Below are 112575 nucleotides of genomic sequence, written 5' to 3'. Positions count from 1 at the left end.
GCAAGACTGGATCCTCCAACGTCAGGGCGAGAAGACAGCCGCCGGAACTGCCGGGCAGCCCTTCCAGGTCATCTACCAACTCCATCCGACCTGCGGTGACGGGCTCGGTCATCACGCCACCATTCTGCCGGTGTCGGTGCGGCCCCGACGACTCCTTGACCCCCAGGCAACCAACACAACCGCCTGAACTGCTCGCCCGGCAACGAAGTGGGCGGCCAAGTCCCGGCAGAACACCGAGCGCTGGGTAGGCGACCTCGCAATGTGGACCGGCGAGTGGGCGGACCACCGGACCGACGGCCATCAGTCAGCCCGTGAGCCACAGCGCGGGGGCAGCCTCTCGTGATGTGGATGCCGGTAGCGGTAGGACTACTCCTCAACCAGCCAGCAGGCCCGCTCGAGTCAGATGGCAGCTGCCCGGGACACCTTCCACTCTCCGTTCACCGGGACCAGGGTGAGTACCACCCGGTTCTGGTCGACCTTCTCGCCTGCGGTGTTCACGTTGCGCCGGTACTGGTTGAGGTAGACGAGCAACTCGACCCGTTCGGCGGTCGCGGTCACCACGCCCGTCGCGGACACCTCGGCCGCCACGATCGCCTGCTGGGTGGCTGCGGTCTGCTTCAACGCCGCCGTGGTCTGCTCGTACTCCTTGCCGAACTGCCCGGTGGCGAAGGTGCGGCCGTTGGCGACGCTCTCGTCGAACGTCCGGTAGTCGTAGGAGAAGATCGCCTTGGCGGCGGCGGGCGCGGTGGCCAGTGCCTGGCGTACGGCGCTGTCCCGCTGCCCGGCACGGTGATCGCCCCACCAGCCGGCGCCGGCGACGGCGGCCGCGAGGACGATCGCGACGACCAGGGCCGGGACGAGCCGGATCCGGGCGGAACGCAGCCGGGGAACGCGCGGCCGCCGCGGGAATCGGACCAGGGTACGCACGTGTCCTCCCTCTTTCATCCGACGAACTGCAGCCGTGCCACGAGCCACCGCCCGGATGCCTTGTCGTGGACGACGTCCAGTTGAATCCGGTAGTGCGACGGCCGCCCCTCGGGTGCCTTGACGTTCTTGACGGTGGCGTCTACGGCGACCAGTACAAGCGCTCGACGGCGATCTCCAGAGACCAGCCCGGCCCGTAGCACCGTTCCGCGCGAGTCGACCTTGTTCTCCACGACCGCGGCGCGGACCTGCGACTGGCCCCGGGCGAACTCGTCCTTGAAGTCGCCTGTGGCTCCGGCGGTGATCCGCTGGATGTCCCGGTCGACGCTGGCCGCGCTGACCGAGACGAAGTTGACGCTGGCCTGTTTGGCGGCGGCCAGGGCCTGCTGCCGGGCCTGGTCCGTCGCCCGGTCGACGTACCAGCGGTGCCCGGTCACCCCGCCGGCGGCGACAGTGGCGGCGAGCACGGCCACGAGCAGGACGACCAGCGACCGTTGCCGGGTGGTCGACGTGGCGCGCTCGCCCCTGCGGCGGGCATCCGAGGCGTCCTCCGGCGAGCTGTCCGCGCTCGCGGGATCGTCTCCGCTCGCCGGGTCCGCGGCATCCGCCGGGTCCTCGACCGGCTCCTGGTCGAGCCGCTTCAGCAGGTCCTCGATCGGTTCGACCGGTCGGGGGAGCTGGCGTGGCACGATCCGGCGCTGCGACGCGCGGCCGGGCACCCCGGGCTTCGCCCCCTTGATGACTTTCAGCGTGTGGTCCCTCCGGGCCCGCATCTGCGCCTCCTTCTTCGCGTCGCTCACGGCGTCACCCCGGCCAGCAGCAACTGCTTCCACGACTGGTCTCCGGCTGTCCGGGACTGGCCACCGGTCCCGCCGAACTGCAACGGCCGGCCGTCCGCGCCGAGTACCAGGCCGGTCACCGGGTCGTACCCGCCGGGCTCGGCCCCACCGGTCGGGGCGCCGCCGGGCGACCCCGGGTCGGGAGCCGGTTTCCGGCCACCCGGTCGGGGGGCGTTGGCCGCGCCGCGCACGCTGGCGCCGGCCGCCCGCTCCCCCGCGTCGCAGGTCGTTCGGCCGCCCCCGTACACGCAGGACGGCGGATCGTCGACGTTGAGGACCAGGCCGAGGTGGGCGGTGCCGTCGCCCGGGGTGACGGTGAAACCGCCGGCGACGGCGATCGGGTACACCACCAGTAGTTGCTCGATGCCGGGCAGCCGCCGGGCGGCGATGCCGTTGACGGCCACCAGGTTGCCGAGCAGGGTGCCGACCGTCGGTTCCAGCCCCCGCAGCAAGTCGACCAGTTCCCGACCGGCGGGAGGCCCGGCGGCGAGCAACCGCCGCAGGTCGGGGTCGGCGTCGCGGACGGTGGCCGCCAGCTGGGCCAGGCCCACCGCCCACCGCCGCAGCGCCTGCGCCGACTCGGCCTGGGTGGTGAGCACGGTTTGCCCGTCGTTGATCAGCGCGAGTGTCTCCGGCAGGCGGGTGGTCGCATCGGTCAATAACGCGTCCCCGTCGTTCAGGATCCGGGCCAGGGCCAGCTCGTTGCCCTCGAACGCGGCGCCGAGTTCGGTGATCAGGACGGTGAGGTCCTCCGGCCCGACGGAGCGCACCAGGGCGTCGAGGTTACTGAGCAGAACCTCCGGCGCGAGCGGGACACCGGTCCGCTCGGCCGAAATCACCGCGCCGTCGGTGAGGTAGGGACCGCTGTCGCGCTCCGGACGCAGGTCCACGTACTGCTCGCCGACGGCGGAGCGGTGCGCCACCACGGCCCGCAGGTCGTCGGGCACCCGGACGTCGCGCTGCAACCGCAGGTCGGCCCGGACCCCGTCACCGCGCAGGGCAACCGCGGTGACCCGGCCGACGGGCACGCCGCGGTAGGTGACCGGGGCGTGGGGGAAGATGCCGCCGGCCCGGGCGAGGTCCAGGTGGACGACGTAGCTTCCGCCGAGCAGCCGGTCGCCCAGCCCGACGTAGCGGACGCCGACGTAGCTGACGCCGAGCACGCTCACGAGCAGGAACGCCAGAACCTGCACCTTCGCGGTACGTCCGATCATGGCTTCAACCCCCCGGACAGCAGGTCCGGCAGGGTACCGATCTGTCCGATCACCGCGCCGGTCAGCGGCAGGACGCACTGTGCCGTCAGGACCGTGCCGGAGGGCAGTTCGGTCCCGACGGGAAAGACCGTGCCCGGCGGCACGAGGCCCTTCGGCAGGATCAGCCCGCCGATGGGCACCTTCGAGCCGGGCTTGAGCAGGACGCAGCCCTCCGGCAGCAGACAGTCCTTCGGCGGCGTCCAGGTCGCGGGGAAGTTGAGCGGGTCGGGCAGGCACTTCAGGATCGGCAGGTCGGGCAGCGGACGGGACCCGCCGCCGGGCCGCGGCACGGTCGGTGCGCCGCCACCGGCCGCCGGTGCCCCGCCGGGGGTGGCGCCCTTTGCCGGCGTGCGTGGACGGGCCGGCGCGGCGGGGGCAGCGGCGACCAGGTTCGCCAGGATGGACGCCGAGTCGAGGTCGGCGGTGATGGAGAGGTTGACGAAGTCGCCGACGACCGCGCCGGTGACATTCGGCGGGAACGGGAACGACAGCATGAATTCCAGCGACTTGGGCAGGTCGTCCCCGGCACGTGTGAGCTGCTCCAGGATCGGTTGCAGCGCCCGCACGTCGGCCAGCGTGTCGTCGCGGCTGCTGTTGACCACCCGGGTGCCGACGTCACCCAACCGGTCCAGTGCGGTCAGCGCCTGGGTCAGTTGGGCGCGCTGCCCGGCCAGCACGGTCAGGCCCGGGGCAAGGGAGTCCACGGCCTCGCCGAGCACCTGCTTCTGGCGATCGAGCCGGCCGCTGAGCCGGTCCAGGGCGTCGAGGGCGCGGACCAGGTCGGCCTTCTGCTCGTCGAGACCGCCGATGAACGTGTCCAGCTGGTCCAGCGTGTCCCGGACGGCGGGCTCCCGCCCCTCGAGTGCGGCGCCGAGCTCCTGGTTGATGGTCCTCAGCTGCGCCAGACCACCGCCGTTGAGCAGCAGTCCCAGCGCGGCGAGGACCTCCTCCACCTCGGCGCCGCGAGCGGTCCGCGACAGCGGGATGAGGTCACCGTCGGCGAGTCGACCGGAGGAGGCGCCGGCGGGTGGCGACGCGACCGTCACGTACTTCTCGCCCAGCAGGCTGCTCTGCCGTACCGCGGCCGTCGCGTTGGACGGCAGGCGTACGTCCGCGCCGAGGCGCAGGGTGACCCGGGCGGTCCAGCCAGCCAGGGAGATTTTCTCCACGCTGCCGACCGTCACGTCGTCGACCTTCACGGCGGCCTGCGGCACCAGGTCGAGCACGTCACTGAACTCGGCGGTGACGGCGTACCCGGCGCCCTTCGGGGCGCCTCCGGGCAGCGGCAGGTCGGCGAGGTCGGGCAGGCCGCACCCGGCCGGCAGCATCACCACCATGATCGCGCACGCCAGGGTCCGCAGGGTGCGGGTGCTCATGACACACCTCGCAAGATGCCGCCGAGGGTGGGGTCGCTGGTGATGCCGGGGCCGCCCGGCGCCTGGTCGGGGATCGGCGCACCGGGGGAACTGAGGGGAGGCTTCCCCGGTGAGGACCCGCCGGTCGCCGGGGCGCCGGGCGGCAGCTTGAGGAGTTTGCGGAGCTGGTCGGTCATGGACAGCCCACGGGAGTGCAGGGTCTGCGCGAGTGCCCTGCACTTGGCGGGCACCTGCGACGTGGGGAGCTGGTCGGCGATCAGTGAGCAGGCGAAACCGGCGGGGTCATAGGGACCCATCACGTTGTCCCGGGTGTCCAGGGTGCCCGACCGGGGGTTGTAGGCCAGGTTGAGGTTGCCCAGGGCGAGCGGGGCGACGTCGAGGATGTCGATGACGGCCTGTTGCTGGCGGACGAGGATTCCGGTGATGTCCGCCAGCGCGGCGACATTGGAGGTCAACGCGTCGCGGTTCTGCCGCACGAACGTGGTCACGTCGGCCAGCGCGGTGGAGAGGTTGCGCAGCGCGGCAGCCAGTTCGTCGCGCTCCCCGGCCAGTTGCTGGGCGACGTCGGCCAACTGCTGGTTGAAGGCGCGCACCTCCCGGTCGCTGCGGGCGAGCGCGGTGGTGAAGCGCTGGAGGTTGACGACCGACCCGAAGAGGTCCTGCCGCCCGTCGGAGAGGGTGGCCAGTGCCCGGGACAGGCCGTCGAGGGTGTCGTGCAGGTGCTGGCCGTTGCCCTCCAGGTTGGCGCGGCCGGTGGCGACGAGGTCGGACAGTGCGCCGTCGCGGTTGGCGCCCTGCGGGCCGAGGGTGCGGTTGAAGTCGTTGAGCGCCTGGTAGATGTCGTCGATCTCCATTGGAGCGGCGGTCCGCTCCAGCGGTATCTCGGCCCCGTCGGCGAGCGCGGCACCACCGGCGTAGGCGGGAGTGAGCTGGACGTAGCGGTCGCTGACGACACTGGGCGGCACGATGAGCGCCTGGGCGTCGGCGGGGACGGCGATCCCCGGGTCGTAGGACATGGTCACCTGGACGGTGCGGCCCTGCGGGGTCACCGCGACCACCTCACCGACGCGGACGCCCAGAATTCGGACGTCCGATCCGGGGTACACGCCGACCGCGCGGGAGAAGTGGGCGACGACCCGCCGTGGGGGTGTGCCGTCGCTGAGAAAGATCACGCTGGCGGCGACGGCTACCAACAGGACGGTGGTGACGGCGACCGGCCGGCGCCACCGCTGGATGGGAGCGGGCATCAGCGGCCTCCCGTGGGCTGGTACGGCTGGAGCAGACCGGAGACGTACGAGTCGAACCAGCGGCCGTTGCCCACCACGTTGGCGAACGCGGTGACGAACGGCCCCATCCGCTGGATGGTCTTCTCCAGGTCGTCCCGGTTGCGTTGCAGGATCGCGACGACCTCCCGCAGCTTGTGCAGCGCGGGAGCGAGCTGGGCGCGGTTGTCGCTGACCAGGCCGGACAGCTCGGTGGCGAGGTCGTCGGTGCCGACGAGCAGCTTGTGGATGGCGTCCCGACGCCGGCTCACCTCGCCGAGCAGCGCCTCACCGTCGGTGACCAGTGCGCGGAACTCCTCGTCCCGGGTGGCGAGCACGGCGGTCACCTGACGGGCGCGGTCGAGCAGCGTCCGCAGTTCGGCGTCGCGTCCGGCCACGGTCCGGGAGAGCCGGGAGAGGCCGACCAGGGAGGCATCGACGCTCGCGGGAGTGCCGGCGAAGGTCTCGGACAGGGTGGTGAAGGCGGCGGCGAGCTGATCGGTGTCGACCTTGTCGAGGGTTTCGGCGAGCCCGGTGACCGCCTGCACCACGTCGAACGGCGCGGCGGTGCGGGCGAGGGGGATCTGCCCGCCCTCGGGCAGCCGGCCCGGCCCGGCTGGTGCGAGGGCCAGGTACTTCTGGCCGAGCACCGTCTTGATCCTGATCGTGGCGCCGGTGTCGGTGCCGAGCCGGACGCTGTCGTCGTCCACGCGGAACCCGACCCGCACGTACGGCGCGCCGCCGCGGGCGAGTTCCACGGTGGTCACCTTGCCGACCCGCACCCCGGCGACCCGCACCTCGTTGCCGGTGACGAGGCCGCTGGCGTCGTGGAAGGCCGCCTCGTAGCCGCGTCCGGTGAGGTCGGCCAGCCGGTCGAGCTGGAAGGCGCCCAGCAGCACGGCGACGATCAGCGCCAGGCCGAACGTGCCGACGACCACCGGATTGCGTTCCCGAAACGGTGTCACTGGCTGCCTCCGGCGCATCGGGCGGCCGGGGCGCTGAAGGTGGGCAGGTCGATCGGTGCCCGGCCCGACACCGCTACGTTGCCGTCGAAGTCGCACAGGTAGAAGTTGAACCATGAGCCGTAGGACGCGACGCGGGTCAGGGACTCGTACCGCTGCGGCAGCCGCCCGAGGGTGCCGTCGATGACGGCCGCGTTGCGGTTGAGGGTGCCGGAGAGCTCGTCCAGGGCGCGGACGTCCGCGGCGAGCGGTGGTCGTACCTCGCGCAGCAGCGACGACGTGGCGGTGGTGAGCTCACCGATGCTGACCAGTGACTCGCCGATGGCCGCGCGGTCGGCCGACAGCCCGGAGACGAACTGCTGGAGCTGGCTGATGCTCTGGTCCAGGTTCTGGTCGCGGTCGGCCAGCGTGCCGAGGACGCCGTTGAGGTTGGTGATGACCCGCCCGATGACGGCGTCCCGGTCGGCGAGGGTGTTGGTCAGCGACGCGGTGCGTTGCAGCAGGCTGCTGACCGTGCCACCTTCGCCCTGAAGCACCTGGATGATCTCGTAGGCGAGTTTGTTGACGTCCTCGGGCCTGAGCGCCGTGAAAAGGGGCCGGAACCCGTTGAACAACACCGTGAGGTCGAGGGCCGGTGTCGTCTGGCCGAGCGGGATGAGGCCGTCGGCCCGCAGTGGACGCCCCTCCCCCGGCCCCTCGCTCAGCGCCACGTACCGCTGGCCCACCAGGTTGCGGTAGCGGATCTTGGCGCGGACGCTGGTGGCCACCGGGATGTCGGCGGTGACCGTGAAGGCCACCTCGGCGAGTGTGTCGTCGACGACCCTGATGTCGCGGACCCGGCCGACCTGCACCCCGGCCACGCGGACGTCGTCGCCGGGGAGCAGGCCGGTGACGTCGGTGAACCGGGCTCGGTAGGTGACCCCACCCGGTGGGAAGGCACCGAGAGTCTGCGCGAGCAGCGCCGTCAGCAGCAGGGTCACCGCGGCGAAGGCCATCAGCTTCAGCAGGGGCGCCATCGCTCTGGTGCTCATCGCGCGTTCACCACCCCTCCTCTCAGCAACGGCCCCCAGAGCAGGACCGCGATGTCGGGGACCTCCGCGGGAAGGACGCCGGTGACGGCGCCGACCAGCGGCTTGACCAGCGCCCGCTCCTCGCCGGTGGCGGCCCGGCCCATCGCCGGGAAACCGGCGGCGGGCACGGCCGCCGCCTGGCCGACCGGCAAGGGGGTGTGCGGGCGAGCGCCGCCGTGGTCGTAACCGTCGGCGACCGGCACGGTCGGCGCCGGCCGCCCCGGTTGGGGCAGGCCCCGGCACTGCGGCCCGTCGTGCGCGCCGTAGACGGGCTCGTCGCGGCCCTTCTCGTACTTGCCGCCGTCGCGGGTGACCTCCAGGGTGACGTGCATCCGCCCGCCGGCGAATACCCGCTCGACCTGGGGTTGCAGGGCGACCAGGCCGCTCATCAGGCACGGGTACTCGGGGGCGTATGTGGCGAGCAGTTCCAGCACCGGGCGGCTCACCTGGCCGAGCTCGATGATCTGGTCGCCGTGCCGGTCGAGGAAGCCGCGGGTGGCGTCGGCGGTGTCGGTGGTGTCGGCGAGGAACGCGGCCAGCTGTGCGCGTTGGTCGGTAACGGTGCGGGCGGTGACGGTGACATCCCGCAGCAGGGCGAGCAGGTCGGGCAGGACGGCGTCGTAGCTGTCCAGCACGACGGCGAGCTTGCGGACGTCCTCGGCGATGACCGGCATCGCCGGGTTCAGCTGCCGCAGGTACGCACCGAGCCGCTCGATGTTCGCGCCGAGCTGCTCGCCGCGTCCGTCGAGGGCGGTGGCGATAGCGCCCAGCGTCGCGGCGAGTTGCTCGGGCCGGACCGCCTGGAGCAGTGGCAGCGCCTCGTCGAGGACGCGTTCCAGCTCGACGGCGGTGTGGCTGCGGTCCTGGGGGATGACCGCGCCGTCACGGATCGGTTCGCCGCTGCCGCCGGTCGGCACGAGTTCGACGTACCGCTCGCCGAAGAGCGTCTTGGGCAGCAGCCGCGCGCTGACGTCGGCGGGGATCCGCGGCGTCGTGGCCGGGTCCAGGGCCAGCCGGATGGTCGCGCCCGCTCCGGTGCTGTCGACCGAACGCACGTCGCCGACGACGACCCCGCGGACCTTGACGTCAGCGCCCGGACTGAGCTGCAGGCCGGACCGGCCGGCCTTCAGGGTGACCCAGGTGACCGGCGTGAACGCCTTGCGGTATTCGAGCACCGAGGCGGTCAACGCCGCGGTCAGCACGGCGATGAACACGACGCCGAGGATTCGATGTCTCATGGTCACCCCGCGATCCGGACGGTGGTGGTGGCGCCCCAGATGGCCAGCGACAGGAAGAAGTCGACGATGTTGACCGCGACGATGGCGAGCCGCACAGCCCGGCCGACCGCGACGCCGACGCCGGCAGGCCCGCCGCTGGCGGTGTAGCCGTAGTAGCAGTGCACCAGCACCACGATCACGCTGAACACCAGCACCTTGCCGAAGGACCAGAGCACGTCCTCCGGCGGCAGGAACAGGTGGAAGTAGTAGTCGTACGTGCCGGCGGACTGTCCGAAGTAGAAGACAGCGATGGTGCGGGTGGCCAGGTAGCTGGCGAGCAGCCCCACCACGTACAGCGGGATGACCGCGACGAACCCGGCGATCATGCGGGTGGTGACCAGGAACGGCAGCGAGGGGATCCCCATAACCTCGAGGGCGTCCACCTCCTCGGAGATCCGCATCGCCCCGAGCTGGGCGGTGAACCCGCAGCCCACGGTGGCCGACAGGGCCAACGCCGCGACCAGCGGGGAGATCTCCCGGGTGTTGAAGTACGCCGAGACGAAACCGGTGAACGCGCTGCTGCCGAGCTGGTTGAGCGCCTGGTAGCCCTGGAGGCCGACCTCGGTGCCGGTGAAGAAGGTCAGGAAGCAGATGACACCGACGGTGCCGCCGAGCACGGCGAGCGCGCCGGAGCCGAAGCTCACCTCGGCCAGCAGCCGGATCACCTCGCGCTTGTAGCGGCGCACGGTGCGCGGCGCCCAGGCGAACGCCCGCAGGTAGAAGGCGAGCTGTCCGCCCAGGTTGTCGAGGTGGCGCAGCGCTGGCACGTCAGCTTCCCTTCTGCGGTACGACCTGGAAGTACACGGCCGTGACGATGAAGTTCAGCGCGAACAGCAGCATGAAGGTGATCACCACGCTCTGGTTGACCGCGTCGCCGACGCCTTTCGGGCCGCCCTTGGCGGTCATCCCCTTGTACGAGGCGACCAGCGCGGCGGCGGCGCCGAAGAGCAGCGCCTTGACCTCGCCCACCAGCAGGTCCGGCAGTTGCCCCAGGGCCTGGAAGCTGGCCAGGTACGCGCCGGGTGTGCCGCCCTGCAGGACCACGTTGAACAGGTAGCCACCGGTCACCCCGACCACGCTGACCAGGCCGTTGAGCAGCACGGCGACCAGCATCGAGGCGAGCACGCGGGGCACCACGAGGCGGTGGATGGGGTCGATGCCCAGCACCTGCATCGCGTCGAGCTCCTCGCGGATCTTCCGGGAGCCGAGATCGGCGCAGATCGCCGAGCCACCCGCGCCGGCGATGATCAGCGCGGTGACGATCGGCCCCGCCTCGCGGACCACCGCGAGCACCGACGCCGCGCCGGTGAACGACTGCGCGCCGAGCTGGCGGACCAGCGAGCCGAGCTGCAACGCGATGACCGCGCCGAAGGGAATGGAGACGAGCGCGGCGGGCAGGATCGACACCGAGCTGATGAACCAGGCCTGCTGGACGAACTCGCGGAACTGCACCGGTCGCCGACCGAGGCCGCGCAGCGTGTCCAGGCAGAACGCGAAGAACTCGCCGGTGTGGCGTACGGCGGTGACCGGTCCGCTCATCGGTATCACCGCCGCCCGTTCCCGGCCGGCACCCCGTCCACCAGCCCGGCGAACGAGCCGGGGGGCGGCGTGACACCGTGCTCCCGGCACCACTGCCCCGGGGGCCGCTCGGCGGCGCGGGGCAATCCGTCCGACGGCGGCAGTTGCAGCGGGATGGGCGGCAACGGTGGCAGCTCCACACCGGCGTCCGCCTCGGCCTGCAACTCCTCGGCGTCCTTCTCCTCGGCCATGCCGATCGGTCCGATGCGCTGGGCGTTGAGGAACTGCCGCACCACCGGCTCCGTACTGGACAACAGCAACTCCCGCGACCCGAACATGGCGAGGTGCCCGTGGTAGATCAGGCCGATGTTGTCCGGCACCGTGCGCGCGGTGTTGATGTCGTGCGTGACGATCAGGAAGGTCGCCCCGATCCGCTGGTTGAGGTCGACGATCAGCTGGTTCAGGTACGCGGTGCGCACCGGGTCCAGCCCGGAGTCCGGCTCGTCGAAGAGGACGATGCGGGGGTCGAGCACGAGCGCGCGCGCCAAACCGGCTCGTTTGCGCATCCCACCGGAAATCTCCCCCGGCAGTTTCCGTTCGGCGCCGATCAGGCCGACCATGTCGAGCTTCTCGCTGACGACCTCGCGGATCTGGGACTCCGACTTGCGGGTGTGCTCCCGCAGCGGGAAGGCGACGTTGTCGTAGATGGTCATCGAGCCGAACAGCGCGCCGTCCTGGAACAGCACCCCGAACAGCTTGCGCACCTCGTACAACTCCCGCTCGGAGAGCCGGGGCAGGTCCCTGCCCTCGATCCAGATCGACCCGGCGTCCGGACGGAGCAGCCCCACCAGTGTCTTGAGGAACACCGACTTGCCGGTGCCGGACGGACCCAGCAGCACGGATATCTCGCCGGCCGGCAGGGTCAGGCTGACGTCCGACCAGACCGGCTGGCCACCGAAGGACTTGGTCAGCCCCTGCACCGCCACCTCGACGCCCATTTACCCCCCTCTCGGCTCCTACCTGTGACATCGCGGTGCTCCCGGCGGGCGTAACAACTTCTTTCGGCTACCTCGTCAGCACGCGCCGTGAACTAGGCAAAGTGGCGCGCGTCTCGATAGCGTGCGGTTAACCCGCCGGTAACGAAGGTGCCTCGCGTCCCCATGACCACAGCGATCGAGCCAGAGCTCGTTCACCTGGCCGCCAACGGCGACCGGGCGGCGGTCGCCGCCCTGCTCACCGAAGTGCGGCCGGGGCTGGTCCGCTACTGCCGGGCCCGGCTGGGTCGCGTCGGCGGGGCATACACCACCGCCGACGACGTCGCCCAAGAGGTCTGTCTGGCGGTGTTGAAGGCCCTTCCCGGCTACCGCGACCAGGGCCGGCCGTTCTCCGCGTTCGTCTTCGCCATCGCGGCGAACAAGGTGGCCGACGCCCACCGCGCGGCGGTCCGCGGCGCCGCCGTCACCGACGCCGACCTGGAGCAGGAGGACACCACACCCGGGCCGGAGCAGCAGGCTGTCGCCACCGATCTGGCGCGACGGCTCGCGGTGCTGCTGCACCGCCTCCCCGACCTCCAGCGGGAGATCATCACCCTCCGCGTGGCGGTCGGTCTCACCGCTGAGGAGGTGGGCTCGATCCTCGGCATGTCGGCGCCGGCCGTACGGGTGGCCCAGTCCCGTGCCCTGGCCCGGCTCCGTACGCTTGCCGGCGACGGACTTGACGAGGTGGCGGCATGAGCGAGCCCCGGCCGGACGGCGGCGAGGCCGTGGACCTCGCGGCGATCCACCGCGACGACCTGCTCCTCGACGCGCTCGGCCGCGGCGAGCAGGAGGACGACGCCGACGGCCTCACGGCCATGCTGGCCGCCTGGCGTGCCGACCTCACCACCGACCAGCCGGCCACCGTGGTCGACGGCCCGGTCCAGGTCGTCGCGCCGGCTTCCGCCGGTAGGGCCCGCACGCTCCGGGCCGGTGCCCCCGCCGCTCCCGTTCCCGTCCCGACCCGGTGGCGGCCGTCCGGGCGCCGCGCCCTGGGGTTGGCCGCCGCCGTGCTCGCCGTGCTCATGCTGGCAACGGGGCTGGGAGTCGCCAGCCACGACGCCGGGCCGACCAGTCCTCTGTGGTCGCTGACCAGGGTGCTGCATCCCGAGCGGGCGGAGGTGCTCGGCGTCGAACACGCCACCGCCCGTGCCCGCGAGGCCGTCGCGGACGGCCGGTACGACGACGCCCGGGAGCTGCTCGACCAGGCCCAACGGGACCTGGGCCGGGTCACGGATCCGGCCGACGTCGCCCGCCTGCGTGCCGACGTCGATGCCGTCCTGCGGGATCTGGCCACGCACCTCTGTCTCGGCTGGCCCCGCTGCGCCACCGGCCCGGTCATCCCGACGCCATCGCCCGCGGTGTCGACCGGCGCCGCCCCCGAGCCCTCCGGCGTCCCAGCGCCGGGCGGGACACCACCACGGCCACACCGGCCGGCGCCGACGCACCCGTCGACCTCCACCGCCAAACCGTTGCTGCCTCGACCTCCGTTGCCGTCGGTGCCGCTCCCGTCGGTGTTGCCGTCGCTACCCTCGCTGCCCCTGCCGACCGGCGGTCTGCTCGGCTGACCGGCGACCTGCTCCAGCGCAACGTCCGCCTCGGCGACCAGGTGCGGGCGGTCGTCGAGCATCTGGCGCCACCTCGGGACAGGTCGGCTGGCATGGCTGCTCGCCAAGGGCAACGACACGGTGCCCATCCCCGGCACCAAGCGGGTCAGCAGGGTGCAGGAGAACGCCGCCTCGGGATCTCAGAGCTTGCAGCGCCGCCTCCACCGGAGCGCTGAGGATATTTCGATCAGGGCCGACCGGCCTCAAGCGACCGGGTGCTCGACCGACGCCGGACGGTCTGCGAGCCCGGTCGCGGGGCCGCGTCGTCCCACCGGGCGCTGCCGCGATCGCGAAGCTGATCGTTGCTCGCTGGTCCCTTCCCCGGCGTCGGGGGCCGCGACAGGTGGTGTGGTACGGCTGGCTGCGGTGTCTACCAGGTCCGGCAGATCCCGCCCAGCCACCAGGGGTAGCTCTCGCGTGGCTGCCGCGATCGGCCCCGGCTCGCCCGCCTGGTCGGCGACTCGGGCGACACGTGCCCGTCCCGTCGCGGTTCGCGGCATCGCTGCCGCGCTGCGGGTCGTTGCCTGCGGCACGGTGTCGGCCGGCTCCTCGACGGAGCCTGGCGCGTCCGTGGTCGACGGTGCCTCCGCCCGGCTGGTGGCCGAGCGGCCTGCTGTGTTGCGCGGCGTTCGGCGCGGTGCGGCTGCCGGCAGAAGTGGGGCGATTTCCGCGTGCAGCGCCGCCCAGTCCGAGGCGCGGGGCGGGGCGGACTGATCAGTGGTCGAGGTGAGCTGGCCAGCGCTCTCGGACCGCTCCAACTGCTGGTCGGCACGGTCCGGCGTTGCCGCCCGAGGCCGCTCCGATCCCGGTCGCTCGGCACCATCTCCTGCCTGCTCGGTGGCGCCTGCCTGCTGAACGGTGTCCCCGGCCGACTCTGGCCGCGCTGAGCCTCCGGAGGCCGCATCCACGGCGTGGGCCACGGGGGCCGCGTCCGTGACCGGGTCCGGCGCGTCGGCGAGCAGCCGCGCGGCCGAGGCTAGTGCGACGGCGTCGGGTTGACCGGCCCGACGCCACCGCCGGCGGCGGCCGTGCGCCGGCAGGTTCCCGGCCAGCACGCGAGCAGGTGCCAGATCGGCGGCGATCAGCGCGGTGAGCCCGTCGTAGTCCGCCTGCTCGGCCAGCCGCCGGGCGATCTCGTCTAGGTCGTACACCGCGACGGCGATGTCCGCGGTGGTGGCGTCGAGTGCTCGGCTGATCTTGCGATGCAACACCTTGCTCAGTGCCGCCTGCCGCCGCTCGGCGCGAATTTGCGCGCGGGCCGCGTCGAGTGAGCCGTACAGTCCGAGGCTGGGGTCGGCCTTGGCCAGCGAGCGGGCCCGGCGGGTCAGCCACGGGTGTCGCAACCAGTGCCCGACCGGTTCGTAGGCCGGGGTCGTGGGTGGTAGCTGCTGTCTGGCGCGCAGCCGGTCCCGCCGCTGGTTCTCGGTGTTCATCAGCCACACCAGATAACCGAGCAGGGACATGCCCGCGTAGAAGCCGCCTTCGAGGTGGTTGCTATGCGCCAGCCAGTTGAAGGCGACCGCGGCGGAGGCGATACCGGCCGACAACACGCGCGACAGGATCGCCGGTTCGCCCAGTCGGCGGCGTACGTCGACGTTCGCCAGCACCACGACGCCGCCGAGCTCCAACGCCCCAACGGCGGGAAGGGCGATGTACCACGGCATGCCGAGCCGTTCCATCGCCCCGGACACCTGGCCGCCGAGCGCGACCAGCAGCACGACCACGTAGAACCCGGTGCGTAGCACGGCGACGTGCCGCACCGCCTTGGCCAGATCCGCGTCCCGCGCCTCCGGCGGCTCGGCGCCTGGCGCCCCGCCAATTGAGTTTCCGCCGATCATCCGGGTCCGCTCCGGTTCCTGGAACACGCCGAGCAGGTTCCTCTCTCACTCCGGCCCCGGCCTGACCGGCACCGCGGCCGCCCGACCCGGCAGTGCCGCCCGCCGAGTCTTACTAGAGCCGCGCTCCGACTGCCGGCCGTCGTCCGCCGCATGCTACAAGGTTGCGAGCCGAATTGGAGATTTCAGATACCGCTGGGCGCCTAAGGCCGCCTCTCAGGTGTCCTTCCTTGTGTTGGCGGACCTGCTCGTCCCAGACCTCCTGGTCGTAGTCCGGGTCCGGTGGGATCCACTTGTGGGTGCCGTCGCTGATCGGCAGCACCGGGGCGTGTGTGGTCATGCGCGGCCTCCGAGCAGCGCCGCCGTCATCGACCGCGGCTGCCGGCTGGTCGCCCAGTCCACCTGCCAGCACGGGTACGGCGTGAGCCGCGACCACCACACCGGACAGCCAGCGCAAAGGCCATCTCCACCGGGCACATGTACGACCAGGATTTGCCGCTCCGCATCGTGGCTCACTGCTCCTCCTCGGCGGGCCAGTGCCCCCGGTTGATCGGGATGCGGTGGCGGCTCCGGCATGGCAAAAACCACCGCCAGCCGTCGGGCACGGATCGGGCACACCCACAAACGGCGCGCTATCGCATCCCGCCTGCCGCCAACCCGCCCCCTGGCACATCACCACGCGCGGCTAGTTGCTGGGTTACTCCCGCCACACGACGAACCAAGCCAATGCAGCTACCGCAACCAGCATTGCCACCGCCAACAAGATGCCCGAGATCAGGAAGGGCATGGGTATGAGCGACGTGCCTTCCAGGATCAGCAGACTCGCGGCAACCAACATGACGCCGACACCGACGCGGACCTGTCGGGGTTGCTGGCTCTCTGTCGGATGCACGGGCCGAGCCCAGGTAACGGGGAACCGTCGCGACACGGCGAGACGGACACCGAGTACGAACAGGAGAAGGAAGAAGATCACGAGCACCAGGCGGAAGGCGACCAACACGGAGTTCGCGTCTCTCATGCGGCCATCATTCACGGGGGCGTCAAAGCTATTCGCACGAGCCATCGCACGATGAGTTGCGGCGGCTACCTGAACTGGGGAGATGCAGGCGCCGGGGCGGGCCGAACCCCGGGCCGCCGCGTCAAGCGGACCTTGACGCACGTACAGACGCTGCCGGAACAGCCTGGGTCGGCTCTTCTGTCACGGACCGCGCCCCCGGCGGACACCGCCACAGTGGCGCAGTTGACCCAACCGCGCCCGGCACGGAGCCGGCTCCCGGGGTCGGAGCTGGCCACCGGCGGCCACGCCTCCCCCTCCCAGGTGAGCGGGTGCGCGCAACACAAGGACGCCGCACGGCCCAAGGAGAAACGCTGCTGCTACGCCCTCTACCGCTGCTGTCAGGCCGTCCCGTCGACACGGACGGTCACCGACGTGAGGGCCGCACTGCGCGCTGCCCTCACGCACGCAGAGGCCGAAGACCCTCATCACCAAAAACCCGGTGACGCTGGCGCTCCTTCAGCTCTCGCTAGCGTTGACGCCTGGCAGGTCAAGATAGGCCAGCAGCCGCAGAACACCGGCGAGGTGTTGCAGGTCGTGCCAGAGCACCGGCACGTCGTCCGCCGGGCGACGCAGCAGTGCATGTAGCTCTGCCACGTCGTCACTGCACTGCCCGACGTCGATCCCCGATTCCGGAACGTCTCTCAGGTCGAACGCGGTCCCCAGGTCGACGTTCCAGTAGAGATCGACACCGACGCGCGAAAGATCGATCTCCGCGCCGAACCGCTCCTCCACCATGTCCAGCAGCACGCCGCACACCCGGCGAAGGCCTTGGACCTTCAGCACGTCCGTCACGTTCACCATCCTCCCGGCCACGCCACACAGACACATTGAACGCGGCTACTCCGCGCAAGCAGAAAGGCCACCTTCCGAACTCGGGAAGCGGCCTCTGACCTGTGCAAACTGAGAGTGGGCGATGCTGGTATCGAACCAGCGACCTCTTCGGTGTGAAGCAGGACGCCGCAGCGTCCTTGAGCTGCGGAGACGAGGAGCCGCAGGCAGGGGTGGGTGCAGTTGCACGCCGTTGGCTGCCGTTAGGTGCAGTTGAAGGCCGTTCAGTGCACCCTGTTGCTCCCAACCTGCTGCCCCGATCCCCCGCTCGTGCTGGGCTGCTGTCGGCAGGCCGAGATGAACGTTCCCGCAGATCGTTCAGCAAACGGATCGTGGCTGCTGGCTGAGCGGCCCGTCGGTTGACTCAGGCGCCCGGCCAGCGACCGTTCGCCTCGGGCGCTCCCGACCTGCTCCCATGGCCTGGCCGTCACAGGCCGCACTTGCCGATGCCGCGTCTTCTTGCTGCGGCAGATGCGTTAAGCCCGCCCGTAGTCAGCGGTTCCGACAACGCCTTGCTGCTTCGGGGCTGCGATGCTTGACGGCACATCTGCCGTGTCGGTACACCGGTGCGGGTGCGGTCGACCGGTTCGTCGAACCGCTGCGAAGCACGGTCGTGAGGGGCCGCTCGACCGCGTGGTACTTCAACGCGCCGAGTGGGTTGGCGATCTGCGAAGCAGCGTAGCTGGCCCTACGCACGCTCTTCGGCACGACAGCCTTGCTGACTACCCGCTTCGCCGATCGGACCGGATGGACAGCGCGTCGGACTCCGCGCGGAATGAAGAGACGAGACAGGAAACCCATTTGGCAACGCTAGCGCTCGTCGACGCGTCGCGGGGTCGGCCATACGTATGGCCCAACGAGGTCAGATCGGGCGGCAGGCCTCGGAAACGGATCACTCCGACTTCGGCCTCTCGCCGGACTGTGTAGCAGCGGCAAACCACGGCGACTGACACCAGCTAAGTGGGGGCGACAGATCCACGCACGCACACCGCACCAGATGCCTATCCATCATGCTGGATCGAGCAGCGGACCGACCTTTCCGAGGACGTCGTCAGTCGAGGCGCGCTATCAGCGGCATAAAAGGGCATCGAGTTTCTGCGCTATCGGCAGGCGGGCCGTTCACACTTCAAGCGCCGGTGGCGACTCTTGCGCCTTCGATGGCTCGACAGCGAAAAACTGCGCAAAGTGGTGCCTTCGCACGTGGGCACATCCTCGGCCATGATCGAGCGCACTCATCTCAGATGAAGGAATCGCGGCGGACTTCAGCCCGCTCACCAGCAACGTTCCGGCCGTACATGCTTGCTGTCGGGGGGAGGCAGGCGCCGGACGTCGTCCGAGCGGTTGCGACCAGACGCGGCTATGAGCGGATGCCAGGTGCAGTGCAATTCGGAGATCCTCGGTGCCGACCGGGTATTTTTCAGGCGTGACCGAGTACGCCGCTCTGCTGCACGCCTACGGCCTCGCCGTGGACACCCCCGGCCATCTGGCGGCGCTCGTCGGCGACGACCCGGTGGCCCGCGCGAGGGCGATCGAGCATCTGTGGTCAGCGATCATCCATCAGGGAACGCCATGGACCGCGACCCCGCCGGTCGCCCTCGATGTGGCCGCGCTGCTCGCCGACCCGCTGGTGACGGATCCGGGCCTGCGTGCCGAATTGCTCAACTTCCTGGCTGCGGTGGCCGAGGCGGGCAGCATTACGGACAGGGACCTGTCCGTGCCAGACTTCGACGTGGACGCCGCTCTGGCCCAGGCGCTCGGCGATGGCGACGAGGAGGGGATCTGGGAGGACGAGCGGCTGCAGGGTGCGCTCTACGTCCGGGCCGTGCTCGGTTGCCGGCAGATCGTGCCGGCGTTGCTGGCCACGGCCACCGCGGCGTTGTCCGATCCGTCCCCGCAGGTCCAGGCCGCTGCCGTGCACACGATCGGCGCCTGCGGTGGGGTTGCGCCCCTCGCCTGGAGGAGCTGACCCGGGCGGCCGGGCCGGACGAGTGGGCCGCCTTGGTCCTGAGCATCGACCCATGGAAGCAACCAGCTGCGGCGCGACGCGATGCCACGTCGACCCCGTGGCGAACTCGTCCACTACAAGGAATGACCGTCCGAGTTCGTTGAGAGTGAGCTCAAGGCGGTTGTAGTCACGAACAGCTCGCGCTCCGCCTAGGGCCAGGGTCGCGGCGCTGTGTAGGTGATAGGTGGATGTGGCGCGTCAGGAGTTGGCACTCGTCGGGTTGAGGAAGACGAATCGGATCGCCGGATTACGCGCGGTGAGTCGTCGTCTGGCCTCGTCGGCCACGTCCTCGACGTCGGCGGCCCTGATTTGGTCGGGAAAGTCGATCTTCGCGACAACGAGAATGTCGTTGGGACCGAGCTGCAGGGTCAGCAGCTCCACGATGCCTCGCACGTTTGGCAGGGCGGCCAATTCCCGGCGAATCTCGTCCTGAACCGGCTCCCTGGCTGAGCGGCCGACGAGGAGGGCGAGGTTGTTGCGGGCCAGGATGGTGGCCACCACGAGGAGCAGCACACCAATGGCGACCGATGCGATGCCATCCCAAACCGGGTCACCGGTCAACTCGGCGAGCCCCAGGCCTGCACCGGCCAATCCCAGGCCGATCAGGGCTGCGGTGTCCTCCAGGAATACCGCCTTGATGGCGGTGTCGGGCGTGCGCCGCAGGACCCGAGCTGGACTGATGCCCCAGCGCTTGGCCCGGCGCCGCACCTGCCGGACCGTCCGCAGCAGGGACACCGATTCGAGGATGAAGGAGACGACCAGCACCGCGTACGAGACGTTGTAATCTCCAGTCTCCTTGGCCGATGCGATGACGTGCACGCCGTGGGTGATGGAGAAGCCGGCGCCGCTGACAAAGGTGAAGACCGCGGCGAGGAGGGCCCAGATGTAGCTCTCCCGACCGTAGCCGAAAGGGCGCGCCGGGTCGGCGCGACGGCTCCCGCGGCGCAGCGCCACGAACAGCAGTACCTCGGTCGTGGTGTCGGCGAACGAATGCGCGGCTTCCGACAGCACGGCCGCCGAACCCGAGAGCAAGCCCGCAACGACCTTGGCCGCGGCGACAGCGACGTTGACGAGACCAGCCACGATCACCGTGCGGACGCTCTGCGACTGCCCGTCCGATTCGGTCATGAAGCCAGGCTATGGGCCGGATTGTCGGCCGGGCGGACAAACGACGGGGCAGCCTCACCAACGCCTGCTCCTACCGTGGGTTTTGGTGGTCCAGCCGCCCCTCGATCGGCCGAGTCCATGATCCGCCCCAGTCGGAGGCCGGTGCATCGACAGCGGCGCCGACGGGCCTTTCGTCCTACCTTTCCTGCGGCTTTTGTAAGCATTGAGAGGATTTTAGGCTTCACCAGGAGATAGATGCGTGGAAATCCTTGACTCGGTGCCCCGTGTTGCCGGTTAATCACATCTACATGTCGGCCGTGTTCACCCGCCCGGGTGGTCGACGACCTCGGTGGATCGTCGAATCGATTTGACTACAGCTGGCACATGCGTCCTGACTTCAAGTCACGGGCTGCCGGGTGAGTCACAGGAGGTAACCGTGCATCGTACGAACGTCCACTGGGGCGGTCGATTGTCTGCGTGGGCCAGAGGGCTGGCCGCGACCGTGGCGCTCAGCCTGCCTCTGACGCTGGGTGGCCTGACCCTGGCGCCCCCCGGGTCGGCCTTGGCCGCGCCGGTCGCGACGCGGAGTGTCGCGGCCGCCGGACTTGACGGTGTGGCGGCCGGTAACGCCGCGATCGCCTCGGTCGACCTGGCCGGGACGTGGACCTTCACGCCCGCGGGTCGGGGGGCGACCACGATCGCGGTACCCGGTGGCGGCTGGTACAAGCAGGGCTTCACCGACGTGAACGAGGCGGTGTACTCGCGCAGCATCACGGTGCCGGACTCGGGGCAGCCGCAGTCGGCCTGGATCGAGTTCGGCGCCGTCAACCACTTGGCGACACTGTCGGTCGACGGCCGCGTGGTCGCCACCCAGACGACCGCGTTCACCCCGTCGAACTTCGACATCAGCGCGTACGCGGCGCCCGGCACCACCCACACGATCACCGTGAACGTGAAGGGCCGCGGCGCGCTGAAGGCATCCAACGGCCGGTACCTGGTGCCCGACGCCGCCACGTGGTCCGAGGCGATACCGCAGGGGATCTTCGGGTCCGCGTTCCTGCGGGTGTACCCGGCGGTGTACGTCAGCGACACATTCGTGCGTACGTCGGTGGCGAACAAGACGTTGACCTACGACGTGTCGGTGCGGAACACGTCGGGCAGTGCCCGGTCGGTGACGTTGACCGGGTCGCTGTCGTCCAAGAACGGAACGGCTTTCAGCTACCCGGCACTGCCCAGCCGTACGGTCACCGTGGCGGCCCGCTCGACCGTGACCGTGACCGTCGGGCCTGTCGCGTGGAACCTCGACAGCACCTCGTACTGGTGGCCCAACGTGCCGTACCGGTCGGGGTACCGGGCGCAGCTGCACGGGCTGACGGTGCATGCCGTCACCGACGACGGCCGGACGAGCGACGCCGAGTACCGGTTCGGGTTCCGGGAGGCCACCCAGAACGGTGACTACTACTACCTCAACGGCGTGCGCGTGAACTTCCGCGGCGACAACCTCCAGGGTGCCGACTATGACCGGATCAACAACGGCGGCAAGGGCGACGCGTACCACACCCTGCCCGGCTTCCTGCCCCCGTCGTCCGGCAACGGCGGCTGGCCGCAGGCGGTGGACAACTACCAGCGGCTGAACTACAACGTGGTGCGCATCCACCAGGAGCCAGGAAGCCCGTACATGTTGGATGTCGCCGACGAGATGGGCCTGATGATCATCGACGAGGTCGCGATTCGCGGCTCCCAATCCTCACAGGAGTGGCAGAACTCCGTCGGGCGCGACAACATGATCAACCACGCCCGTGCGCTGGTCCTGCGCGACCGCAACCACCCGGCGATCATCCGCTGGAGTCAGAACAACGAGCCGAACCAGAGCGGCCAGGACTCCGAACAGTTCGAAAAGGACCTGTACGCGGCGATGAACGGCGCCGACGGCACCCGGCCGATCATTGTCGAGGTGGGCGTCGGCGGGAATGTCAGCCTGTATCCCGGGATGACGTACGCCAACTTCGCGGTGATCCCGCACTACGTCGACGGCTTCGGCAGGTACGGGGAGGGCCTGATCACCGTGAATGGGCGGCCCGACGGCGAGGGCGAGTACATCTGGCCGGCATGCAACAACAAGCAGGGCTTCGAGTGGTTCGCCACGGCAACCCTGGCCAAGCGCGGCAAGGGCGCCACCGACCTGCGCCCGTACACGCTGCTGTCCGCCTGGGCCAGCGTCGTGCCCGGCGTGCGGTCCACCGACTTCACCCCGGAGGAGGGCGGTCACCCCATTTACGGCGTCGACAACCTGCCCGACCCGTGGAGCAACCCGCAGATCCAGCGCGTGCAGGCGGCGTTCAACCCGGTCGCCGCGGTCGACCTCCCCTACTGGTCCGCCTCCGGCAATTCGGACTCCAACGGCACCTTCCCGCTGCCGCAGGCCGTGCCCAGCTACGCCCGCAACGCCACGGTGACCCGCAACATCACCGTGTTCAACGACGACTTCACCAACACCTCGGTGAACTTCGCCTGGACCGCCCGGCTCGACAGCCCGACCGGCTCGGTCGTCGCGTCCGGCAGCAGCAACCTGACCATCCCGCTCGGCTCACGGGTCACCCAACCGGTGTCCTTCACCGCCCCCGCCACCGGAAGCCGCGTGTACCTGCAACTGTCGACCACGAAGTCCGGCAGCACCGTCTTCACCGACGCGGTCGAGTACCTGAACCTCGGCGGAAGCGGCGGAACCGGGCCCACTCCCGGCACCTACCGCATCGTCAACCGCAACAGCGGCAAGCCCCTCGCCATCGCCGGCAACTCCACCGCCGACGGCGCCAAGACGATCCAGCAGAGCGGCACCCCCACCTGGACGATCAGCACCACACAGGACGCCTACACCCTGCGCTACACCGCCTCTGGAAAGATGCTCGACGTCAACGCCGGCAGCACCACGAATGGGTTGCAACTACAGCAGTGGACGGCAAACGGCGGCACCAACCAGATGTGGTACCTGCGGCCCACCGGTGACGGCTACTACACCATCGTCGCCCGCAGCAGCGGACTGGCAGCAGACGTCTACTCCGCCTCCACCAGCGACGGGGCGCAGGTCGTGCAGTGGACCGCCAACAACGGGACCAACCAGCAATGGCAGTTCGTACCCGCCTGACCATTAGCAGAGGTGAGTGTCACGTTCGGCCGCCGGTAACAGGCATGTCGCGCCGACTCGGGGGCACGGTTTGTGCCCCCGAGTCGGCCGCGATCCCATCACTGTGGAACACGAGCTACCGCTCCGGACAGACGCGGGCCCGGTCCGCTCGCTACCCGTACGTGAGCCAGGCCCGGGGCGTCTGCACAAACTGAAAGTGGGCGATGCTGGTCTCGAACCAGCGACCTCTTCGGTGTGAACTCTCGGCAAGACGACTCGTTCGGGCGTGATGCGAGGTCAGGCGGTCTGCCGACGGGTGTATCGGTTCGGTTCGGATGGCACGGTTGCTGTACTTGACTGCTGTACTGCCGGCTTCGACAGCTCGGCCTGCCTGGTCCATCCGAGGAACCGGCGGTGCAGCACTCCTGCCGATGTCCAAGGCATGTCCTCGGTTGCCTGAACGAGGTAGGACCCGAGGTAGAGGGCCAGCAATACGGGAGCATCCGCATACTCGGCCCGCAGCTCGCGCTTCCGTGTCGGGCAGGGCCAGGGCAGGCCGCAGCCACCGCAGCTCCAGATCGGCATGACCGGGCCGTGGACGGTCACCGCACGCCCGCCAGGAAGCCAGCGGTGATCGCCCGTGCCTGCCGGCTGGTCGCCCATTCGACCTGCCAGCACGAGTACGGCGTGAGCCGTCCCCACCACGTCCGGCAGCCACCGCACATGCCGTCAAGCCCTCGGACGCGCACCGCGATGGTCATCTCCTGCTGCCCACTACTCACTGCTCACCTTCCTGCGGCTCACTGCTCACCTTCCTGCGGCCAGTGGCCACGACTGATCGGAATCCGGTGCCGGGCACGGCAGGGCAGGTCGGCTCCGCAGCGGCAGATATGCCGCCAGAGCCGCCACGACCACACCGGCCGATGCCTGCGGGCGAGAGTCAGCGCGGTGGCCGAGAGGTATTCGTCATACGAGACGCGCCGCACGGACCCTCCCTCGTTCGAGCACGAGGACGGCTTCCTGCCCTCGAAGTTGAGGGACGCGGCGACCAGGCGATACCCGCACCGCCCGCCGCATCCCGTGAGCAAGAAGCTACGGCGGGTCGCGAAGCGGAATGGGTAAGGTTCCTACCCCTGGATCAGGAGAGCAGCCCGACCTTGATCGCGAGGTCACGGGCGTCGTCACGAGTGGCACGCGGGCCGTCGAGCAGATCCAAGGTGATCTGGCGGGCGTACCCGTTGAAGCGGATCGTCTCCGGGGCCGACTCGTACGCCTGCCGGAGGGTCATCACGGCCGCTTCCTTGTCGTCCTTGCCGTAGTGCGCCCGCGCGACCTCGATGAGATGGCGTGCCCGGCGCGGCCTCGACGGGATCGCAGCGGAATCATGACGGCGGGCCTGTCGCACCGCCTCACCGGACTTCTGCAACTCCACCGCCACGGTCACCGCGTGGGCGCCCATGATGACCTGTGAGAACGATGTCTGCGGCTGATAGAAGCCCTGCGGCAGGCGCTGCGCCACCCGGTCCGCGCGGTCCCAGTACCGCCAGGCCCGACCTTCCTCACCAGCACGGGCGGCGGTGTAGGCAGCCTCGAAGCTCAGGGCACCCCAGAGCGCCAACAGGTTCGTGTTCCCGTCGGCCATGCGCAGCTCCAGCGCCGACAGGAGGTCCAGGGTCACCGCCATTGCGGTGTCCCAGTCACCGGCATCCCGATGCACCTGGCACAGGAACCATCCCGCGCACGCCATCGCCTCCGGGTCGCCGGACTCCTGCGCCGCCACCATCGCCCGGTCCGCGACCCGCCACAACAACTCGGCAGCGGGTTGATAGGCAAGGAACATCTGCGTCAGCCCGAACGTCTCCGCCAACAGGGCCTGAGCCTGCCGACGCTCATCACCCTCGTACGCCAACGCGGCGCGCTGCACGTCGCGCAGCAGCCCCGGCAACAACCCGCCCAGCACCGTGCGGTGATCCGACGCCTGATGGCGTGCCCGCCATGCCATCACGAGCCGCCCCCTCAGGCTCGTCAACGACTCCGGCGAAGCCTCGTCGGAAATCGCGAAGCGGTTCACGGCGTCCCGGACCGACGCCAGCGCCGGATGCTCCGGCCCGTTGACCACTGCAGACCGGGCGCCCAACTCGCCGGCCAAGGCGGACACCTCGACCTTGAGAGCACGCGCGATGCGATCCAGCATGTGAATGCGCGGCGGCAGGATGCGATCGGTCTCCACTGCCTTGACCCACTCGGCGCTACGACCCACCAACCCCCCGAGCACGGCACGGGTCTTCCCGGACCGCTCCCGGTAGACCTTCAACCGCTGCCCGAAAGTCAACTCCGGCAAGGAATCCATCCCGGACCTCCTCGTAGCGCGGAAAGCATCGTCGACGCCCAGGCCACCGCGCCACCCAACGCTACCGGCCTGCCTTCCGCCTTAGAACCCCTCACACGCCGTGCGCTGCCTTCCACGCCGACACCAAGTCCCTGGACTTCTCGCTTGCAAGTTCCGCGCACTCGTCCGACGGAGTCCGTCCGCGTCCGCCACCTCGGATGGACGTCCACGCTGGGAAGCCAATCCCGGACACGGACAGCATTATCAACCAGTTCGACTACCAGCAGAAACGACCCGAGGCCGCCGCCCGAAAAGGCTACTGCTGTGATCATCCGTCACGTAGGCTGCCCGAGCGGTTGATCTTGGCTGGTGCCTGCCAGCCCATTCCGGTCAGTTTGGGAGTAATGGACCACATGAAAACGCGACGGTGGGCGATCACCGGGCTGGGCCTCGTCATTGCGCTCAGCTTCGGGGTCGCCGGCTGCACCAACGCCACCGACGGTGCCGGCACGGACGCCACAGCACCCACCTCCGCATCATCACAGGTGAATGCGCTCGACTCGCTCACCGACGCGATACAGAAGCTCGATGAGGAAACCTTCAAGGTAAAAAGGGAGAACGGGTCGGGCGGTTTGGAGATCAGCGGGGTCGTGGATCCGACCGCCAAGAAGGTGTCCATGAAGAGGATCAGCCCAATTGGCGACCAAGGCATGACTGTCGACTTTGTTCAGCTGGGCAGCGCTGTCTACGTGAAGTTGGCAGGCGATGTGCAGTTGCACAGCTTCACCCGCCTGCCGGCCCTGCCCGACAAGTGGATGCACATGGATGCAGCCAACGTGGAGGAGGGCAGCACCTTCTCCGATATGGTCGATGGCGACCCGGCCGGCGTCAATGACATGCTCAAGGCCGTGACCAGCGTCGAGCGAAACGGTGAGCTTGGTTTCAAGGGGACCTTCGACATCACCAAGTCGCCCGGCACGCAGGGGGACCTTTTCAGGAGGTTCGGGGAAAAGGCCAAAGCCGTTCCGTTCAACGCCAAGGTCGACGACCAAGGTCGACTCACTTACATATTCATCAACCTCAGCGCAATCGACTCAGGCTTCACCGGTGGCACCACGGCGACCTACTCCGACTTCGGCCTCCCGGTCACCATTGAAAAGCCCGCCACCGACCAAACCGTCGAAGCCCCCGCCGCGGTTGTCAAGGAGTTCGCCGAGACGTACCACTGAGCCTGGGCAGCGCCTGCAGGTCCTGCCCCGAGGCCCTGCGGGCGCCCCGCTACTGAAGCGGGTTCCCGCCATCGGCCGGATCAGGACGGGCACGCGTAGCGGCACGCGGTCCCTTTCGTCGATGAAAGTCAACCGCGTTCGGCGCTTGACCGGCCTGGAGAAGCCGGCGTGCGCGCCGCCAGCAGGCCGTCGCCAGGGATACCGCTACCGAGCGTCGAGGCAGCGGTCAGCTCAGGTACAGGCGCAGCCCCGTGTTCACCCCTGCATCGGGCACGGATCGGCCACGCGCTGGCGGGTAGCGATGGCAAATTGGCTCATGCATCATCACGGTCATGATGGAGCACGATCTTGCCGCAACCTGGCGTCGCATTATCCGAGGGGACGGCAAGTCATGGGTAGCATTTGCCCACGGCACGTGTGTCGTGCTACCGGACCCCGGACCCACTGCCGACCTCGCCGCCCAGGCCGTGGACATCCTTCGCGAGTTTGGGCCCGTCTACGCAGGCTCACCTGCCGGCGACTTCAGCACGGTAATCCTGGATCCCGGTCCAGGATGGGTGGTCTACGGCCACCACCCGGATGTGCTGACCTACGTAGGAGCGGACGGGGCCTCAGACAGGAGCGGTTTGGCCGTCGGCTTGTACGGGCGCCGCAAGCGGGACGCGGACGGCCACGAACTCCACGTCGTTCACGTTGAGGACAAGCGAACCTCGGTAGCGAAGAGTCAGCCTCCGCCCATCATGCGGGCCGGCGACTGACCCCTTCTGTGTGAAAGAACCACCTTGGTTCATCGACCTGTCCGGGCAGCGGCGGTGAGCTGCGAAAACAGTCCGTCGTCGTCCTTGCTCGTCCGTCCGTGTCCGCGCCTGTCGTCACCCAGGTTGTCACTCGCCCCACGCACTGTCGCAGCAGCCGACGAGTTGCGGCGGCTGCCTGACCTGGGGAAATGCAGGTGCCGGGCCGGGCCGCACCCGGTCCGCCACGTCAAGCGGACCTTGACGCACGTACAGACGCTGCCAGAACAGCCTGAGTCGGCTCTCGTGTCACGGACCGGCGCCCCCGGCGGACACCGCCACAGTGGCAAAGTTGACCCAACCGCGCCCGGCACGGAGCCGGTTTCCGGGGTCGGAGCTGGCCACCGGCGGCCACCCCTCCCCCTCCCAGGTGAAGGGTTGCGCCAAGACAAGGACGCCGCACGGCCCAAGGAGAAACGCCGCTGCTGCGCCGTCGGCAGCTGCTGTCAGGCCGTCCCGTCTACGCGCACTGAAGACCGCCAGCGCCCACCGCCTTGCCGACGCCGCACTCAGCGGACAACCCCTGGCCTGGCTCACTCCCCCATCGCAGGAGTAAGCATTCACACACCGGGCGTTGCTCTGATCACGATGCCGGGAGAGGCAACTGGAGAAGGCCGCACATATGAGCCAGAGGAATAGTCCACCCGAATGATCAACTCATCCGACCTCAGGTAATCGCCGTCATCGACGGTAGCGTCGGTGACCACGAATTGATCGTTGCCCCATGGGTCAGGATGGGCAGAACTCGGGCCATAAGCCACCTCTGCCCTCAGCACCATGTCATCCGGCAGGCCATCCAGCGCAGCCCGTAGCTGTCCGACAGTCCACCTCTCAACGTCGTGGCGATACCGCTCGACTGGTTCATTCCACCGCGAGTCTGACGGCGGACGTTGGCTGCTTGACATGGAGCGAGGCTACTTGGCGCACCATCGCTGGACGCAGAACGTCAAGCAGACCTTGGGTCGGTAAGCGCGTTGGTGGCGCTTCCGCACACGCGACGAGGCCGTGGTGGGGATGCGGCGCATGTACCCCGGGCAGGCCCTTGCCGAGCACCATCGCGGCCGCCGAGACGACCACCGGCCGCAGTTACGCGCCGCGAGATGGCGGGATCGGCTGGCAGTGGGGTCCAAGCACGTCAACCTGTTCGGGGCGCCGATTGGCGGCGTCTTCGCTCCCAACGGGCTTGTCGCTCGGCATAGGCACGCCGCGCATCCGCCAGACTGACCGGCCGTTCGGCATAGGCACGTCGTGCCTCCGTCAGACTGAGCGAACCGTTGGGACCGCCCCGCACCGTGTCAGCGTCTTCGTCATCCTGCCCGTCGTCTTCCCAGCCGCAGGCGAAGCAGATCTGGAATTGGCCTCGACCCTCAAGCGTCGGATGCCGGCAGCATGGACACGCGTAAGTTCCGGTACCCGCTCCAACCACTACAGATCGCAGGGTCAACGCCTCGACGTACTGATCAAGCCATCTGGCGCGGCTTGCGAGTTCCTCTGCGGACGGTCCCTCCTGCTTACCGGCATGCTCGTCCATCCTCTGCGCCTCTCGTGGTCGATCTACTTCAAGTATCGGACTCAGCACGGCGTAACTGCCGTCCACGCTGACCCGGATTCGCACACCTACACGGGTGGGGACAGCCTGCGGCGACCGCTCGGATGCCGACATCCCAGGCTCCCCACCTGTGCCAACCTTCGCCACCAGCTCGACGAGCGCGAGAGGAACACGACCACCCGCGGGACGTGGCACCACCATGAACCCGCCCTCACGGCGGCGCCGGGAGACACGACGAACACCACTAGCGGAACAACGTCGAGGGCTCGTGGTGCTTAGTCCCCCGTCCTGCGGTCCTCAGGTCGGCGTTCTCGGTAAAGATCGACACCGATTCGCGAAAGGTCGATCTCCGCGCCGAACCGCCCCTCCACCATGTCCAGCAGCACGCCGCACACCCGGCGAAGGTCGTTGACCTTCAGCACGTCCGTCACGTTCACCACCCTCCCGGCCACGCCACATGGACACATCGACCGCGGCTACTCCACGAAAGCAGAAAGGCCACCTCCCGAACTCGGGAAGCGGCCTCTGACCTGTGCGAACTGAGAGTGGGCGATGCTGGTATCGAACCAGCGACCTCTTCGGTGTGAACGAAGCGCTCTCCCACTGAGCTAATCGCCCTCAGCGCCACTGACTCTACCCGATCGTGGAACCGGACCGGGAATCCGGGGTCAGTGGGTCGCGAGGTAGTGCATGACCTCGGCCAACACGTCGATGCCGAGGCTGTACTTGAGGGACAGCCAGACCACCGTGGCCACGAAGACCAGGCCGACGGACCCGAGCGCGATTCGCACCAGCAGCGACTGTCTCGTCACCCAGCGTGTCCATCCGTGGACGTGGCGGCGGGTGAAGCCGAGCAGCCGGCGCGCCCAGTGATATTCGACGGCCCAGATGCCCAGGCCGGCGATCACCAGCAGCCAGCCCGGCCCGGGGAGCGGGATGAGGGCGATGCCGATGGTCACCACCAGGGCCCCGGCGATCGCGATGAAGATCTTGAGTGCGATCCGGCCGGTGGGGTTGGCGCGGATGAGTTCGAGGGTCAGCGAGATCCGCTCACGCCAGCGGGGACGGCGCGGCCGGTCCTGCACGGCGACTCCGCCACCAGCACCGGCGCCACGACCAGCATCGGCGCCGCCACCATCGCCGCCGGGACGACCGGCGTCAGACGCCGGCCGACCGGCCCGTTCGGGCTGCTCCATCGGCACTCTGTACCCCCGCTTTTCGGCTGCTCGGACCGCGACTTTCGGCGGGCCGGGCGCCGCCGCCGGATCCACTGAGGATTGCTTCGTCACCATTTCACCCCCCAGTGTCGCCCGGGCCCGTCACTGCAACGGCCGACTGGACGTTACCGGAGTAAGTCGACGACTGAGCCACCCGATACCGGGCGGGATCACGCACTGGGCAGAACCGGAAATCCTACATGAATGCTCACATTCACGCGGCCTTTCCGTCCCCCTTCCCACCACTGGGTGAAGTCAGCGTATGGCGGAGCGTAGCCAGGAGTAGCACCTGAGTATGGGAAAAGCGGGACACGCGCGTTCCGCAGCGGTGCCGGGGGGAGAACGTCCATGAGTGTCATCCGACCGACGACCGTAGAGGTCGAGACGTCGCTAAGGCTCGTCGCACCTGACGCCACCGCCTTGCCGGTGCGTGCCAGTCTGCGTTACGACCCTGCTGACCCGTATGCGGTCCATGTCCTGTTCCATGCCGAATCGGCAGGGGGCGAGGCGGTGAGTTGGTCGTTCGCTCGCGAACTTCTGGTCACCGGCCTGGACGAGCCGGCTGGCATCGGGGATGTGCGGGTCTGGCCCTGGGCCACACCGCGCGGCGACTTCGTCGCGCTGGCCCTCTCGTCACCGGACGGCAACGCCCTCTTCGAGGTGCCGCGCAGCGTCCTGGTGCGTTTCCTTCGACGGACCTACGTCGTCGTCCCGCGCGGCCGTGAGGCCGAGCACCTGGACGTCGACACGGCGGTGAACCGGCTGCTCGCCGGTCGCTGACCGCCCGAACGGGCAACACCGGCCACACCGGGGCCGCGCGGATCTGCCGAGTCCGCGCGGCCCCGGCACACACCCAGGGAGTACGCGGACAGCGCGCCCCGGGTCGGTCGGTGCTCAGCCGTGCGTGGTGATGCCGCCGTCGACGGGAATGACCGCTCCGGTGAGGTATGCGCCGGCGCGCGACGAGAGGTAGATGGCCGTGCCGGCCATGTCCTCGGGGCGTCCGATGCGGCCCAGCGGGACCTGCTGCTCGATGGCGGCCCGGCTCGCCGGGTCGTCGAGCGCGAACGCCATCATCTTGCTCTCGAACGGGCCGGGCGCGATCGCGTTGACGGTGATCTGCTCACCGGCGAGTTGGTGGGCGAGGCTGCGGGTGAGCATGTGCACGGCCGCCTTGGTGGCCGAGTACGCGTACACCTCCATCATCGGCACCCGGATGCCGTCGATCGACCCGATGTTGATCACGCGGGCCGGGTCGTCGGCGCTGGCGGCGGCGCGCAGCGCCGGCAGCAGCGCGGTGGTGAGCCGGAAGACGGCCTTGACGTTGACCGCCCAGAGCTTGTCGAACGCGGCCTCGGGGTAGTCCTCGAGCGGTGCGCCCCAGGTCGCGCCGGCGTTGTTGACCAGCACGTCGAGGCGCTCGAAGCGCTCGCGCACGGCGGCGGCCAGCGTCTCGGCGCCGGCGTCATCGCTGAGGTCGGCGGGGATGGCCTCGCAGCGGCCCTCGGCGGACAGGGTGGTGGCGACCGCCTCGCAGACGTCCGCCTTGCGCGACGAGATGATCACGTGTGCGCCGGCCCGGACGAAGCCCTGGGCGATCATCAGCCCGATCCCCCGCGAGCCTCCGGTGACCAGGACCGTCTTACCTTCGACCGAGAACAGCTGCGTCATGCCCATCCCATCGCGAGTCGGTGGGGGCCGTCGGTCGGTCCGGGTGGCCGGCGGATGCCGGGCGGGCCGCGGACCGACGGCGCTACCGCCGGGTAACGTAGCCCGGCCGCCGGGACCGGGACAAGCCCGCGGCGCGCCGCGGATTCCGCTACCAACGTCGATCGGGATGCGGTGACCTGCGGTTCGGGCTACCGTCGCAGGCGATGGTCTCCACCGATCCCTCCCCCGCGCCATCGATCGGAACGACGTCTCCCGTCACCGACGAGATAGCCACGTTCGCGCTGGCCGATCTTGCCGGCGACCCGGGCTGGCGTCGGCCGGTGATCGTCGAGCGGGAGCTGTTGATTCTCACCACCCGTGGCCACGGCGACGCGGAACTCGACTTTCACCTGCTGCCGTGCCGGCCCGGCACGCTGCTGCGGGTCCGCCCCGGCCAGGTGCTGCGCTGCGCCGGCCCCCAGTTCGACGCCACAGTGGTCGCCTGGGATCCCGAGGCGCTGCGCGGCTTCGACGTCGACCTGACCACGACCGCGACCTGGCGGCAGTTGGCCGGTGAGGACGAGGACGCGGTGATCAGCGAGGTGAGCCAGTTGGCGGTGGACTGTCGGCGACACCCCGACGGCCCCACCTCCCGCGCGCTGCTGCGGCACCAACTGGCCGTGCTGCTGCTGCGGCTGGCCGTGGCCCACGCCGACCGGTCGGCGTCCCGACCCGAGGACGAGACGTTCCACCGGTTCCGCCGCGAGGTGGAGCACGGCTACTCGTACACCCGGCGGGTGGAGGACTACGCGGCCGAACTCGGCTGCTCGGTGCGGACCCTGACCCGGGCCTGCCTGGCCGTCACCGGTCGCAGCGCCAAACAGGTCATCGACGAGCGGGTCGCGTTGCAGGCCAGCCGGTTACTCGCCGCGACCGATCAGCCGATCGCCCAGATCGGCCGGCGGCTCGGCTTCTCCGAACCCACGAACTTCGGCCGCTTCTTCACCCGCGAGGTCGGGGTCAGCCCCGGCGCGTTCCGGGCCGCCCGAGACCTTCCGGCGGCCGGCCGGGTGGTCCGGCCTCGACCGCCGGCCGAGTCGACGGGCACCAACGGCGGCCGGTTCCGCCCCGGCACCCCCGGCGAACCCGCCAACGGAGGGCACGCCACCAGACCGGGGCCGCCCGCTGGAGGGCTGGGCGGCACCGGGCGGGCATGATGGCAGGGTGCAGATCTCCGCGCGCGGCGACTACGCGGTACGGGCGGCGTTGAGCCTCGCCACCGCGTACCCCTCGCTGCTGTCCACCCAGGCCATCGCCGCGGAGCAGGACATGCCCCGCAAGTTCCTGGAGGCGGTCCTGGCGGATCTGCGCCGGGCCGGCATCGTCCGTGCCCAACGCGGCGCCGAGGGCGGCTACACGCTGGCCCGCCCGCCACGCGAGGTGACCGTCGGCGCGGTGCTGCGCGCCGTCGAGGGCCCGCTCGCCGGGGTACGCGGGCTGCGCCCCGAGGAGACCCGGTACGAGGGCTCGGCGGAGAACCTGCCCGGCCTGTGGGTGGCGGTGCGCGCCGCCGTGCGGCGGGTCGTCGACGAGGTGAGCCTCGCCGAGATCGTCAGCGGTCGACTGCCCGCGCACGTCCGCAAGCTCACCGCGCTGCCCGACGCGTGGGAGCCCCGCTGACCCGGGGCCGGCTCACAGCGTCCACACCACCTCCTCGGTGCTGAGCCGGGGCAGCCGCTGCTCCCAGGCGTCCGGGCCGGGGTGGCCCACGTTGAGCAGCAGCAGTGCCTCGTGCCGCCCGTCGGGGAAGAACTCGCGGGTCACCCCGGTCGCGTCGAACCCGGCCATCGGCCCGGCGGCCAGCCCGGCGGCGCGTACGCCCACCAGCAGGTAACCGATCTGGAGGGTCGCGCTCAAGCGGGCCTGCTCGGCGCGGCTCGGACGGTCGCTCAGCCAGTCCCGGGCCTGCGGACGGTGCGGGTACAGCTCGGGCAGCCGCTCGTGGAAGTCCACGTCGGCGGCGAGCACCGCCACCAGCGGCGCGCTGGCCGTCTTCGCCCGGTTGCGCGACGAGACGTACGGCAGCAGCCGCGCCCGCGCCGCCGCCGAGCGGAGCAGCAGCACCCGCAGCGGCTGCCCGTTGTACGCGGTCGGCCCGTACCGGATCAGGTCGTGGATCGCCGCGACCTGGGCGTCGGTGACCGGTTCGTCGGTGAACGTGTTGGCCGTGCGGGCCGCCCGGAACAGCAGGTCCTGGGCGGCCCGGTCCAACGCGAGCAGGTCGGCCGTGGTGACTGCGCTCACGGTGAGACGGCGGTGGTGTAGCCGCCCCGGTGGTGCACCAGTGGCGCGCCGTCGCCACCGTCGCCGAGCGCCAGCGGCTCGGCGATCACCAGCGTGTGGTCGCCGGCCGGGACCCGGTGCACCACCCGGCAGAGCAGCCGGGCCAGCACCCCGTCGAGCAGTGGCACCCCGAACGGTCCGGACGTCCAGTCCGGGTACGCGGCGAACCGGTCGATGCCGCTGGTCGCGAAGACCGTGGCGGCCTCCCGCTGCCCGGCGCCCAGCAGGTGCACGGCGACGTGCTCGGCCCGAGCCAGCACCGGCCAGCTCGACGAGCCCGTCCCCAGGCAGAACGAGACGAGCGGAGGATCCAGCGACACCGACGTGAACGAGGTCGCGGTGAAGCCCGCCCGGATGGGTGCGCCGATCCCGCCCAGGCAGGCGGGGTCGGTGCCGCGGGCGACCGCGGTGACCACTGTGACGCTGGTGGCCTGCCGGCGCAGCAGAGCGCGGAACAGGTCCCGGTTCACCGGTCGCAGCTCGGCGATGTCCGCCCTCGGTCGCTCCACGGTGGTCATGCCGGCACCAGGGCCGACGCGGCGTACGCGCTGTCCGGTCGGGGCAGGCCGTAGTGCTCGCGCAGCGTCCGACCGGTGTACTCGGTGCGGAACAGCCCACGGGAGCGCAGCACCGGCACCACGTGGTCGACGAAGTCGGCGAGCCCGCCGGGCAGGTGCGGCGGCATGATGTTGAACCCGTCGGCCGCGCCCTGGGTGAACCACAGCTCGATCTGGTCGGCGACCTGCTCCGGCGTACCGGCGACGACCCGGTGACCCCGGCCGCCACCGAGCCGGCCGATCAGCTGGCGGATGGTGAGCTGTTCCCGGCGGGCCAGCTCGGTGACGAGCTGGTAGCGGCTCTGGTGGGCCTGCACGGTGCCGGCGGCTGGCAGCTCCGGCAGCGGCCCGTCCAGCGGCAGGCCGGTCAGGTCGATGCCGAGCATCCCGGAGAGCTGGGCCAGGGCGTAGTCGGGGACGATCAGCTCCTCCAACTCGGCGGCGAGCGCCTGTGCCTCGGCCTCGGTGCCTCCGAGCACCGGCGCGATGCCGGGCAGGACCTTCACCAGGTCCGGGTCCCGGCCGGCGGCGGTGACCTGCCGGCGCAGCTCGGCGTAGAAGCTCTGCCCGTCGGCGAGGGTCTGCTGCGCGGTGAAGACCGCCTCGGCGTAGCGGGCGGCGAAGGCGATCCCGTCCGGCGACGACCCGGCCTGAACCAGCAGCGGTCGGCCCTGCGGCCCCCGGGGGATGTTCAGCGGGCCACGGACCTGGAACTCCGGCCCGCGGTGCGCCACCTCGTGCACCCGGTCGGTGTCGGCGAACACCCCGGCCGTGGTGTCGAAGACCAGCGCGTCGTCCTCCCAGCTGTCCCAGAGCTTGATCGCCACGTCGACGAACTCGGCGGCCCGCCGGTACCGGTCGGCGTGCTCGGGGTGGCTGTCCCGGTTGAAGTTGACCGCCTCCCGCTCCTGCGCCGAGGTGACGATGTTCCAGCCGGCCCGGCCGCCGCTGAGGTGGTCCAGCGAGGCGAACTTGCGGGCGACGTGGAACGGCTCGTTGTAGGTGGTGGAGACGGTCGCGATGAGCCCGATGTGCTCGGTCACCGCGGCGAGCGACGCGAGCAGGGTCAGCGGCTCGAAGGCCGCCTGGATGTTGTGCCGGGGGTTCGGCCCGACCGAGAGACCGTCGGCGAGGAACAGCGAGTCGAGGGTGCCACGTTCGGCGATCCGGGCCAGCTCCTGGAAGTGCCGTACGTCGGTGACCCGACGCGGGTCGGTGCGGGGGTGCCGCCAGGCGGCCTCGTGGTGGCCGACGCCCATCAGGAACGCGTTGAGGTGCAGGGTGCGGGTCATTGGTGTCCGTCCTATCCGGCAGAGACGTCGACGCGCCAGGTGGAGAAGCGACGTTCGAGGGCGACGAGGAGCTGGTTGACGACCAGACCGATGGCGGAGATCGTGATGATCCCGGAGTACATGTCGGCGATCGCGAAGTTGTACTGCGCGTAGTTGATGAGGTAACCGAGCCCAGCCTTCGCGCCGACCATCTCGGCCGCGACCAGCACCAGGATCGAGTACGCCCCGGCCAGCCGGACGCCGGTGAAGATGGTCGGCACCGCGGCCGGCAGGATCACCTTCTGGAACAGCCGCAGGTGGTTGAGCCCCATCGAGCGGGCCGACCGGATCAGCAGCGGGTCGACGCCCTTCACCCCGGCGATGGTGTTCAGCAGGATCGGCCAGGAGCACGCGTACAGCACCAGGGCGATCTTGGAGGTCTCCCCCAGGCCGAGGATGAGCACGAACACCGGCAGCAGGGCCAGCGCGGCGGTGTTGCGGAACACCTCCAGCAGTGGGCTGAGCAGCTCGGCGAGCGGCCGGTACCAGCCGATCAGCAGCCCGAGCGGGATGGCGGTGAGCACCGCCAGGCCGAGCCCGGCCAGCGACCGGGTGAGGCTGGCTCCCACGTGCTCGGCGAGCTGCCCGCTGCGCAGCAACTCCCACCAGGCCACCAGCACCTCGGACAGCGGGGGCAGGAAGACGCGGTCCACCAGCCCGAGCCGGGGTGCGCCCTCCCAGATCGCGGCCAGCGCGGCGATGGCAACGGTGCGGTGCAGCACCTTCGCGCCGACGCCGAGCAGTCGGCCGGCGCGACCGGGAGCGGCACTGTCAGCCGTCGACCGGGGCACGGTGGGTGGGCCGGCGAGTCGGGCGGGACGTTCGGCGATGTCAACCAACGCGGGCCTCCTCGGGGTGGCGGACGCCGGTGCCCTCGGCCGCCTGGGCGGCCCGCACCTCGTCACGCAGCAGGGTCCAGATCTGGTGGCGGTGGTGGCGGAACGCGTCGGTGGAGCGGACGTCCTCGACCGCGTCCCGGTCGCCGAGGTCGATGTCGATGACCTGCTTGAGCCGCCCGGGCCGGGACGTCAGCACCGCCACCCGCTGACCCAGGTAGACCGCCTCGTCGATGCCGTGGGTGATGAACACGATCGTCTTGCCGGTGCGGGCCCAGATCCGCACCAGCTCGTCCTGCAACGAGTCGCGGGTCTGCGCGTCCAGGGCGGCGAACGGCTCGTCCATCAGCAGCACGTCCGGGTCGTACGCGAGGCTGCGGGCGATGGCCACCCGCTGCTTCATCCCGCCGGACAGTTCGTGCGGGTAGCGGTCGGCGAACCCGCGCAGCCCCACCAGGTCGAGGTGGTGCTCGATCAGCGCGGCGCGCTCGGCCCGGGGCACCCCCTTGGCCTCCAGACCGAACGCGACGTTGCCCGCAGCGGTGCGCCAGGGCAGCAGCGCGTACTGCTGGAAGACGATGCCCCGGTCCAGCCCGGGACCGGTGACGGGCCGACCGTCGACGAGCACCTGCCCGGCGGTCGGCTGGGTGAGCCCGCCGAGCAGGTCGAGCAGGGTGGACTTGCCGCAGCCGCTGGGGCCGACGACGACCAGGAACTCGCCGGGGCGTACCCCCAGGGTGACCTCGTCGAGCGCGGTGACCGCGCCGGCGCCGCCACGCCGGCTGGCGCGGACCGGGAAGGTCTTGCTCACCCGATCGAAGAGGATCTTGTCGGTGCTCACGCGCTGCCCCCGTCCACGAACGGGTTGAACCGGTTGGTGTAGATGTCGCCGGGCTTCGGACGGTCGCCCTTGAGCTCGCCCTCGGCGGCGAGCCAGTCGATCCAGGTGCCGAACTCCTGCTCGCCGATCACGCCGCCGCGGCCGGCGACGCCGCTGCTCTTCCAGTACGCGACAAGCGACGGGTCCTCGTTGCGACCGCGTTTGCCGATGATGTCGCGCATCCGGGCGACCACTGTCTCCCGGGGTTGGGTACGGGCCCACTCGATGGCCTTGCCGACCCCGGTGACGAACGCCTTGACCGTCTCCGGGTTGCGCTTGATGAAGTCGTCGCGGAAGACGTAGGTGCCGCCGCTGAAGGCGCCGAGCAGCTCGTAGTCGGTGAAGATGGTGCGGATGCCGCCGCCGGCGACCGCCTTGTCCCGGATCACCCCACCGAGCACCGCGACGTCGATCTGCCGCTGCCGCAGCGACTGCTCGGTGTTGACAGGTGGCAGGGCGACCAACTCGACCTGCTTGATCTCGGCGGGGGTGAGACCACCGCGGGCGAGCCAGGTCTTGAGCACGGCCTCGGCGTGCGCGCCGAGGGTGTTCATGCCGACCTTCTTGCCGATCAGGTCCCGGGGGCTGCGGATCGGGCTGTCGTCGAGCACGTAGTAGCCCTGGAAGGTCTGCGCGTCCGAGCCGTAGTAGCTGACCACGGCGGTGATCGGGGCGTTGGCGGCGGCCAGCTTGACGATGGCGCCGTTGAACGCGCCGCCGAAGTCGCTCTGCCCGGTGGCCGTGGCCTGGATGTCCTGTGGGCCACCGGTGACGTTGCCGATCCACTTGAGCTTGACGTCACCCAGGTAGCCGAGGTCGGCGGCGAGTTCGGGGAGGGTGACCTGGCCGACCGAGCCCTGGTAGCGCAGCTCGCTGGCCTGGGCGCCGCCGGCTGCGGCGTCACCGCCGCAACCGGCCGAGGCGGTGAGCACGACCAGGGCGGCAACGGCGGCGAGGGTACGCAGAACGGCACGACGGGGTGGGGACATGAGGAGTCTCCTGATCTGTCCACGATGGGAGCGGGGACGCCCGGATGAGGGCGTGCGGGCACGCTGCTCCGCGTTGAGCGGGCGGGCGGTGAGAGTGCGGCGCTGGAGCCGAGCCGGATGGACCGGTCAGCTCAACAGAGCGCGCTCGCGTGCCGGACCAGGTCGACGTGCACACGAGCGGTGAGGAGAAGCTCATCCCGCTGCGACATGACCCCATGCTGCCCGCGATCGGAACGAGCGGTCAACGGCCTTCCAGAAGATGAGACTTCTATCGCTGCCGATGTTACGAACCGCCCCGAGCAGCGTTTACCGTGCCGCAACACCTATCTGGTGGATAGGGATTGCGGCCGGTGCTGGGCGACCGTCCAGGGCGGACGGCGAGAGGGTTTCAAAAGTTGTCGGTTCGGGCATGTTCGATCTCGACACGGCAGGGAACGGTGACGAGGGGAGACCTCCGATGGGCCTCATGTTTCGCAAGCGCAAGAAGTACGGTCCGATCATCCTGAACTTCACCGAGAACGGCTTCTCCTCGTGGAGCATCAAGATCGGTCGCTGGTCCTGGAACTCCAAGGCACGTGCGCACCGGGTCGACCTGCCGGGTCCGCTGAGCTGGAAGCAGGACAAGTCCCGGTCGTAAGCATCCCGGGAGTCGAGCGGGGTGCCGGTGATTCACCGGCACCCCGCTCGGCGTCTGCCCCGCCCCGGCTCGGCTCGGCTCGGCTCGGCTCGGCTCGGCTCGGCTCGGCTCGGCTCGGCTCGGCTCGGCTCGGCGATCTTGCAGTTTCTGTCGCCGTTTTGCGTGGAATAACCCTTACGCCGGAGCAGAAAGTGCAAGATCGCGGGGGTGCGGGGGTGGGGTGGGGGGCGCTCAGCGTGCCACGGTGATGATCTCGTCGCCGGCCAGCCGCCCGGACTCGCGTTCACGCCGCACGGCACCGGCGTCCAGCAGGTCGACGAGCGCCTGGTTGGCGTCGGCGGCTCGGTAGACGGTCGCGGTGAGGGTGTGCCGGCGCAGCTCGGTGACCGGCCGTGGCCCGCCCGCCCGCAACTCGGCCAGCAGCTCGTGGCTCAGCGGTTCGAGGTCGGGGTCGCCGACCACGTCGACAGTCGTGCCGGTCGGGTCGAGCGGGTCGCGGTAGCGCACGCCGAGGTCCGCGCCGACCGCCCAGAGCGCGTCGCGGACCGCCTCCAGACTCCGGTCGGAGCGGCTGCCGAACGCGATCACACCGGCCGCCTCGCCGCCGGGCAGCACCGGTGCGACCTCGGCGACCAGGGGAAAGCCTGCGGAGACGAGCACGTCTCGGGCGCTGTCGGCGGTGTGCAGCAGCAGCTCTCCGGTCCGGCCGTTGGTCGCGGCGGTGAGCAGCTTCGGCGTCACCGCGCCGGGCAGGTCCACGAAGGAGAACAGCGGCGCGCCCGCCGCCCCGGCGGCCTTCACCGCGACCGGCAGCCGGTACGCGTCGCCGGGCAGCAGATGCACTGTGACCTCGGCGGGCAGCTCCGCCTCGATCGGGCCGAGTCGGGCCGGCAGGTCGGCGGCGGCATCGGCCAGCACCAGCACCGTCACCTGCCGACCGCGGACCTGGTCGCCGTGCGTGGCGACCAGGCGCAGCGCGGCCTCCGCGCTGCCCGCGTCGGCGCCCGCGAGGGCAATGGTGGCCCGCCGGGAGCGGTGCAGGGCCGCGGGCAGCCAGGTCGTCAACTGGCGGACCAGCAGCTCGCGGAGGAAATCAGTGGTCCGGTCGGTCGGCATCGGTCCGTTCTACCGTACGGGCGGTCAGGCCGGGACGGAGATCCCCACCCCGCCCCGGGTCTGCCCGCCGTAGCGCCGCCGCTCGGCGTCCAGGTCGAGCCGACCGATCTGCTTGCGGGCGGCCAGCGCGGTGTCGTCGAGCAGTTCGGCCGGGATCAGCCAGACCACCTCGAACTCCAGGCCGTCCGGGTCCTTGCCGTAGAGGCTCTTGGTCGTGCCGTGGTCGGAGGTGCCGACCAGTGCGCCGGCCGCGACGAGCCGCTCGGCGGTGGCGGCCAGCTCGTCGAGCGTGTCCACCTCCCAGGCGAGGTGGTAGAGGCCGACGGTGGACCGACCGGCGGTCGACCGCCCGGCGCCCGCGCCCACCTCGAAGAGGCCGAGGTCGTGGTCGTTGGTGGAGTCGGGGGCCTGCAGGAAGGTGGCGCCCCGGAAGCCGTCCGGGGTCATCGCCACCGGGCGGAAGCCCAGCACCTCGCGGTAGAACGCGACGCTGCGGGCGAGGTCACTGACGTAGAGGACCGCGTGGTTGAGCCGGTGGATACCCATGACCCGAGGCTAGCGCGGTTTAGTTGAACATTCAACCATCGGGAGTATGATGGCTGCCATGACCCGCTGGCTGGACCCCGACGAGCAGCGCACGTGGCGCGCGTACCTCACCGCCTCCCGGGTGCTGATGGACACTCTCGACCGCGAGCTGCAACGCGAAGCGGGCATGCCGCACGCGTACTACGAGATCCTGGTCCAGCTCTCCGAGGCCCCCGGCCGCCAACTGCGCATGAGCCAGCTGGCCCAGGCGGCGGGGTCGTCCCGCAGCCGGCTCTCACACGCCGTGGCCCGGCTGGAGGCCGCCGGCTGGGTGCGCCGCGAGGACTGCCCGACCGACCGGCGCGGGCAGATCGCGCTGCTCACCGACGAGGGTTTCGCCACCCTCGCGGCCGCCGCACCCGGCCACGTCGAGGGTGTACGCCGACACCTGTTCGACGCGTTGAGCCCCGCCCAGGTCGACCAGCTACGCCGAATCAGCGAGACCCTGGCCGAGCACCTGACCGGATCCTGACCAATCGACACCGGCGCGGGTCTTGTACTTACCGTCGTCGGATGAGCACGATGGGGCGTGTCTTCCGGCTTCGGTGAACTGACTGATCAGGCGCACCACCTCGTGTCCTCCGGCGATCTTGCCGGCGCACAGCAGTTGCTGTCCGACGCGCTCACCGACGCCGACCCCCGCCCGGCCAACGCCACCCCCGAGCTGGCCGAGGCGGCCAGCCTCCAGGCGCGGGTGCTGATCGCCCTCGGTGAGCCGCACTCGGCCCGCGGGTGGGCGGCCTTCGCGTACGCGGCCACCACCCGCCTGCACGGCCGCGCCGACCCGCGCACGGTGGCCGCCGCGGCGACCCTGGCCGCGGTGCTGCACCGCGTCGGCAGCCACTCCCGGGCGGCGCGGCTCTACCAGGAAGTCATCATCGAGCTGACCGCGCAGGACGGCCCGGAGTCGCTGCGGGTGCTCGCCGCGCACGCCGACCTGGCCACCGTCGAGTACGCGCGCGGCCAGTGCACGGTGGCCCGCGACCGCCTCCAGGACGCCTGGGAGCTGCACCGCGAGGTGTACGGCGACGGGCACCCCAGCGGCATCAAGATGCTGGCGCGGCTCGGGGCGATGCAGCGCGACTGCGGGCAGTTCGCCGAGGCACACGACAACCTGGCCCTCGCCCGTGAGCTGTGCCGGCAGCACCTGCCCGCCGACGACCCGCTGGCCGCCCAGGTGGCGGCCCTGGCACGGGCGGCGGCAAACCCCGACCACGCCTGCGCCGACAACCCGCCCACGGCCCGCGACACGCCGGTAGTGCCGGCCGCCCGCGTCCCACCGCACGGCGACGGGCCGGCCGAATCCGGCTACCACCCGCCGGCAGCCGCGACCCACCACGCCGGGGCGGTGCCGAACCCCCGGCTGCCCTCCGACGAAGCGGTCGGATCGACGGGCGGCCGATGGTCGACCGAACCGGTGGACGAGCCCTCGCCCCACCCCACCGACCCTCCGGTGCCCCCGTCGGTGGTCGGGCTGGCCGGCGGCACGGAGGAGCAGCCCGGGGTGTACCGGCTGCACCGCCCCGCCGCCCCCACCGACCCGTACGCACCATCCGACCCGTACCAGCCGTCCGACCCGCACGCGTCGTCCAACCCGTACCCGGCGTCCAACCCGTACACGCCGTCCGACCCGTACGCGGCGTCCAACCCGTACCCGGCGTCCGAGCCGCACGCGCGGGCGGACCCGTACGCGGCGGTCGAGCCGTACACGCCGTCGCGACTGCTGCCGGTGCCGGTGCACCGCGCCCAGCCGGAGCAGCGCAACCGGCTGGTGCCGGTCCTGGTGGCCGGCGTGGTCGTGGTGCTCCTCGGCGCGGCGGCGGTGATCGCCGGGGTGGCCCGGGTCGACGGTGACGACGAGCCGACCCCGCCGCCGGCCAGCGCCTCCCCCACCGCCGGCGCGCCGGCCAGCAGCGCGCCCGCCCCGGGCGGCTCGGCGCCCACGTCGGCCGCCGCCGCGGCGCCGCCCGGCACCCCACCCAGCGCGGTGACCCTGCGCGACACCCGGGACAGCATCGCGCTGAACTGGACCTACCCGGCCGGCAGCGAGGGCCCGGTGGTCATCGCCGGCGGCCGCACCGGCCAGGCCCACAACATCTTCGCGACGCTGCCGGCCGGCACCACCAGCTTCGTCATCTACGCGCTCAACCGCACCAACGACTTCTGCTTCACCGTCGCCGTCGCCTGGTCCACCGACACCGTGGCCCGGTCCAAGCAGGTCTGCACCCGCCGCCGCTGACCCACCAGCCGCATCCGCCAGCAACGCCCCGCCAACCTCTGTGCACCACCTCGGATGACCAGCTGAAACGTCGCGGGCCGCCGCTTCGACACGCGCGGCTGAGCAGCACGTCACGTAGCTGTCGCCCCCGCGGGTGCGGAGCAAAGGGTCATCGGTGGGCGGCCCGGGGCAGGTCGCCGTCACGGGCCGTCGACCTGTGGCCGTCCTCGGTGAGCAATGCCGGCAGCAGCAGGCACACCCGTAGCCCTCGCTGCTCTGGCGCGTCGGTCAGGGTGATGGTGCCGCCCGCGCGCCGCACCAACTCCCGGACGATGGCCAGCCCCAGGCCGGCGCCCCCGTCGTCGCGGGCCCGTCCGTCATCCAGCCGGGTGAACCGGTCGAAGACCCGCTCCCGGTCCGCCACCGGGACGCCCGGGCCGTCGTCGGTCACCGTCACCAGGTGGTACGCCCCGACGCCAGGCCCGACCGTCGCCCCCACCGTCGCCCCCGCTCGCGCCGTCGCCGCCGCCAACGTTGTCGTTGTCGCCGTCGCCGCTCCCGCCGACGCCGCCGTCGCCCCCGCCGCAGCCCTCGTTGTCGCCCTCGTTGTCGCTGTCGCCGCCCCCGCCGGCGCCCCCGCCGCTCCCGCCGTCGCCGCAGCCGTCGTTGTCGACGTCGCCTCGGCGGCGAGCACGACACTGCCGTGGGCGTGCCGTACCGCGTTGTCGACGAGGTTGGCCAGCACGCGACGCAGCTCCTCGACGGTGCCGATCGTCCAGAGCGGGCCCGCCGGCAGCGTCACCCGCACCGGCGGCGACGGGTAGCGGGCGGCGACCTCGGTCAGCAACGCGCCCAGCTCCACCGGGCCGGTCCCCCGGGCCAGCGGAGCCTCGTCCAGTCGGGCCAGCAGCAGGAGATCGTCGACCAGGCGGCTCAGCCGGTCGGTGTCGGCGAGCAGGTTGGCGGTCACCGCCGTCCAGTCCGTCCGGTCGGCGAGGCGCTGGGCCACCTCCAGCTCCGTCCGGATGTTGGTCAACGGGCTGCGCAGCTCGTGTGCGGCGTCGGAGACGAAGGCCCGCTGCCGGACGCGGGCGGATTCCAGCCGGTCCAGCATGCCGTTGAGGGTGACCGCCAGACGGTGGATCTCGTCAGCCGACGCCGGCACCGGCAGCCGGCCGGTGCCGGCCCTCCCGGTGATCTCCTCGGCGCCTCGACGTAACGCCTCGACCGGCCGCAGGGTCGCGCCCACCACCCGCCACGCCACCCCGGCCAGCACGGCCACCAGCAGCGGGAACGCCACCAGCAGGATGGTCCGGACCACGTGGGTGCTGTGCCGCACGTCGGCCATCGAGCGGGCGACCAGCACGGTGAGCGGGTCGGCCGCGCTGCCGGCGGGTACGGCGACCACCCGGACCGGGCCGACGAGCCCGACCCGTTCGGCCGGCACCTCCAACCGCTGCCGGCCGTCGCGGTTCAGTCGCTCCGGGCGGACCATCGGCACCAGGCGGTCGGCGTCGATCGAGGCCGCCCGGATCCGCCCCTGCCCGTCGATGACCTGCACGCGGACCTGCCCGCCGGCCACCGGCAGCGGGTCGGGTAGCGCGTCCTCGGCGGCGAGCAGGGCGACCGCGTCGGCGGTGCGGAACGCCTCGGTGTCGACAGTGCGCTGGAGCACGAAGCCGAGCGCGCCGAGCAGCACCACGCCGCCCAGGGCCAGCCCGATGGTGAGGCCGACCACGCCGATCGCCATGAGCCGCCCGCGCAGCCCGAGGACCGGCATCCGGCCGGGCCAGGCCCGACGGGTGGGTGCTGGGCCGTCGGCGATCACGTCGCCAGCCGGTAGCCGGCGCCCCGGACCGTCTCCAGTCGGTCCCGGCCGAGCTTGCGGCGCAGGTAGCCGACGTACACCTCGACGGCGTTCGGCGCGGTCTCCAGGCTCGCGTCCCAGACGTGGTCCAACAACTCGATCTTGGAGATGACCTGGCCCGGCCGACGCATCAGGTAGTCCAGCAGCGCGAACTCCCGTGCGGTCAACGCCACCTCGGCGTCCGCCCGGGTCACCCGTCGGCGGGCCGGGTCCAGCCGCAGGTCACCGACCGCCAGCACGGTCGGGCGCTCCGGCGCGCCCCGACGCAGCAACGCCCGCAACCGGGCCAGCAGCACCACGTACGAGAAGGGTTTGGTCAGGTAGTCGTCGGCGCCGCAGTCGAGGCCGTCGGCCTGGTCGTACTCGCCGTCCTTGGCGGAGAGCATCAGCACCGGCAACCAGTGCTGCTCCGTGCGCAACCGCCGGACCAGCTCGTACCCGGAGAGGCCGGGCAGCATCACGTCGAGGATCATGGCGTCGTACCCGCCGTGCCGGGCCGCGTCCAGGCCGGCCGGACCGTTTGCCGCCACGTCGACCGCGAACCCTTCCGCCTGGAGGCCGCGTTGCAGGGCAGCCGCCAACCGGGTCTCGTCCTCCACCACCAGCACCCGCACAGCTCAAGGGTGCCACCCGGGTCAAAGGGCGCGGTTCGGTGTCCTCAGCGCGTTCACAGCACCGAGGGGGCAGGATGGCAGGCAGGAGGTGCCACCATGTCCGTTCTGAGAAGCCGTCCCGTCCTTCGTTGGCTGGTCCCGGCCACCGCGGCCGTCGCCGTCATCGGCGGGGGTGCGGCGGTCGGCACGTTCGCCGCCGAGGCCGAGCCGAGCCTGCCGCCCCGAACCGCCGCTCAGCTCCTGGTCGACCTGCAGACATCCCGGCTGGAGGGGTTGTCCGGGACCGTGGTGCAACGCGCCGATCTCGGTCTGCCGCCCCTCGTCGGGCTGGTTCCCGGCAACGAGCTGACCACCCTGCTGACCGGCACCCACACCCTGCGGGTCTGGTATTCCGGTCCGGACAAGCAGCGGGTCGCGCTGGTGGACACCCTGGGCGAGCAGGACATCATCCGCAACGGCCGGGACCTGTGGACGTGGCAGAGCCGCACCAACAACGCCACCCACCGCACGTTGGGCGACGAAGCCGGGGCCTGGAAGCCCGCCCCCGAACCGGCAGCGAGCCTGCCGGCTACCCCGCAGCAGGCCGCCGACCTGGCGTTGGGCGCGATCGACCCGAGCACCGAGGTCAGCGTCGGCCGGTCGGCGACCGTCGCCGGTCAGGACGCGTACGAGTTGGTGCTCCAGCCGCGTGACCGTGACTCACTGGTGCACCAACTGCGGATCGCCATCGACGCCAAGCAGCACGTGCCGCTGCGCTTCGAGGTGCTCGCGAAGGGCAGCGACCGGCCGGCGTTCGAGGTGGCCTTCACCCAGGTCGACTACCGCCGCCCCGACGCCGACCAGTTCACCTTCAACCCGCCGCCCGGCGTGACGGTCAGCGAGGAGAAGGCCGAGCGGCCGGCCGCCGGTAAGCCCGGCCACGCCGAACCGGCGGGTGACCCGCAGGTACGCGCGGTCGGCACCGGCTGGACGACCGTGCTGGTCGGCCGCCTGGACGGTGCGCTCGGCGGGAAGCCCGCGAAGCCGGCCGCCCCTCCGGCCGGCGCCGCAGAGGGCATGGACATGTCGAAGCTGCTCGGCGGGCTGCCGGCGGTCAGTGGTGACTGGGGCAGCGGACGGCTCTTCAGCAGCAAACTGTTCACCGTGCTGCTCACCGACGACGGCCGGGTGCTCGCCGGAGCGGTGACGCCGGAGCGGCTCTACCAGGCCGCGCGCGGCTGATCTCCGTGGTGTCCGCGCCGGGTCGACCTGACGGTCGGCCCGGCGCTTCGCTGTGGGTCAGGCCCGGGGTCAGGAGACGCCGAGGGCGCTGAGGTACGCGTCGGCGAGGACCGCGTGGCCGGGCAGGTGCGGGTGGACCCGGTCGTCGGCCCAGCGCGTCGCCGGGCTCACCGCCAGCACCCGGTCGAACGCCGCCTGGTTGGCCACGTGCACCGCGTCGAACTCGGCGGCCAGACCCGCCACGACGGCCGCGTACCGGTCGGTGTCGGCGCGTTGCGGGACGCTCCGGTCGGCCTCGATGAAGAACGGGTCACCGAGGATCAGTCGACAGCCGGTGGCGCTGACCGCCCGCCGGAGCAGGTCACGCAGGGTGCGCTCGTACTCCTCGATGCCGACGGCCTCTTCCGGCCGGTCGCCGTAGTGTCGCCAGATGTCGTTGATGCCGATCAGCACCGCGAGCCAGTCGGGGCGCTCGGCGATGGCGTCGTCGTCCCAGCGGGCGGCCAGGTCCCGTACCGTGTCACCGCCCACACCCCGGTTGACCCACTCCAGCTCCAACTCGGGGTGCCGGGCGTCGACCAGGGCGCGCACGAGGCTCACATATCCGCTGCCGTAGGGCGCGGCGACGTCGCGTCGACCACAATCGGTGATGCTGTCCCCGATGAAGACCACCCGTTGGCCGGTCCGCAGGATCATCCGCCGTCACCTCGCGATCACCGGCGCGCCGGCCCGCCCGGCTTGGTGACAACCGGCGGAACGCGCTATCTTCAACAGTTCCAAGGGCACAAAAAAGAACGGCTAAAAGCCGTTCCTGCAAAGGATTCTAATCTTTAGGGAGACGGCTTGTCAAGGCACTCCGGCGGTTCCGGCGAATTGCCGCTCGACGACGAGATCGGTCGCGAGCAGGAGTACGTCTCGATGCTCTACAACCGGCTGGACGAGCTGCGTGAACAGGCCGCCCACCGGCTCACCGCCGAGCTGCACAACACCGGCGGCACCCTCCAGGACCGCTCGCAGCGCGACAGCTCGGTAGCGATGTACGCCGATCAGGTCGAACAGTTCTCCGCCGTGGAGAACGGGCTCTGCTTCGGCCGTCTCGACGGCGACGACGACTCCCGCCGCTACATCGGGCGGATCGGCATCTTCGACACCAGTGGTGACTACGACCCGCTGCTGATGGACTGGCGGGCCCCCGCCGCCCGCCCGTTCTACCTCGCCACCGCCGCGAACCCGCAGGGCGTACGCCGCCGCCGGCACCTGCGCACCCGGCAGCGCAAGGTGACCGGGCTCAACGACGAGGTGCTCGACATCGACACCGCCTCCCCCGGCGCCCACGAGGAGCTGACCGGTGAGGCGTCACTGCTCGCCGCGCTCAACGCGGGGCGTACCGGCCGGATGCGCGACATCGTCGAGACCATCCAGGCCGAACAGGACGAGATCATCCGCGCGGAGCTTCCGGGCGTGATGGTGGTCCAGGGCGGCCCCGGCACCGGCAAGACCGCGGTCGCGCTGCACCGGGCGGCGTACCTGCTCTACACGCACCGCCGGGAACTCTCCAGCCGGGGCGTGCTGCTGGTCGGCCCGAACGCGACCTTCCTGCGCTACATCTCCCAGGTGCTGCCGACGCTGGCCGAGACCGGCGTGCTGCTGCGTACCCAGGGTGATCTCTTTCCCGGGGTGAGCGCCCAACGGACCGAGCCGGCCGAGACCGCGGCGCTGAAGGGCCGGGCGGTGTTGGCCGAGGTGTTGGCGCTGGCGGTACAGGACCGGCAGTGGGTGCCGGACGAGCCGCTGGAGATCGAGGTCGAGCGGGAGACGCTGACCCTCGACCCGGAGATCGTGCGGGCCGCCCGGGACCGGGTCCGCCGCGCCGACCGACCGCACAACCTGGCCCGGGCGCTGTTCGACGTGGAGATCGTGCACGCGCTCGCCGAGCAGGTGGCCGAACGGATCGGCGCCGACCCGCTCGGCGGGGACAACCTCCTCGACGAGGCGGACCGGGCCGAGATCCGCCGGGAACTGCGCGAGGAGTCGGAGATCCAGGCCGCCCTCGACCAGTTGTGGCCGGTGCTCACCCCGCAGCGGCTGCTCGCCGACCTGTACGCCGACCCGGACCGGATCGCCGCCGCCGCCCCGATGCTCAGCGAGGACGAGCGGGCGTTGCTGCGGCGCGAGCGCGGTGGCTGGACGCCGGCCGACGTACCGCTGCTGGACGAGGCCGCCGAACTGCTCGGCGAGGACGAACGCGCCGCCGCCGCCCGGCGGGACCGGATCCGGATGATGGAACGGGAGTACGCCGAGGGCGTGCTCGAGATCGCCCGGGGTTCCCGCTCGATCGACGTCGAGGACGAGGCCGAGGGCGGTGAGATCCTCGGCGTCACCGACCTGATCGACGCGGACCGGCTGCTGGAACGGCAGGAGGAGGCCGACCGGCTGACCACCGCCCAGCGGGCCGCCGCCGACCGCACCTGGGCGTTCGGCCACGTCATCGTGGACGAGGCGCAGGAGCTGTCGCCAATGGCCTGGCGACTGCTGATGCGCCGCTGCCCGAGCCGGTCGATGACGATCGTCGGCGATGTGGCGCAGACCGGCGCACTCAGTGGCACGCCCTCCTGGGCGGACGCCCTCGCCCCGTACGTCGAGCAGCGGTGGCGGCTCACCGAGCTGACGGTCAGCTACCGCACCCCGGCCGAGATCATGGCGGTCGCCGCCGACGTCCTGGCCGAGATCGACCCGGCGCTGCGGCCCCCGCGCTCGGTGCGCGAGAGCGGCGTACCCCCGTGGGACCGCACGGTGCCCGACGGGCGGTTGGCGGCGGAACTGGTCGCCGAGGCCACCCGGGAGGCGGCCGGGCTGACCGAGGGCCGGCTCGGGGTGCTCGTGCCGGCCGGCCGGGTGGGTGAGTTGGGCGCGGCGGTGACCGCCGCGCTGCCCGAGGCCGCCGTCGGCGAGCATCCGGAGCTGGAGAGCCGGGTGGTGGTGCTGACCGTCGCGCAGGCCAAGGGGTTGGAGTTCGACTCGGTGCTGGTGGTCGACCCGGACCGGATGGTGGCCGAGTCCCCACGCGGACGCAGCGACCTGTACGTAGCCCTGACCCGCGCCACCCAACGCCTGGGAGTCCTCCGCACGGCGAGCTGACCACGAAACCCGCCGTCCCCACCGAGTTGTCGCTCGGCGGGGACGGCGGGTGGGGTCAGTCGTTGGATTTGTCCCTGATGGACTTTGCCGGGCCCGTTGCGGAGGTGGACTGGTCGCTGGTGCCACCGCCCATCGGGGTGCTGAGGCCGCCGGTGGTGGCATCGCCGGTCGTGGTCGGCGCGACCTTGCCCGGGTGACGCTCCGGCTGTCGGGCCACCCGGCGTACGCTCGCCGGCCCGGCGGTGCCGCCGGTGGTGGTCACCGCCCCCTGCCCGCCGACGGGGCCGCCGTCGCGCAGCACCTGTGGGTCGATCCGTTCGTGTGCCGGATCGAGCGGGTCATCGCGCTGGATCTGGCTCTCCACATCGGTGCGGGGCACCGTCACCTCGTCGAGGGCACCCTTGCCGTACACGCCGCCGGCGATCCGATCCTCGGCCTCGCGGGCGGCATCCTGCCGCATGTCGTCCTCACGCACGTCCATCACCTCGCAGAAGCTGTGGAACTGACTGCGTGCCCGACCACCGGCCGACCAAACCCGGCGTGACCGGGAGGTCGTCCACCGCGGTTCACCGTCGCGCCGCCCGCTGGCCGCCTGCCCGCAGCCCGAGATGTCCATGCTGTCCCGCGACCGGTGGGAGATGCCCGCCGGCAGGAGGGGATGACAGCGTGCGCACAGTACGCCGTACCGCCGTCGCGGCCCTGGTGGCCGCGACGGTGACGACCGGGCTCGCGGTGCCCGCCCAGGCGAAGCCGCGACCGGACCGGACATTCGACGTGCAGGCCCACCGGGGTGGCCTCGGGCTGCGGGTGGAGAACACCCTCGCCTCCTTCGGCAACGCCCTCCAGCTCGGGGTGAGCACCCTCGAACTGGACGTGCAGATCACCGAGGACGGCCAGGCCGTCGTCACCCACGACCGCAAGGTCACCGGCACCAAGTGCGTCGACACCACCCCGGTGACGCCCGGCGACCCGGAGTTCCCGTACGTCGGGAAGTACATCAACACGCTCAGCCTGGCCCAGGTGCGCACGCTCGACTGCGGCTCCAAGACGCTGTCGGACAAGCCCCGCCAGCTCGCCGTCCCGGGTGCCCGGATGCCCCTGCTGCGTGAGGTCTTCGCGCTTGTCAACCGGTACCAGGCGAAGGACGTGAAGCTCAACGTCGAGACCAAGGTCGAGGCGGGCGCGCCGACCGAGACCGCCCCCCGCGAGCAGTTCGTCCGGGTCACCGCGGCCGAGATCCGCGCCGCCGGGCTGCTCAAGCAGGTCACCATCCAGAGCTTCGACTGGGGCGCGCTGATGCGCATGCGTCAGGTCGAGCCGAAGCTGCCGCTGGTCGCCCTGACCAACTACGACTTCCTGCAGACCGGGCAGCCGGGTGCCTCGCCGTGGCTGGGCGGGCTGGACGTCGACGACTTCGGTGGCGACCCGATCAAGGCGATCCGCAGTTTCGGCGCCAGCGCCTTCTCGCCGGTGCACGGGTTCCCGCAGAACGGCACGGTCACCGACCCGGGCTACAAGCCGTACGTCACGAAGGAGATGGTCGCCCAGGCGCACCGCTACGGGATCAAGGTGATCCCGTGGACGGTCGACGACGTGCCGACCATGACGAAGCTCATCGACGACGGCGTGGACGGCATCATCACCGACTACCCGGACCGGCTGCGCGGCCTGCTGGCGCAGCGCGGTTACCGGTTGCCGAAGGCGTACACCGCGCCGTTCGACATCCAGGCGCACCGCGGCGGCCGGGCCACCCGGCCGGAGAACACCCTGCCGGCGTTCGCGAACGCGCTGTCCAACCGGGCCATCTCCACCCTGGAACTGGACACCGGCGTCACCGCCGACGGCAAGCTCGTGGTGCTGCACGATCGCACCGTCAACGGGTCGCACTGCGTCGACACCGCCCCGGTGCGCCCGGGAGACCGGATGTACCCGTACGTGGGTAAGCCGGTGCACGACCTGACCCTGGCGCAGCTGAAGACCGTCGACTGCGGCACGAAGACGCTGCCCGAGCTGCCCGCCCAGGTGCCCGCGCCCGGTGCCCGGATTCCGACCCTGGACGAGGTCTTCGCCCTGGTGAAGGCGAGTGGCCGCACCGACATCGGAATGAACATCGAGACGAAGATCAGCCCGGTGGTGAACGACACGGAGCCGTACCGCAGCTTCACCCGCATGCTCGTCGACGCGATCCAGCGGGCCGGCTTCACCAGCCGGGCCACCATCCAGTCGTTCGACTGGCGCACCATCACGTACGCCCGGCAGCTCGACCGGCGGATCGGCACGGTCGGCCTGGTCTGGCAGTACGGTCCGGCCGAGTGCGCGACCCTCGCCGACGAGTGCTCCCTGGAGGCGGTCTACGGCGACCCGTCGGTGAAGAGCCCGTGGACCGGTGGACTGGACTGGTGGAAGTACCAGGACCTCGGCAAGCTGACCCGGGCCGCGGGCGCTGGAACGGTGTCCGCCAACTGGCAGGTGCACGACCCGAAGCAGGGCACTGTCGCCTCGACCGACTGGTACCTGCGGGAGAACCCGGCATACTTCCACGGGCCGGACGTTCGGACCCTGCAGACGCGGTACGACCTGAAGGTGATCCCGTACACCGTCGATGACGCGACGGTGATGCAGCGGGTCATCGACCTCGGCGTCGACGGCATCATCACCGACGACCCCGGCCTTCTGGTGAGCGTGGCGATCCGCAACGGCCTGCGCTGACCCGTCGACCATCCGATCGCCGGCCGGATTTTTCCGGCCGGCGATCGGTGTTACCTGCTCCGGGGCCTCGGGTAGTCGGGGGGTGTCCCCGCCGTGAAAGCGAACCGTGCCGTGGCCGACACGCGGTAGCGGGGCGGGGGAATGCAGGTACGACTCATCGCATCCTGAGGAGGACCAGATGAGCACGCAGGCTGCTTCCACCCGGCCGATGAACCGGCCCATGAACGACCCGCAGAATCCCGCCGCGATGCGGGACATGCAGACCCAGCAGATGCCGGTCATGCATGACGGGCGCCGCAACGACATGCAGGCACCCGGTACGGAGACCAAGCAGGCGTTCAAGACCACCGAGTTCTGGATCTACCTGATCGCGGTGGCCGCCGTACTGGGCGCGTCGCAGGTCGTTGGCCGGAACACCGCTGGGGTGGACATCTTCCGGGCCGACAACGCCTGGTTCCTGATCACCCTGCTGACGCTTGGCTACCTCGGTAGCCGTGGCCTCGCGAAGGCCGGCAGCAACTGGCGTAGCAGCGAGGAGCGCAAGGCCCGGCACTGACCGGTTCACAGTGCACGGTGGCCTCCGGGAGATCCTCCCGGAGGCCACCGTCATGTCTGGATCGGCTACTCGTCGCCACCGAAGTCGCCGAAGTCACCCTCGAACGCATCCTCGATCACCTCGCCGGCGATCATGCCGCCGGCGACGCCGAGCGCCGCACCAGCCACCATGCCGCCCATGCCGTGCCCACGGCTGTGCCCGTGACCCCCGCCGTACTGGGATCGCAGGCTGCCGTAGCGGGACGTGGTCTCGCGCAGCCAGCCGTCGACGACCTGCGCCCAGTCGACCCGGTCAGCGTCGGTGTGCGCCACCTGGTAGCGACCGAACGCGTCGTGCCCGGCGCTGAGGAACCCACCTCGCTTGTCGCACTCCAGGATGACCTCCACACCGCGCTGGCTGGTCACGAAGGTCAGCTCGACCTCCCGGATCGTGCTCGCGTACTGCGGGGAGGCGAAGAACTCGATCTCCTGGTAGAACGGCAGCGTCTGCTGCACGCCCCGGATGTGCCCACGCTCCAGGTCGGCGTGCTTGAACCGGAAGCCGAGCCGCTGGAACGCCTCCAGGATCCGCTCGTGCACCGGCAGCGGGTGCACCGCCACCTGGTCCAGGTCGCTCTTGTCGACCGCGCGGGCAATCGCCAGCTCGGTGCGCAGACCCATCGTCATGCCGTGCAGGCGCTGGCCGTACACGTCGGTGATCGGGGTCTCCCACGGCACCGGCAGCTGGAACGGGATCGAGAGCTGCTGCTTCGGGGCGAGCTGGAGCGGACCGCTGACCACCATGCGGTGGAACTCCATCGTGCCCGCGTACTCGGTGTCGTGTCCTTCGACCTCGACCCGGGTGACCAGGCCGATCACCACCTGCTCGATGGCTGCCTCAGCGTCGCCACCGACGAGGTTGACCTGCCCGTCGAGGGTCAGGCCGGGCCGGGTGTTGGGGTTGGTCAGCACGGTGTCCACGCTGGGTCCGCCCACACCGAACGCGCTCAACATCTTCTTGAAGACCATCGGAACTCCTGTGCGACGCCGACCGCTCCAGGTTGGAGTCGGACGTTGACTCGAACGGCACCCTATCCAGCACCCCTGTGAGATGGCTGTGAAGCGCCCGGACGGCCGGCGTCCGTTGATTGACTCCGGTTCATGAAAGTCGGGGTGTCCCGGCGACCAGGACACCCCGATTTCAGCGAACCCGAGTCGGTCAACCCTGGCCTTGGTCGACTACCTCGGCGCGCAGCCGCTCGGCGACCTCGTCGGGCGACGGCATCGTGGCGACCTCGGCGGCGATCCGGCGAGCCGCCTCGGTGAACGTCGGCTCGTCGAGCAGCCGGCGCAGTGCCGCCGCGATGGCGGCCGGGTCGGCCTGCCCGGGCATCAGGGCAAGACCCGCTCCGGACGCAGCGACCCGGTCCGCCTGGATGAACTGGTCGGCGCCCTGGGGTACGACCACCATCGGGACGCCACGGGCCAGCGTGCCGAGGGTGGTGCCGGCGCCGCCGTGAGTGACGACCGCGCTGACGTTCTCCAGCAACTGGGCCAGCGGCACGAAGGGGGTGAACTCCACCCGCTCCGAGTCGAGCTGGTAGTCCTCCGGCTTGCCGTCGAGGCCGAGCGTGGCCAGCACGTCGACGTCGACGTCGGTGAGGGCGCCCAGCAGCGGGCCGACCACGGCGGGGTCGGCGAAGACCGTACCGAAGCTGACCAGCACCCGGGGACGCCCGCCGGCCGGCGGGGTGTGCGCGCCCGTCGAAGCGTCGGGCGCCTGGTGCGGTTCCGGCCGCAGCGCGATCCGCTCCACCCCCTGCGGTACGGCGAAGCCCTCGAACTGCAGCCCCGGTGGGCAGGTGTCCAGCAGCCACCGCCCGGCCTGGACGCGCTGCGGCGCGGGCAACCCGCGCTGCTCGTAGCGGGAGCGGACCACCGCGATCAGCGGGTCGGTGAACTCGGCCGGCACCGCCGGGCCGAAGGCGAGGGTGGCCAGCGGTACGTCGAGACCGGTGGCGACCAGCAGCCCCACGAAGTCGAGCATCTCGTTGACGATCAGATCCGGCTGCCAGCTCTTTGCCTGCGCGAACGCTTCGTCGGCGGTGAGGTCGACCCGGACCCCGGCGAAGAACTCGGCGACCGCCTCCGGGATCGGCTCGGTCGCGGGGTTGATACCCAGCTTTCGCCCCACCTCGGCGAAGAGGACATCCGGCATGGGGCCAGCCGGCAGCAGCTCGATGCCCTCGGGAGCGAGGAGCGGGGCCATGCCCGCAGCGGTCACCACGGCAACGTCGTGGCCTTGACGCCGGAACGCGCGGATCAGGGGCAGAAGCGGGAGGAAGTGCCCGAAAGATGGCACGTTCGAGAAGAGGACTCGCATGTTCATCAGAATACTCTTCTGACGAGATGGGCCGGTAGAGTGCCTTGGTGGCTGCTCAACCCCGCGCCAGTCGGCGCCAGGAGAGCGCCGAGCAAACACGGCAGTTGATCTTGGATGCGGCGCAGGATCTGTTCATCACCCAGGGGTACGCCGCCACGACGGTCAACGACATCGCCGCCCGCGCCCGGGTTGCCGTGGCGACCGTCTACACCAGCGTCGGCGGCAAGCCGACGCTGCTGCGGGCGCTCATCGAGGCGGGTGTGAACGACCCGGAGACCGCGCAGAACGTGGCGGCCATCGCGGTCGCCGCCGACCCCGGCGAGGTCGTGCGGCTGATCGGCGCCGGCACACGGTACGGCCACCAGAGTCGCCCGCACACGATCCAACTGATGAGGGCAGCGCCGGGCATGACGGCGAGCGCGGCCGAAGCGGCGCGCGACGGCGCGGCGGCGTACCGGCAGGCGCTACGGGTCGGCGCGGTACGCCTCGACGAACTCTCCGCCCTACGTCCGGGCCTCACCGTCGAACAGGCCACCCAGGTGCTCTGGTTCTACTTCGGGCTGCACTCCTGGCCACAACTGGTCGACGAGGGTGGCTGGTCGTACGACGAGGCCGAGCGCTGGCTGGTCGACCAGGCCACCGAGGCACTTCTCCGGCCCTAGTCGAACTCGCCGTCCTTGATCCCGAGGACGAACACGGTCCACCCTTCGGCGGGATAGACGAGGGTTGCCGCCGCCCGGTCCTTGCTGTCCCGCACCGCCACTCGACCTGACCCGTCCAGGATGGGCCCCGCCTCGACACAGCTACCACCGTTGCTGTCGCTCTTACTGCTGATGTGCCAAGCCACATCGGACATGCTCTCGCTCATGACAACTCCTCCGCGATGCTCGTGATCAACTTCGTTGACTCACTCTCGCTGAGCGCAGAATCCAGCAGACGACCATAGGCGCGGACGAAGCGCTCAGCCTTCGGCGACTCCAGGTAGAGCCGCCCTCCCAAAGACTCGACGTAGGCAACCGCAGGATACGGCTCTGGCAGCCGGAATATCCAGAACGTACCGTCGAGCCCTTGGTGCAGGGCTACCCCGCACGGCATCACTCTGATTGCGACGTTACCCAATCGCTGCGCCTGCGTGAGGTGGTGCAGTTGTCGGCGTAACACCTCCGGCCCGCCGACCATCCGGCGCAGCACAGCTTCGTCTATCACAGTAGAAATCGTCAATGGGCGGCGTCGCCTCAAAACCTCTTGACGGATCATTCGAAGGTCGACCCAGCGGTTGATCGTCGCCTCGGTAGCTCCCGGTTCTGCCGCATTACGAATCACCGCCTCTGCGTACTCCCGGGTCTGAAGCAGCCCGGGGACCAGGGTGAGATGGAAGCAGCAGACCTGCTCCGCGCGACCTTCCAGCCAGGGGTATTCGATGAAGGAGGCGTCCACGACGTCGCCATAGTCCTCGTCCCACCGGTCGGTGCGCCAAACCTCCTCGGCAAGCGCCAGCAGACGGGCCCGCTCGACTGCGTGGTGAAATCCGTACAGATCCAACAGCGCGATCACATCACCCCTGCGGATCGGCCAGTCCGCGCGTTCGTACCGACCAAGCGCTGACATGTCGCGTTGCAGATGCTCGGCGACCAACTTCAACGTCATCCCCCGCTCCTCCCGCAGGGTCCGCAATTGCTGACCCAGCCATTGCGCACGGAGGGTCCGGATGAACGGCTTGTGCGGCATGGTCCACCTCTCGATTCGTTGGCGAAGCCGCGTAGGAACCATTGCTCCAGTTCCGAGCGACTGGAAACGTGGCCTTCGGGTGAGGTGATCGCCGGCCCCCGGGGACGCCCGGTGCAAACACGGCAGCCGCGGCTGTGCCAACAGCCGAGAAGGTGACGAGAGACGGCCTCGCGAGTGGCAGGCGCATACCGACTCTCGTCGGGTCTCAACTAGAGCGTCGGGATGTGCGAACCCGGCTCCGAACCGACTTGAACGAATACCTACCACGAAGAAGGGCGCCCCGCGACCCTGACTCACCCATCGAGGAACCACGAGAGGTGACCGATGCCCAGAGGCACGCTCTACGATGGCGGCCGGCTGCATCCGCGGCATGTCCGCGACCGCCAGTTCGCCACCGTCGGCTTCGGCCGGCGGGGCCTCAACCCTGGCGAGGTGCGGCGGTTTCTGCACCGCGTCGCGCTCGACCTCACCGCGCTGCACCACGACCTCGCGCAGCTCAGTGAGGAGAACGCGCGGATGAAGCGGGCGCTGCGGGTCCGACAGAGTGCCTGGTCCGAGAGGCGTCGGCCGTGATCCCGCCGGACGAGCCGCCCGGCGGGATCTTCGTACCGCTGCCTCGGGCCGCCGTGCTGGCGTTCACCGAGTCAACCGAACCGCTGCCCCGACACGTGATCCACCTGCCGGTGGCGGTTCCCGACCTGGCCGGGGCGCTGGATCTGGCCCGCACTTTCGCCCGGTCGCTGGCCTCGACGCCACAACTCGACGTCGCGGGCATCACGGTGTCGGCCGAGGACGCGCAGCACGTACGACATTGGGTTTTCTGCGACCGGATCATGCCCGATCGCCGCCGCTGCGCGCGGAAGGCCGACCACGTCGGCACCTGTCTCCCCACCGACAGCCCCTAGTGGGGGCCAGCCCAACACCCTCCGCGATCTTGCACTTTCTGTCGCGACTTGTAGGACATTCCACGCATCTCGACGACACAAACTGCAAGATCGGCGCGGGGCAGCGCGCGGGGCAGCGCGCGCGGGGCAGCGCGCGGGGCAGCGCGCGGGGCAGCGCGCGCGGGGTCACCCGTCGGGGTTCACGACCACCAGCTCGCCTACCTGTTCGCCGATTGTGGTGCGTGCCTCGGTCGGCAGCCCACGGTCGGTGATCAGCACGTCGGCGGCCTCCAGCGGGGCGATGGTGGCGATGCCGATCGTCTCCCACTTGGTGTGGTCGGCGAGCACCACGAGTCGGCGGGCCGCGCCGATGAGACAGCGGTTGACGCCGGCCTCCAGCAGGTTGGGTGTGGTGAACCCGGTCCGTGGGCTCAGCCCGTGCACGCCGAGGAAGAGGAGGTCGACGTTGAGCGCGCTGATCGCCGCCTCGGCCACCGGCCCGGTCAACGCGTCCGACGGGGTGCGGATGCCGCCGGTCAACACGACGGTCTGGTCGGCGCGCGGGTTCTGGTAGAGCGCGTCGGCCACCGGGATCGAGTTGGTCACCACGGTCAGTCCGCGTACGTCGGAGAGGAGCGTGGCCAGCGCGGCGGTGGTGGTGCCGGCGGAGAGCGCGATGGCCATCCCCGGCTCCACCATTGTCGCCGCGCGCTCGGCGATGGCCCGCTTCTCCGCCTGCTGGCGGATCGACTTGGCGGCGAAGCCGGGTTCCTCGGCCGAGCCCGGCCCGGCGAGTGTCGCACCGCCGTGCACCTTGTCGACCAGGCCGCGCTCGGCCAACGCCTCCAGGTCGCGCCGGATCGTCATGTCGGACACGCCGAACCGACTGACCAGGTGACTCACCCGTACCCCGCCGCGTTGGCGGATCAGATCGAGAATGGCGGTCTGCCGCTGCTGGGCGAGCATCTGGGGACCCTCCTTCGCACCGTGACTGTCGTCAGAATCAGGTCCGATCCTCACGGACCACCGCCACCTCACCGGCCGGCAGCGCGAGCTCACCGGCACAGTGCCCTCCGGTCAACAGCTCGACGCCGTGCGCCGGCAGGCGTACCTCGGTGTCGGTGTGGTTGATCGCGAACAGCCAGGTCCGGTCGCCGTCGCGGCGGCGGACCACCTCCACCCCGGGCGGCGCCGACGCCGCCGGGCGGACGCCGGCCTCGGCGAGCAGGCGGGCCACCAGCCGGTCCGTGGCCGGCTCGTCCAGCCGGGTGCCGACATACCAGGCGGCGCCGTCGCCCACCTGGTTGCGGGTCAGCGCCGGTACGCCCGGCAAGGGCCCATCGGTGTACGACGCGAGCACCTCGGCGCCGTCGGGGTGCACCCACTCGGTCCACACGTCGGCGGTGCTGCCGTCGTCGAGGCGGACCTGTTCGCCCTCGCGCAGTGGGAAGAACTCCTCGGTCCGGACGCCGAGCAGCTCCCGGAACGCGCCCGGGTAACCGCCCAGCCGGATGTGGTCGTTGGCGTCCACGATGCCGCTGAAGTAGGTGACCGCCGCCGTGCCGCCGGCCTCGACAAACTGGTGTAGCGCGGCGACGTCGGCGTCCCGGACCAGGTAGAGGGTCGGCACCAGGACCAGCCGGTAGCCACTGAGGTCGGCCGACGGGTGGACGATGTCAGCGGTCACGCCGGCCCGCCAGAGCGAGCCGTACAGGGCGTTGAGCCGGTCGGCGTAGGTGACGTCGACGCTGGGGTGCGAATCCAACTCGATGCCCCACCACGCCTCCCAGTCGAACAGGATCGCCACGTCGGCGTCCACGCGGCTGCCGCGGACCTCGGCCAGCGCCTTGAGGTCCGCGCCGAGCTGGCAGACCTCGCGGAACACCTTGGTGTCCGGGCCGGCGTGCGGGACCAGCGCGGAGTGGAACTTCTCCGCGCCGGCCCGGGAGGCGCGCCACTGGAAGAAGAGCACCCCGTCGGCGCCCCGGGCGACGTGCGCGAGGCTGTTGCGGCGTAGCTGCCCGGGCAGCTTGGCGACGTTGCGCGGCTGCCAGTTGACGGCGCTGGTGGAGTGCTCCATGAGCAACCACGGGTCACCGCCGGCGACGCCTCGGGTGTGGTCGGCGGCGAGCGCCAGCCCGAGGTGCGACTGCGGGTCGGCGGCGGTCAGGTAGTGGTCGTTGGAGACGAGGTCCACGTCGGACGCCCAGGACTGGTAGTCCATGTGCTTGACGCCCATGCCGATCATGAAGTTGGTGGTGATCGGCTGACGGACCAGTGTCCTCAGCACCTCGCGTTCGGCGCGCAGTTGGGCGCGCAGCTCGTCGGAGGAGAAGCGCAGGTAGTCCAACTGCTGCGTGGGGTTGGCGAAGGCCGTCACCGTGCGCGGCGGGTTGATCTCGGCCCAGTCGCCGTAGCGCTGGCTCCAGAACGCGGTGCCCCAGGCGTCGTTGAGCCGGTCCAGGTCGCCGTAGCGCTCGCGCAGCCAGCCGCGGAACGCCTCGGCGCTGACGTCGCAGTAGCAGTGCACGTTGTGGCAGCCCAGTTCGTTGGAGATGTGCCACATGACCACGGCGGGGTGCTCGGCGTACCGGCCGGCGACCGCGCGCACCAGCTCCAGCGACCGTTCGCGGAACACCGGCGAGCTGGGGCAGTACGCCTGCCGTCCACCCGGCCAGAGGATCGCGCCGTCGGCCCGGCGGGGCAGTGTCTCCGGGTGCGCGCGGGCCAACCACGGTGGTGGGCTGGCCGTTGCGGTCGCCAGGTCGACCTGGATGCCGCCGTCGTGCAGCAGGTCCAGCACCCGGTCCAGCCAGCCGAACTCGAACCGACCCGGGGTGGGCTCCAGCAGCGCCCAGGAGAAGATGCCGACGGAGACCAGGTTGACCCCGGCCCGGCGCATCAGGTCGACGTCCTCCGGCCAGGTCTCCTCGGGCCACTGCTCGGGGTTGTAGTCGCCGCCGAAATAGATGCTGTTCCCTTGCCATCGCCGCATGACAGCTGAGGGTGCACCCGCTGGCCCGCCGAAGTCAACAGGTTCCAACATCGAGCTTCTTTCCAACGTTTACTAGGTAACGGCCGTGTCACGACTGGGTTATCAGAGGCGAACTGCCCTCTTGACAGCGCCCGACTGAAGGGTAGCTTGAGGCCCCAATGGCCGTTCGTGTTCGCCAATGTGGATTCTCGGTGGATCTCAATGTGTGATCACGACGCCGGACCTGCCTTCACCACCCCTGAGGCCCTTGGGCGTAGCTCCTTCTCATCCGCAGGAGGCACAGATGTCCCGTCCCCAATCCCAAGCCGAGTACCTGGCTCGGCTCGTACCGCCCTCAGTCGCCGGCATCAACCGACGATCGTTGCTGGCCGGCGCGGCCGGCACGGGCGCGCTGCTCGGCACCGGACTGCTCGCCGGCTGCGGTGACGACTCCGGCTCCGGGGGGTCCAGTAAGGACGTGTCGCTCGGCTCGAACCAGTCGGACCCGAAGCCGAAGGACGTCCTCGTCAAGGTCACCGACGGCTTCAAGACCTCGTCCGGGGTGCAGGTCGCGGTGAACACGGTCGACCACAACACGTTCCAGGAGAACATCAACAATTACCTACAGGGCAAGCCGGACGACGTGTTCACCTGGTTCGCCGGCTACCGGATGCGCTTCTTCGCGCAGAAGGGCCTGGCCAGCGACATCAGCGACGTGTGGGGCAAGCTCTCGGGCTACTCCGACGCCTTCAAGAAGGCATCCACCGGCGACGACGGCAAACAGTACTTCGTGCCGGCGTCCTACTACCCGTGGGCGATGTTCTACCGCAAGTCGGTGTGGCAGCAGCACGGCTACCAGGTACCCACCACCCTGGACCAGCTCACCGCGCTCGGCGCGCAGATGAAGAGGGACGGCCTCATCCCCATCGCCTTCGCCGACAAGGACGGCTGGCCGGCGATGGGCACCTTCGACATCCTCAACCTGCGCATCAACGGCTACCAGTTCCACGTCGACCTGATGGCCGGCAAGGAGGCCTGGACCTCCGACAAGGTCAAGAAGGTCTTCGACACCTGGGCCGGCCTGCTCCCCCTGCACCAGCCGGACAGCCTCGGCCGCACCTGGCAGGAGGCCGCGCAGTCGTTGCAGCAGAAGAAGAGCGGCATGTACATGCTCGGCCTCTTCGTCGGTCAGCAGTTCAGCAACGAGGAGCAGAGCGACCTCGACTTCTTCACCTTCCCCGAGATCGACCCGGCCATCGGCGCCAAGGCGCTGGACGCCCCGATCGACGGCTACATGATGGCGCGCAAGCCCAAGAACGAGGACAACGCGCGCAAGCTGCTGGAGTACTTCGGTGGCAAGGAGGCCGGCGACATCACGGTCAAGAACGACCCGGCCACTCTGGTCGCCAACACCAGCGCGGACGTCAGCGGCTACACCGCCCTGCAGAAGAAGGCCGCCGAACTGGTCGGGTCGGCCACCGAGATCGCCCAGTTCCTCGACCGGGACACCCGGCCGGACTTCGCCTCCACGGTGATGATCCCGGCGCTCCAGCAGTTCATCAAGAACCCCAAGGACATCGACGGCCTCACCTCGTCCATCGAGAACCAGAAAAAGTCGATCTTCACTGACTGACGGCGGAAGGGGGAGGACATCGTGTCCGACCTGCCCCTGATCCAAGCGGATCGCGCCGTGCCGCCGCCGGCCACGACCACCTCCACGGGTGGTCGTCGCCGGCGGCTACGGCTCCTGTCCCGCACCGACCGCGTGGTCATCACGCTGATGGTGCTCGTCCCGCTGCTGCTCGTCACCGGATTCGTCTGGTTGCCGGCGGCAGCCACCGTGCTGCTCTCCGGCACCAACTGGGACGGCATCGGCCCACTCAACGAGATCGAGTTCGTCGGCGCGCGCAACTACAGCGACGTGGTGAACATCTACCCGCCGTTCGTGCCGGCGGTCCAGCACAACCTGCTCTGGCTGGCGGCGCTGTTCGTGGTCGCCACCCCGTTCGGCATGTTCCTGGCCGTGCTGCTGGACAAGGAGCTGCGCGGCAGCCGCTTCTACCAGACCGCGCTCTACCTGCCGGTGGTGCTCTCGCTGGCGCTCATCGGCTTCGTCTGGCAGCTTCTCTACTCCCGCGACCAGGGGCTGATCAACGCCGTCTTCGGCAGCAACATCGACTGGTACGGCGACTCGAACGTCAACATCTGGGCGGTGATGGTCGCCTCCGGGTGGCGGCACGTCGGCTACATCATGCTGCTCTACCTGGCAGGGCTGAAGGGCGTCGATCCATCGTTGCGCGAGGCGGCGGCGGTCGACGGCGCCTCGGAGAGCCGGGCGTTCTTCCGGGTCGTGTTCCCGGTCATGCGGCCCATCAACATCATCGTGCTGGTGGTGACCGTGATCGAGTCGCTGCGCGCGTTCGACCTCGTCTGGGTGGTCAACAAGGGCCGCAACGGGCTGGAGCTGATCTCCGCGCTGGTCACCCAGAACGTGGTGGGTGAGGCGAGCCGGATCGGGTTCGGCTCGGCACTGGCAACGATCATGCTGGTCGTCTCGCTGGTCTTCATCACCATCTACCTGGCGACCGTGATGAGGGAGAACCGGGAATGAGCACCGCGACCATCACCCGGCGTACCGAGGGCGGGCCCGACGCGCCGCCGCGCCGCCGCAAGCTGACCCCGTTACGGATACTGCTGCACGGCTTCCTCATCGTCGTCTCGCTGGCCTGGCTCTTCCCGATCGCCTGGGCGGTGCTGACCTCGCTGCGGTCGTACGACTACACCGCCGCGAACGGCTACGTGTCGTTCGGCGGCTGGACGTTCGACAACTACGTCACCGCCTGGCGGACGGCGGAGTTCGGCCAGCACTTCCTCAACTCGGTGTACATCACCGTGCCGGCGGTGCTGCTTACCCTCTTCCTCGCCTCCTGCGTGGCGTTCGTCATCGCCCGGTTCAGTTGGAAGCTCAACCTCGTCCTGCTCGGGATCTTCACCGCGGCCAACCTGCTGCCCCAGCAGGCGCTGCTCATCCCGCTGTTCCGGCTGTTCACCGAGGTGCCGCTGCCGGAGTTCATGAGCGACTCGGAGCTGCTCTACGACAGCTACTGGGGCCTGATCCTGATCAACGTGGCGTTCCAGTGCGGCTTCTGCGTCTTCGTGCTCAGCAACTACATGAAGGCGCTGCCCCGTGACCTGTACGAGGCGGCGATGGTCGACGGGGCGAGCATCTGGCGGCAGTACTGGCAGGTCACCATGCCGCTGTGCCGGCCGGCCCTGGCCGCGCTGGCGACCCTGGAGGTGACCTGGATCTACAACGAGTTCTTCTGGGCCACCGTCCTCATGCGCACCGGCGACAAGTTCCCGGTGACCAGCTCGCTCAACAACCTGCGCGGTGAGTTCTTCACCGACAACAACCTGGTCTCGGCGGGCAGCGTGCTCGTCGCGATCCCCACCCTGGTGATCTTCTTTATGCTCCAGCGGCACTTCGTTCGGGGCCTGACCTTGGGAGCCTCAAAGGGATGACGATCCTGCACCTGCGCCGCGCGCGGACCAGCCTGGTGCTCGACGCGCGCGGCCCGGGGCTGCCCCGGGTCGTGCACTGGGGCGGCGACGTCGGCGACCTCGACGACGACGGCCTGCGCCACCTCGTCGACGCGACCGTACCGCCGGTGGTGCCGAGCAGCTTCGACCAGCCGACCGTGCTGTCCCTGCTGCCGGAGGCGAGCGCCGGCTGGAGCGGACGACCCGGCCTGGCCGGGCACCGCGACGGGCGAGACTGGTCCACCTCCTTCCGCCTGGACGGGTGGGACGTGCGCGACAACGACCCCGACCCGGGCCACCTGGCTGCGGGCGGGGAGGTGGTGGGCGTACTCCCCTCCGACGGTGGGCACGGCGGGCCCGGCGCGGCGCTGCTGACCGTGCGGGCGTCGGACCCGGCCGCCGGGCTGACCCTGACCATCGAGATCACGCTCGACCCGTACGGCCTGCTTACCGTGCGGCACCGGCTGCGCAACGACGGCGACAGCGCGTACGAGCTGCGCGAGTTGACGCCGGCGCTGCCGGTGCCGGCGGTCGCCACCGAACTGCTCGACCTGACCGGCCGGTGGTGTCGGGAACGGTCCCCGCAGCGGCACCCGTGGCAGCACGGCGCCTGGGTCCGCGAGGGCCGACACGGCCGTACCGGGCATGACGCCACGCTGCTGCTGGTGGCCGGCACCGCCGGGTTCGGCTTCGGCCACGGCGAGGTCTGGGCGGTGCACACCGCCTGGAGCGGCGACCACGTGACCTTCGCCGAGCGTCGGCCCACCGGCGAGTCGACCCTCGGTGGCGGTGAGCTGCTGGCCCCCGGGGAGGTCCGCCTCGGCCCCGGCGAGTCGTACGAGACTCCCCTGCTCTACGCGGTCTGGTCCGACGCCGGTCTGGACGGGCTCAGCGACGTGCTGCACACCCACCTCCGGGCCCGTCCCGGGCACCCGCGCTCCCCCCGCCCGGTGACCCTGAACGTCTGGGAGGCGGTCTACTTCGACCACGACCTGGACCGCCTGCGGGCGCTCGCCGACCGGGCCGCGCAGATCGGCGTGGAGCGGTTCGTGCTCGACGACGGCTGGTTCCGCGGCCGGCGCGACGACACCGCCGGGCTCGGCGACTGGTACGTCGACGAGGGCGTCTGGCCGGACGGCCTGCAACCGTTGATCGACCATGTGACCGGCCAGGGCCTCCAGTTCGGCCTCTGGGTCGAGCCGGAGATGGTCAACCCCGACTCGGACCTGTTCCGCGCGCACCCCGACTGGCTGCTCGCCGTGCCGGGGCGACTGCCGCCGGCCTGGCGTCACCAGCAGGTGCTCGACCTGGGCCGCCCCGAGGCGTACGACTATGTGCTGGAACGCCTCGACACGCTGCTCACCGACCACCCCGGCATCCGGTACCTCAAGTGGGACCAGAACCGGGACCTCACCGAGGCCGGGCACCACGGCCGTCCCGGGGTGCACGGGCAGACCCTGGCGGTCTACCGGCTCTTCGACGAGTTGCGCAATCGGCACCCGGGCGTGGAGATCGAGAGCTGCTCGTCCGGCGGGGCCCGGGTGGACCTGGCCATCCTGGCGCGCACCGACCGGGTCTGGGCCAGCGACTGCAACGACGCCCTGGAGCGGCTCAGCATCCAGCGCTGGACCGGTCTGCTGCTGCCACCAGAGCTGATCGGCACCCACATCGGGCCGGGACGCTCGCACACCACCAACCGCGTACACGACCTGGGTTTCCGGGCGGCGACGGCGCTCTTCGGCCACCACGGCATCGAGTGGGACATCGCGTCGATCAGCGCTGCCGAGCAGACCGAGCTGGCCGCCTGGGTGGCACTGCACAAGCGGCTGCGCCCGCTGCTGCACGCTGGCCGGGTGGTCCGGGTCGATCACCCGGACCCGGCCGTCTGGGCACACGGCGTGGTCGATCACGACAACACCCGGGCGGTGTACGCGGTGGCCCGGCTGGCCACCTCGGTGGCGCAGGTCCCCGGCGCGGTACGGCTGCCCGGCCTCGACCCGGGTCGGCGGTACCGGGTGCGACAGGTGGCGGGCGTACCGGCCCCGGCGACCATCGACCTGTCCGCGCCCACCTGGCTGGCGGGTGGTCTCACCCTCAGCGGGGCCGCGCTGGCCCGGGTGGGTGTGCAGGTGCCCGCCCTGCACCCGGAGCAGACTCTGGTGCTGGAGGTCGACGCCGTCGACTGACAGGATTCTCAAGAATCTTCGGCCGGGGTGTCGAGAACGCCACGGAGTGCTTCTACCTCAGGGTGAGAGCACCGACGAGGGTGCGCAGGTGTGAGGAGCCAACCATGAAGTACATGCTGTTGATGCAGTTCAGCGCCGCCGGGACCGACTTCCCGAGCATCGACACCTGGACCCAGGACGAGGTCCGGGCACACATCGCGTTCATGGGCGAGGTCAACGACAAGCTCACCGCCGCCGGTGAGTGGGTCGACGCGCAGGGTCTCGGCGGCCCGCAGCAGGCCCGGATCGTCCGGGCTGGTGAGGGCGGGGCGCCGGTGGTCACCGAGGGGCCGTTCGCCGAGACGAAGGAGTTCCTGGCCGGGTTCTGGATCGTCGACTGCGAGAGCCCGCAGCGGGCCGTGGAGCTGGCCTCGTACATCTCCACGGCGCCCGGCCCCGGTGGCCGGCCGTTGAACATGCCGATCGAGGTGCACCCGGTGATGTCCGCCCCGTCCCAGGAGCTGTGAGGGCTGAACACCGATCCCCACGTCGAGAACCTGCTGCGCGAGTTGGCGCCGCAGGTCCTCGGCGTGCTCAGCCGCCGCTTCGGTGACTTCGCCACCGCCGAGGACGCGGTGCAGGAGGCGCTACTGGCCGCCGCCACCCAGTGGCCGACCGAGGGGCTGCCGGCGAACCCGCGTGGCTGGCTGATCCAGGTCGGGTACCGCCGGATGATCGAGCTGGTCCGCGGTGAGCAGGCCCGACGCCGCCGGGAGGACCTGGTCGCCCGCCGGGATCCGGACGACCGGGGGTACGCGCCAGCCCCGGACGAGGAGTTGACCGCCGAGCGGGACGACACGCTGGTCCTGCTCTTCCTCTGCTGCCACCCGGCGCTCGCCCCGACGTCGGCGGTGGCGCTGACCCTGCGCGCTGTCGGCGGATTGAGCACCGCCGAGATCGCCCGCGCGTTCCTGGTGCCCGAGGCGACGATGGCGCAGCGGATCAGCCGGGCCAAGCAGCGCATCAAGACGTCCGGGCTGTCGTTCCGGATGCCCGAGCAGGCGGAACGGGCGGACCGGCTGGTCGCCGTGCGGCAGGTGCTCTACCTGGTCTTCACCGAGGGGCACACCAGCACCACCGGCCCGGACCTGCGCCGCATCGACCTCGCGGCGGAGGCGATCCGGCTGACCCGCGCGCTGCACACGCTGCTGCCCAACGACAGCGAATCGGCCGGACTGCTGGCGTTGATGCTGCTCACCGAGGCACGCGGCCCGGCGCGGACCGGGCCCTCCGGCGAGCTGATCTCACTGGCCGATCAGGACCGCAGCCGCTGGGACGCGGCGGCGATCGCCGAGGGCGTCGCACTGGTCACCCGGGCCCTGCCGCGGGGGCCGGCCGGCCCGTACCAGGTGCAGGCCGCCATCGCCGCCCTGCACGACGAGGCGCCGAGCACCGAGCAGACCGACTGGCCGCAGATCCTGGCGCTGTACGAGGTGCTGGAACGCATGGTCGGCAGCCCGGTGGTGGCCCTCAACCGGGCCGTGGCGACGGCCATGGTGCACGGCCCGGCCGCCGGCCTGGCCGCCCTCGACGCGCTGAGCAACGACCCGCAGTTGGCCGGACACCACCGGCTGGCCGCCGCCCGCGCCCACCTGCACGAGATGGCCGGTGAGCGGGCCCAGGCGATCGCCGACTACCGGATCGCCGCCGCCCGCACGAGCAGCCGTCCCGAACAGCTCTACCTGACCATGCGAGCAGCCCGCCTGGCCGCCCAGTCCGTCGATCTCCCGTAACGACAGGGTCAACTGGTCCCGCACGGCGCGATCCGGGCACCCTCACCCGCCACAGCTGGCAATCTCGGACAGTTTCCGTTAGCGCGGAACGGAAAGTGTCCAAGATCTACCCTGCCAACCCCCTCCCCGCCCCTACCGGGGGCGCCAGCGCGAGGAGTCGGCGGCGCGGCCCGGGGCGACGCGGCCCGACGCCCACGAAGCGGCCCGACGCGCACGGATCGTGGACGTTGCCGGCGTTAGCCTGGGGCGGCGACGGGCTCATCGACCACGACGGACCGAGGGGACGCATGGCGTACGTGCTGCTGGGGATCGCCATCCTCGCCGAGGTGCTGGCGACCAGCCTGATCAAGAGCACGGCCGGGTTCAGCCGCCTCTGGCCGACGGTGGCATGCCTCGGCGGTTACGCGTTGGCTTTCCTCCTACTGGCGCAGGCCGTCAAGGAGATCCCGGTGGGTGTGGCGTACGCCCTCTGGTCGGGTCTGGGCACCGCGGCCATCGTGGCGATCGGGGCGGTGTTCCTGGGTGAGTCGGTGGGGCTCGCCAAACTCACCGGCATCGCGCTGATCATCGTCGGAGTGGTCATCGTGAACCTGACCGGAGAGCACTGACCAGATCGGGTTCCGGTGGCCGGGTCCGACGCGGACCCGACCACCGGTCCTACGGTCAGCTCGCCGTGCAGCTCACCGCCGGCAGACTGTTGGTGCCGGTCCAACTGCCGAGGAAGCCGAAGGTGGCACTGGCCCCTGCGGCCAGCCGTCCGTTGTGGTCCGCGTTGCGGGCGGTCACCGTGGTTCCGCTGCTGGTGAGGGCCACATTCCAGGACTGGGTGACCCGCTGGCCGTTGGCGAAGGTCCACCCTGCGGTCCAGCCGGTGATCGCCCTCGCGCCGGCGGTCACCCGTACCTCACCCTGGAAGCCGCCCTGCCACTGGTTGGTCACCGTGTACGTCGCGGTGCAACCACCGGTCGGCGGGGGCGTCGTCGGCGGTGGCGTCGTCGGGGGTGGCGTCGTCGGCGGTGGGGTGCCGCCGAAGACGGTGGCCTCGCGGGCGGTCTGCCGGATGCCGTTGGCGCCGTTGAAGAGGCGCTGACCCCAGTCGGTCAGGCTCGCCGGGTTGAAGTTGGTGGCCAGGTCGAGGTACTCGACGCCGCCGCCGTTGCCGCTCCACGACCAGCCCAGCCAACCGATGCCGTTGGCCTGGCTGTACGCGAGGATGGCGTCCTCGTCCGGATTACCGTCGGAGTGGTTGAAGCCGAACTCACCGACCACGATGGGCAGGCCCGCCGAGCGGAATCGGCCCAGATAGTCGCTGATCTCCGCGGCGGTGTCGAACACCCCGTACATGTGGATGGAGAACACGGTGTTGCGGGCCGGGTCGGCGGCGAAGACCGACGCGGCGTTGTCGCGCATGGTGAACGACCAGTCCTGCCCCCAGTTCGGGGCGTCCACCATGATCGTGTGGGTCAGCCCGCCGGCCCGCAGGCGCTTGATCGCGTTGGCGTTGTCGGTGGCCCACGAGGCGTAGTTCTGGTTGCCGTACGGCTCGTTGCCGATGTTGACGATGACGTACCTCTCCTGGCCGGCGAGGACGTCGGCGAGGCTGAGCCAGTAGTCGACGGCGCGGTCGAGGGTGATCGCGCCGCTCTGCTCGCCGTACCCGGTGGTGTCGTGCACCTCCAGCACGCAGATCAGCCGGTTGGCCTTGCAGAGCGAGATGACGTTGGCGACGTCGGCATTGGTGTTGCGGGTCCACCGGTCGCCGCTGGAGAGCACCACCCGCACGGTGTTCGCGCCGAGCGCCTTGACGTCGGCGAACGAGCTGGTCTGCTGCGGGTACCAGGTGTGCGCGTGGTTGACGCCGCGCATGATGAATTCGGCGCCGTTGGCGTCGTACAACTTGCCGCCGGCGACGGAGAAGCCGGCCGCGGCGTGCGCCGGCTGGCCGAACGCCAGCACGGTGACGAGCAACGCGAGCAGTGTCGCGCCGGCGGCGGAGAGTCGAGTCTTCATGGCCTTCCTCAGGGAGGACCCCCGGCGCCCGACCGGGGTGGGGATGTGACAGGGAAGGCGGCTGCAGCCCGGCAGCCGCGCCCGGCTCCCGGCGCACGCATCAGCGTAGGACGATGGATTCGCCTTCGCAACCGGTTCAGTTGACGGGCCCGCAGCCCGGACAGCCGCAACGGCCCACGCGGACGCGGGCCGTCACGGGGCGGTCATCCCCACCACAGGATGTGCGCCACACCCGGCTCTTAACCGGTTAAGAGCGACGGTAGGCAGGTGGCCGCGATCCGTCAAGCACCGCGACAGCCGAACCGGACGAGAGGGTTGACCGCCGTGCACCGGGGTATCCCGGGAACGATCCGTCAGTGAGAGGGGATACCAGGATGGTCAGCGTCGGCTACACCCTGATGAGCGAGCAGGCCGGGCCCAAGCAGCTGGTGGACCACGCGGTACGGGCCGAGGCGGCTGGCTTCGACCAACTGGTGGTGTCCGACCACTACTACCCCTGGCTGGAGTCTCAGGGCCACTCCCCGTACGCCTGGTCGGTGCTCGGCGCGGTCGCCCACGCCACCTCCCGCGCGGAGCTGATGTCCTTCGTGACCTGCCCGATCCGCCGTTACCACCCGGCCGTGGTCGCGCAGAAGGCCAGCACCATCGGGGCGCTCTCGGACGGCCGTTTCACGCTCGGCCTGGGCGCCGGGGAGAACCTGAACGAGCACGTGGTCGGCGGCTGGCCGCACGTCCAGCAGCGGCACGAGATGTTCGAGGAGGCGTTGCAGATCATCCGGCCGTTGCTGAACGGGGAGACTCTGACCTTCTCCGGCAACCACTTCGACGTGCCCGACGCCTACATCTGGGACCGCCCGGAACGCCCGGTGCCGATGGCCGTCGCCGCGTCCGGTCGGCAGTCCGCGACGCTGGCCGCCGAGTACGGCAACGGCCTCATCTCCACCGAACCCGACCGGCACATCATCGAGATGTACGACGACGCCGGAGGCGCCGGCCAGCCGCGTTACGGCCAGGTGGCCATCTGCTACGGCCCCGACGAGGCGGAGTGCCGCAAGATCGTGCACGACCAGTTCCGCTGGTTCGGGATGGGTTGGAAGGTCAACGCCGACCTGCCCGGCCCGGAGTCCTTCGCCGCCGCCACCCAGTTCGTCCGGGAGGAGGACGTCGCCGAGGGCGTCTCCTGCGGTCCGGATGTGGACGCGCACGTCGAGGCGTTCCGCAAGTTCGTCGACGCCGGCTTCACCCACGTGGCGATCATCCAGGTCGGCGGGGAGACCCAACCGATGTTCCTGGACTGGGCGCAGGAGCAGTTGCTCCCGCGGTTGCGTGACCTGTGAACCGAGCCGTGACCCCTCGGCCGCCCGGCCGCACCGCCGTCGGCCGGTTCGGGCCGGCCGAGCTGCGGCTCGCCATGGCCGCGCCCCGACCGGCCGGCGGACTGAGCAGCGAGTGGCGGGTCGTCGACGGGCTGCCCACCCACACCCGCCGCAGCGCCGACCCGGGGACCGGGGCGCCACCCGTGGTGCTGGTACACGGCCTGGCGGTCTCGCACCGCTACCTCACCCCGCTGGCCGTCGCGCTCGCCGCCACCAACCCGGTGTACGTGCCGGACCTGCCCGGCTTCGGGCTGTCCGAACACCCCCGGGGCGCGTACGACGTACGCCGGCACGCCGACCACCTGGCCGCCTGGCTGGCCGCGTACCAATTGCCGCCGGTCTGCCTGCTGGGGCACTCGTTCGGCGCGGAGGTGGCCGCGGCGCTCGCCGCGACCCACCCCGACGCGGTACGCGCGCTGGTGTTGGCCGGACCGACGAGTGACCCGGCGGCCCGGTCCCGACGAGGCCAGTTCGGTCGTTGGCTGGTGGACACCCTGCGTGAGGCGCCGCTCCAAGCGCCGATCCTGGTGCGGGACGTCTGGAACGCCCGGCCCTGGCGGGTGCTCGCGACGCTGTCGCACTCGGTGCGGAACGCGATAGAGGCGGACCTCGTCCGCGTCAGCGCGCCGACTGTCGTCGTGACCGGTGATCGCGACCCGGTCGTGCCGCAACGGTGGCGGGACGAGGCGGCGCGGCTGGTGCCGGAGGCGGCCCTGGTGGTCGTGCCCGGTGCCGCGCACAACGTGGTCACGACCGCCCCGACAGCCGTCGCGGACGCGATCCGGCACCTGCTCGCCCCTCATCCCGTACTCACGGACAGGTGAACGTCATGCGCTTCGGCAACACGGAGATCCGCCCGCTCGGTGGGGGCCTCGGCTGCCTCCTGATGATCCTCTTCTCGATCCTGGCCTCGGTGGTGCTGACCGTCCTGCTGAATCTGGTGCTCTGAGCCCCGCACGCCTCACCCGGGAGACAACTCCAGCGTGGCGAGCAGCGGGTAGTGGTCCGAGGCCGTGGCCGCCGCGCCGTCGCGGATCACCCGACAGTCGTGCGTCCGCTGCGCCACCGCGGTGCTGCCGAGCAGGTAGTCCAGCCGCATCCCGGCGAACTCGGCCCCGCCCAGTCCGGTGGGCACAGTGTGACCGGCGGCCTCCGGTGCGTCGGCGTTGCCCGACGGCCAGAGGTCGACGAGGCCGGCGGCGAGCAGCCGGGCAATCGCGCGGGTGTCCACAGCGCCACCGGAGCGGCGCAGGTGCCGCCGCCGGTAGAGGGCCGGCATCCCGGCCAGGCGGGCGGTGTGGTCGACGGTCGGATCGAGCGAGTTGAGGTCACCGGTGACCAGCGTCAGCGGCCCCTGGTGGCGGCGCATCGCGGCGACCAGCCAGTCGACCTCCATCCGCCGCCGGCCCCCGGAGTACGGGTAGAGGTGGGTGCCGAGCACGGTGAACGGGCCGGCGGACGTGGCCACCACGACGCGGGCGGCGGCGTGGTGGAACGGGCGGCGCACCGCCCCCGCGTCGACGATCCGGTACGGCGGGCGGACCAGCACCGCCACCGGCTGCCCGAAGCAGGACCGGGCCAGGTGGGGGATCATCCCCACCCGACCCGCCACGGTGGCCATCAGGCCGTCCCGGTCGAAGCCGCGCAGCTCCTGCAGGGCCAGCACGTCCGGTGCCTGCTCGTCGACGACCTGGACCACCTGGTCCAGCCGGTCGGAGCCGCCGCGATCCCGGCCGCCGGTGCGGATGTTCCAGGTCATCACCCGCAACACGACGGCGGCGCCTAGTCGGCTCGGCCGGCCCGCGCCAGCTCGTCGTCGAGGGTGTCCACGTCCTCCGACTCGATGGCCGGTTGGTTACCTTCCTTCAGGTCCTCGTTCGGACGGATCACCAGGTAGAGCAACCCGATCCAGAGCGCGGAGAGCAGGATCGCGCCCATGAAGTCGGTCGGGTGGTGCATCCCCCGGTACATCCGGGAGGTGGCCACCCCGACCGGCATGAGCACGGCCAGCGCCACGAAGACCCAACGCCACCACCGGTCGGTACGCGGGAACACGATGAGGGTGATCGCCAGCCAGACGCAGATGGTGGCCGCGATGTGCCCGGACGGGAACGACGAGGTGGGCATCTGCCCGTCCAGGTTCTCCACCGGCGGACGCGGCCGGTCGACCGCGCGGGCCGACGCGAGGAAGAGGGTCAGCTCACCCACCATCGCCAGCGCCACGAAGAGCACCGGACGCCAGCGCCGCCACACCGCCAGCACCAGCGGGCAGAACACCAGCGAGATCAGCAGGATGGCATGGGTGTCACCGAACTTGCTCCACCACCAGCTGACGTCGGTCAGCACCTCGGTGTGCCGCTCGGCGAACCACCGCGGCACCTCCGTGTCGAGGGTGTCGAAGAAGGTGCCCTTGGCGTGGTAGCTGACGTACGTGCCGAAGCCGTACAGCGCGCCGAACACGATCACCCAGCCGACCAGCAGCTCGGCCACCGCCGAGCGGGGGTGGGCCAACACGTGTTCCTCGGCCGGGGCGGGGGCGATGTCGTGCCCCGCCTCCGGTTCCAGGCCCTCGGTCAGCGGCGGCACCGGCCGACCGCGCTCCCGCCGCCACAGTCGGAAGGCGTACGCGGTGACGCCCAGCCAGGCGGCCCCGAGCAGCCAGGCGGCCAGCACGTCGGAGACGAAGTGCACGCCCAGCGCGATCCGGGTCAGCCCGACCAGCGCCACCAGCACACCGACCCCGACGATGGCCGGCTTGCGCCAGCGGGGCGCCATCGCCGGCAGGAACACCAGCAGCAGCGCTCCGTACGCGACGAACGAGCCGAGCGCGTGCCCGCTCGGGAAGCTGTTGCCGGGCGCGCTGGCGATCGGCACGTCCACGACCGGACGGAGCCGGCCGACAAGCGTCTTCAGAGACGGGTCGAGGATCAGACCGCCGACCCCCGTGATGATCAGGTAGACGGCGAGGCGGGCCTGCCGTCGGATCAGCAGCCCGACCACGGCGATGGTGACCAGCCAGATGAGGATCGGCCGGCCGCCCAGGTCCGTCACCGCCTGGAGCACCGTGACCAGTGCGTGGTGCGGGGCGACGAGCCCGTTGAACCACTCGGCGAGCGCGTGGTCGGCATCCTGCAGAGGGCTCCACTGCACCCGGACGAGCAACAACAGCAGCCCGAAGGCCACCCCGGCACCGGTGACGGCCACCAGACCGGCAATGCTCCGTTCGGCGAAATGACCGATCGGACGGCGCGCCACCTCTTTGACCGCGGTCACCCCGCACCTCCCTTGTCTGTCTGGCGAGGCGCTTTACCCGATCCGCGTCCGTCGTACACGCCGGTGCCGCTAGAGCGCCGACATGTCCCCGGTGTCGTACAGCTCGGCGCGGTCCGGGTCGGGCTCCCACAGGTCCGGTTGGGCGGGCTCCTGCACACCGATGCGCAGCGCCTCCAGTTGGGCGGCGAAGGCCAGCCCACCGAAGAGCGCCATCCCGGTCAGGTTGGCCCAGAGCAGCAGCGCCATCATCCCGGTGAGGGCGCCGTAGGTCTGCCCGAAACCGTCACTGAACCGCACGTACGCGGCGAGCAACAGGCTGGCCAGCCACCACAGCGCGGTGGCGATGCCGGCGCCGAACAACAGCCAGGACAGGCCGGGCTGGTTGCGCCGCGGCGCGTGTCGGAACAGCACGGCGACGGCGACGACGGTCAGCGCGAGGCTCAGCGGGAAGCGGATCACGTCCCAGATGCCGTTGGCGAGCGCGCCCCACTCGTAGTGTTCGCGGACCGAGTCGCCCATCGCGCCGCCGCCGACCAGGATCAGGAAGCCGGCGAGCGCGGGCAGGCCCGCGGTGACGGCCAGGACGGCGGCACGCAGGTACTTCCGCAGCGCCGGGCGGTCCCGTTCGACGCCGTAGATGCGGTTGGCGCCCCGCTCGATCTGGGCCATCGTGGTGGTGAGCGCGACCAGGCCGGTGAGCAGACCGAGGGTGAGTGCCAGCTCTCCCGCGTCCTCGACGCGTTCGCCCTCCCCGAGCAGCTCGCCGACCATCTGCGCGCTCTGGCCGGGGGTGAGCGCCAGGACGGTGTCGGCGACCACCTGGCCGCCCTCCTCGACGCCCAGCTCGCTGATCAGGCCGGTGAGGGCGATCAGGAACGGCACCACGGCGAGGCAGAGTTGCAGCGCGAAGGCCCGGGAGTGGCTGAACCCGTCGCCGTAGCGGAACCGGATGAACGCGTCCCGCAGCAGGTGCCAGCCGCCCTGCCGGCGCAGGGTGTGCCAAGCGTCGTCGGCGGACAGCTCGTCGTCGGCCATCATCCGGGTCTCGGGAACGATCCGGGTGCTACTCACGGTGCGCGTCCTCGATCAGCTGCTCGCCCCGCTCCCCGGCGCCCTGCGCGTCGACGGCCAGGTCGGGGGCGTCCTCGGGCTGGGGGACGCAGAGCCAGAGCGCCTGGGGGCGGATCTCGGCCCGCAACTGCCGGCCCGGGGAGATCAGGTCGCCGTCCAACTCGCGTGGCTGCGCCCGGTTGCTGCTGACCACCACCCGCCGGCCCCGGAACACCTCCAACTGCGGCACCCGGCCGCTGCGGCGGACCACCGCCCAGCCGAGCGCGAGCCAGTGCCGCAGGTTGCGCGGGGTGAGCACGGCGACGTCGAGCCAGCCGTCGTCCGGCTCGGCCTCGGTCAGCAGGGTCACGCCGCCCTGTAGCCGGCCGACGTTGGCGATCAGGACCGAACGGGCCCGGCGGCGCAGCGGCGGCCGGTCGTCGATGCGGATCTGCACCCGCATCGGCCGGTCCCGGAGGTGACGGGCGGCACCCACCACGTACGCAGGCCAGCCGATGCGGGCCTTGGTGGTCTCGTTCGTGGCTTCGAGCATCTGGGCGTCGAAGCCCATGCCGGCCATCACGGTGAAGTACTTGTCCTCGACAGCGCCGACGTCGAGCAGCCGTCGGCCGCGTTCGACAGCGACCTGCAACCCGGCGGCCAGGTCGGTGGAGAGGCCCAGGTTGGCGGCGAGCAGGTTGCCGGTGCCCTGCGGCAGCACGGCGAGGGCCACGTCGGTGCCGACCAACCCGCTGACGCAGGACATCACGGTGCCGTCGCCCCCGCAGGCGAAGACCAGGTCGACGCCGGCCTTGACGGCCTGCTCGGTCTGACCGCGACCCGGGTCGTCGACTGTCGTCTCGTACCACTGCGGCGCGGGCCAACCGGCCGCGGTCAGGGCGTCGTCGACGGTACGACGCAACTCGTCGAGATCGTCGACCTTGACCGGGTTGACCACCACGGCGGAGCGCAACCCGCCGTCGCCGCCTGAGGGCCGCCTGTCCTGTCCAGCATCCACGGCGCAAGTGTGCAGCACCGGGACAGCTTCAGCGACCCGGCGAACAGCGCGCGTCGGAAGTGCCACAGACAGGTTTCAGGACGAGCCTCCCCGTCACGCCGCCGCGCGCAGTGCGAGCTCCACCCGTCGGCGTAGGTCGTCGAGGTCGATGCCGGACTCGGTGAGCACCAGCGCGCCCAGCCCGTTTCCCTCCCGGAGCACTCCGAGCAGGATGTGCTCGGTGCCGATGTGGCGGTGGCGCAGGCGCAGGGCCTCCCGCAGGGACAGCTCCAGCGCCTTCTTCGAGCGGGGCGAGAACGGGCCGCCGAGGTACCGCTTACGCCCCCAGCGGCGGCGCGGCGCCGGCACCGCCTGCCGGAGCGCGTCCGGGCCGAAGGACTGTTCGATGCGGGCGACGATCGCGGCCAGGTCGATGCCGATCTCCCGCAGGGCCGCCGCGTCCGCGTCGCCGAGGCCGGCGCCGCCGCTGGCGGTGTGTCGACGGACGCGTTCGCGCAGGTCGTCGGCGCGTACTCCGGCGTCGGCGAGCACCCGGCTGGCCAGCCCGGCCTCGTCGGCGAGCAGGGCGAGCAGCAGGTGCTCGGTGCCGACCGGCCGCTGGCCCTCGGCCCGCGCCTCCTCCAGCGCCCGTCGCACCACGTCGCGCGCACGGTCGGTGAACCGTTCGAACATCACGCCTCCCAGGATGAGTTGACCGCCGGTCGCCCGGCGTGCTTCTTGTGCACGGCCTGCCGGCTGACCTCGAGCGCGTCGGCGATCTCCTGCCAGGACCAGCCCTGTCGTCGGGCGTTGTCCACCTGGACCACCTCGAGCCGCTCGAGGAGCCGGCGAAGCGCGCGGACGGCGCGCAGCCCGACCCGGGGGTCGGTGCTGCCGGCTGCCGCCGCGAGTTCTGTCGCCTGACTCATGCCGTCAACATACGTTGACAGCACCTCCGATGTCAACCCTGGTTGACGGGAGGCGTCCGCAGCCGATCCGACCCGCCACCGTGCTCATCCGACTACCCTCGGTCAGGGACAGCTTGGTCGTGCCGGGCGCGACGCCCGGGAGGTGATATCGGATGGCCGCAGCCGCCGACGCAGCGGTGCTCGTCGGCCTCGGGTCGGAACTCGACCTCCCGGTCGTCGAACAGGCCGCGCAGGAAGCCGCCGGACACGGCCGGCCACTGCACCTGCTGCACACCTTCGACTGGCACGCGGCCTTCGCCGCGGACACCGTCGCCGCACCCCGCGACCAGGCCGAGAATCTGATCACCCGGGCCGCCCACCTAGCCCACCAGACCGAGCCGGGGCTGACCGTCCGCGGCGAGATCGTCGAGAGCTCCATGCTGCCCACCCTCATCCGCCGCTCGGAGACGGCCTTCCTGCTGGCGGTCGGCGACAGCGGAATGGCGGGCAGCGGCCAGAGCGTCCCGGCCGAGACGCCTGCCGTGCAGTTGGCCGCACGGGCCGGCTGCCCGCTGCTGGTGGTCCGCCGTGAGCCGCCGCCGCAGGGCCCGGTGCTGGTGGGCGTGGACGGCTCACCCAGCTCACACCTCGCTCTCCAGTGGGCCGTGAAGTGCGCGGCCGGCAGAGGCGCCCGACTGCTGGCGCTGCGCGTGGTGGAGTACGACGAGGACACCGACGCGGTCGCCGAGCAACTCGGCGAGGCGCTGGACCGGCACGCCGACCGCCACGGCGCGGTGCCGACCGAATCCCGCGTGGTACGCGGTGACCCCGCCCAGGTGCTGATCGACACGTCCCGCAACACGCAGGTGGCGCTGGTCGCCGCCCGTGGCGACGAACCGGGCCGGGCCATGCTGGGCGCGGTCGCCCAGTCCCTGCTCTACCACTCCCCGGCCCCGGTGGTCGTCGTCCGTGGCCTGGCCGAGGCGCCGCTGACCGGTCCCGGCGCCCGCCCGGCGCGGGACCAACGGCCCTGACCCCGGGGCGTCCGCAGCGGCCAGGCCGACGCCCCACTCCTACCCGCGAGAGGCAGCATGATGGACACCGCTCTCGACGTGCACGGCGCCCTCACCGACGACGAACTGCGCCGGCTGGACGCCTACTGGCGCGCCGCGAACTACCTCACCGTCGGGCAGATCTACCTGCTGGACAATCCGCTGCTGCGGGAACCGCTCACCCCCGACGACATCAAGCCCCGACTGCTCGGGCACTGGGGCACCAGCCCCGGCCTCAACCTGATCTACGCCCACCTCAACCGGGTGATCGTGGCGCGCGACCTCAACGCCATGCTGGTCACCGGCCCCGGCCACGGCGGCCCGGCCATCGTGGCCAACACCTGGCTGGAGGGCACCTGGTCGGAGCGCTACCACGACGTCGCGCGCGACGAGGCCGGGATGTCCCGGCTCTTCCGCCAGTTCTCCTTCCCCGGCGGCATCCCCAGCCATGTCGCGGCGGACGTGCCGGGTTCGATCCACGAGGGCGGCGAGCTGGGGTACGCGTTGAGCCACGCCTACGGCGCCGCCTTCGACCACCCGGACCTGGTGGTGGCCTGCGTGATCGGCGACGGCGAGGCGGAGACCGGGCCGCTGGCCGGCAGTTGGCTCTCCGACGTGTTCCTCAACCCGGCGCGCGACGGCGCGGTGCTGCCCATCCTGCACCTCAACGGCTACAAGATCGCCAACCCGACCGTGCTGGCCCGGATCCCCGAGACCGACCTGCTCGACCTGCTACGCGGATCGGGCTACCAGCCGTACGTGGTGGCCGGCGACGAGCCCGCCCAGGTGCACCGGACCCTCGCGGCGACGCTGGACCGCGTGCTGGACGAGATCGCCGAGATCCAGCGGCGGGCCCGCTCCGGAGGCGTCGTCGAACGCCCCCGCTGGCCGATGATCATTCTGCGGACGCCGAAGGGCTGGACCGGCCCGCGTGAGGTCGACGGCACCCAGGTGGAGGGCACCTACCGGGCCCACCAGGTGCCGCTGTCGGGCGTACGCGACAACCCGGCGCACCGGGCCGAACTGGAGCACTGGCTGCGCAGCTACCGGCCGGAGGAGCTGTTCGACGCGACCGGCGCGCCGGTGGACGAGCTGCTGACGCTGCCGCCGCGCGGTGACCGGCGGATGAGCGCCAACCCGGTCACCAACGGCGGCGTGGTGCTGCGCGACCTGACCCTGCCGGACTTCCGCGACTACGGGGTGGAGGTTCCCGAACCGGGTACGCCGATCGCTGGCGCGACCGGGGTGCTCGGCCCGTGGATCCGCGACGTCATCAGCGCCAACCCGGAGACGTTCCGGCTGTTCGGCCCGGACGAGGTCGCGTCCAACCGGCTGGGTGCCGCGTTCGAGGTGACCGACCGGGTCTGGGTGGCCGCCACCGTCCCCGGCGACGACCACCTCTCCCCCGACGGGCGGGTCATGGAGGTGCTCTCCGAGCACCTGTGCCAGGGCTGGCTGGAGGGCTACCTGCTGACCGGCCGGCACGGCGTGTTCACCAGCTACGAGGCGTTCATCCACATCGTCGACTCGATGCTCAACCAGCACGCCAAGTGGCTGAAGGTGACCCGGGCCATCCCCTGGCGGCAACCGATCGCCTCGCTGAACTACCTGCTGTCCAGCCACGTCTGGCGTCAGGACCACAACGGCTTCTCCCACCAGGACCCGGGCTTCATCGACCACGTCGTGAACAAGAAGGCAGAGGTGGTGCGGGTCTATCTCCCGCCGGACGCGAACACGCTGCTCGCCACGATGGACCACTGCCTGCGCAGCCGGCACTACATCAACGTGGTGGTGGCCGGTAAGCAGGCGGCGCCGAACTGGCTGACGATGACCGAGGCGATCCAGCACACCCGGCGTGGCCTGGGCATCTGGGAGTGGGCCAGCAACGACGGCGGCACCGAGCCGGACGTGGTGCTGGCCTGCTGCGGAGACGTGCCCACCCTGGAGACGCTGGCCGCCGTCGAGCTGCTGCGCCAGAACCTCCCGCAGTTGAGGGTGCGCCTGGTCAACGTGGTCGACCTGATGCGACTCCAGCCGGACACCGAGCACCCACACGGCCTGACCGACAACGAGTTCGACACCATCTTCACCAAGGACCGGCAGGTCATCTTCGCGTACCACGGTTATCCGTGGCTGATCCACCGACTCACCTACCGCCGTACGAACCACGAGAACCTGCACGTGCGCGGTTACAAGGAGGAGGGCACCACCACCACCCCGTTCGACATGGTGATGCTCAACGACCTGGACCGCTTCCACCTGGTCATCGACGTCATCGACCGGGTGCCCGGCCTGGCCGCCAGCGCCGCGCACCTGCGCCAACGGATGGTCGACGCCCGGCAGGCGGCCCGCGACTACACCCGCCAGTACGGCGAGGACGACCCCCAGGTCGCCGAGTGGCGCTGGATCCGCGAAACCGACCCGACCACCCCCTGAAGGAGAACGACGTGCGCGACGCGGAGATCCTGGTCGGCTACGACGGCTCCACCGACGCCTCGGTGGCCCTGAACTGGGCCGTGGAGGAGGCGCGGCACAGCGGCCAGCCGGTGCGGCTGGCGTACGTCTTCGAATGGCTGACCGTGGCCAGTTGGGTCGGCCCGGGCGTGGCCCCCGGCGTGTGGCCCGACGACACCGCCCGCCGGCAGGTCGACGACCTGGTCCGCAAGGCCGCGGCGGACGCCGCCGCGGCCAACCCGGGGCTGCACATCACCGGCGAGGTGTACGACGGGCCGCCCGCGCTGGTGTTGCAGGAACGCTCGACCGAGGCCGGGCTGCTGGTGCTCGGCAGCCGGGGCCACGGCGGGTTCGGGGGCCTGCTGGCCGGGTCGACGGCGGTATCGGTTGCCGCGCACGCCCACTGCCCGGTCGTGGTGGTCCGGGACGGGGCCGGCAGCGGCGCGAACGACACGTCGGAGGGTGCCGACCGGGTCGGGCCGAGCCGCCCGGTGGCGGTCGGGGTGGACGGCTCGGAACCCTCGCTGGTGGCGCTCGGCTTCGCCGCCGAACGGGCGGCGCAGCGGCAGCTACCGGTGCGCGTGCTGCACGCCTGGACACCGGGCCCGGGCGGGGCGGCCGGGGTGCCCGACGAGCGGGCCGCCGTGGAGCAGGCGCTGGAGCCGTGGCGACGGACGTTCCCCGGGCTGGCGGTGACCGTCGACCTGGTGTCGACCAGCCCGGCCGCGATGCTGATCGAGGCGAGTCGGGACGCGCGGCTGGTAGTGGTCGGCAGTCGGGGCCGGGGTGGGCTCGCCGGCATGCTGCTCGGCTCGGTCAGCCAACAGGTCATCCAACACGCCAACAGCCCCGTCGCGGTGGTCCGGGAACGCTGACCACCGCCGTGCGGCGCGACCGGGTCAGGGGGCGAGCAGCGCGGCCTCGCGGGCCGGGTCCAACCCGATCGAGCCGCGATCCGGCCGCCCGGCGCGCGGCGGAACCGCGCCGACATCACGCAGCCAGCGCCAGGTGTCGTCGACGGTCTCGGTCACCGGCCGGCAGGTCAACCCGGCGGCGAGAGCACGGGTGACGTCCCGCTCCAGCAACCCCCGGTACGGGTGGCCGCGCGGCAACCAGATCGGCAGGTCGCTCCAGGGCTGCACACCGGCGGCGAGGATCGACGCCGGATCGGTCCAGCGCAGCCGGGCGTCGGCGCCGGTGGCGGCCACGCACGCGTCGAGCAGCTCACCCATCGTGGTCTGCCCGGGACGACCCACCGCGTTGAACGTGCCGCCAAGCCGCCGGGCGCCCGCGTCGAGCATCCACCCCGCCAGGTCGCGGACGTCGACGTACTGCACCGGCAGATCCGCCGGCCCGGGGGCGAGCACGTCGCCGCCCCGTTCCATCCGCCGCAGCCACCAGGGGAGCCGGCCGATGTCCTCCCCCGGGCCCAGGATCAGACCGGCACGGGCGATGAGCGCGCGCTGGCCGTACACCTCCCGCACGGCACGCTCGGCGCCGGCCTTGAGCTGCGAGTAGTCTCCGTCGACGGAGTCCGCGTCGGCCTCCACCACCGGGGAGTCCTCGTGCAGTCCGGGGGTGGCCGGATCGGTGTAGACCGACCCGCTGGACACGTACACATAGTGGTTTACCGCGTCGGCCAGGACGCGGGCGGCGGCACGGGCCGCCCGCGGCGCACCGTCCCAGGTGTCCACCGCGACGTCCCACTCGCCGCCGGCCAGCGCCGCCAGGCCGTCGGGCGCGGTGCGGTCACCCCGCAACCGGTGTACGCCGGACGGCACCGCGCCGTGCAGCCCCCGGTTGAACACCGTCACCGACCAGCCGCGGCGCACCGCCTCGGTGACCGTGGCCCCGCCCACGAAGCCCGTACCGCCCAGCACCAGCAGTCTCATGTGCTGCACCCTGCCGGCCCGGACCGGCGGAGGACACCCCTGTTCACCGGCAGCGAATCTGCCCGTGGCAGAACCCGGGGTCCGGTGGTGGGGAGACTCCGCTCGGGTCGTTCACCGGCGGGCCTCGCCCAGCATGCAGGAAAGCCGCCCAGGGCATGGTCAACGGAGCCGCCGGTTGCGAAACTGCTTCAGCCTGCGTCAGCGCGGGCAACCGAGGCGCACGAACGGGACGGAGCAGGGAATGCCCAGCACACCGCTGTCCCTGCCGCAGCCACCCGCGCGGGCGCCCGAGTTCGGCCGGGACGCGCTCATCGTCTGCGAGAACCTGGTGCGGATCTACCAGACCGGTTCGATCGAGGTGCAGGCACTGCAGGGACTGGACCTGGCCGTGGAGAGCGGTGAGCTGGTCGCCGTCGTCGGTGCCTCCGGGTCGGGCAAGTCGACGCTGCTCTCCATCCTGGCCGGCATCGACGCCCCCACCGCCGGGCGGGTCCGGGTCGACAGGTGGAATCTGCTGGCGATGTCTCGCGCGGACCGGGTGGACTACCGGCGGCACACCGTCGGGTTCGTCCGGCAGCAGACGGCGAGCAACCTGATCCCCTACCTGACCGCACGGGAGATGGTGGACCTGCCGATGACCGCGGCCCGCACCGCGAAGCCTGAGCGCCGGGAGCGCACGGCCGAACTGCTGGACAGCCTCGGTGTCGCCGACTGCGCCGATCGGCGCCCCGGGCAACTCTCCGGCGGGCAGCAGATGCGGGTCGCGATCGCGGTGGCGCTGGCCAACCAGCCGCGGGTCCTGCTCGCGGACGAACCGACCGGCGAGCTGGACGCCGCCACGTCCGCGGAGGTCTTCGGCGTGCTGCGGGACGTGAACCGGCGGTACGGCGTCACGGTTGTCGTGGTGACCCACGATCCGGAGGTCAGCGGCCAGGTCGAACGGACCGTCGCGATCCGGGACGGGCGCACCAGCAGCGAGGTGCTGCGCCGCACCACCACCGACGCGGAGGGCGACACGCACATGACCGCCGAGGAGTACGCCGTGATGGACCGGGCCGGGCGGGTCCAGGTGCCCCGCGAGTTCCGCCAGGCGCTGGCGCTGACCCGACGGGTCCGGCTGGCCCTGGAACCCGACCACATCACGATCCGCCCCGACTCGGGAAGCGACGAATGAGCGGCGAGCCGCTGCTCAGCGTGCGCGGCGTACACCGGCGCTTCCGCACCGGGCCGACAGTCGTACACGCCCTGCGCGGCGTGTCGTTCGACGTGGCCGCCGGTTCGATGGTGGCGCTCGTCGGCCGGTCCGGCTCGGGCAAGACCACCCTGCTCAACGTCATCGGCGGCCTGGACCGCCCGGACGCCGGCACCGTGCACGTCGACGGCACCGACGTCACCGCGCTCGACGAGGACGGCCTGTCCCGGCTGCGGCGCGAGAAGGTGTCGTACGTCTTCCAGAGCTTCGGGTTGATCCCGGTGCTGTCGGCCGCGGAGAACGTCGCGGCCCCGCTGCGGATGGCCCGCGTCGCCCCGACCGAGCGCGAGCGACGGGTCGAGTTGCTGCTGGAGCTGATCGGCCTGGCCGACCACGCCCGGCAGCGGCCTGCCGAGCTGTCCGGGGGCCAGCAGCAGCGGGTGGCGATCGCCCGCGCGCTGGCCGCCTCGCCCCAGCTTCTGCTCGCCGACGAGCCCACCGGGCAACTGGACGCCGAGACAGGCCTGTCGGTGATGGCCCTGCTGCGCGGGATAGTGGAATCCGAAGGCGTCACCGTAGTGGTGTCGACGCACGACGCGGTGATGATGGCCCTGGCCGACCGGGTGATCCGCATCCACGACGGGCACCTCGACGAACAGGCGGTCGGGCAGCCGTACGCGCCCGTGCCGGACGCCGGGTGACGCGACGATGAGGCTGGTCAGCCTGCGCGCCCGCGCGCAGTGGCCGTTGCTGGCAGCCCTCCTCGGGGTCGTCACGATCGGCGCGACCCTGCTGGGTACCTGCGCCCTGCTGGTCACCCGCACCGCCGAGCGGGCACTGGAGGTCGCCATGGCCCGCGCCGCCCCCGCCGCCGTCGACGTGACCGTCTACACCGGCACCGTCGAGGGCCGGGACACGTCGTCCGTCGCCGCCGACACCCGTACCGTGGTGGCCTCCACGCTCGCACCGTTTCCGGTGACGACAACCGCGCGGGCGTCGACAGTGCTGCGGGCGCTGCCGCCGGCGCTCGCCAAGGGCACCACCGTCCCCGCCCAGGCGTACCTGTCCGGGATGGACGACCTGCCGGCCCGAGGCGAGCTGGTCACCGGGCGCTGGCCACAGCACCCCGGCGACGCGGTGCTGCTGGAGTCCACCGCACAACAGCTCGGCCTCACCCCCGGTCGCCGGGTACGCCTCGGCGCCGAGCTGGCCCACGCGCCCGTCCCGGCCATCGACGTGACAGTCGTCGGCGTGGTACGCCCGCTGCCGGGGCGCGGCTGGGACCGCGACCCGCTGGCCGCGGCCGGCTCCGCCACCGGCTACCGGGACGGCCGCTTCCAGCAGCCCGTCAACGCCTACGGCCCGTTCCTCGTCGACCTCGCCGACCTGGTCACCACCGGTGCCACCGTCGACCGGATGGAGGTCACCGCCCATCCGGACCTGTCCCACCCCACCCGCCACGACCTGGAGACCGTGGCCGGGGCCGTCCGCGGTGCCGACCGCCGGCTGGAGGGCAGCTTCGGCGACCGCGTCCAGCTCGCACGTGTCGCCTCCGAACTGCCGCTGACCCTGCGGGCCGCCGACGACCAACGGCACGTCACCGCAGCCGTCGTACTCGCCATCGCCGTCCTCGGCGGTGTCCTGGCCGCGACGGCGCTCGTCCTCGCCGGCCGGCTGACCACGGGCATCCGTGCCGACGAGACCGCCCTGCGGTCCGCCCTGGGTGCCAGCCGTCGCCAACTCGCCACCACCGCGACACTCGAGGCCGGTCTCGTCGCCGCCGTCGCCGCCGCGCTCGCGATACCGGCCTCGTCCGCCCTGCACGCCGGCCTGACCCACCTGCCGCCGCTGGACGGCGCCGGCCTGACCGTCCGGCCGGCCGTCGCCGGCACCCAGGTCCTCGCGGTCGTCGGCGGCGCGCTGGTGCTCGCCGCCGTCCTCACCGTCCTGGCGATCCGGCCCGTCCCGGCGGCCGGCGACCAGCGCACCCGCCGCGAACTGCTGGCCCGATCCGGCGCCGACCTGATGCTCGCGGTGTTCGCCGCCGCCGGATGGTGGCAGCTGTACGCGCAGCCCACCGCCGCCAGCCCACGCGCCGACGCGGTCCGCGTGCTCGCGCCGGCGCTGCTGCTCACCGCAGGCGCCGCCCTGGCTCTCCGGGTGGTACTGCCCGCCCTCCGCGGCGCCGACCGGCTGGCGTACCGCGCCCGCGGGCTGGCGCTTCCGCTGGCGGTCTCCGAGGCCGCCCGCCGGCCACAGGCGGTAGCCGCCGGGCTGCTCGTCGGCCTGGCCTGCGCGGCCGGAACCTTCGGCCTCGCCTTCGACAACACGTGGCACCAGTCGCAGCGCGACCAGGCCGCGCTCTCCGTCGGCACCGACCTGGCGCTCACGCTCAGCACGGCGCCGGTGGCCGGAGAGGGCGCGGTCGTCAGCGCGGCCACCGCGGGGGCCGTGAGTCCGGTCCTCGACCGTGGCACCGCCGTCGGTCAGTGGCTCGGCGGCGCCGGCGATGCGCCGCGCCTGGTCGCCGTCGACACCACCCGCGCCGACGCGCTGCTGCGCGGGCGGCTGGACGGCGACCGCGGATGGGCCGACGTGGGCGCCGCGCTGGCGCCACGCACCCGGGTCACCGGCCTCGCCGTTCCGGCCGGCGCCCCGCTCGTCCTGACCGGGACCGCCGCCGGTGACACCCCGCTCGCCGTGACGCCCCGGCTGCTGCTTCAGGAGGACGCCACCGGCCTCCGCACGTCCTGCACCGGTCCCGCCGTGCCGCTCGACGGTCGGGAGTTTCGGCTGCCCGCCTGTGCGACGGCTGACGGGCTGCGTCTCGTCGCGGTCGCCCTGCCGGTCACCGCCGACGCGGTCGGCGGACCCGTCGCCGTGGCCGTGACACTCACCGTGCCGCCCGCCGTGTCGGCGGAGAGGTCCACCGACGGATCGGACTGGACCGCCACGTCCGCGCCGCCGGTTCCGAGCAGATTGAGCGACCCGACCGTCGTGGTGTCCGCCACGCCGACGGCAACCACGCTGCGGATGGCCGCGACCGTCGACCTCGGCGGCGCCGACGACGCCGCCCGGACCCTCGTCGCCTCCGCCTTCCCGGACCCCGGCCCGGTGCCCGTCGCCGTCTCCGCCCGCTTCGCCAGCGAGGTCGGTGTCGGAAGCGGCAGCCAGCTCAGCGTCACGGTCGGCATCACGCCCGTCCCGGTCGTCGTCACCGAGGTCGTGCCGACCGTACCGTCCGCCCCCGGCGCCGTCGCCGTCCTGGCCGACCTGGACACGCTGTCCCGCGCACGCGCCGTCACCGGCGACCTGACGTTCCCGGTCGACGCCTGGTGGGTCGGCCACCCAGCCGGTCCCGGTGCCGCCGACCGGGCCACCGCCCTGCACCTGGGCACCGTCGCGACCCGCGCGGCGGAGACCGCCCGTCTCACCGACGGCCCGCTGAGCGCCGGGCTGCCGGCCGCGCTGCGGCTCATCGTCCCGGCCGCGGTCCTGCTGTTGCTCGCCGGCGTCGTCCTGCACGTCACCTGTGACCTACAGGTCCGCGCCGTCGAGGTGACGCGGCTGCGCGGCCTGGGGATGTCCCGGCGCGACATCCGGGCCGTGCTGCTCGGCCAGCACGCCGGCGTTCTGCTGCCCCTGCTCGCGGCGGGCGCGGCCGTCGGCGCCCTCGCCACCCACGTCGTCGCTCCCCTGCTCGTACGCTCCGACACCGGCGCCGCGCCCGTCCCGGCCACCCAGCCACACTGGCCGTGGCCGGCCGAGGCCGCACTGCTCGCCGTACTGCTGGCCGGATGCATGCTGGCGGTCGCCATTGTGGTCACCGTCCAGGTCCGCCGGGCCGCCGCCGCGCACCTGCGGGTCACGCCGTGAACCGGTGGCTGGCCCGCCGGTGGCCGGCGCCGCACTGGCCCAGCATCCGCGGCCGGGGCCGTACCGACGCCGGGCCACTGCTGCTCACCGCCACCGTCATCGCGGCCGTCGCGCTGCTCGCCGGGGCCGCGCCCGCGCTGCTCCGCGCCGCCGCCGACACCGCCGTCCAGGACACGGTCCGCCGCGCCGGCCAGGACTCCAACGTCCTCGTACACGCCAACTTCGAACGCGACGACGGGCCGACCGGCGGGCGGGTCCGGATGCCCAGCCTCGCCGAGGCCGTCGACAACTTCCGCGCCCGGGCGACGGACGCGCTCGGGCCCGGCCTGGACGCCGCGCTGCTCCCGCCCGTCGCCGCTGTCAGCGGCCCGATCCTCACCATCACCGCCGGCAGCGTGCCGCGTACCTTCCAGTTCACCTACCTGGCCGGTGACCACGGCGGCCCGGACGTGACCTGGATCGCCGGCAGCGCTCCCGGCGCGGCCGTCTCCGACGAGTACGTCGAGATCCCCTACGACGGACGGCCCTGGCCCGTGCAGGTCGGCCTCTCCGAGGCGGACGCCGCCGCACTCAACCTCGGCCCCGGCGATCGAATCCCGGTCGGGGACGGCCAGGGTCGCGACAGGGACATCCGGATCAGTGGGATCTACCGACCCACGGACAACGCCAACCCGGCTTGGCGACTCGCCCCGGCGCTCCTGCGCCCCGTGCCCGGCGCCGACGGCGTGGGGACCACCCGGTTCGGCGGTCTGCTGTCGCGCGAGTCGTTACCGGACGCCCGGCTCGCCGTCGACGAGGACGAACTGCGGCGCACCGTCCACTTCGCCCCGGACCCCGAAGCGCTCACCGGGAACGCCACCGCGGCGCTCGCCAGCCAGGTGGTCAGGCTCAAGGCGGCCTCCGGATCGTCAAGTGACCGCGGCGAATCCCTGAAGTGGGAGTCGCTGCTCGACACCGTCCTGCGCGACGCCCGGGCCCGCAACAGTGCCGCTTCCGCCCAGGCCGCCGTCCTGCTCGCCGGGGTGCTGACCGCCACGGTACTGGTCCTGCTGCTCGCCGCCGACCTGCTGGTCCGCCGCCGTACCCCGGCGTTGAGCGCGGCCCGGCAGCGTGGGGCGGGGCTACCCGACCTCGCAGCGGAACTGACCATCGAGTCCACAGTGGTGTCCCTGACGGCCGCCGCCGTCGGGCTCGCGCTCGCCCGCGCGGCCGCTCCGGGCGTCTCCTGGACCTGGGCCGTCCCCGTGGTCCTGGCCGGTGCCGTCGCCGGGCCGGCGTTCGGCACCCTCACCGCCGCCCGCGCCAGCCGCGACCGGCGCCAACCCGCCAACCCGGCCGCTCGGCGCTGGACCCGGGCCACCGGCCACCTGCGCCGCGCCGCCGTGGAGGCCGCTGTCCTGATCGCCGCGGTCGCCGCCTTCGTCACACTGCACCAGCGCGGGCTCCTGCCGGTCGCCTCCGACGGCGACACCGGTGAGCTGACCGGCGACCTGATCCTGCCGGTCAGCGCCCTCGCCCTGGGCGCGCTCGTCGGCGCGCTCGTCCTGCTCCGGCTGCTGCCCCTCGGGGCGCGGCTCGCGCTCCGACAGGCCCTGCGCTCGCGCCGCCCGCTGGCCGTGTTCAGTGCCGCCCAGGCGGCCACGACGGCCGGGCGCGCGCTGCCGCTGCTGGTTCTGGTCAGCACCACGGCGCTCGCGTCGTTCGCAGTCATCCTCGGCGCCACCGTCACCCGGGGTCTGGCCGACGGCGCGTGGAGCACCGTCGGCGCCGACGCCCGCCTCGACGTCGGCACCGACGCCGAGGCCGCCACGCCCGCACTCGCCGAACGCATCGCCGCCGCACCCGGGGTGGGGCAGGTCGTCGTCGCGCAGGTGACCGACTCGGCACGCGTCTTCAGCGAGTCGACACTGCTCACCCCACGCCTGGTCATCGTGGACGCCGCCGCGTTCCAGCGGCTGCTGGCCACCACTCCGCTGCCCGACGCGCCGGCGCTGGCCCGGCTCACGGCACCCGGTCCCGGGGACGTCCCAGCGCTGGTCCGATCGAGCGGCGGCGACCTGCGGACCGGCACGCGGTTGCAGCTCCCCCGGGACGGCGCCCCGGCGATCCGTCTCGCCGCGGTCGGTACCGCTCCCTCCGTCGGCGGCGCCACCGACGTCGTCATCGTGGACGCCGCGGCCCTCGCCGACGCCGGCCTGCCCGCCGTTCCGAACACCGTCTGGGTGACCGGCCCCGGCGCGGCGCGGGCCGTGTCGAACACCGGCGTCGCCGCCGACGTCGTGCTGCGCGCGGACGTCCTGCGGGCGCAGCGAGTGGCTCCGCTGACCGCGGGGCTACTACGGCTGGCGTGGACGGCCGCCGCGGTGCTGCTGGCGCTGGGGTTGCTCGGTTCCACGCTCGCCGCCGCCGCCGGTGCGTCGCAGCGGTGGCAGACCCTGACCCGGCTGCGGACTCTCGGCCTGCGGCCACGCGACGCCCGCTGGGTCGCCGCCGGAGAGCTGCTGCCGCCGGTCGTGGTCGCCGCGGTGTGCGGCCCGCCACTCGGGGCCCTGCTCGCCCGCCTGACGCTCGGCCCGCTCGACCTGCGGCTGCTCACCGGCCAAGCCGCCGACCCGGCGGCGGTCCTGCCGTGGTGGCTGCTGGGCCTGGTGAGCGTGGCGCTGCTGGCGGCGGTCGCCACGGTCGTACCCGTCGAGTCGGCGCTGCGGCGACGCGACCGGCTGAGCGAGGTACTCCGCGCCGGCGAGTAACCGATGCTCTGCCAGTGCGGAAGCAGAAACGCCGAGACCCGTTACCGGAGATCCGGTAACGGGTCATCTGATCTGGCTCGTATAGCTGGTGGGCGATACTGGGTTTGAACCAGTGACCTCTTCCGTGTCAGGGAAGCGCGCTCCCACTGCGCCAATCGCCCGTGGTGGCCCCGTGGGGCACATCGCGAGCGGACGACGGGATTCGAACCCGCGACCCTCACCTTGGCAAGGTGATGCGCTACCAGCTGCGCTACGTCCGCACGTCCCCGGCAAGCGCCGGCGACAGGTGAACTCTACCCGATGCCAAGATCGCTTGGCAGGGCACCCTGGCCGGTCGCGGTTGCGCTGGTCCCCGCCTGGGTACTGAGGTGCTCGACAGCGCACCACACCCCCTTAAGGAGGCTGTCGTGGGTATCGGCACCAGCATCTTCCTGATCGCGCTCGGCGCGATCCTCACCTTCGCACTGGACGCGAGCGTCGGCGGCATCAACCTCGACGTGGTCGGCTGGATCCTGATGGGCGCCGGCGTGCTCGGCCTGATCATGACCACGCTGATCTGGGGTCGCCGCCGCCAGGTCGTCACCACCACCGAGCAGCCGGTGGAGTACCGCCAGGTCGAGGAGCGGCGGGACATCGCACCGCCGCTGTGACCGACCACCTCGATCGCTGGCGGAGCCGCCAGGCCACCGTGATTCCGGGCCGGCCGCCGCGCTGTGGGCGGCCGGCCCGTCGCATCCGGTGACCTCGCGCCGCAGCAGATGCCGGACAGGCGTCGCGGCCGGTGTGGTCGCCACTCTCGACCTGGATGCGGCGCACCCGTGCATGCTCCGGTGGTGCCGCCGGCGGAATCAGAACTCGATGACCAACCGGCCGCGAACCCCTCCGGCCTCCAGGAGCTGATGCGCCCGGGCCGCCTCCTCCGGCGGGAACCGGCCGGCGACCCGCAGGGTCAGCGCACCCTCCTCGGCGAGTCGCCGAAGCAGGTCGAGTTTGTCGCGGCGCCCGTCGTACTCGTGCACGTACGCGGACACCATGTCGATCCTCCGCTGGTCGGCCTGCGCCCGCAGCACCGGATCGGGCCCGCCGCGCAGCAGCGCGACGGCACCACCCGCGCGCACCGCGGGCAGCAACGCGCCGCCGAGCAACGCGGCGTCGACGGCGCCGTCCACCCCGTCCGGGGCGTGCTTCCGGAAGCGGTCGGCGACATCCGGACCTCGGGTCACCGTCACGTCGGCGCCGAGCGCGGTCAGCAGTTCGACGTCGTCGGGCGCCGCGTCGGCCAACACCCGGTGCCCGGCGGACTTGGCGAGCTGGACCGCGTACCCGCCGACGGCGCCGGCCGCTCCGGTCACCGCGAGGGTGCTGCCCGACGGCAGCCGCAACTGGTCCAGGGCGTGCAGTGCGGTCAACCCGTTCAACGGCAGGGTGGCCGCTTCGGCGGGTGACACGCCCGCCGGCGCGAGCGCCACCCAGGTCTCCGGGAGCACGACCCACTCGGCGTACCCACCGCCGGCCGCCCGGGTCGGATTGATCATGGCCATCACCGGGTCACCCGGGGCGAGAGCACCACTGGTCCCGGAGCCCACCTCGTCGATGGTGCCGGCGATGTCCTGACCGGGCAGCAGCGGGGCGCCGCCGCGCAGCCGCACCGGCGTCATACCGGCCCGGATCAACGTGTCCGCGGGGTTGACCGCCGCGGCGCGTACCCGGATGCGGACCTCGCCGGGACCGGCGTGCGGCGTCGGAAGCTCGACCACCCGCAGCACCTCGGGCCCGCCGTAGCGCAGCAGTCCGACCGCTCTCATGCTCGACTCCTCATTGGGGTGACCGGCCGACTACCTGTCCGGCGGTCAGTCCAGGCAGGTGAGCGCGACCTCGGCGTACCGCGTCAGCGCCGCCCGGTCCGGGTTGATGGCGCCCATCACCCGCAGACCCTGGAGGCTGGTCACCAGGAAGCCGGCCAGGTCGGTGGCGCTGCGGTCGCTGGTGATCTGACCCCGCAACTGCGCCTCGGCGAGCAGGTCGTAGAGCGCCAACTCCAGGGACTGGGTGGTGGAACGGAGCCGCTCGGCGACCCGCACGTCCTGGTGCGCCCGTTCCATCGACGCCCCGACGATCAGGCAGGCGAGGTGCCGGCCGTCGCCGGTGATGTCGTCCACCGCGCTGATGAACACCTCACGGATGACCGCTCGCGCGTCGTTGCCCGAGCGCAGCAGATCGACCATCGGTATGGCGTAGCGCTGCCGGTACAGGTCGAGCACCGCCAGGTAGAGGCCGTCCTTGCTGCCGAAGGCGGCGTAGATCGAGCCGCTGCCCAGGCCGGTCGCCTCGGAGAGGTCCCGCATGGAGGTGCCCTCGTAGCCCTTGCTCCGGAACACGTCCATGGCAGCGTCGACCGCGGCGTCGAGGTCGAACTCACGGGTACGGGCCATGGCTGAACGCTACCCGCTATCTGGAACGATCGACAAAGTACCGCCGGTCACAGCTGCCGCACCGAGCCGTTTCCGCTGGCTGGGAGGGGTTTCGGCAGCCGCGTTACGATCCAGATCATGGAGCCTCTCGACACGGTGCTGGCCGCGCACCGGGCGTACCTGCTCGGTTGGAACATCGGCGTCTCCGGGGGTCCGGACCTGCCGACCTACCGCAGTGACGTGCCGCACGCGCCCCTCAACGGCGTACTGCGGGTGGCCGGGCGCACCCCACAGGACGCGCTCGCCGAGGCCCGGAGGCGCCTGCACGGCGTACCCCGGATCTGGTGGGTTGGCCCGGACAGCGACGCCGGCACCGCGGACGGCCTGGTCTCCCTCGGCGCGGTGGAGGTCGCCCGCATGCCGATCATGGCGGTGGGGATGGGCGAGGTGGCCGATGTTCCGACTCCCGCCGACGTACGGATCGCCGAGACCACCGACCTCGCCGCCTTCGTCCCGGCCTACGCCCGGGTGTCCGGAATCCCGGCGGACGGCGTGGCCGCGACGATCGAACGGGAGAAGGCGTTCACCGGCGACGGCACGGTGCTCCGGCTGGCGGGTCGCCTCGCCGACGGCCAGGTCGTCGCGACGGCCGTCGCCTGGATCAGCCACGGTCTGGTCACCCTCTACTTCGTCGGCACCCAGCCGGAGCAGCGCCGCAGGGGCATCGGCGCGGCCATGACCAGGGCGGCACTCGATCTGGCAGGTGAGCGGGGTGCCCGCACCGCCGCCCTCACCTCGTCGGCCGTCGGCGAGTCGGTCTACCGCAACCTCGGTTTCCGGCCGGTGGGCGAATTCCGCTTGTTGACCTTCTAGAGGCGAGCGCGCGGCCCGGCCGCGTCTGTGCCGGCGGGCACGGCAGCCGACCGGAAACCATTGACTACGGGGTGCAGACAGCGTTGTCTTTTACTGGCTCCTGGGGAGGTACGACAGTGATCGACGATGTGTCCCTCGTCTTCTGCGTGACCGCCGACGTGTCGGTGCGCGAGCGGATGGTCCGCCGCCTGGACGGCCTCGGCACCCTGGTGATCTGCACCGACCTCGCGGAGTTGCAGGCGATGATCGGCGGGCCGATCATCAGCGGGCCGGCCCGGCCCTCCACCACCGCGCCCGTACCCGCAGCCGCTGCGGCCGCAGTCGCTCCCGCCGTCGGCGGGGCCGGTCGGATCAGCCTCGGTGACCTCACCATCGACCCGCTCGACCACCGGGTGACGTGGCGCGGAGAACCGCTGGCCCTGACCCGACTGGAGCGCAACCTGCTCACCCAACTCGCCACCGCACCGGTCGGGGTCTGGACGTACGAGAGGCTCTTCGAATCGGTCTGGGGCTGCGCTTTCCTCGGCGACACGTCGAGCCTGCACTCGGCCGTGAAGCGGCTACGTCGCAAACTGCACGCCGTCGACGACACCCTGCGCGTGCACACCGTACGGGGAATCGGGTACCGGCTCAGCGTCGACTGATGACCGTCGCGCCACAAGCGGAACGGCTCGTCACCGGGTCTTCCGGTAACGAGCCGTTCTCCTCTGGTGGGCGATACTGGGTTTGAACCAGTGACCTCTTCCGTGTCAAGGAAGCGCGCTCCCACTGCGCCAATCGCCCGTGCTTGTTGCCGAGGTGGGGACGGGATTTGAACCCGCGTACACGGCTTTGCAGGCCGTTGCCTCGCCTCTCGGCCACCCCACCGAGGTTGCCCCCGTCATGCGTGGCGGCAGCTCCGAGCGGACGACGGGATTCGAACCCGCGACCCTCACCTTGGCAAGGTGATGCGCTACCAGCTGCGCTACGTCCGCACGCCCCCGGACGTTCCCGGGTGACGGATGAGAACTTTAGCCGAGCCGGTGTTTGACTGCCAACTCGGGGTCGCTTCGGCGCGTCCCGGGGGGCCGGGGCTGGACCGGAGCCACACCCAGCGGGCTTCCTAGGGGGCTGATCCGGTGCCCGGATTCAGCACGGACGGTCACACTCCGACATCACTAGGCAATGATCGTCATCATCGCGTCGCATGCGCGACCATCGACGTCTCCGCAGCCCGACACCGGGCAGCGGACCTCGATGAACACTCTCCGTGGAAACGACCGACGACACCCGAAGGAAGTGTCCGGCTTCCGACTGTCACCGCGCGGATCGGCGCGTGGTGGTAACTGTTCGTGTTCAGTCGGATGGGCTACGGTAACGGTCGTGACGAGACGTGCGGCCGAGATCCGCCTGGATGCCCTGCTGCGCACCGCCTGCGACGTGATCGTGGAGCGCGGTCTGGCCAACACCCGGACGGCCGACGTGGCGAATGCCGCGGGCGTGAGTCAGGCGTTGGTTTTCTACCACTTCGCCACCAAGGAGCGGCTGCTCGCGCAGGCCTTCGCGTACGCGGTCGAGCAGGATCTGGCCCGACTGGACGTGGTGACCCGCTCCTCAGCCCCACCGCTGACCAAGCTCCGCCGGATCCTCAAGCTCTACACCCCGGCCGGGCGGGCGACCTCCTGGTCGATGTGGATCGACGGCTGGTCCGAGTCGCTGCGTACCCCCGAGTTGGAGAAGGTCTCCCGCCGGCTCGACCTGCGCTGGCGGCAGGACCTGGCGGCGGTGATCACCGCCGGGGTGGCCGACGGCACCTTCCAGTGCGCCGACCCGGACGGGGCCGCCTGGCGGATCAGCGCGGTGATGGACGGCCTCGCCGTCCAACTCGCCGTGCACGACCGGGTGATCTCCCGCCGGCAGTTCGGCGAGTGGGTCCGGCTGGTCACCGCCCGAGAGCTCGGTCTGGACCCGACCGACCTGGACTGAGCCGGGCAACCAGCACCAATCCCCCGCACCAGGCCGGGCAAAACGGACTCGGCCCGCCCCGCCGACCGGAACAATCGGCAGCATGGATCTCCTGGAGGCGTACCGCCGGAGCCTGGCCGAATTCATCGACCGGGTGGACCAGATCGAGCCCGGCCAGTGGTCCGACCCGACCCCCTGCTCGGACTGGGACGTCCGCACGCTGGTCAACCACGTGGTGACCGAGGACCGGTGGAGCGTTCCGCTGCTCGCCGGCCGGACCATCGACGAGGTCGGCGACCGGCTCGACGGTGACCAGCTCGGCGCCGACCCGATCGCGACGGCGCGGGAGGCCGCCGCGCAGGCCGAGATCGCCGCCACCCACCCCGGCACCATCGACCGCACCGTGCACCTCTCCAGCGGCGACACCCCGGCCGCCGAGTACCTTCGGCAACTCCTCGCCGAGCACCTCGTGCACGGCTGGGACGTGGCGGTGGCGATCGGCGCCCAGCCGCGGCTCGACCCGGACGCGGTGCACGCCGCCGCCCAGTGGTTCGCCGGCCAGATCGACGCCTACCGGAGCAACAAACTGGTCCACACCGGCGTACGGGTGCCCGACGACGCCGACGAGCAGGACCACCTGCTGGCCGCGTTCGGCCGCGACCCGGACTGGGCGCCGAACGACTGACCACATCTCGATCTGTCGGTGCGATAGCGGCTCTGGACCTTGCCGCGACCTCGGGAGACTGATATCCACAGATGCGCATGCGTCACCGCGCATCTGTGGTCGGCGACTCGCCGGCCATCTCGCTCCCACGAGGAGGTCCCGTGCCACAACCGGAGTGGTCACCCCCGATGAGCCGGCGTCGACGCCGGCTCATCGCCATCCTGGCGACAACGGCGACGGTCGCCGCGCTGCTCCCCACCGGCGTGAGCACCGCGGCCCCCACCGGCGGCGCGGCGTCCGCCGAGCGCCGGTCCGGGCCGTTCGCCGAGGGGCACGCGCCCGCCGACGCCGACAACCGCGCCGGTACGGCGGCACCCGACGCCCGCCAACGCGGCATGGCCCGCGCCGTCGACACCGACGTCCGGTGGAACCGGCTCGGCACCCCGCAGGCGCTCGGCCCCGGTCGCACCCCGCTGGCCAGCGGGCTGCCCGCCGATCCGGAGGCCGCCGCCCGCGCCTACCTGGCCGCCAACCGCGACCTGTTCGGCATGGACGCCGCCGCGGTGGCCAGCATGGAACGGGTGCTGGTCCGGCCGATCGGCAGCGGCACCGTGGTCACCCTCCGGCAGCGCTTCGGCGACCTGCCCGCCGGGCCGGACGGCCTCGTCACCCTCGCGGTCGCCGACGGCGCGGTGCTCTCGGTCAGCTCCTCGCTGGCCCGGAACACGAACGCGCCAGCGCCGGCCACCCGCAGCGCCGAGCAGGCGTATGCTGCCGCGCTCGCCGACGCCAAGCTGACCGCCGACGCGGTGGCCAGCCACACCATCCGGTCGGTGGCCGTGCCCACCCCGCTGGACGGGCCACGGGCCGCCTACGAGGTGACCATGATCGGCGCGGACACCGAGCACCCGGCCGCGTTCACCAGCTACGTGGACGGCAGCACCGGGCAGGTGCTGGTGCGCGAGGACCTCGTCGACTTCGACTCCGACAACCCGAGCTGGGCGGTCTTCCCGGCCACCCCACCCCGCGACCTCGGCCCCGGGCAGGACCCCCGGGTGCGTTGGTGCGGCGACCCGAGCCCCGGCTGCCAGGCCGCCTTCCGCGACCCGGCCACCGGCCAACCGTGGGACGTCGACGCGGCCACCGGCACGCCGACGTTCACCTCGCGCGGCAACTCGGCCAACACGGTGCTGTCCTGGGGCGCGAACACCCCGGTCGTGCCGGCCCCCACCAGCCCGGAACGCCGCTACGAGTACCCCTTCACCGACCAGTGGCACCAGGCCCGGTGCAACCCCGGAGTGTTCACCTCCGCCCAGCGCAACGACGCGGACGCGTCGATCGCCAACCTCTTCGCCATGCACAACCGGATGCACGACTGGTCGTACCAGCTGGGCTTCACCGAGTCGGCGTGGAACCTGCAGGCGGTCAACCTCACCCCGTCCGGGCTGGGCGGTGACGCCGAGCAGGGCCGCGCCCAGCAGGGCGCGCTGACCGGCAACCGGAACAACGCCAACCAGGGCACCCCGCGCGACGGGTTGCCGCCGACCACCAACATGTACCTCTGGCAGCCGCAGGCGGGCGGGCCGTACCCGCCGTGCGTGGACGGCGACTACGACATGACGGTGATCGGTCACGAGTACACCCACGCGATCACCAACCGGATGATCGCCGGCCCGGACAGCGGGATCAGCGGCCACCAGGGCGGGTCGATGGGTGAGTCGTGGGGCGACCTGCTCGCCGCCGAGTACCTCTTCCAGCACGGGCTGCGCGCGCCCGGCGAGACGCCCTTCATCACCGGCGGCTACGTCACCGGCAACCTAGTCAGCGGCATCCGCAACTACGACCTGAGCCGCAGCCCGCTCAACTACTCCGACATCGGCTACAACACCGCCGGCCCGGCCGTGCACGCCGACGGGGAGATCTGGGGCGCCACCAACTTCCGGGTCCGCTCCGCCCTGGTCAAGCGGTACGGCCTCGGCACCCCGCAGCGGCAGCTCGACTGCGCACAGGGGAAGGTCGCGGCGGACCAGTGCCCGGGCAACCGGCGCTGGTCGCAGCTGGTCTTCGACTCGTTCCTGCTCCAGGCCGCCAGCCAGGTCAGCATGCTCGACATGCGGGACAACATGCTCACCGCCGACCTGCTCCGCTTCGGCGGCGCGAACCAGGACCTGATCTGGGCCGAGTTCGCCCGTTCCGGGATGGGCCGCGACGCCGCCACCAACGGCGCCGGCGACACCGACCCGACGCCGAGTTTCGCCTCGCCGCGCGGTGGCAACGCGACGCTCACCCTGCGTCCGCGCGGGGACAGCGCCGACGCGCCGATCCGGGTGTACGTGGGGGCGTACGAGGCGCGGGCCGTGCCGGTGGCCGACACCGATCCGGCGACGCCGATCCCGGACACCGTGGAGATGGTGGCCGGCACGTACGACCTGCTCGCGGTGGCCCCCGGCTTCGGGCACCAGCGGCTCAGCGTGGTCGCCAAGGCAGGTCAGGACGGTTACGTCGACCTGCGGATGAGCCGCAACCTCGCCTCCGCCGCGTCCGGCGCCACCGTCACCGGCGACGGGGTCAACCTGGACCGGGTGGTCGACGACACCGAGGCCACGAACTGGGCCTCCCTGGACGGGGTCGCCGGCCGGCAGCTCACCGTGGCGCTGCCCGGGGACGCCCCGCAGACGGTCAAGCGGGTGAACGTCAGCGCGATGCTGCGCCCGGCGATCACCGGTGACGCCGACACCGGCGCCCAGAACGCGCTCAGTGCCCTGCGCTCGTTCGCGGTGTCCGCCTGCAACGCGACCACCACCGACTGCGCGGACCCGGCGCGCTGGCAGCGCATCTACACCAGCGCGGGGGACGCGTTCCCCGGCGGGGCGTACCGGGCGTACAGCCGCGACATCAACCTGCGGACGTTCGCGGTACCCACCACCCTCGCGACGCACCTGCGCCTCGAGGTGTTGGCGAGCCAGTGCACCGGCGGCCCGAACTACGCGGGCGAGCAGGACGACGACCCGGCCACGACGACGGACTGCGCGACCGCCAGCCCGGCCCGCAGCCAGGTCAGGATCGCCGAATTCCAGGCGTTCTCGAAGTGACACCGTGGGGCCGGCGGGTATCCGCCGGCCCCACGGCCCCCGATCAGCGCCGCCGGACCGTTCCCAGCGCGGGCCCCCGATCAGCGGCGGGCCGGTCGCCGCCAGGGGTCGGCTACCGCCGGACGCTCCCAGCGCCGGTCCACCGGCGGGTCGTCGGTCTCGTCGGCGTCCCCGGCCGTGGCCCGGGTCAGGTGCCGCAGCCGCAGCAGCAGCCCCATCCCGAGGAAGAGCAGCAGCCCGCCGAGCAGGAACGCGGCCTGCACCACACCGAACGCGCCGGACTGCGAGACCGGGCGACTGGCCGCCGGCGGCGCGGCGTCGGCCGGGTACTCCGCCACCGGCTCCTCGGTCGCCGCACTCTCGTCCTCGGCCGGCGCACTCGCGGATTCGGTGGGCTCCGGCGGGGTCGCCGTCGGCTTCGGCGTACCGGTCGCGGCGCCGCCCAGCCCCACCACCGAGCGGGTGGCGGTCTGCCGGGCCAGCAGGCGCAGGTTGGCGTCGTACGCCTCGGCGGCGAGGGTGACCCGCCCCTGGGTGACGTCCTCGGCGAAGGCCACCCGGTAGCGGGCGGTGACCGTGCGGCCCGGGCAGAGCGTGCCGGGGTCGAGCTGCCGGTCGGTCAACCGGGCCACGTCACCCTCGGTACGGATCTCCAGCGGAAAGTCGCCGGTCTCCTCCACCCGGTCCATCTTCACCTGGTCGAGCCGGAGGCCCTGCACGCTGAGCACCATCGACCAGCGCACCTTCGCGCACCTGGCGCGCCGGTCGGTCTGGGAGACCACCGCGGAGATGGTCCGTACCTGCTCGCCGGCCGTGAACCGTCCCGGCAGGCCGCTCATCTCGGTGGTGAAGGCCGCCTGTGCCGGGGCGGCCACCGCCAGCTCCACCCCGCTCAGACAGGCCAGCACCACCCCTGCCCTCAGCGCATACCGCCACACCGTCACCACCGCCGTCCTCCGTTCGGTTGCCTCCACCCCGCAACGCTAGAAGCGGTGCAGCGGCGGAACCAGACGGGTGTGTTCGCACCGGACGGCAAGGACAGGGCGGGTTTTCACCGACCGTGGTGAACCGGTCACCACTCCCCCGCGACACGCCGGAAGTCGGCCCGCTGGGAGAATCACGCCGTGTCCGAGCTCTCCAGCACCTTCGTCCGGCTGCACGCCCGGCTGGCCCCGGTCCCCTTCGTTCCCGAGGTGCGGCTGCACCAGGCGGACGAGCCGATCGGGCTGTGGGAGCTGACCGAGGGCGAGTTCTCCAGCGACCGGCCGCCGCCGTTCTGGGCGTTCGCCTGGGCCGGCGGGCAGGCCCTCGCCCGCTACGTGACCGACCACCCGGAGCTGGTCGCCGGCCGCCGGGTGCTCGACCTCGCCTCCGGCTCCGGCCTGGTGGCCATCGCCGCCGCCCGCGCCGGCGCGGCGTCGGTGCGGGCCGTCGAGGTCGACGAGCTGGCGGTGGCGGCGGTCGCCCTCAACGCCGAGGCCAACGGGGTACGCGTCGACGCCGAGTTCGGCGACATCCTCGACGGCGACGCCGGGGACGCCGAGGTGGTGCTCGCCGGGGACGTCTTCTACAGCGAGGCGATGGCCCGCCGGGTCCTGCGGTTCCTGTTGCGCGCCGCCCGGGCCGGCGCGCCGGCGCTGGTCGGTGACCCCGGGCGGGCGTTCCTGCCCCGGGACCGCTTCGACGAGGTGGCCGCGTACGACGTACCGGTGCCGGAGGCGCTGGAGAGCGTGCGGGTGAAGCGCACCACCGTCTGGCGGCTGCGAGCGGGGTTGCCGGGGGCCGCCGGCTAGCGTGTCCGGGTGCTGTTCCGCAGCTGGGCGCAGGTGGCCGACCCCGCATGGCCGGACGTGGCCCGGGTGCCGGACCACGTCGGCGGCACCCACCTGGTCGTGACTCGGCACGCGCTGGTCCGCGAGGTCCTCGCCGACCCGGTCACCTACCGGCCGGACAACGCGCTGGACGCGGTGACACCGATGCCGGTGACCGCGCTGCGGGTGCTCGCCGGGCACCGGTTCCGGCTGCCGCCGACCCTGGCGAACAACTCGGGCGTCAGCCACCCGCGGATCCGGGCGATCGTCGCGGCGGCGTTGCACCCCACCCGGGTGGCCGCGCAGCGACCCTGGCTCACCGCGCTGGTCCGGGACCGGGTCGCCCGGATCGACGCCACGCTCGACGCCGGCGAACCGGTCGACCTGTACGCGGACCTCGCCGCCGACCTGCCGCTGCTGGTGCTGGCCCGGCTGGTGGAGTTGCCGGAGGCGCCGGTGGGCGCGGTCAAGGAGTTCGCCCGCGCCGCGCTGGAGTTGTTCTGGGCACCGCTGGACGCCGATCGGCAGGTGGCGCTCGCCGCCGAGGTGGGCCGGTTCCACCGCGTACTGCGTGACTTCGCGGCCGTCGGCGGCGGGTTGGCCGCCGAGCTGCGCGCGGCCGGGCACCCGCCGGACGTGGTGGTCGGCGCGCTCTTCTTCCTGCTGGTCGCCGGGCAGGAGACCACCTCGCAGTTCCTCACCCTGCTGCTGCACCGGCTGGCCGGCGAGCCCGCGGTACGGGCCGGCCTGCGCACGGGCGAGGTCGCGGTGGCCGACGTGGTGGAGGAGGGGTTGCGGCTGGAACCACCGATCGTCACGTGGCGGCGGGTGGCGACGGCGGAGAGCACGCTGGGCGGCACGGAGGTGCCGGCGGGCAGCAGCCTCGTGCTGTGGCTGGGCCGCGCCGGTCGGGACCCGGCGGTCGTGGAGTCGCCCGACGAGTTCCGTCCGGGCCAGCGTGGGTCACGCCGACACCTGGCGTTCGGGGCGGGGGCGCACCGCTGTGTCGGGGACGTGCTGGCCCGGATGGAGGCGGCGGTGGTGGTGGCCGAGGCCGCGCCGCTGCTGGACAGGGTGACAGTGCTGCGCGAGCCCTGGTGCCCGGACAATCTCACCTTCCGGATGCCGGACGCGTTCGTGGTCCGCCGTTCCCCCGACGTCACCGGGCTGATCGGATCCTGATCCACTCGGTATGTTTCCGGGCGTGTCAGCCATCCCCACCCGTCGGATCCCTGCCGTCGTAACGCTTCTGGCGCTGCTGGCGTTGACCGCCTGCACAGTCGGTCCGGGCCACCCGGCCCACGCCCGGCAGGTCACCGCGGCCCAGCCGACGCTGTCCGCCCCGGCGCCGACCCCCTCGGCCGCACCGTCCGCGACCGCGAAGCCCGCGTTCAAGAGCCTGGCCTGGTACGTGTCCCAGGTGCCGACGTTTCCCGAGGCGCCGCCGCCGCAACCGGTGCCGCTGCCCGCGACCGGTTCGGCCCCGTTCTGGCACCGCCTGCCGACCGACCAGAAGGTCGCCTTCATCACCATCGACGACGGTGGACTGGCCCGCCCGCCGGGGGTGATCGACTTCATCTGGGAGGCGCGCATCCCGGTCACCATGTTCCTCAACTCACCGGCGGCGGCGGAGCACACCGACTACTTCCGGCAGATCGAGGCGGTGGGCGGGGTCGTGGAGAACCACACCATCAATCACAACTCGCTGGCCGGCCGGTCGTACGACTATCAGAAGCAGGAGATCTGCGGTGCGGCGGACAGGTTGGAGGGGCTGTTCGGCAAGCGGCCCACCCTGTTCCGGCCACCGTTCGGCGAGCATGACAGCACCACGCTGCAGGCCGCACACGACTGCGGCGCGAAGGCGGTCTTCCACTGGACCGAGACCGTCCACGAGGGGAAGGTGCGCTACCAGACCCCGGAGAAGGTGGTCCAGCCCGGCGACGTGCTGCTGATGCACTTCCGGCCGGCGCTGATGGACGACCTGCTCGCGGCGTTGAAGGCGATCCACCGGGCCGGGCTCACCCCGGCGCTGCTGGAGCAGTACGTACGGTGATCGGCCCGCCGCCGACCTGACGAAAGTCAGGGGTGGGTGGTGCCGTTCGGGCGCGGTGGGGCAGCGGGTCACCCGCCTAGCGTCAGCGCATGATCACATTACGTGGGTTGACGAAACGGTTCGGGTCGACAGTCGCGGTCGACGCGTTGACCGTCGACATCGCGCCCGGCCGGGTCACCGGCTTTCTCGGCCCCAACGGCGCCGGCAAGTCCACCACCATGCGGATGATCCTCGGCCTGGACCGTCCCACCGCCGGGCAAGCCCTGGTCGGCGGGCGCGCGTACCGGGAGTTACACCGGCCGCTGCACGAGGTGGGCGCGCTGCTCGACGCCCGGGCCATCCACCCGGCCCGGTCCGGTCGGGCGCACCTGCGGGCCATGGCGCACAGCAACGGCATCCCGACCCGCCGGGTCGACGAGGTGCTGGACGCCGTCGGGCTGGACGGACGGGCCGCCGCCAAGCCGGGGCGGACGCTCTCCCTCGGCATGGGTCAACGGCTCGGCATCGCCGGTGCGCTGCTCGGCGACCCGCCGGTGCTGATGTTCGACGAGCCGGTGAACGGCCTCGACCCGGACGGGGTGCGCTGGGTGCGGCAACTGATGCGCTCGCTGGCCGACGAGGGGCGGACGGTCTTCGTCTCCAGCCACCTGATGAGCGAGATGCAGCTCACCGCCGACCAGCTGGTGGTGATCGGCCGGGGACGGCTGCTCGCCGACGAGCCGATCGGCGAGGTGATCGCCCGCGGCACGGTCGCGGTCCGGGTCCGCAGCCCGCACCCGGACGGGCTGGTCGCGCTAGCCGCGCGCCTCACCGCCGCCGGGGCGACAGTCGAGACCGCCGACCGGAACGAGCTGACCGTCACCGGCGCCACCGCCGACCAGGTCGGCGACCTGGCCCACGAGCTGGGGGTACGACTGCACGGGCTGAGCGCGCACGCCGCGTCGTTGGAGCAGGCGTTCATGGAGCTGACCGCCGACAGCGTCGAGTACGCCGGTGGCCCGACCGGGGGTGGGGCACGATGAGCACCAGCACCCGCACTGGCGCCGTGGCCGCCGAGTGGACCAAGCTCTCCTCGGTGCGGAGCACCTGGTGGACGGCGCTGGCCGGGCTGCTGGTGATGGCCGCGAGCGCCGGCCAACTGGCCATCTACGCCGCGAACGACAACACCAACGACGACCCGACCGACGACCGGGGGATCGTCACCGTCGGCAGCGTGCTGATCGACTCGGTCGAGCTGACCCAGTACGTGGTGCTGGCGCTGGGCCTGCTCGCGATCACCGCCGAGTTCACCAGTGGCACCATCCGGACGACGTTGCAGTGCACCCCGTCCCGCGGTCGCGTACTGCTGGCCAAGGCAGCCGTCGCCGGGGCGGTCACCTTCGCGCTCGGGCTGCTGCTCGGCGGCGTCGGCACCCTGGTCGCCCGGCCGGTGCTCGGCGAGTGGGGCAGCGCCCCGGCCGCCGGCACGATCGGCGACATCGTGGCGGTGGCGGCCTACCTGGCGCTGGTCGGGGTCCTCGCGCTGGGCCTCGGCGCCGCGCTGCGCAGCGCGGTGCTCACCCTCACCGTGCTCCTCGCCACCCTGATGATCGTGCCGCTCTCCCTTCAGGAGCCGGACATCGACGTGCTGAACCGGATCGCCGACGTGTTCCCCGGCGTGTCCGGCGGGCACTTCCTGGCCGGCGACACCGCGCCGTACCCGCGTTTGGTCGGGTTGCTGCTGCTCGCTGGGTGGGCCGGCGCCGCGCTGCTGCTGGGCCGGGCCGCACTGCGCCGCCGCGACGCGTAGAACGCTGCCGGCTGAGCGGGGGCTGCCCGGCCCCCGCTCAGCCGTCGACCAACCCCGCCTCGTACGCGAGGATCGCCGCCTGCACCCGGTTGCGCACGTCCAGCCGGGTGAAGATGCTGGTCAGGTAGCTCTTCACGGTGCCCTCCACAAGGTGCAGCCGGCGGGCGATCTCGGCGTTGGAGAGGCCCGCCCCGACCAGGGCCAGCACCTCCCGTTCCCGCTCGGTCAACCCGGCCGTCCGGTCCCGGGCGGCGGGTCGACGGGCCAGCCGGTCGGCCCCCAGCTCGATCACCCTGCGGGCCACCCTCGGCGACAGGTACGCCCCACCGTCGGCGACGGCGTGCACACCGGCGATCAGCTCACGCGGGTCGCCGGCCTTGAGCAGGAACCCGCTGGCACCGTGCCCGAGCGCCCGGGCCACGTGGTCGTCCTCGCCGAACGTGGTCAACATGATCGTCGCGGTGTCCGGAACGACCCGGCGGATCTCGGCGGCGGCGGCCAGCCCGTCCAGCCGCGGCATCCGGATGTCCAGCAGCGCGACCCGGGGTCGGTGGGCACGGACCAGCTCCACCGCCGCGTGCCCGTCGCCGGCCTCGGCGACCACCTCGATGCCGGGGTCGCTGGCGAGAATGGCCCGGACGCCGGCCCGGATCATCGCCTCGTCGTCGGCCAGCACCACCCGGATCGGCGGTGCCGCCGCCGCGTCGGTGTCCACTAGGCGATCCACTCCTTGCTGACCAGCCGGCCATCGGTGAAACAGAGCCGCCAGGTCGGCTCCGCGAGGGGGAAGTTGCCGTCGGTGTAGTACTCGCAGCCGGCCTGGTCGACAGGTGTTGGGCGTTCCAACTGCCGCCGGGGCAGCCCGACCAGCTCCGACCGGGCCGCGCCGACGCGCATTTGCTCGAAGGTGGCCCGGTCCAGCACCGTCCCGGCGGTCGCCACCGGGTAGTAGACGAACGAGAGCACCAGGGCGAAACCGACAGGTGCGACGAGCGCCACCAGCAGACTGCGCCGAACCCGCCGCCGGGCGTCGTGCAACCGCCGCTCCGCATCCACCGGCCGCTCCGCCGCACCGGGCCGCTCGCCCGGCCGGGACGGCAGCCCGGTCTCGGCCGCCGACCCGATCGCCTCGGGGGACGGCGCGGTGGCCGGCAACACCGCCCGTACCGCGAAACCGCCGTCGGCGCGGTGGCCGGCATCGAGCGTCCCACCGGCGAGGCGGACCCGCTCGGCGAGGGCGAGCAGCCCACTGCCCTGCGACGGCGGGGCGGGCAGCGGCCCGGCCGGCGGAGCGTCGTTGACGACGCTCACCTCGACCCGGTCACCGTTGCGGATGAGGCGCACGTCGACCGGGGCGCCCGGCGCGTACCGGGCCGCGTTGGTCAGCGCCTCCCGGACGATCCGGTGCGCCGCGTGACCCGTCATCGCCGGTAGCTCCGCGACCGCCGGGGCGGCGTCCAGCCGTACCGTCATGCCGGCCTCCCGGGCACCGTCGACCAGGTCCGCGACGGTCTCCCCGCTCGGACGCAGCGACCCGCCCGCCTCCTCGCGGAGCACCCCGATGATCTCGTGCAGTCGCTCGGTCGCGGCGGAGACGCTGGCCCGCAACTCCCCCGCCGCGGCCCGGTGCCGGTCGTCCAGGTCGGCGGCGACCTCCAGGGCGGCGGCGCGCAACGCGATCAGGCTGAGGTCGTGACCGAGCGAGTCGTGCATCTCCCCGGCGATCCGGGCCCGCTCACGCAGCCGGATCCGCTCGGCGGCACCCCGCTGCTCGCGGGTCAGCGCGTCGACGTGCCGGCGACCGGCGTCGGTCAACTCCTGCTGCTGGCGGCGGTACCGGCCGACCAACCAGGGAAACACGGCGGCGAAGAGCAGCACCGAGGCGAGCAGGAACCAGGTGGCCGCGCCGGCGCCGAGCAGCCCCAGGTTGAGCGCCGTGCCACCGGCCGTGATCAGCACGAAGACCATGATCGCCGGACCCACGGTGGCGCTGCGCCGCCCGGCGAGATAACTGAAGACCGGAATGGCGAACACGAAGTTGCCATCGACCAACGACCCGAGCACCGCCAGCACCAGGGCGACCAACGGCTGACGTCGACTCGCCACCACCGCGACACCGAGCACGAGCAGCTTGCCGACCAGCAGCGGCAACACGTACCGCGAATAGGGCGGGCTGACCTCGGCATAACCCACCGGGGCGGCCACCACCGCCCAGAGCAGCACGTCCAGCAGCAGGCGACGCCGCCGGTGCAGCCAACCCGACGGCGCGGAGTCGAGAATCCGCACGGCGGTCAGGCTACCCACGCCCGACCTGCGCGGACACCGACGAAAGTCAGGTGTTCAGCCGCTCTCCTCGGCCCAGACCCGCCAGTCGTCGAGCACACCGTGCAGGGCCGGGGTGAGCCAACCCGGCGCGGACCGCCGGAACACACCGGGGTCCATCGCGCCCGCGCCGTCGGGCAGCGCGCCGAGCAGGTTCGGCACCAAATCGGTGAGGTTCGTCCAGTGCACCAGCTCCGGCCGGGCCGGCCAGGCACCGATCACCACACCGGCCGGCACCGCCCTGCGGTCCAGCGCCTCCAGGGTCAACGCGGTGTGGTTGAGCGTGCCCAACCCGGCGCGGGCGACCACCACCGCGGGCGCGCCGAGCGACACCGCCAGGTCGGCCATCGTCCACGGCTCACCCGACGGCCGCAGCCCCATCGGAACCAGCAGCCCACCCGCGCCCTCGATCAACACGAGGTCGTGCTTGTCGGCCTCCTCACGGACGGCGTCCACCGCCGCGTACAACTCCAGCGGCGGCAGGTCCGCGACCCGCGCGGCGGCCAACGGGGCGAGCGGATCCGGGTAGCTGGCCAGGGTCCGACCGGTCAGCGGCGCAGCCAGCCGGTTGACCGCGTCCACGTCGCCGGGCTCACCGCCGGCCGTACCGGTCTGACCCGGTTTGACCACCGCCACCCGCAACCCGGCAGCCTGCGCGGCAGCCGCGATCGCCGCGGTCACCACCGTCTTGCCAACCTCGGTGTCCGTCCCGGTAACCAGAACCGACCCCGCCCAGCCGGTCATGGGGCAGTCTCCACGATGACGTCCAGCGCCCGCTCGAACGCCGCCCGGGGCACCCCCGCGCTGACCGTGAGGCGCAGGCGGGAACGGGTGTCCGGGGTGGACGGTGGCCGGAAACAGCCCACCGCGACGCCCCGGTCCCGGCAGTCCGCGGCCCAGGCGGTCGCCGCCTCCGGCCCCGGGGCGGTCACCGAGATCACCGCCGCGTCCGGGGCGGAGACGGTCAGCCCGGCCGCCCGCAGTCGACCGACCGCCAGCCCCACCCGGTCGGACAGCTCGGCGCGCAGGTCGTCACCGGCCTGGGCGAGTCGCAGCGCGGCGTGCACACCGGCGGCGACCGCCGGCGGCAGTGCCGTGTCGAAGATGAACGTGCGGCCGGTCTCGACCAGGTGCCGAACGAACTCGGCCGGGCCGGCGACGACGCCACCCGCGCCACCGAGCGCCTTGGACAGGGTGGCGGTGACCACCACGTCCGGCTCGCCGGCCAGCCCGGTGGCCGCCACCGCGCCCGCGCCGGCCGGGCCGGTCAGGCCGAGCGCGTGCGCGTCGTCGACCAGCAGGAGCGCGCCGTGGCGGCGGGCCACCGCGTGCAGCCGAGCCAGCGGGGCAAGGTCACCGTCGACCGAGAAGACCGACTCGGTCACCACCACCGCCGGGCGGCCCGGAGCAGCCGCGAGCGCGGCGGCGACCGCGTCCACGTCGGCGTGCGGGGTGACCACCGTCTCCGCACCGGAGAGGCGGCAGCCGTCGATCAGCGAAGCGTGGTTGTGCGCGTCGGAGACGAGCAGCGTCCGAGGTTGGACGAGCGCCCGCAGCGCGCCGAGATTGGCCAGGTAGCCGGAGGAGAAGACCAGGGCGCCGTCGGTGCCCAGCCAGCGGGCCAGGTCCTCCTCCAGCGTCCGGTGCGCGTCGGTGGAGCCCCGGACCAGGCGCGACCCGGTCGCCCCCAGCCCGTACGCCGAGAGGGCCGCCGTGGCCGCGGCGGTGACCTCCGGGTGGGTCGCCAGGCCGAGGTAGTCGTTGCCGGCCAGATCGGTCATCTGATCGTGGGCCGGACGCGGATGCAGCCGCCGGGTCAGCCCGGCCTTCGCCCGCAGCTCCGCGCGGCGGTCGAGCGCCGCCAGCCAGTCCGCCACCGTCACCCTCCCCCGCTGTACGTGCCGGTCAGCCCGACACCCGCCGGGCGAAATTACCACCCGCCGCCACCGGCCCGACGATTCCACTCGGTGCGAGGTGCCGACCGGGCCGCCAGGTCATTCCGGCTGATCGGGGGCTCTCGCACAGGCCTAGTAGGGTACGAGCCATGCCAGAGATCCTCGACCAGGCCCGGACCCAGGTCCTGGGTGACGGTGTCGGCCTCGATCAGGCCGGCATCCTCGCCGTGCTGAACCTGCCCGACGAGCACCTGCCCGCCGCCCTCCAGCTCGCTCACGACGTGCGGATGCGCTGGTGCGGCCCGGAGGTCGAGGTCGAGGGGATCGTCTCGCTGAAGACCGGCGGCTGCCCGGAGGACTGCCACTTCTGCTCGCAGTCGGGCCTGTTCACCTCGCCGGTGCGCTCGGTCTGGCTGGACATCCCGTCGCTGGTCGAGGCGGCGAAGCAGACCGCCGCGACCGGGGCGACCGAGTTCTGCATCGTCGCCGCCGTCCGCGGCCCGGACGCACGGCTGATGAAGCAGATGCGCGAGGGCGTCGCCGCCATCAAGGCGGCTGTCGACATCCAGGTCGCCGCGTCGCTGGGCATGCTCAGCAAGGAGCAGGTCGACGACCTGGTCGACATGGGCGTGCACCGTTACAACCACAATCTGGAGACCTGCCGGTCGTACTTCCCCAACGTGGTCACCACCCACTCGTGGGAGGAGCGCTGGGAGACACTGCGGATGGTTCGCGACTCCGGCATGGAGGTGTGCTGCGGTGGCATCCTCGGCCTCGGCGAGACCGTCGAGCAGCGGGCCGAGTTCGCCGCGCAGCTCGCCGAGTTGAACCCGCACGAGGTGCCGCTCAACTTCCTCAACCCGCGGCCCGGCACCCCGCTCGGTGACCGCCCGGTGGTGGAGGGCAAGGACGCGCTGCGGGCCATCGCCGCGTTCCGGCTGGCCATGCCGCGCACCATCCTGCGGTACGCCGGTGGGCGCGAGATCACCCTCGGCGACCTCGGCACCCGCGACGGTCTGCTCGGCGGCATCAACGCGGTGATCGTCGGCAACTACCTGACCACGCTCGGTCGACCGGCGACGGCCGACCTGGAGCTGCTGGACGAGCTGAAGATGCCGGTCAAGGCTCTCTCCGCCACGCTGTGACGACCATGACGACGACGGCGCAGTGGTGCGACCGGTGCGGTGAGTCGGCGACGGCCACCGCCCACCCGGCCTGCGCGTCGGCCCGCCAGTTGGAGCCACCTCGGTTCTGCCCCCGCTGCCGACGTCGGATGAAGGTGCAGGTGCTGCCGGTGGGCTGGTCGGCGGTCTGCGTCGAGCACGGCGAGATCCGGGGCTGAGTCCGATGCTGCGGGGGCGGGCGGTGACACTACGACCGGCGACGGTCGCGGACGTGCCGGCCCTCGCGGCGATCCGGGCCGACCCGGAGGTACGCCGGTGGTGGCGGGGCGGTGACGACCTGACCGACTCCGTCCGCGCCGACCTCGCCGACGACGACCTACACGTGTACGCGATCGAGCACGACGGCCGGGTGATCGGCGCGATCCAGTGGTACGCCGAGGCGGACCCGGACTACCGGCACGCCAGCCTGGACGTGTTCCTCGACCCGGCGGAGCGCGGCGCCGGCCTCGGCGGTGACGCCATCCGCACCCTGGCCCGACACCTGATCGACGAGTACGGCCACCACCGCTTCACCATCGACCCGGCCGCGGCGAACAGCGCCGCCATCCGGGCGTACGCGAAGGTAGGTTTCCGCCCGGTGGGGGTGCTGCGCCGCTACGAGCGCGGCGCGGACGGCCGCTGGCACGACGGCCTGTTGATGGACCTGCTCGCCGACGATCTCGTGGAGTGACCCACGTACCCGGGATGCAGATCTTGGACAGTTACCGTCCGCGCGGAACTATTCAGTCCCATGACATCTGTCAGTGTTGAAGTCCCGATACATGTGTCAGTTGGTTGGGATCTTGGGTGTGCTGGTAGATGGTGCCTGGCATGGCTTCT

The 112575-nt window shown here is 71.6% G+C and carries 107 protein-coding genes and 6 tRNA genes; 50 read left to right on the top strand and 63 right to left on the bottom strand.

What is annotated here, in order from left to right:
- Positions 1–399: 399 nt before the first annotated feature.
- Genes ACFYL6_RS28340 through ACFYL6_RS28290 form a run of 11 tightly spaced genes read right to left on the bottom strand, consistent with a single transcriptional unit; the run spans position 400 to position 11479 of the window.
- Positions 400–927, bottom strand: coding sequence for a hypothetical protein (locus tag ACFYL6_RS28340; protein WP_204940942.1), 528 nt, complete (start codon positions 925–927; stop codon positions 400–402).
- Between the two features lie 14 nt (positions 928–941).
- The gene (locus tag ACFYL6_RS28335; RefSeq protein WP_387175815.1) at positions 942–1724 is read right to left on the bottom strand and encodes a hypothetical protein; all 783 of its coding nucleotides are present in this window, start codon (positions 1722–1724) and stop codon (positions 942–944) included.
- The gene (locus ACFYL6_RS28330; protein ID WP_387175813.1) at positions 1721–2977 is read right to left on the bottom strand and encodes an MCE family protein; all 1257 of its coding nucleotides are present in this window, start codon (positions 2975–2977) and stop codon (positions 1721–1723) included. Before ACFYL6_RS28330 ends, ACFYL6_RS28335 begins: the two co-directional genes overlap by 4 nt.
- Positions 2974–4392, bottom strand: coding sequence for an MCE family protein (locus ACFYL6_RS28325; protein WP_387175811.1), 1419 nt, complete (start codon positions 4390–4392; stop codon positions 2974–2976). The genes ACFYL6_RS28330 and ACFYL6_RS28325 overlap by 4 nt, the downstream gene beginning before the upstream one ends.
- On the bottom strand, positions 4389–5639 hold the full coding sequence (locus ACFYL6_RS28320) for an MCE family protein (protein ID WP_387175809.1): 1251 nt from the start codon (positions 5637–5639) through the stop codon (positions 4389–4391). Before ACFYL6_RS28320 ends, ACFYL6_RS28325 begins: the two co-directional genes overlap by 4 nt.
- Positions 5639–6619 (bottom strand): MCE family protein, encoded by a 981-nt coding sequence (locus tag ACFYL6_RS28315; RefSeq protein ID WP_387175807.1) that lies wholly within the window; start codon positions 6617–6619, stop codon positions 5639–5641. Before ACFYL6_RS28315 ends, ACFYL6_RS28320 begins: the two co-directional genes overlap by 1 nt.
- Entirely contained in the window at positions 6616–7647 is a 1032-nt protein-coding gene (locus tag ACFYL6_RS28310) for an MCE family protein (RefSeq protein ID WP_387175805.1), read from the bottom strand. The genes ACFYL6_RS28315 and ACFYL6_RS28310 overlap by 4 nt, the downstream gene beginning before the upstream one ends.
- On the bottom strand, positions 7644–8924 hold the full coding sequence (locus ACFYL6_RS28305; RefSeq protein ID WP_387175803.1) for an MCE family protein: 1281 nt from the start codon (positions 8922–8924) through the stop codon (positions 7644–7646). Before ACFYL6_RS28305 ends, ACFYL6_RS28310 begins: the two co-directional genes overlap by 4 nt.
- 2 nt (positions 8925–8926) lie before the next feature.
- Positions 8927–9721 (bottom strand): ABC transporter permease, encoded by a 795-nt coding sequence (locus ACFYL6_RS28300; RefSeq protein ID WP_239559942.1) that lies wholly within the window; start codon positions 9719–9721, stop codon positions 8927–8929.
- A 10-nt stretch (positions 9722–9731) separates the two neighbouring features.
- Positions 9732–10502: an MlaE family ABC transporter permease gene (locus ACFYL6_RS28295; RefSeq protein ID WP_387175801.1), complete on the bottom strand. Its 771-nt coding sequence runs from the start codon at positions 10500–10502 to the stop codon at positions 9732–9734.
- A gap of 5 nt (positions 10503–10507) precedes the next feature.
- Positions 10508–11479: an ABC transporter ATP-binding protein gene (locus tag ACFYL6_RS28290; protein ID WP_387175799.1), complete on the bottom strand. Its 972-nt coding sequence runs from the start codon at positions 11477–11479 to the stop codon at positions 10508–10510.
- Positions 11480–11641: 162 nt separating this feature from the next.
- Here ACFYL6_RS28290 and shbA point away from each other — a divergent pair, with 162 nt between their 5' ends.
- Both shbA and ACFYL6_RS28280 read left to right on the top strand, forming a co-directional pair.
- On the top strand, positions 11642–12214 hold the full coding sequence (shbA, locus tag ACFYL6_RS28285; protein WP_387175797.1) for an RNA polymerase sigma factor ShbA: 573 nt from the start codon (positions 11642–11644) through the stop codon (positions 12212–12214).
- On the top strand, positions 12211–13083 hold the full coding sequence (locus ACFYL6_RS28280; protein ID WP_387175795.1) for an anti-sigma-D factor RsdA: 873 nt from the start codon (positions 12211–12213) through the stop codon (positions 13081–13083). Before shbA ends, ACFYL6_RS28280 begins: the two co-directional genes overlap by 4 nt.
- Before the next feature lie 242 nt (positions 13084–13325).
- On the opposite strand, the gene ACFYL6_RS28275 is transcribed toward ACFYL6_RS28280, so the two are convergent.
- From ACFYL6_RS28275 to ACFYL6_RS28265, 3 genes are all read right to left on the bottom strand, one after another.
- Entirely contained in the window at positions 13326–14987 is a 1662-nt protein-coding gene (locus ACFYL6_RS28275) for a hypothetical protein (protein WP_387175793.1), read from the bottom strand.
- A 667-nt stretch (positions 14988–15654) separates the two neighbouring features.
- Positions 15655–15975, bottom strand: coding sequence for a hypothetical protein (locus ACFYL6_RS28270; protein ID WP_387175791.1), 321 nt, complete (start codon positions 15973–15975; stop codon positions 15655–15657).
- A 495-nt stretch (positions 15976–16470) separates the two neighbouring features.
- Positions 16471–16806, bottom strand: a complete 336-nt coding sequence (locus ACFYL6_RS28265) for a hypothetical protein (RefSeq protein ID WP_387175789.1) — start codon at positions 16804–16806, stop codon at positions 16471–16473.
- 1459 nt (positions 16807–18265) lie between these two features.
- Here ACFYL6_RS28265 and ACFYL6_RS28260 point away from each other — a divergent pair.
- The gene (locus tag ACFYL6_RS28260; RefSeq protein ID WP_387175788.1) at positions 18266–18808 is read left to right on the top strand and encodes a hypothetical protein; all 543 of its coding nucleotides are present in this window, start codon (positions 18266–18268) and stop codon (positions 18806–18808) included.
- A 237-nt stretch (positions 18809–19045) separates the two neighbouring features.
- Here the strand turns inward: ACFYL6_RS28260 and ACFYL6_RS28255 are convergent, their stop codons facing one another.
- Complete coding sequence (locus ACFYL6_RS28255; protein ID WP_387175786.1) at positions 19046–19975, bottom strand: cation diffusion facilitator family transporter; 930 nt, start codon at positions 19973–19975, stop codon at positions 19046–19048.
- 592 nt (positions 19976–20567) lie between these two features.
- Between ACFYL6_RS28255 and ACFYL6_RS28250 the strand changes: the two genes are divergently transcribed.
- Positions 20568–23099, top strand: coding sequence for an RICIN domain-containing protein (locus ACFYL6_RS28250; protein ID WP_387175784.1), 2532 nt, complete (start codon positions 20568–20570; stop codon positions 23097–23099).
- A gap of 276 nt (positions 23100–23375) precedes the next feature.
- On the opposite strand, the gene ACFYL6_RS28245 is transcribed toward ACFYL6_RS28250, so the two are convergent.
- The 3 genes from ACFYL6_RS28245 to ACFYL6_RS28235 form a co-directional block, all read right to left on the bottom strand.
- Entirely contained in the window at positions 23376–23684 is a 309-nt protein-coding gene (locus tag ACFYL6_RS28245; protein WP_387175782.1) for a hypothetical protein, read from the bottom strand.
- The gene (locus tag ACFYL6_RS28240; protein ID WP_387175899.1) at positions 23681–23860 is read right to left on the bottom strand and encodes a hypothetical protein; all 180 of its coding nucleotides are present in this window, start codon (positions 23858–23860) and stop codon (positions 23681–23683) included. Before ACFYL6_RS28240 ends, ACFYL6_RS28245 begins: the two co-directional genes overlap by 4 nt.
- A gap of 356 nt (positions 23861–24216) precedes the next feature.
- Positions 24217–25428, bottom strand: a complete 1212-nt coding sequence (locus ACFYL6_RS28235; RefSeq protein ID WP_387175780.1) for a helix-turn-helix domain-containing protein — start codon at positions 25426–25428, stop codon at positions 24217–24219.
- A 197-nt stretch (positions 25429–25625) separates the two neighbouring features.
- Here ACFYL6_RS28235 and ACFYL6_RS28230 point away from each other — a divergent pair, with 197 nt between their 5' ends.
- Both ACFYL6_RS28230 and ACFYL6_RS28225 read left to right on the top strand, forming a co-directional pair.
- A complete protein-coding gene (locus ACFYL6_RS28230; RefSeq protein ID WP_387175778.1) occupies positions 25626–26636 on the top strand; it encodes a hypothetical protein in 1011 nt (336 codons plus the stop codon).
- 332 nt (positions 26637–26968) lie between these two features.
- The gene (locus ACFYL6_RS28225; protein ID WP_387175776.1) at positions 26969–27394 is read left to right on the top strand and encodes a hypothetical protein; all 426 of its coding nucleotides are present in this window, start codon (positions 26969–26971) and stop codon (positions 27392–27394) included.
- A 596-nt stretch (positions 27395–27990) separates the two neighbouring features.
- Here the strand turns inward: ACFYL6_RS28225 and ACFYL6_RS28220 are convergent.
- The 5 genes from ACFYL6_RS28220 to ACFYL6_RS28200 form a co-directional block, all read right to left on the bottom strand.
- Complete coding sequence (locus ACFYL6_RS28220) at positions 27991–28335, bottom strand: DUF6225 family protein (RefSeq protein ID WP_387175774.1); 345 nt, start codon at positions 28333–28335, stop codon at positions 27991–27993.
- Between the two features lie 230 nt (positions 28336–28565).
- The gene (locus tag ACFYL6_RS28215; RefSeq protein ID WP_387175772.1) at positions 28566–28961 is read right to left on the bottom strand and encodes a CPCC family cysteine-rich protein; all 396 of its coding nucleotides are present in this window, start codon (positions 28959–28961) and stop codon (positions 28566–28568) included.
- Between the two features lie 293 nt (positions 28962–29254).
- Positions 29255–29410 (bottom strand): hypothetical protein, encoded by a 156-nt coding sequence (locus ACFYL6_RS28210; RefSeq protein ID WP_387175770.1) that lies wholly within the window; start codon positions 29408–29410, stop codon positions 29255–29257.
- Positions 29411–29525: 115 nt separating this feature from the next.
- A tRNA-Val gene (locus ACFYL6_RS28205) sits at positions 29526–29597 on the bottom strand.
- 50 nt (positions 29598–29647) lie between these two features.
- The gene (locus ACFYL6_RS28200) at positions 29648–30250 is read right to left on the bottom strand and encodes a TIGR02611 family protein (protein WP_387175895.1); all 603 of its coding nucleotides are present in this window, start codon (positions 30248–30250) and stop codon (positions 29648–29650) included.
- Between the two features lie 294 nt (positions 30251–30544).
- Between ACFYL6_RS28200 and ACFYL6_RS28195 the strand changes: the two genes are divergently transcribed.
- Positions 30545–30976 (top strand): SsgA family sporulation/cell division regulator, encoded by a 432-nt coding sequence (locus ACFYL6_RS28195; protein WP_007457244.1) that lies wholly within the window; start codon positions 30545–30547, stop codon positions 30974–30976.
- A 114-nt stretch (positions 30977–31090) separates the two neighbouring features.
- Here ACFYL6_RS28195 and ACFYL6_RS28190 read toward each other — a convergent pair whose 3' ends face one another.
- Entirely contained in the window at positions 31091–31867 is a 777-nt protein-coding gene (locus tag ACFYL6_RS28190) for a glucose 1-dehydrogenase (protein WP_387175768.1), read from the bottom strand.
- Between the two features lie 203 nt (positions 31868–32070).
- On the opposite strand from ACFYL6_RS28190, the gene ACFYL6_RS28185 reads away from it, so the two are divergent.
- Together ACFYL6_RS28185 and ACFYL6_RS28180 are read left to right on the top strand one after the other, a co-directional pair.
- A complete protein-coding gene (locus ACFYL6_RS28185) occupies positions 32071–33063 on the top strand; it encodes a helix-turn-helix transcriptional regulator (RefSeq protein ID WP_387175766.1) in 993 nt (330 codons plus the stop codon).
- A 7-nt stretch (positions 33064–33070) separates the two neighbouring features.
- A complete protein-coding gene (locus tag ACFYL6_RS28180; protein WP_030333674.1) occupies positions 33071–33526 on the top strand; it encodes an Rrf2 family transcriptional regulator in 456 nt (151 codons plus the stop codon).
- 12 nt (positions 33527–33538) lie between these two features.
- Here the strand turns inward: ACFYL6_RS28180 and ACFYL6_RS28175 are convergent, their stop codons facing one another.
- The 7 genes from ACFYL6_RS28175 to ACFYL6_RS28145 all read right to left on the bottom strand — a co-directional run bounded on the left by ACFYL6_RS28175 (position 33539) and on the right by ACFYL6_RS28145 (position 38991).
- Positions 33539–34150: a malonic semialdehyde reductase gene (locus tag ACFYL6_RS28175; protein ID WP_387175764.1), complete on the bottom strand. Its 612-nt coding sequence runs from the start codon at positions 34148–34150 to the stop codon at positions 33539–33541.
- Positions 34147–34707, bottom strand: a complete 561-nt coding sequence (locus ACFYL6_RS28170) for a flavin reductase family protein (protein ID WP_387175762.1) — start codon at positions 34705–34707, stop codon at positions 34147–34149. The genes ACFYL6_RS28175 and ACFYL6_RS28170 overlap by 4 nt, the downstream gene beginning before the upstream one ends.
- Positions 34704–36038 (bottom strand): LLM class flavin-dependent oxidoreductase, encoded by a 1335-nt coding sequence (locus ACFYL6_RS28165; RefSeq protein ID WP_387175759.1) that lies wholly within the window; start codon positions 36036–36038, stop codon positions 34704–34706. Before ACFYL6_RS28165 ends, ACFYL6_RS28170 begins: the two co-directional genes overlap by 4 nt.
- A gap of 11 nt (positions 36039–36049) precedes the next feature.
- On the bottom strand, positions 36050–36916 hold the full coding sequence (locus ACFYL6_RS28160) for an ABC transporter permease (RefSeq protein ID WP_387175757.1): 867 nt from the start codon (positions 36914–36916) through the stop codon (positions 36050–36052).
- Positions 36909–37754: an ABC transporter ATP-binding protein gene (locus ACFYL6_RS28155; RefSeq protein WP_387175755.1), complete on the bottom strand. Its 846-nt coding sequence runs from the start codon at positions 37752–37754 to the stop codon at positions 36909–36911. Before ACFYL6_RS28155 ends, ACFYL6_RS28160 begins: the two co-directional genes overlap by 8 nt.
- A complete protein-coding gene (locus tag ACFYL6_RS28150; RefSeq protein WP_387175753.1) occupies positions 37751–38782 on the bottom strand; it encodes an ABC transporter substrate-binding protein in 1032 nt (343 codons plus the stop codon). The genes ACFYL6_RS28155 and ACFYL6_RS28150 overlap by 4 nt, the downstream gene beginning before the upstream one ends.
- A gap of 131 nt (positions 38783–38913) precedes the next feature.
- A complete protein-coding gene (locus tag ACFYL6_RS28145) occupies positions 38914–38991 on the bottom strand; it encodes a putative leader peptide (protein WP_349881247.1) in 78 nt (25 codons plus the stop codon).
- 248 nt (positions 38992–39239) lie between these two features.
- Here ACFYL6_RS28145 and ACFYL6_RS28140 point away from each other — a divergent pair, with 248 nt between their 5' ends.
- A complete protein-coding gene (locus tag ACFYL6_RS28140; RefSeq protein ID WP_030333600.1) occupies positions 39240–39419 on the top strand; it encodes a DUF4236 domain-containing protein in 180 nt (59 codons plus the stop codon).
- A gap of 231 nt (positions 39420–39650) precedes the next feature.
- On the opposite strand, the gene ACFYL6_RS28135 is transcribed toward ACFYL6_RS28140, so the two are convergent.
- Together ACFYL6_RS28135 and ACFYL6_RS28130 are read right to left on the bottom strand one after the other, a co-directional pair.
- Complete coding sequence (locus tag ACFYL6_RS28135) at positions 39651–40535, bottom strand: hypothetical protein (protein WP_387175750.1); 885 nt, start codon at positions 40533–40535, stop codon at positions 39651–39653.
- Between the two features lie 24 nt (positions 40536–40559).
- Positions 40560–41081 carry a VOC family protein gene (locus ACFYL6_RS28130; protein ID WP_387175748.1) on the bottom strand — a complete coding sequence of 174 codons (522 nt, stop codon included), beginning with the start codon at positions 41079–41081 and terminating at the stop codon, positions 40560–40562.
- A 49-nt stretch (positions 41082–41130) separates the two neighbouring features.
- On the opposite strand from ACFYL6_RS28130, the gene ACFYL6_RS28125 reads away from it, so the two are divergent.
- Both ACFYL6_RS28125 and ACFYL6_RS28120 read left to right on the top strand, forming a co-directional pair.
- A complete protein-coding gene (locus tag ACFYL6_RS28125; protein ID WP_238657451.1) occupies positions 41131–41592 on the top strand; it encodes a MarR family winged helix-turn-helix transcriptional regulator in 462 nt (153 codons plus the stop codon).
- A gap of 57 nt (positions 41593–41649) precedes the next feature.
- A complete protein-coding gene (locus ACFYL6_RS28120) occupies positions 41650–43359 on the top strand; it encodes a tetratricopeptide repeat protein (RefSeq protein ID WP_387175746.1) in 1710 nt (569 codons plus the stop codon).
- 148 nt (positions 43360–43507) lie between these two features.
- Here ACFYL6_RS28120 and ACFYL6_RS28115 read toward each other — a convergent pair whose 3' ends face one another.
- Together ACFYL6_RS28115 and ACFYL6_RS28110 are read right to left on the bottom strand one after the other, a co-directional pair.
- Positions 43508–45118, bottom strand: coding sequence for an ATP-binding protein (locus tag ACFYL6_RS28115; RefSeq protein WP_387175892.1), 1611 nt, complete (start codon positions 45116–45118; stop codon positions 43508–43510).
- Between the two features lie 44 nt (positions 45119–45162).
- Positions 45163–45819 (bottom strand): response regulator transcription factor, encoded by a 657-nt coding sequence (locus ACFYL6_RS28110; RefSeq protein WP_387175744.1) that lies wholly within the window; start codon positions 45817–45819, stop codon positions 45163–45165.
- Positions 45820–45915: 96 nt separating this feature from the next.
- On the opposite strand from ACFYL6_RS28110, the gene ACFYL6_RS28105 reads away from it, so the two are divergent.
- Positions 45916–47040, top strand: coding sequence for an outer membrane lipoprotein carrier protein LolA (locus tag ACFYL6_RS28105; protein WP_387175742.1), 1125 nt, complete (start codon positions 45916–45918; stop codon positions 47038–47040).
- A gap of 69 nt (positions 47041–47109) precedes the next feature.
- On the opposite strand, the gene ACFYL6_RS28100 is transcribed toward ACFYL6_RS28105, so the two are convergent.
- The gene (locus tag ACFYL6_RS28100; protein WP_387175740.1) at positions 47110–47736 is read right to left on the bottom strand and encodes an SGNH/GDSL hydrolase family protein; all 627 of its coding nucleotides are present in this window, start codon (positions 47734–47736) and stop codon (positions 47110–47112) included.
- A 147-nt stretch (positions 47737–47883) separates the two neighbouring features.
- On the opposite strand from ACFYL6_RS28100, the gene ACFYL6_RS28095 reads away from it, so the two are divergent.
- Positions 47884–50178: a HelD family protein gene (locus tag ACFYL6_RS28095; RefSeq protein ID WP_387175738.1), complete on the top strand. Its 2295-nt coding sequence runs from the start codon at positions 47884–47886 to the stop codon at positions 50176–50178.
- A 55-nt stretch (positions 50179–50233) separates the two neighbouring features.
- On the opposite strand, the gene ACFYL6_RS28090 is transcribed toward ACFYL6_RS28095, so the two are convergent.
- The gene (locus ACFYL6_RS28090) at positions 50234–50653 is read right to left on the bottom strand and encodes a hypothetical protein (RefSeq protein WP_387175736.1); all 420 of its coding nucleotides are present in this window, start codon (positions 50651–50653) and stop codon (positions 50234–50236) included.
- A gap of 191 nt (positions 50654–50844) precedes the next feature.
- Between ACFYL6_RS28090 and ACFYL6_RS28085 the strand changes: the two genes are divergently transcribed.
- Positions 50845–52887 (top strand): glycerophosphodiester phosphodiesterase family protein, encoded by a 2043-nt coding sequence (locus tag ACFYL6_RS28085; RefSeq protein ID WP_387175734.1) that lies wholly within the window; start codon positions 50845–50847, stop codon positions 52885–52887.
- A gap of 178 nt (positions 52888–53065) precedes the next feature.
- Positions 53066–53443: a hypothetical protein gene (locus tag ACFYL6_RS28080; RefSeq protein ID WP_387175732.1), complete on the top strand. Its 378-nt coding sequence runs from the start codon at positions 53066–53068 to the stop codon at positions 53441–53443.
- Positions 53444–53508: 65 nt separating this feature from the next.
- On the opposite strand, the gene ACFYL6_RS28075 is transcribed toward ACFYL6_RS28080, so the two are convergent.
- Together ACFYL6_RS28075 and ACFYL6_RS28070 are read right to left on the bottom strand one after the other, a co-directional pair.
- The gene (locus tag ACFYL6_RS28075; RefSeq protein ID WP_387175730.1) at positions 53509–54450 is read right to left on the bottom strand and encodes a sporulation protein; all 942 of its coding nucleotides are present in this window, start codon (positions 54448–54450) and stop codon (positions 53509–53511) included.
- A 190-nt stretch (positions 54451–54640) separates the two neighbouring features.
- A complete protein-coding gene (locus tag ACFYL6_RS28070; RefSeq protein ID WP_387175728.1) occupies positions 54641–55810 on the bottom strand; it encodes a glycosyltransferase in 1170 nt (389 codons plus the stop codon).
- 41 nt (positions 55811–55851) lie between these two features.
- Here ACFYL6_RS28070 and ACFYL6_RS28065 point away from each other — a divergent pair, with 41 nt between their 5' ends.
- On the top strand, positions 55852–56466 hold the full coding sequence (locus tag ACFYL6_RS28065) for a TetR/AcrR family transcriptional regulator (protein ID WP_387175726.1): 615 nt from the start codon (positions 55852–55854) through the stop codon (positions 56464–56466).
- On the opposite strand, the gene ACFYL6_RS28060 is transcribed toward ACFYL6_RS28065, so the two are convergent.
- Together ACFYL6_RS28060 and ACFYL6_RS28055 are read right to left on the bottom strand one after the other, a co-directional pair.
- Complete coding sequence (locus tag ACFYL6_RS28060) at positions 56463–56672, bottom strand: DUF397 domain-containing protein (protein ID WP_387175724.1); 210 nt, start codon at positions 56670–56672, stop codon at positions 56463–56465. The two genes, ACFYL6_RS28065 and ACFYL6_RS28060, sit on opposite strands and share 4 nt — an antisense overlap.
- On the bottom strand, positions 56669–57532 hold the full coding sequence (locus ACFYL6_RS28055; RefSeq protein ID WP_387175723.1) for a helix-turn-helix domain-containing protein: 864 nt from the start codon (positions 57530–57532) through the stop codon (positions 56669–56671). Before ACFYL6_RS28055 ends, ACFYL6_RS28060 begins: the two co-directional genes overlap by 4 nt.
- A gap of 324 nt (positions 57533–57856) precedes the next feature.
- On the opposite strand from ACFYL6_RS28055, the gene ACFYL6_RS28050 reads away from it, so the two are divergent.
- Both ACFYL6_RS28050 and ACFYL6_RS28045 read left to right on the top strand, forming a co-directional pair.
- Positions 57857–58105 (top strand): DivIVA domain-containing protein, encoded by a 249-nt coding sequence (locus ACFYL6_RS28050; protein WP_112620781.1) that lies wholly within the window; start codon positions 57857–57859, stop codon positions 58103–58105.
- A gap of 95 nt (positions 58106–58200) precedes the next feature.
- Positions 58201–58437, top strand: coding sequence for a hypothetical protein (locus tag ACFYL6_RS28045; protein WP_387175891.1), 237 nt, complete (start codon positions 58201–58203; stop codon positions 58435–58437).
- Between the two features lie 165 nt (positions 58438–58602).
- Here ACFYL6_RS28045 and ACFYL6_RS28040 read toward each other — a convergent pair whose 3' ends face one another.
- Both ACFYL6_RS28040 and ACFYL6_RS28035 read right to left on the bottom strand, forming a co-directional pair.
- Positions 58603–59382: a DeoR/GlpR family DNA-binding transcription regulator gene (locus ACFYL6_RS28040; RefSeq protein ID WP_387175721.1), complete on the bottom strand. Its 780-nt coding sequence runs from the start codon at positions 59380–59382 to the stop codon at positions 58603–58605.
- 37 nt (positions 59383–59419) lie between these two features.
- Complete coding sequence (locus ACFYL6_RS28035) at positions 59420–61411, bottom strand: beta-galactosidase (protein WP_387175719.1); 1992 nt, start codon at positions 61409–61411, stop codon at positions 59420–59422.
- Positions 61412–61694: 283 nt separating this feature from the next.
- On the opposite strand from ACFYL6_RS28035, the gene ACFYL6_RS28030 reads away from it, so the two are divergent.
- From ACFYL6_RS28030 to ACFYL6_RS28000, 7 genes are all read left to right on the top strand, one after another.
- Positions 61695–63023: an ABC transporter substrate-binding protein gene (locus ACFYL6_RS28030; protein ID WP_387175717.1), complete on the top strand. Its 1329-nt coding sequence runs from the start codon at positions 61695–61697 to the stop codon at positions 63021–63023.
- Between the two features lie 21 nt (positions 63024–63044).
- On the top strand, positions 63045–64001 hold the full coding sequence (locus ACFYL6_RS28025) for a carbohydrate ABC transporter permease (protein ID WP_387175715.1): 957 nt from the start codon (positions 63045–63047) through the stop codon (positions 63999–64001).
- Positions 63998–64912: a carbohydrate ABC transporter permease gene (locus ACFYL6_RS28020; protein WP_387175713.1), complete on the top strand. Its 915-nt coding sequence runs from the start codon at positions 63998–64000 to the stop codon at positions 64910–64912. The genes ACFYL6_RS28025 and ACFYL6_RS28020 overlap by 4 nt, the downstream gene beginning before the upstream one ends.
- Positions 64909–67116, top strand: coding sequence for an alpha-galactosidase (locus ACFYL6_RS28015; protein WP_387175712.1), 2208 nt, complete (start codon positions 64909–64911; stop codon positions 67114–67116). Before ACFYL6_RS28020 ends, ACFYL6_RS28015 begins: the two co-directional genes overlap by 4 nt.
- 104 nt (positions 67117–67220) lie before the next feature.
- Positions 67221–67622 carry a YciI family protein gene (locus ACFYL6_RS28010; RefSeq protein ID WP_387175710.1) on the top strand — a complete coding sequence of 134 codons (402 nt, stop codon included), beginning with the start codon at positions 67221–67223 and terminating at the stop codon, positions 67620–67622.
- Positions 67623–67625: 3 nt separating this feature from the next.
- Complete coding sequence (locus ACFYL6_RS28005; RefSeq protein WP_387175889.1) at positions 67626–68888, top strand: RNA polymerase sigma factor; 1263 nt, start codon at positions 67626–67628, stop codon at positions 68886–68888.
- 287 nt (positions 68889–69175) lie between these two features.
- Complete coding sequence (locus ACFYL6_RS28000; RefSeq protein WP_387175708.1) at positions 69176–69496, top strand: DMT family transporter; 321 nt, start codon at positions 69176–69178, stop codon at positions 69494–69496.
- 55 nt (positions 69497–69551) lie between these two features.
- Here ACFYL6_RS28000 and ACFYL6_RS27995 read toward each other — a convergent pair whose 3' ends face one another.
- Positions 69552–70898, bottom strand: coding sequence for a cellulase family glycosylhydrolase (locus ACFYL6_RS27995; RefSeq protein WP_387175706.1), 1347 nt, complete (start codon positions 70896–70898; stop codon positions 69552–69554).
- Between the two features lie 374 nt (positions 70899–71272).
- On the opposite strand from ACFYL6_RS27995, the gene ACFYL6_RS27990 reads away from it, so the two are divergent.
- Genes ACFYL6_RS27990 through ACFYL6_RS27980 form a run of 3 tightly spaced genes read left to right on the top strand, consistent with a single transcriptional unit; the run spans position 71273 to position 73223 of the window.
- Positions 71273–72235 carry a TIGR03557 family F420-dependent LLM class oxidoreductase gene (locus ACFYL6_RS27990; RefSeq protein WP_387175704.1) on the top strand — a complete coding sequence of 321 codons (963 nt, stop codon included), beginning with the start codon at positions 71273–71275 and terminating at the stop codon, positions 72233–72235.
- On the top strand, positions 72232–73098 hold the full coding sequence (locus ACFYL6_RS27985; RefSeq protein ID WP_387175702.1) for an alpha/beta fold hydrolase: 867 nt from the start codon (positions 72232–72234) through the stop codon (positions 73096–73098). Before ACFYL6_RS27990 ends, ACFYL6_RS27985 begins: the two co-directional genes overlap by 4 nt.
- On the top strand, positions 73095–73223 hold the full coding sequence (locus ACFYL6_RS27980) for a hypothetical protein (RefSeq protein WP_387175897.1): 129 nt from the start codon (positions 73095–73097) through the stop codon (positions 73221–73223). Before ACFYL6_RS27985 ends, ACFYL6_RS27980 begins: the two co-directional genes overlap by 4 nt.
- Before the next feature lie 12 nt (positions 73224–73235).
- Here the strand turns inward: ACFYL6_RS27980 and ACFYL6_RS27975 are convergent, their stop codons facing one another.
- The 6 genes from ACFYL6_RS27975 to ACFYL6_RS27950 form a co-directional block, all read right to left on the bottom strand.
- The gene (locus tag ACFYL6_RS27975; RefSeq protein WP_387175700.1) at positions 73236–74045 is read right to left on the bottom strand and encodes an endonuclease/exonuclease/phosphatase family protein; all 810 of its coding nucleotides are present in this window, start codon (positions 74043–74045) and stop codon (positions 73236–73238) included.
- A gap of 11 nt (positions 74046–74056) precedes the next feature.
- Positions 74057–75547 (bottom strand): phosphatase PAP2 family protein, encoded by a 1491-nt coding sequence (locus ACFYL6_RS27970; protein ID WP_387175698.1) that lies wholly within the window; start codon positions 75545–75547, stop codon positions 74057–74059.
- A 69-nt stretch (positions 75548–75616) separates the two neighbouring features.
- A complete protein-coding gene (locus tag ACFYL6_RS27965; RefSeq protein WP_387175696.1) occupies positions 75617–76618 on the bottom strand; it encodes a YihY/virulence factor BrkB family protein in 1002 nt (333 codons plus the stop codon).
- Positions 76611–77615, bottom strand: a complete 1005-nt coding sequence (locus ACFYL6_RS27960; RefSeq protein ID WP_387175694.1) for a diacylglycerol/lipid kinase family protein — start codon at positions 77613–77615, stop codon at positions 76611–76613. Before ACFYL6_RS27960 ends, ACFYL6_RS27965 begins: the two co-directional genes overlap by 8 nt.
- 93 nt (positions 77616–77708) lie before the next feature.
- A complete protein-coding gene (locus ACFYL6_RS27955) occupies positions 77709–78287 on the bottom strand; it encodes a Clp protease N-terminal domain-containing protein (RefSeq protein ID WP_387175887.1) in 579 nt (192 codons plus the stop codon).
- On the bottom strand, positions 78287–78523 hold the full coding sequence (locus ACFYL6_RS27950) for an HTH domain-containing protein (RefSeq protein WP_007457155.1): 237 nt from the start codon (positions 78521–78523) through the stop codon (positions 78287–78289). The genes ACFYL6_RS27955 and ACFYL6_RS27950 overlap by 1 nt, the downstream gene beginning before the upstream one ends.
- A gap of 152 nt (positions 78524–78675) precedes the next feature.
- On the opposite strand from ACFYL6_RS27950, the gene ACFYL6_RS27945 reads away from it, so the two are divergent.
- From ACFYL6_RS27945 to ACFYL6_RS27935, 3 genes are read left to right on the top strand one after another with little or no spacing between them, the layout of a single operon-like run.
- Positions 78676–79536 (top strand): universal stress protein, encoded by an 861-nt coding sequence (locus ACFYL6_RS27945; protein WP_387175692.1) that lies wholly within the window; start codon positions 78676–78678, stop codon positions 79534–79536.
- Between the two features lie 60 nt (positions 79537–79596).
- Positions 79597–81990, top strand: a complete 2394-nt coding sequence (locus ACFYL6_RS27940) for a phosphoketolase (protein ID WP_387175885.1) — start codon at positions 79597–79599, stop codon at positions 81988–81990.
- An 11-nt stretch (positions 81991–82001) separates the two neighbouring features.
- On the top strand, positions 82002–82883 hold the full coding sequence (locus ACFYL6_RS27935; protein ID WP_387175690.1) for a universal stress protein: 882 nt from the start codon (positions 82002–82004) through the stop codon (positions 82881–82883).
- A gap of 24 nt (positions 82884–82907) precedes the next feature.
- Here ACFYL6_RS27935 and ACFYL6_RS27930 read toward each other — a convergent pair whose 3' ends face one another.
- Positions 82908–83900, bottom strand: coding sequence for an NAD-dependent epimerase/dehydratase family protein (locus tag ACFYL6_RS27930; RefSeq protein WP_387175688.1), 993 nt, complete (start codon positions 83898–83900; stop codon positions 82908–82910).
- A 241-nt stretch (positions 83901–84141) separates the two neighbouring features.
- Between ACFYL6_RS27930 and ACFYL6_RS27925 the strand changes: the two genes are divergently transcribed.
- Genes ACFYL6_RS27925 through ACFYL6_RS27910 form a run of 4 tightly spaced genes read left to right on the top strand, consistent with a single transcriptional unit; the run spans position 84142 to position 91718 of the window.
- Complete coding sequence (locus ACFYL6_RS27925; protein ID WP_387175686.1) at positions 84142–85074, top strand: ABC transporter ATP-binding protein; 933 nt, start codon at positions 84142–84144, stop codon at positions 85072–85074.
- A complete protein-coding gene (locus ACFYL6_RS27920) occupies positions 85071–85793 on the top strand; it encodes an ABC transporter ATP-binding protein (protein ID WP_387175684.1) in 723 nt (240 codons plus the stop codon). Before ACFYL6_RS27925 ends, ACFYL6_RS27920 begins: the two co-directional genes overlap by 4 nt.
- Positions 85794–85800: 7 nt before the next feature.
- Positions 85801–88968 carry an FtsX-like permease family protein gene (locus tag ACFYL6_RS27915; protein WP_387175682.1) on the top strand — a complete coding sequence of 1056 codons (3168 nt, stop codon included), beginning with the start codon at positions 85801–85803 and terminating at the stop codon, positions 88966–88968.
- Positions 88965–91718, top strand: a complete 2754-nt coding sequence (locus ACFYL6_RS27910; RefSeq protein WP_387175680.1) for an FtsX-like permease family protein — start codon at positions 88965–88967, stop codon at positions 91716–91718. The genes ACFYL6_RS27915 and ACFYL6_RS27910 overlap by 4 nt, the downstream gene beginning before the upstream one ends.
- Positions 91719–91804: 86 nt before the next feature.
- Here the strand turns inward: ACFYL6_RS27910 and ACFYL6_RS27905 are convergent.
- Both ACFYL6_RS27905 and ACFYL6_RS27900 read right to left on the bottom strand, forming a co-directional pair.
- Positions 91805–91879, bottom strand: a tRNA-Val gene (locus ACFYL6_RS27905).
- Positions 91880–91905: 26 nt separating this feature from the next.
- Positions 91906–91978, bottom strand: a tRNA-Gly gene (locus tag ACFYL6_RS27900).
- A gap of 147 nt (positions 91979–92125) precedes the next feature.
- Here ACFYL6_RS27900 and ACFYL6_RS27895 point away from each other — a divergent pair.
- A complete protein-coding gene (locus ACFYL6_RS27895) occupies positions 92126–92368 on the top strand; it encodes a DUF6458 family protein (protein WP_091400768.1) in 243 nt (80 codons plus the stop codon).
- A 198-nt stretch (positions 92369–92566) separates the two neighbouring features.
- On the opposite strand, the gene ACFYL6_RS27890 is transcribed toward ACFYL6_RS27895, so the two are convergent.
- Both ACFYL6_RS27890 and ACFYL6_RS27885 read right to left on the bottom strand, forming a co-directional pair.
- On the bottom strand, positions 92567–93523 hold the full coding sequence (locus ACFYL6_RS27890) for an NADP-dependent oxidoreductase (protein WP_387175677.1): 957 nt from the start codon (positions 93521–93523) through the stop codon (positions 92567–92569).
- A gap of 45 nt (positions 93524–93568) precedes the next feature.
- Entirely contained in the window at positions 93569–94150 is a 582-nt protein-coding gene (locus ACFYL6_RS27885) for a TetR/AcrR family transcriptional regulator (protein WP_387175675.1), read from the bottom strand.
- A 117-nt stretch (positions 94151–94267) separates the two neighbouring features.
- Between ACFYL6_RS27885 and ACFYL6_RS27880 the strand changes: the two genes are divergently transcribed.
- Together ACFYL6_RS27880 and ACFYL6_RS27875 are read left to right on the top strand one after the other, a co-directional pair.
- Complete coding sequence (locus tag ACFYL6_RS27880; protein WP_387175673.1) at positions 94268–95002, top strand: GNAT family N-acetyltransferase; 735 nt, start codon at positions 94268–94270, stop codon at positions 95000–95002.
- 176 nt (positions 95003–95178) lie between these two features.
- The gene (locus ACFYL6_RS27875; RefSeq protein WP_387175883.1) at positions 95179–95646 is read left to right on the top strand and encodes a winged helix-turn-helix domain-containing protein; all 468 of its coding nucleotides are present in this window, start codon (positions 95179–95181) and stop codon (positions 95644–95646) included.
- A gap of 64 nt (positions 95647–95710) precedes the next feature.
- Here ACFYL6_RS27875 and ACFYL6_RS27870 read toward each other — a convergent pair.
- The 3 genes from ACFYL6_RS27870 to ACFYL6_RS27860 form a co-directional block, all read right to left on the bottom strand.
- Positions 95711–95785 (bottom strand) — tRNA-Val (locus ACFYL6_RS27870).
- A gap of 13 nt (positions 95786–95798) precedes the next feature.
- Positions 95799–95869: transfer RNA gene (locus ACFYL6_RS27865), tRNA-Cys, on the bottom strand.
- A gap of 34 nt (positions 95870–95903) precedes the next feature.
- Positions 95904–95976: transfer RNA gene (locus tag ACFYL6_RS27860), tRNA-Gly, on the bottom strand.
- A gap of 388 nt (positions 95977–96364) precedes the next feature.
- Here ACFYL6_RS27860 and ACFYL6_RS27855 point away from each other — a divergent pair.
- From ACFYL6_RS27855 to ACFYL6_RS27845, 3 genes are all read left to right on the top strand, one after another.
- Entirely contained in the window at positions 96365–96967 is a 603-nt protein-coding gene (locus tag ACFYL6_RS27855; protein WP_387175671.1) for a TetR/AcrR family transcriptional regulator, read from the top strand.
- A gap of 82 nt (positions 96968–97049) precedes the next feature.
- Positions 97050–97631 (top strand): TIGR03086 family metal-binding protein, encoded by a 582-nt coding sequence (locus ACFYL6_RS27850; RefSeq protein WP_387175669.1) that lies wholly within the window; start codon positions 97050–97052, stop codon positions 97629–97631.
- Between the two features lie 140 nt (positions 97632–97771).
- Positions 97772–100702: a M36 family metallopeptidase gene (locus ACFYL6_RS27845; protein ID WP_387175667.1), complete on the top strand. Its 2931-nt coding sequence runs from the start codon at positions 97772–97774 to the stop codon at positions 100700–100702.
- Positions 100703–100782: 80 nt separating this feature from the next.
- On the opposite strand, the gene ACFYL6_RS27840 is transcribed toward ACFYL6_RS27845, so the two are convergent.
- Positions 100783–101676: a hypothetical protein gene (locus ACFYL6_RS27840; protein WP_387175665.1), complete on the bottom strand. Its 894-nt coding sequence runs from the start codon at positions 101674–101676 to the stop codon at positions 100783–100785.
- Positions 101677–101826: 150 nt separating this feature from the next.
- On the opposite strand from ACFYL6_RS27840, the gene ACFYL6_RS27835 reads away from it, so the two are divergent.
- From ACFYL6_RS27835 to ACFYL6_RS27815, 5 genes are all read left to right on the top strand, one after another.
- Positions 101827–102495 (top strand): methyltransferase, encoded by a 669-nt coding sequence (locus tag ACFYL6_RS27835; RefSeq protein WP_238658161.1) that lies wholly within the window; start codon positions 101827–101829, stop codon positions 102493–102495.
- Between the two features lie 9 nt (positions 102496–102504).
- On the top strand, positions 102505–103695 hold the full coding sequence (locus tag ACFYL6_RS27830; protein ID WP_387175663.1) for a cytochrome P450: 1191 nt from the start codon (positions 102505–102507) through the stop codon (positions 103693–103695).
- Positions 103696–103717: 22 nt separating this feature from the next.
- The gene (locus tag ACFYL6_RS27825) at positions 103718–104566 is read left to right on the top strand and encodes a polysaccharide deacetylase family protein (RefSeq protein ID WP_387175661.1); all 849 of its coding nucleotides are present in this window, start codon (positions 103718–103720) and stop codon (positions 104564–104566) included.
- Between the two features lie 89 nt (positions 104567–104655).
- Complete coding sequence (locus ACFYL6_RS27820; RefSeq protein ID WP_387175659.1) at positions 104656–105588, top strand: ABC transporter ATP-binding protein; 933 nt, start codon at positions 104656–104658, stop codon at positions 105586–105588.
- Positions 105585–106355: an ABC transporter permease subunit gene (locus ACFYL6_RS27815; RefSeq protein WP_387175657.1), complete on the top strand. Its 771-nt coding sequence runs from the start codon at positions 105585–105587 to the stop codon at positions 106353–106355. Before ACFYL6_RS27820 ends, ACFYL6_RS27815 begins: the two co-directional genes overlap by 4 nt.
- 37 nt (positions 106356–106392) lie before the next feature.
- Here the strand turns inward: ACFYL6_RS27815 and ACFYL6_RS27810 are convergent, their stop codons facing one another.
- Genes ACFYL6_RS27810 through ACFYL6_RS27795 form a run of 4 tightly spaced genes read right to left on the bottom strand, consistent with a single transcriptional unit; the run spans position 106393 to position 110554 of the window.
- The gene (locus tag ACFYL6_RS27810; protein ID WP_387175655.1) at positions 106393–107070 is read right to left on the bottom strand and encodes a response regulator; all 678 of its coding nucleotides are present in this window, start codon (positions 107068–107070) and stop codon (positions 106393–106395) included.
- A complete protein-coding gene (locus tag ACFYL6_RS27805; protein ID WP_387175654.1) occupies positions 107070–108641 on the bottom strand; it encodes a sensor histidine kinase in 1572 nt (523 codons plus the stop codon). Before ACFYL6_RS27805 ends, ACFYL6_RS27810 begins: the two co-directional genes overlap by 1 nt.
- Before the next feature lie 54 nt (positions 108642–108695).
- Entirely contained in the window at positions 108696–109421 is a 726-nt protein-coding gene (gene bioD, locus ACFYL6_RS27800) for a dethiobiotin synthase (protein ID WP_238660882.1), read from the bottom strand.
- Positions 109418–110554, bottom strand: a complete 1137-nt coding sequence (locus ACFYL6_RS27795; RefSeq protein ID WP_387175652.1) for an 8-amino-7-oxononanoate synthase — start codon at positions 110552–110554, stop codon at positions 109418–109420. The genes bioD and ACFYL6_RS27795 overlap by 4 nt, the downstream gene beginning before the upstream one ends.
- 167 nt (positions 110555–110721) lie before the next feature.
- Here ACFYL6_RS27795 and bioB point away from each other — a divergent pair, with 167 nt between their 5' ends.
- From bioB to ACFYL6_RS27780, 3 genes are read left to right on the top strand one after another with little or no spacing between them, the layout of a single operon-like run.
- Positions 110722–111717, top strand: coding sequence for a biotin synthase BioB (bioB, locus tag ACFYL6_RS27790; protein WP_366607275.1), 996 nt, complete (start codon positions 110722–110724; stop codon positions 111715–111717).
- A 5-nt stretch (positions 111718–111722) separates the two neighbouring features.
- Positions 111723–111914: a hypothetical protein gene (locus ACFYL6_RS27785; protein ID WP_387175650.1), complete on the top strand. Its 192-nt coding sequence runs from the start codon at positions 111723–111725 to the stop codon at positions 111912–111914.
- A 5-nt stretch (positions 111915–111919) separates the two neighbouring features.
- Positions 111920–112426: a GNAT family N-acetyltransferase gene (locus tag ACFYL6_RS27780; RefSeq protein WP_387175648.1), complete on the top strand. Its 507-nt coding sequence runs from the start codon at positions 111920–111922 to the stop codon at positions 112424–112426.
- Positions 112427–112575 lie beyond the last annotated feature (149 nt).

This window comes from Micromonospora sp. NPDC007208, from assembly GCF_042869175.1.
Lineage (GTDB): Bacteria > Actinomycetota > Actinomycetes > Mycobacteriales > Micromonosporaceae > Micromonospora > Micromonospora foliorum.
Note: the sequence above shows the minus strand (reverse complement) of the source record. Positions and strands in the feature narration are given on the sequence as shown.

Bases quoted from the DNA above. Each gene is read 5' to 3' on its own strand.
- ACFYL6_RS28330 (WP_387175813.1), bottom strand. From the start codon at position 2,977: ATGATCGGACGTACCGCGAAGGTGCAGGTTCTGGCGTTCCTGCTCGTG.
- ACFYL6_RS28325 (WP_387175811.1), bottom strand. From the start codon at position 4,392: ATGAGCACCCGCACCCTGCGGACCCTGGCGTGCGCGATCATGGTGGTG.
- ACFYL6_RS28320 (WP_387175809.1), bottom strand. From the start codon at position 5,639: ATGCCCGCTCCCATCCAGCGGTGGCGCCGGCCGGTCGCCGTCACCACC.
- ACFYL6_RS28310 (WP_387175805.1), bottom strand. From the start codon at position 7,647: ATGAGCACCAGAGCGATGGCGCCCCTGCTGAAGCTGATGGCCTTCGCC.
- ACFYL6_RS28305 (WP_387175803.1), bottom strand. From the start codon at position 8,924: ATGAGACATCGAATCCTCGGCGTCGTGTTCATCGCCGTGCTGACCGCG.
- ACFYL6_RS28295 (WP_387175801.1), bottom strand. From the start codon at position 10,502: ATGAGCGGACCGGTCACCGCCGTACGCCACACCGGCGAGTTCTTCGCG.
- ACFYL6_RS28290 (WP_387175799.1), bottom strand. From the start codon at position 11,479: ATGGGCGTCGAGGTGGCGGTGCAGGGGCTGACCAAGTCCTTCGGTGGC.
- shbA (WP_387175797.1), top strand. From the start codon at position 11,642: ATGACCACAGCGATCGAGCCAGAGCTCGTTCACCTGGCCGCCAACGGC.
- ACFYL6_RS28280 (WP_387175795.1), top strand. From the start codon at position 12,211: ATGAGCGAGCCCCGGCCGGACGGCGGCGAGGCCGTGGACCTCGCGGCG.
- ACFYL6_RS28270 (WP_387175791.1), bottom strand. From the start codon at position 15,975: ATGAGAGACGCGAACTCCGTGTTGGTCGCCTTCCGCCTGGTGCTCGTG.
- ACFYL6_RS28255 (WP_387175786.1), bottom strand. From the start codon at position 19,975: ATGACCGAATCGGACGGGCAGTCGCAGAGCGTCCGCACGGTGATCGTG.
- ACFYL6_RS28235 (WP_387175780.1), bottom strand. From the start codon at position 25,428: ATGGATTCCTTGCCGGAGTTGACTTTCGGGCAGCGGTTGAAGGTCTAC.
- ACFYL6_RS28230 (WP_387175778.1), top strand. From the start codon at position 25,626: ATGGACGTCCACGCTGGGAAGCCAATCCCGGACACGGACAGCATTATC.
- ACFYL6_RS28225 (WP_387175776.1), top strand. From the start codon at position 26,969: ATGATGGAGCACGATCTTGCCGCAACCTGGCGTCGCATTATCCGAGGG.
- ACFYL6_RS28220 (WP_387175774.1), bottom strand. From the start codon at position 28,335: ATGTCAAGCAGCCAACGTCCGCCGTCAGACTCGCGGTGGAATGAACCA.
- ACFYL6_RS28215 (WP_387175772.1), bottom strand. From the start codon at position 28,961: ATGGACGAGCATGCCGGTAAGCAGGAGGGACCGTCCGCAGAGGAACTC.
- ACFYL6_RS28195 (WP_007457244.1), top strand. From the start codon at position 30,545: ATGAGTGTCATCCGACCGACGACCGTAGAGGTCGAGACGTCGCTAAGG.
- ACFYL6_RS28190 (WP_387175768.1), bottom strand. From the start codon at position 31,867: ATGACGCAGCTGTTCTCGGTCGAAGGTAAGACGGTCCTGGTCACCGGA.
- ACFYL6_RS28185 (WP_387175766.1), top strand. From the start codon at position 32,071: ATGGTCTCCACCGATCCCTCCCCCGCGCCATCGATCGGAACGACGTCT.
- ACFYL6_RS28170 (WP_387175762.1), bottom strand. From the start codon at position 34,707: ATGACCACCGTGGAGCGACCGAGGGCGGACATCGCCGAGCTGCGACCG.
- ACFYL6_RS28165 (WP_387175759.1), bottom strand. From the start codon at position 36,038: ATGACCCGCACCCTGCACCTCAACGCGTTCCTGATGGGCGTCGGCCAC.
- ACFYL6_RS28150 (WP_387175753.1), bottom strand. From the start codon at position 38,782: ATGTCCCCACCCCGTCGTGCCGTTCTGCGTACCCTCGCCGCCGTTGCC.
- ACFYL6_RS28145 (WP_349881247.1), bottom strand. From the start codon at position 38,991: ATGTCGCAGCGGGATGAGCTTCTCCTCACCGCTCGTGTGCACGTCGAC.
- ACFYL6_RS28140 (WP_030333600.1), top strand. From the start codon at position 39,240: ATGGGCCTCATGTTTCGCAAGCGCAAGAAGTACGGTCCGATCATCCTG.
- ACFYL6_RS28135 (WP_387175750.1), bottom strand. From the start codon at position 40,535: ATGCCGACCGACCGGACCACTGATTTCCTCCGCGAGCTGCTGGTCCGC.
- ACFYL6_RS28130 (WP_387175748.1), bottom strand. From the start codon at position 41,081: ATGGGTATCCACCGGCTCAACCACGCGGTCCTCTACGTCAGTGACCTC.
- ACFYL6_RS28125 (WP_238657451.1), top strand. From the start codon at position 41,131: ATGGCTGCCATGACCCGCTGGCTGGACCCCGACGAGCAGCGCACGTGG.
- ACFYL6_RS28115 (WP_387175892.1), bottom strand. From the start codon at position 45,118: ATGCCGGTCCTCGGGCTGCGCGGGCGGCTCATGGCGATCGGCGTGGTC.
- ACFYL6_RS28105 (WP_387175742.1), top strand. From the start codon at position 45,916: ATGTCCGTTCTGAGAAGCCGTCCCGTCCTTCGTTGGCTGGTCCCGGCC.
- ACFYL6_RS28100 (WP_387175740.1), bottom strand. From the start codon at position 47,736: ATGATCCTGCGGACCGGCCAACGGGTGGTCTTCATCGGGGACAGCATC.
- ACFYL6_RS28080 (WP_387175732.1), top strand. From the start codon at position 53,066: ATGAGCACGCAGGCTGCTTCCACCCGGCCGATGAACCGGCCCATGAAC.
- ACFYL6_RS28075 (WP_387175730.1), bottom strand. From the start codon at position 54,450: ATGGTCTTCAAGAAGATGTTGAGCGCGTTCGGTGTGGGCGGACCCAGC.
- ACFYL6_RS28070 (WP_387175728.1), bottom strand. From the start codon at position 55,810: ATGAACATGCGAGTCCTCTTCTCGAACGTGCCATCTTTCGGGCACTTC.
- ACFYL6_RS28060 (WP_387175724.1), bottom strand. From the start codon at position 56,672: ATGAGCGAGAGCATGTCCGATGTGGCTTGGCACATCAGCAGTAAGAGC.
- ACFYL6_RS28055 (WP_387175723.1), bottom strand. From the start codon at position 57,532: ATGCCGCACAAGCCGTTCATCCGGACCCTCCGTGCGCAATGGCTGGGT.
- ACFYL6_RS28050 (WP_112620781.1), top strand. From the start codon at position 57,857: ATGCCCAGAGGCACGCTCTACGATGGCGGCCGGCTGCATCCGCGGCAT.
- ACFYL6_RS28040 (WP_387175721.1), bottom strand. From the start codon at position 59,382: ATGCTCGCCCAGCAGCGGCAGACCGCCATTCTCGATCTGATCCGCCAA.
- ACFYL6_RS28035 (WP_387175719.1), bottom strand. From the start codon at position 61,411: ATGCGGCGATGGCAAGGGAACAGCATCTATTTCGGCGGCGACTACAAC.
- ACFYL6_RS28030 (WP_387175717.1), top strand. From the start codon at position 61,695: ATGTCCCGTCCCCAATCCCAAGCCGAGTACCTGGCTCGGCTCGTACCG.
- ACFYL6_RS28020 (WP_387175713.1), top strand. From the start codon at position 63,998: ATGAGCACCGCGACCATCACCCGGCGTACCGAGGGCGGGCCCGACGCG.
- ACFYL6_RS28015 (WP_387175712.1), top strand. From the start codon at position 64,909: ATGACGATCCTGCACCTGCGCCGCGCGCGGACCAGCCTGGTGCTCGAC.
- ACFYL6_RS28010 (WP_387175710.1), top strand. From the start codon at position 67,221: ATGAAGTACATGCTGTTGATGCAGTTCAGCGCCGCCGGGACCGACTTC.
- ACFYL6_RS28000 (WP_387175708.1), top strand. From the start codon at position 69,176: ATGGCGTACGTGCTGCTGGGGATCGCCATCCTCGCCGAGGTGCTGGCG.
- ACFYL6_RS27995 (WP_387175706.1), bottom strand. From the start codon at position 70,898: ATGAAGACTCGACTCTCCGCCGCCGGCGCGACACTGCTCGCGTTGCTC.
- ACFYL6_RS27990 (WP_387175704.1), top strand. From the start codon at position 71,273: ATGGTCAGCGTCGGCTACACCCTGATGAGCGAGCAGGCCGGGCCCAAG.
- ACFYL6_RS27955 (WP_387175887.1), bottom strand. From the start codon at position 78,287: ATGTTCGAACGGTTCACCGACCGTGCGCGCGACGTGGTGCGACGGGCG.
- ACFYL6_RS27950 (WP_007457155.1), bottom strand. From the start codon at position 78,523: ATGAGTCAGGCGACAGAACTCGCGGCGGCAGCCGGCAGCACCGACCCC.
- ACFYL6_RS27945 (WP_387175692.1), top strand. From the start codon at position 78,676: ATGGCCGCAGCCGCCGACGCAGCGGTGCTCGTCGGCCTCGGGTCGGAA.
- ACFYL6_RS27940 (WP_387175885.1), top strand. From the start codon at position 79,597: ATGGACACCGCTCTCGACGTGCACGGCGCCCTCACCGACGACGAACTG.
- ACFYL6_RS27930 (WP_387175688.1), bottom strand. From the start codon at position 83,900: ATGAGACTGCTGGTGCTGGGCGGTACGGGCTTCGTGGGCGGGGCCACG.
- ACFYL6_RS27925 (WP_387175686.1), top strand. From the start codon at position 84,142: ATGCCCAGCACACCGCTGTCCCTGCCGCAGCCACCCGCGCGGGCGCCC.
- ACFYL6_RS27920 (WP_387175684.1), top strand. From the start codon at position 85,071: ATGAGCGGCGAGCCGCTGCTCAGCGTGCGCGGCGTACACCGGCGCTTC.
- ACFYL6_RS27915 (WP_387175682.1), top strand. From the start codon at position 85,801: ATGAGGCTGGTCAGCCTGCGCGCCCGCGCGCAGTGGCCGTTGCTGGCA.
- ACFYL6_RS27890 (WP_387175677.1), bottom strand. From the start codon at position 93,523: ATGAGAGCGGTCGGACTGCTGCGCTACGGCGGGCCCGAGGTGCTGCGG.
- ACFYL6_RS27885 (WP_387175675.1), bottom strand. From the start codon at position 94,150: ATGGCCCGTACCCGTGAGTTCGACCTCGACGCCGCGGTCGACGCTGCC.
- ACFYL6_RS27880 (WP_387175673.1), top strand. From the start codon at position 94,268: ATGGAGCCTCTCGACACGGTGCTGGCCGCGCACCGGGCGTACCTGCTC.
- ACFYL6_RS27875 (WP_387175883.1), top strand. From the start codon at position 95,179: ATGGTCCGCCGCCTGGACGGCCTCGGCACCCTGGTGATCTGCACCGAC.
- ACFYL6_RS27850 (WP_387175669.1), top strand. From the start codon at position 97,050: ATGGATCTCCTGGAGGCGTACCGCCGGAGCCTGGCCGAATTCATCGAC.
- ACFYL6_RS27820 (WP_387175659.1), top strand. From the start codon at position 104,656: ATGATCACATTACGTGGGTTGACGAAACGGTTCGGGTCGACAGTCGCG.
- ACFYL6_RS27815 (WP_387175657.1), top strand. From the start codon at position 105,585: ATGAGCACCAGCACCCGCACTGGCGCCGTGGCCGCCGAGTGGACCAAG.
- bioD (WP_238660882.1), bottom strand. From the start codon at position 109,421: ATGACCGGCTGGGCGGGGTCGGTTCTGGTTACCGGGACGGACACCGAG.
- bioB (WP_366607275.1), top strand. From the start codon at position 110,722: ATGCCAGAGATCCTCGACCAGGCCCGGACCCAGGTCCTGGGTGACGGT.
- ACFYL6_RS27785 (WP_387175650.1), top strand. From the start codon at position 111,723: ATGACGACGACGGCGCAGTGGTGCGACCGGTGCGGTGAGTCGGCGACG.
- ACFYL6_RS27780 (WP_387175648.1), top strand. From the start codon at position 111,920: ATGCTGCGGGGGCGGGCGGTGACACTACGACCGGCGACGGTCGCGGAC.